Annotated in this window: 104 protein-coding genes and 1 riboswitch (1 of these 105 running past the window's edge); of the genes, 62 read left to right on the plus strand and 42 right to left on the minus strand. The window is 43.4% G+C overall.

The window, feature by feature from the left end; genetic code table 11:
- The first annotated feature begins 172 nt into the window (after positions 1-172).
- On the plus strand, positions 173-1,102 hold the full coding sequence (locus ACFPIK_RS12715; RefSeq protein WP_377915833.1) for a tetratricopeptide repeat protein: 930 nt from the start codon (positions 173-175) through the stop codon (positions 1,100-1,102).
- Positions 1,103-1,219: 117 nt separating this feature from the next.
- The gene (locus tag ACFPIK_RS12720) at positions 1,220-2,290 is read left to right on the plus strand and encodes a serine hydrolase domain-containing protein (protein ID WP_377915835.1); all 1,071 of its coding nucleotides are present in this window, start codon (positions 1,220-1,222) and stop codon (positions 2,288-2,290) included.
- 5 nt (positions 2,291-2,295) lie between these two features.
- Here ACFPIK_RS12720 and ACFPIK_RS12725 read toward each other — a convergent pair whose 3' ends face one another.
- Entirely contained in the window at positions 2,296-2,844 is a 549-nt protein-coding gene (locus ACFPIK_RS12725; RefSeq protein ID WP_377915837.1) for a hypothetical protein, read from the minus strand.
- 438 nt (positions 2,845-3,282) lie between these two features.
- Here ACFPIK_RS12725 and ACFPIK_RS12730 point away from each other — a divergent pair, with 438 nt between their 5' ends.
- Together ACFPIK_RS12730 and ACFPIK_RS12735 are read left to right on the plus strand one after the other, a co-directional pair.
- Entirely contained in the window at positions 3,283-3,642 is a 360-nt protein-coding gene (locus ACFPIK_RS12730; RefSeq protein ID WP_377915839.1) for a cellulase N-terminal Ig-like domain-containing protein, read from the plus strand.
- Positions 3,643-3,657: 15 nt separating this feature from the next.
- Positions 3,658-5,055 (plus strand): glycoside hydrolase family 9 protein, encoded by a 1,398-nt coding sequence (locus ACFPIK_RS12735; protein ID WP_377915841.1) that lies wholly within the window; start codon positions 3,658-3,660, stop codon positions 5,053-5,055.
- A gap of 110 nt (positions 5,056-5,165) precedes the next feature.
- Here ACFPIK_RS12735 and ACFPIK_RS12740 read toward each other — a convergent pair whose 3' ends face one another.
- From ACFPIK_RS12740 to ACFPIK_RS12755, 4 genes are all read right to left on the minus strand, one after another.
- Positions 5,166-6,440, minus strand: coding sequence for a serine hydrolase domain-containing protein (locus ACFPIK_RS12740; RefSeq protein WP_377915843.1), 1,275 nt, complete (start codon positions 6,438-6,440; stop codon positions 5,166-5,168).
- A gap of 91 nt (positions 6,441-6,531) precedes the next feature.
- A complete protein-coding gene (locus ACFPIK_RS12745) occupies positions 6,532-8,040 on the minus strand; it encodes a S1C family serine protease (protein WP_377915845.1) in 1,509 nt (502 codons plus the stop codon).
- Positions 8,041-8,208: 168 nt separating this feature from the next.
- Entirely contained in the window at positions 8,209-8,637 is a 429-nt protein-coding gene (locus ACFPIK_RS12750; RefSeq protein ID WP_377915847.1) for an Hsp20/alpha crystallin family protein, read from the minus strand.
- Between the two features lie 254 nt (positions 8,638-8,891).
- Positions 8,892-9,083 carry a cold-shock protein gene (locus ACFPIK_RS12755; protein WP_067545283.1) on the minus strand — a complete coding sequence of 64 codons (192 nt, stop codon included), beginning with the start codon at positions 9,081-9,083 and terminating at the stop codon, positions 8,892-8,894.
- An 88-nt stretch (positions 9,084-9,171) separates the two neighbouring features.
- Here ACFPIK_RS12755 and ACFPIK_RS12760 point away from each other — a divergent pair, with 88 nt between their 5' ends.
- Entirely contained in the window at positions 9,172-9,663 is a 492-nt protein-coding gene (locus tag ACFPIK_RS12760; protein WP_377915850.1) for a SixA phosphatase family protein, read from the plus strand.
- Here the strand turns inward: ACFPIK_RS12760 and ACFPIK_RS12765 are convergent.
- The 8 genes from ACFPIK_RS12765 to ACFPIK_RS12800 all read right to left on the minus strand — a co-directional run bounded on the left by ACFPIK_RS12765 (position 9,660) and on the right by ACFPIK_RS12800 (position 23,346).
- Positions 9,660-10,382 carry an SDR family NAD(P)-dependent oxidoreductase gene (locus tag ACFPIK_RS12765; protein WP_377915852.1) on the minus strand — a complete coding sequence of 241 codons (723 nt, stop codon included), beginning with the start codon at positions 10,380-10,382 and terminating at the stop codon, positions 9,660-9,662. The two genes, ACFPIK_RS12760 and ACFPIK_RS12765, sit on opposite strands and share 4 nt — an antisense overlap.
- Before the next feature lie 34 nt (positions 10,383-10,416).
- Positions 10,417-11,814, minus strand: coding sequence for an ATP-dependent protease ATPase subunit HslU (gene hslU, locus ACFPIK_RS12770; protein ID WP_377915854.1), 1,398 nt, complete (start codon positions 11,812-11,814; stop codon positions 10,417-10,419).
- A 96-nt stretch (positions 11,815-11,910) separates the two neighbouring features.
- Positions 11,911-14,388, minus strand: coding sequence for an endopeptidase La (lon, locus tag ACFPIK_RS12775; RefSeq protein WP_377915856.1), 2,478 nt, complete (start codon positions 14,386-14,388; stop codon positions 11,911-11,913).
- 172 nt (positions 14,389-14,560) lie between these two features.
- Positions 14,561-16,621: a Kelch repeat-containing protein gene (locus tag ACFPIK_RS12780; protein ID WP_377915858.1), complete on the minus strand. Its 2,061-nt coding sequence runs from the start codon at positions 16,619-16,621 to the stop codon at positions 14,561-14,563.
- Between the two features lie 4 nt (positions 16,622-16,625).
- Positions 16,626-17,888 (minus strand): hypothetical protein, encoded by a 1,263-nt coding sequence (locus ACFPIK_RS12785; protein ID WP_377915860.1) that lies wholly within the window; start codon positions 17,886-17,888, stop codon positions 16,626-16,628.
- A gap of 408 nt (positions 17,889-18,296) precedes the next feature.
- Positions 18,297-20,579, minus strand: coding sequence for a tetratricopeptide repeat-containing sensor histidine kinase (locus ACFPIK_RS12790; protein ID WP_377915862.1), 2,283 nt, complete (start codon positions 20,577-20,579; stop codon positions 18,297-18,299).
- A 286-nt stretch (positions 20,580-20,865) separates the two neighbouring features.
- On the minus strand, positions 20,866-22,179 hold the full coding sequence (rseP, locus tag ACFPIK_RS12795; RefSeq protein WP_377915864.1) for an RIP metalloprotease RseP: 1,314 nt from the start codon (positions 22,177-22,179) through the stop codon (positions 20,866-20,868).
- The gene (locus ACFPIK_RS12800; RefSeq protein ID WP_377915866.1) at positions 22,180-23,346 is read right to left on the minus strand and encodes a 1-deoxy-D-xylulose-5-phosphate reductoisomerase; all 1,167 of its coding nucleotides are present in this window, start codon (positions 23,344-23,346) and stop codon (positions 22,180-22,182) included.
- Between the two features lie 215 nt (positions 23,347-23,561).
- Between ACFPIK_RS12800 and ACFPIK_RS12805 the strand changes: the two genes are divergently transcribed.
- Together ACFPIK_RS12805 and ACFPIK_RS12810 are read left to right on the plus strand one after the other, a co-directional pair.
- Positions 23,562-25,001: a S1C family serine protease gene (locus ACFPIK_RS12805; protein ID WP_377915868.1), complete on the plus strand. Its 1,440-nt coding sequence runs from the start codon at positions 23,562-23,564 to the stop codon at positions 24,999-25,001.
- Positions 25,002-25,066: 65 nt separating this feature from the next.
- Positions 25,067-25,480 carry a nucleotidyltransferase substrate binding protein gene (locus ACFPIK_RS12810; protein WP_377915870.1) on the plus strand — a complete coding sequence of 138 codons (414 nt, stop codon included), beginning with the start codon at positions 25,067-25,069 and terminating at the stop codon, positions 25,478-25,480.
- Positions 25,481-25,532: 52 nt separating this feature from the next.
- Here ACFPIK_RS12810 and ACFPIK_RS12815 read toward each other — a convergent pair whose 3' ends face one another.
- From ACFPIK_RS12815 to ACFPIK_RS12825, 3 genes are all read right to left on the minus strand, one after another.
- Entirely contained in the window at positions 25,533-26,642 is a 1,110-nt protein-coding gene (locus ACFPIK_RS12815) for an ATP-binding protein (protein WP_377915872.1), read from the minus strand.
- Positions 26,643-26,937: 295 nt separating this feature from the next.
- Positions 26,938-27,990 (minus strand): YncE family protein, encoded by a 1,053-nt coding sequence (locus tag ACFPIK_RS12820; protein ID WP_377915874.1) that lies wholly within the window; start codon positions 27,988-27,990, stop codon positions 26,938-26,940.
- Complete coding sequence (locus ACFPIK_RS12825; protein ID WP_377915876.1) at positions 27,987-29,831, minus strand: TonB-dependent receptor plug domain-containing protein; 1,845 nt, start codon at positions 29,829-29,831, stop codon at positions 27,987-27,989. The genes ACFPIK_RS12820 and ACFPIK_RS12825 overlap by 4 nt, the downstream gene beginning before the upstream one ends.
- Before the next feature lie 129 nt (positions 29,832-29,960).
- Positions 29,961-30,199: riboswitch (cobalamin riboswitch) on the minus strand.
- Between the two features lie 100 nt (positions 30,200-30,299).
- Here ACFPIK_RS12825 and ACFPIK_RS12830 point away from each other — a divergent pair.
- From ACFPIK_RS12830 to ACFPIK_RS12890, 13 genes are all read left to right on the plus strand, one after another.
- A complete protein-coding gene (locus tag ACFPIK_RS12830) occupies positions 30,300-31,466 on the plus strand; it encodes an ABC transporter substrate-binding protein (RefSeq protein ID WP_377915878.1) in 1,167 nt (388 codons plus the stop codon).
- A 53-nt stretch (positions 31,467-31,519) separates the two neighbouring features.
- Positions 31,520-32,539: an iron chelate uptake ABC transporter family permease subunit gene (locus ACFPIK_RS12835; protein WP_377915880.1), complete on the plus strand. Its 1,020-nt coding sequence runs from the start codon at positions 31,520-31,522 to the stop codon at positions 32,537-32,539.
- 4 nt (positions 32,540-32,543) lie between these two features.
- Positions 32,544-33,521: an ABC transporter ATP-binding protein gene (locus ACFPIK_RS12840; RefSeq protein ID WP_377915882.1), complete on the plus strand. Its 978-nt coding sequence runs from the start codon at positions 32,544-32,546 to the stop codon at positions 33,519-33,521.
- A 445-nt stretch (positions 33,522-33,966) separates the two neighbouring features.
- Positions 33,967-36,969, plus strand: a complete 3,003-nt coding sequence (locus tag ACFPIK_RS12845) for a PVC-type heme-binding CxxCH protein (protein WP_377915884.1) — start codon at positions 33,967-33,969, stop codon at positions 36,967-36,969.
- 145 nt (positions 36,970-37,114) lie between these two features.
- Entirely contained in the window at positions 37,115-38,245 is a 1,131-nt protein-coding gene (locus tag ACFPIK_RS12850) for a hypothetical protein (protein ID WP_377915886.1), read from the plus strand.
- 65 nt (positions 38,246-38,310) lie between these two features.
- The gene (locus tag ACFPIK_RS12855) at positions 38,311-38,913 is read left to right on the plus strand and encodes a J domain-containing protein (RefSeq protein WP_377915888.1); all 603 of its coding nucleotides are present in this window, start codon (positions 38,311-38,313) and stop codon (positions 38,911-38,913) included.
- 389 nt (positions 38,914-39,302) lie between these two features.
- Positions 39,303-39,899 carry a hypothetical protein gene (locus ACFPIK_RS12860; RefSeq protein ID WP_377915890.1) on the plus strand — a complete coding sequence of 199 codons (597 nt, stop codon included), beginning with the start codon at positions 39,303-39,305 and terminating at the stop codon, positions 39,897-39,899.
- Positions 39,900-40,347: 448 nt separating this feature from the next.
- Positions 40,348-40,722 carry a hypothetical protein gene (locus tag ACFPIK_RS12865; RefSeq protein ID WP_377915892.1) on the plus strand — a complete coding sequence of 125 codons (375 nt, stop codon included), beginning with the start codon at positions 40,348-40,350 and terminating at the stop codon, positions 40,720-40,722.
- Between the two features lie 227 nt (positions 40,723-40,949).
- Positions 40,950-42,992 (plus strand): glycoside hydrolase family 3 protein, encoded by a 2,043-nt coding sequence (locus ACFPIK_RS12870; protein WP_377915894.1) that lies wholly within the window; start codon positions 40,950-40,952, stop codon positions 42,990-42,992.
- A gap of 145 nt (positions 42,993-43,137) precedes the next feature.
- Entirely contained in the window at positions 43,138-43,554 is a 417-nt protein-coding gene (locus ACFPIK_RS12875) for a hypothetical protein (RefSeq protein WP_377915896.1), read from the plus strand.
- 158 nt (positions 43,555-43,712) lie between these two features.
- Positions 43,713-44,894, plus strand: a complete 1,182-nt coding sequence (locus tag ACFPIK_RS12880) for an ATP-binding protein (RefSeq protein ID WP_377915898.1) — start codon at positions 43,713-43,715, stop codon at positions 44,892-44,894.
- Positions 44,895-44,986: 92 nt separating this feature from the next.
- The gene (locus ACFPIK_RS12885) at positions 44,987-45,925 is read left to right on the plus strand and encodes an alpha/beta hydrolase (protein ID WP_377915900.1); all 939 of its coding nucleotides are present in this window, start codon (positions 44,987-44,989) and stop codon (positions 45,923-45,925) included.
- A gap of 290 nt (positions 45,926-46,215) precedes the next feature.
- A complete protein-coding gene (locus ACFPIK_RS12890; protein ID WP_377915902.1) occupies positions 46,216-47,385 on the plus strand; it encodes a PAS domain-containing sensor histidine kinase in 1,170 nt (389 codons plus the stop codon).
- 24 nt (positions 47,386-47,409) lie between these two features.
- On the opposite strand, the gene ACFPIK_RS12895 is transcribed toward ACFPIK_RS12890, so the two are convergent.
- The gene (locus ACFPIK_RS12895; protein WP_377915904.1) at positions 47,410-48,132 is read right to left on the minus strand and encodes a class I SAM-dependent methyltransferase; all 723 of its coding nucleotides are present in this window, start codon (positions 48,130-48,132) and stop codon (positions 47,410-47,412) included.
- A 286-nt stretch (positions 48,133-48,418) separates the two neighbouring features.
- Between ACFPIK_RS12895 and ACFPIK_RS12900 the strand changes: the two genes are divergently transcribed.
- From ACFPIK_RS12900 to ACFPIK_RS12925, 6 genes are all read left to right on the plus strand, one after another.
- The gene (locus tag ACFPIK_RS12900) at positions 48,419-48,805 is read left to right on the plus strand and encodes a heme-binding domain-containing protein (RefSeq protein ID WP_377915906.1); all 387 of its coding nucleotides are present in this window, start codon (positions 48,419-48,421) and stop codon (positions 48,803-48,805) included.
- Positions 48,806-48,808: 3 nt separating this feature from the next.
- Entirely contained in the window at positions 48,809-49,285 is a 477-nt protein-coding gene (locus ACFPIK_RS12905) for a heme-binding domain-containing protein (RefSeq protein WP_377915908.1), read from the plus strand.
- A 246-nt stretch (positions 49,286-49,531) separates the two neighbouring features.
- Entirely contained in the window at positions 49,532-49,927 is a 396-nt protein-coding gene (locus ACFPIK_RS12910; RefSeq protein ID WP_377915910.1) for a hypothetical protein, read from the plus strand.
- Positions 49,924-50,166: a hypothetical protein gene (locus ACFPIK_RS12915; protein ID WP_377915912.1), complete on the plus strand. Its 243-nt coding sequence runs from the start codon at positions 49,924-49,926 to the stop codon at positions 50,164-50,166. Before ACFPIK_RS12910 ends, ACFPIK_RS12915 begins: the two co-directional genes overlap by 4 nt.
- Positions 50,167-50,321: 155 nt before the next feature.
- Positions 50,322-51,395 carry an alkaline phosphatase gene (locus ACFPIK_RS12920; protein WP_377915914.1) on the plus strand — a complete coding sequence of 358 codons (1,074 nt, stop codon included), beginning with the start codon at positions 50,322-50,324 and terminating at the stop codon, positions 51,393-51,395.
- A gap of 14 nt (positions 51,396-51,409) precedes the next feature.
- Positions 51,410-51,970, plus strand: coding sequence for a YdeI/OmpD-associated family protein (locus ACFPIK_RS12925; RefSeq protein ID WP_377915916.1), 561 nt, complete (start codon positions 51,410-51,412; stop codon positions 51,968-51,970).
- A gap of 187 nt (positions 51,971-52,157) precedes the next feature.
- Here the strand turns inward: ACFPIK_RS12925 and ACFPIK_RS12930 are convergent, their stop codons facing one another.
- The 5 genes from ACFPIK_RS12930 to ACFPIK_RS12950 form a co-directional block, all read right to left on the minus strand.
- The gene (locus ACFPIK_RS12930) at positions 52,158-52,682 is read right to left on the minus strand and encodes a hypothetical protein (protein WP_377915918.1); all 525 of its coding nucleotides are present in this window, start codon (positions 52,680-52,682) and stop codon (positions 52,158-52,160) included.
- Between the two features lie 23 nt (positions 52,683-52,705).
- Entirely contained in the window at positions 52,706-53,992 is a 1,287-nt protein-coding gene (locus ACFPIK_RS12935; protein ID WP_377915920.1) for a hypothetical protein, read from the minus strand.
- Positions 53,993-54,003: 11 nt separating this feature from the next.
- Positions 54,004-54,585 (minus strand): YceI family protein, encoded by a 582-nt coding sequence (locus ACFPIK_RS12940; RefSeq protein ID WP_377915922.1) that lies wholly within the window; start codon positions 54,583-54,585, stop codon positions 54,004-54,006.
- A gap of 285 nt (positions 54,586-54,870) precedes the next feature.
- The gene (locus ACFPIK_RS12945) at positions 54,871-55,971 is read right to left on the minus strand and encodes an endo-1,4-beta-xylanase (RefSeq protein WP_377915924.1); all 1,101 of its coding nucleotides are present in this window, start codon (positions 55,969-55,971) and stop codon (positions 54,871-54,873) included.
- Between the two features lie 147 nt (positions 55,972-56,118).
- Positions 56,119-56,658 carry a hypothetical protein gene (locus tag ACFPIK_RS12950; protein WP_377915926.1) on the minus strand — a complete coding sequence of 180 codons (540 nt, stop codon included), beginning with the start codon at positions 56,656-56,658 and terminating at the stop codon, positions 56,119-56,121.
- A gap of 152 nt (positions 56,659-56,810) precedes the next feature.
- On the opposite strand from ACFPIK_RS12950, the gene ACFPIK_RS12955 reads away from it, so the two are divergent.
- The 10 genes from ACFPIK_RS12955 to ACFPIK_RS13000 all read left to right on the plus strand — a co-directional run bounded on the left by ACFPIK_RS12955 (position 56,811) and on the right by ACFPIK_RS13000 (position 64,379).
- Complete coding sequence (locus ACFPIK_RS12955; RefSeq protein WP_377915928.1) at positions 56,811-57,416, plus strand: hypothetical protein; 606 nt, start codon at positions 56,811-56,813, stop codon at positions 57,414-57,416.
- Positions 57,413-58,069, plus strand: a complete 657-nt coding sequence (locus ACFPIK_RS12960; protein ID WP_377915930.1) for a DUF2306 domain-containing protein — start codon at positions 57,413-57,415, stop codon at positions 58,067-58,069. Before ACFPIK_RS12955 ends, ACFPIK_RS12960 begins: the two co-directional genes overlap by 4 nt.
- Before the next feature lie 332 nt (positions 58,070-58,401).
- Positions 58,402-58,992, plus strand: coding sequence for a phosphoribosylglycinamide formyltransferase (gene purN / locus ACFPIK_RS12965; RefSeq protein WP_377915932.1), 591 nt, complete (start codon positions 58,402-58,404; stop codon positions 58,990-58,992).
- A 121-nt stretch (positions 58,993-59,113) separates the two neighbouring features.
- Complete coding sequence (locus ACFPIK_RS12970) at positions 59,114-59,662, plus strand: dihydrofolate reductase family protein (RefSeq protein WP_377915934.1); 549 nt, start codon at positions 59,114-59,116, stop codon at positions 59,660-59,662.
- Positions 59,663-59,755: 93 nt separating this feature from the next.
- On the plus strand, positions 59,756-60,244 hold the full coding sequence (locus ACFPIK_RS12975; protein WP_377915936.1) for a phage integrase N-terminal SAM-like domain-containing protein: 489 nt from the start codon (positions 59,756-59,758) through the stop codon (positions 60,242-60,244).
- Positions 60,245-60,388: 144 nt separating this feature from the next.
- Positions 60,389-60,952 (plus strand): tyrosine-type recombinase/integrase, encoded by a 564-nt coding sequence (locus ACFPIK_RS12980; protein ID WP_377915938.1) that lies wholly within the window; start codon positions 60,389-60,391, stop codon positions 60,950-60,952.
- Between the two features lie 90 nt (positions 60,953-61,042).
- Positions 61,043-61,702, plus strand: a complete 660-nt coding sequence (locus tag ACFPIK_RS12985; protein WP_377915940.1) for a hypothetical protein — start codon at positions 61,043-61,045, stop codon at positions 61,700-61,702.
- A gap of 151 nt (positions 61,703-61,853) precedes the next feature.
- Entirely contained in the window at positions 61,854-62,453 is a 600-nt protein-coding gene (locus ACFPIK_RS12990) for a hypothetical protein (RefSeq protein ID WP_377915942.1), read from the plus strand.
- Between the two features lie 172 nt (positions 62,454-62,625).
- Positions 62,626-63,576 carry a hypothetical protein gene (locus ACFPIK_RS12995; RefSeq protein WP_377915944.1) on the plus strand — a complete coding sequence of 317 codons (951 nt, stop codon included), beginning with the start codon at positions 62,626-62,628 and terminating at the stop codon, positions 63,574-63,576.
- Positions 63,577-63,740: 164 nt separating this feature from the next.
- Positions 63,741-64,379: a hypothetical protein gene (locus ACFPIK_RS13000; RefSeq protein ID WP_377915946.1), complete on the plus strand. Its 639-nt coding sequence runs from the start codon at positions 63,741-63,743 to the stop codon at positions 64,377-64,379.
- Between the two features lie 100 nt (positions 64,380-64,479).
- On the opposite strand, the gene ltrA is transcribed toward ACFPIK_RS13000, so the two are convergent.
- Positions 64,480-65,760, minus strand: a complete 1,281-nt coding sequence (ltrA, locus tag ACFPIK_RS13005; RefSeq protein WP_377915948.1) for a group II intron reverse transcriptase/maturase — start codon at positions 65,758-65,760, stop codon at positions 64,480-64,482.
- A gap of 751 nt (positions 65,761-66,511) precedes the next feature.
- On the opposite strand from ltrA, the gene purH reads away from it, so the two are divergent.
- The 8 genes from purH (at position 66,512) to ACFPIK_RS13045 (ending at position 77,757) form a co-directional block, all read left to right on the plus strand.
- Positions 66,512-68,038, plus strand: a complete 1,527-nt coding sequence (purH, locus tag ACFPIK_RS13010) for a bifunctional phosphoribosylaminoimidazolecarboxamide formyltransferase/IMP cyclohydrolase (protein ID WP_377915950.1) — start codon at positions 66,512-66,514, stop codon at positions 68,036-68,038.
- A 593-nt stretch (positions 68,039-68,631) separates the two neighbouring features.
- Entirely contained in the window at positions 68,632-68,850 is a 219-nt protein-coding gene (locus tag ACFPIK_RS13015; protein ID WP_377915952.1) for a hypothetical protein, read from the plus strand.
- Positions 68,840-69,172, plus strand: coding sequence for a type II toxin-antitoxin system RelE/ParE family toxin (locus ACFPIK_RS13020; RefSeq protein ID WP_377915954.1), 333 nt, complete (start codon positions 68,840-68,842; stop codon positions 69,170-69,172). Before ACFPIK_RS13015 ends, ACFPIK_RS13020 begins: the two co-directional genes overlap by 11 nt.
- A gap of 222 nt (positions 69,173-69,394) precedes the next feature.
- Positions 69,395-70,888: a cysteine--tRNA ligase gene (gene cysS / locus ACFPIK_RS13025; protein WP_377915956.1), complete on the plus strand. Its 1,494-nt coding sequence runs from the start codon at positions 69,395-69,397 to the stop codon at positions 70,886-70,888.
- The gene (locus ACFPIK_RS13030; protein WP_377915958.1) at positions 70,878-71,861 is read left to right on the plus strand and encodes a M28 family peptidase; all 984 of its coding nucleotides are present in this window, start codon (positions 70,878-70,880) and stop codon (positions 71,859-71,861) included. Before cysS ends, ACFPIK_RS13030 begins: the two co-directional genes overlap by 11 nt.
- 75 nt (positions 71,862-71,936) lie before the next feature.
- Positions 71,937-72,971, plus strand: a complete 1,035-nt coding sequence (locus ACFPIK_RS13035; protein ID WP_377915960.1) for a LacI family DNA-binding transcriptional regulator — start codon at positions 71,937-71,939, stop codon at positions 72,969-72,971.
- Positions 72,972-73,051: 80 nt separating this feature from the next.
- Positions 73,052-74,197 carry a galactokinase gene (galK, locus tag ACFPIK_RS13040; RefSeq protein WP_377915962.1) on the plus strand — a complete coding sequence of 382 codons (1,146 nt, stop codon included), beginning with the start codon at positions 73,052-73,054 and terminating at the stop codon, positions 74,195-74,197.
- A gap of 116 nt (positions 74,198-74,313) precedes the next feature.
- Complete coding sequence (locus ACFPIK_RS13045) at positions 74,314-77,757, plus strand: ThuA domain-containing protein (RefSeq protein ID WP_377915964.1); 3,444 nt, start codon at positions 74,314-74,316, stop codon at positions 77,755-77,757.
- 93 nt (positions 77,758-77,850) lie between these two features.
- Here ACFPIK_RS13045 and ACFPIK_RS13050 read toward each other — a convergent pair whose 3' ends face one another.
- From ACFPIK_RS13050 to ACFPIK_RS13065, 4 genes are all read right to left on the minus strand, one after another.
- Positions 77,851-78,201: a hypothetical protein gene (locus tag ACFPIK_RS13050; protein WP_377915966.1), complete on the minus strand. Its 351-nt coding sequence runs from the start codon at positions 78,199-78,201 to the stop codon at positions 77,851-77,853.
- Between the two features lie 77 nt (positions 78,202-78,278).
- Complete coding sequence (locus ACFPIK_RS13055) at positions 78,279-78,629, minus strand: hypothetical protein (protein WP_377915968.1); 351 nt, start codon at positions 78,627-78,629, stop codon at positions 78,279-78,281.
- A 195-nt stretch (positions 78,630-78,824) separates the two neighbouring features.
- Positions 78,825-79,568, minus strand: a complete 744-nt coding sequence (locus ACFPIK_RS13060; RefSeq protein WP_377915970.1) for an NIPSNAP family protein — start codon at positions 79,566-79,568, stop codon at positions 78,825-78,827.
- Positions 79,569-79,810: 242 nt separating this feature from the next.
- Positions 79,811-80,164, minus strand: a complete 354-nt coding sequence (locus ACFPIK_RS13065; RefSeq protein WP_377915972.1) for a transmembrane 220 family protein — start codon at positions 80,162-80,164, stop codon at positions 79,811-79,813.
- 136 nt (positions 80,165-80,300) lie between these two features.
- On the opposite strand from ACFPIK_RS13065, the gene ACFPIK_RS13070 reads away from it, so the two are divergent.
- The 3 genes from ACFPIK_RS13070 to ACFPIK_RS13080 all read left to right on the plus strand — a co-directional run bounded on the left by ACFPIK_RS13070 (position 80,301) and on the right by ACFPIK_RS13080 (position 81,668).
- Positions 80,301-80,852 (plus strand): GNAT family N-acetyltransferase, encoded by a 552-nt coding sequence (locus ACFPIK_RS13070; RefSeq protein ID WP_377915974.1) that lies wholly within the window; start codon positions 80,301-80,303, stop codon positions 80,850-80,852.
- Between the two features lie 179 nt (positions 80,853-81,031).
- On the plus strand, positions 81,032-81,316 hold the full coding sequence (locus tag ACFPIK_RS13075; RefSeq protein WP_377915976.1) for a nucleotidyltransferase family protein: 285 nt from the start codon (positions 81,032-81,034) through the stop codon (positions 81,314-81,316).
- A gap of 1 nt (position 81,317) precedes the next feature.
- The gene (locus ACFPIK_RS13080; RefSeq protein ID WP_377915978.1) at positions 81,318-81,668 is read left to right on the plus strand and encodes a HepT-like ribonuclease domain-containing protein; all 351 of its coding nucleotides are present in this window, start codon (positions 81,318-81,320) and stop codon (positions 81,666-81,668) included.
- Between the two features lie 8 nt (positions 81,669-81,676).
- Here the strand turns inward: ACFPIK_RS13080 and ACFPIK_RS13085 are convergent, their stop codons facing one another.
- Positions 81,677-83,119, minus strand: coding sequence for an arylsulfatase (locus ACFPIK_RS13085; RefSeq protein WP_377915980.1), 1,443 nt, complete (start codon positions 83,117-83,119; stop codon positions 81,677-81,679).
- 359 nt (positions 83,120-83,478) lie between these two features.
- On the opposite strand from ACFPIK_RS13085, the gene ACFPIK_RS13090 reads away from it, so the two are divergent.
- The 3 genes from ACFPIK_RS13090 to ACFPIK_RS13100 are packed head-to-tail and all read left to right on the plus strand — an operon-like array spanning position 83,479 to position 85,913.
- Positions 83,479-84,531 (plus strand): M12 family metallo-peptidase, encoded by a 1,053-nt coding sequence (locus tag ACFPIK_RS13090; RefSeq protein WP_377915982.1) that lies wholly within the window; start codon positions 83,479-83,481, stop codon positions 84,529-84,531.
- A 9-nt stretch (positions 84,532-84,540) separates the two neighbouring features.
- Positions 84,541-85,287: a T9SS type A sorting domain-containing protein gene (locus tag ACFPIK_RS13095; protein ID WP_377915984.1), complete on the plus strand. Its 747-nt coding sequence runs from the start codon at positions 84,541-84,543 to the stop codon at positions 85,285-85,287.
- A gap of 2 nt (positions 85,288-85,289) precedes the next feature.
- Positions 85,290-85,913: a hypothetical protein gene (locus tag ACFPIK_RS13100; RefSeq protein ID WP_377915986.1), complete on the plus strand. Its 624-nt coding sequence runs from the start codon at positions 85,290-85,292 to the stop codon at positions 85,911-85,913.
- Between the two features lie 174 nt (positions 85,914-86,087).
- Here ACFPIK_RS13100 and ACFPIK_RS13105 read toward each other — a convergent pair whose 3' ends face one another.
- Entirely contained in the window at positions 86,088-86,228 is a 141-nt protein-coding gene (locus ACFPIK_RS13105) for a hypothetical protein (RefSeq protein ID WP_377915988.1), read from the minus strand.
- Positions 86,229-86,782: 554 nt separating this feature from the next.
- Between ACFPIK_RS13105 and ACFPIK_RS13110 the strand changes: the two genes are divergently transcribed.
- Positions 86,783-88,102, plus strand: a complete 1,320-nt coding sequence (locus ACFPIK_RS13110) for a Gfo/Idh/MocA family protein (RefSeq protein WP_377915990.1) — start codon at positions 86,783-86,785, stop codon at positions 88,100-88,102.
- A gap of 105 nt (positions 88,103-88,207) precedes the next feature.
- On the opposite strand, the gene ACFPIK_RS13115 is transcribed toward ACFPIK_RS13110, so the two are convergent.
- The gene (locus tag ACFPIK_RS13115) at positions 88,208-89,215 is read right to left on the minus strand and encodes an SMP-30/gluconolactonase/LRE family protein (RefSeq protein ID WP_377915992.1); all 1,008 of its coding nucleotides are present in this window, start codon (positions 89,213-89,215) and stop codon (positions 88,208-88,210) included.
- 209 nt (positions 89,216-89,424) lie between these two features.
- Between ACFPIK_RS13115 and ACFPIK_RS13120 the strand changes: the two genes are divergently transcribed.
- Positions 89,425-90,555 carry an ATP-binding protein gene (locus ACFPIK_RS13120; RefSeq protein ID WP_377915994.1) on the plus strand — a complete coding sequence of 377 codons (1,131 nt, stop codon included), beginning with the start codon at positions 89,425-89,427 and terminating at the stop codon, positions 90,553-90,555.
- A 23-nt stretch (positions 90,556-90,578) separates the two neighbouring features.
- Positions 90,579-91,142, plus strand: a complete 564-nt coding sequence (locus ACFPIK_RS13125; protein WP_377915996.1) for a hypothetical protein — start codon at positions 90,579-90,581, stop codon at positions 91,140-91,142.
- Between the two features lie 142 nt (positions 91,143-91,284).
- On the opposite strand, the gene ACFPIK_RS13130 is transcribed toward ACFPIK_RS13125, so the two are convergent.
- From ACFPIK_RS13130 to ACFPIK_RS13140, 3 genes are all read right to left on the minus strand, one after another.
- Complete coding sequence (locus ACFPIK_RS13130; protein WP_377915998.1) at positions 91,285-92,526, minus strand: sugar isomerase; 1,242 nt, start codon at positions 92,524-92,526, stop codon at positions 91,285-91,287.
- A gap of 102 nt (positions 92,527-92,628) precedes the next feature.
- Entirely contained in the window at positions 92,629-92,826 is a 198-nt protein-coding gene (locus tag ACFPIK_RS13135) for a hypothetical protein (protein ID WP_377916000.1), read from the minus strand.
- The gene (locus ACFPIK_RS13140) at positions 92,823-94,229 is read right to left on the minus strand and encodes a purine-cytosine permease family protein (protein WP_377916002.1); all 1,407 of its coding nucleotides are present in this window, start codon (positions 94,227-94,229) and stop codon (positions 92,823-92,825) included. The genes ACFPIK_RS13135 and ACFPIK_RS13140 overlap by 4 nt, the downstream gene beginning before the upstream one ends.
- Before the next feature lie 264 nt (positions 94,230-94,493).
- Between ACFPIK_RS13140 and ACFPIK_RS13145 the strand changes: the two genes are divergently transcribed.
- The 6 genes from ACFPIK_RS13145 (at position 94,494) to ACFPIK_RS13170 (ending at position 101,813) form a co-directional block, all read left to right on the plus strand.
- Entirely contained in the window at positions 94,494-96,614 is a 2,121-nt protein-coding gene (locus ACFPIK_RS13145) for a bifunctional aldolase/short-chain dehydrogenase (protein WP_377916004.1), read from the plus strand.
- 52 nt (positions 96,615-96,666) lie between these two features.
- On the plus strand, positions 96,667-97,704 hold the full coding sequence (locus ACFPIK_RS13150; RefSeq protein WP_377916006.1) for a GntR family transcriptional regulator: 1,038 nt from the start codon (positions 96,667-96,669) through the stop codon (positions 97,702-97,704).
- A gap of 95 nt (positions 97,705-97,799) precedes the next feature.
- The gene (locus tag ACFPIK_RS13155; RefSeq protein ID WP_377916008.1) at positions 97,800-99,128 is read left to right on the plus strand and encodes an FGGY-family carbohydrate kinase; all 1,329 of its coding nucleotides are present in this window, start codon (positions 97,800-97,802) and stop codon (positions 99,126-99,128) included.
- 14 nt (positions 99,129-99,142) lie between these two features.
- The gene (locus tag ACFPIK_RS13160; RefSeq protein WP_377916010.1) at positions 99,143-99,901 is read left to right on the plus strand and encodes a (Fe-S)-binding protein; all 759 of its coding nucleotides are present in this window, start codon (positions 99,143-99,145) and stop codon (positions 99,899-99,901) included.
- The gene (locus tag ACFPIK_RS13165; protein ID WP_377916012.1) at positions 99,898-101,256 is read left to right on the plus strand and encodes a lactate utilization protein B; all 1,359 of its coding nucleotides are present in this window, start codon (positions 99,898-99,900) and stop codon (positions 101,254-101,256) included. Before ACFPIK_RS13160 ends, ACFPIK_RS13165 begins: the two co-directional genes overlap by 4 nt.
- Complete coding sequence (locus tag ACFPIK_RS13170) at positions 101,253-101,813, plus strand: LutC/YkgG family protein (protein ID WP_377916014.1); 561 nt, start codon at positions 101,253-101,255, stop codon at positions 101,811-101,813. Before ACFPIK_RS13165 ends, ACFPIK_RS13170 begins: the two co-directional genes overlap by 4 nt.
- Here the strand turns inward: ACFPIK_RS13170 and ACFPIK_RS13175 are convergent.
- The 4 genes from ACFPIK_RS13175 to ACFPIK_RS13190 form a co-directional block, all read right to left on the minus strand.
- On the minus strand, positions 101,803-103,104 hold the full coding sequence (locus ACFPIK_RS13175; RefSeq protein ID WP_377916016.1) for a sensor histidine kinase: 1,302 nt from the start codon (positions 103,102-103,104) through the stop codon (positions 101,803-101,805). The two genes, ACFPIK_RS13170 and ACFPIK_RS13175, sit on opposite strands and share 11 nt — an antisense overlap.
- A gap of 149 nt (positions 103,105-103,253) precedes the next feature.
- A complete protein-coding gene (locus tag ACFPIK_RS13180; RefSeq protein ID WP_377916018.1) occupies positions 103,254-104,564 on the minus strand; it encodes a sensor histidine kinase in 1,311 nt (436 codons plus the stop codon).
- Positions 104,565-104,787: 223 nt separating this feature from the next.
- On the minus strand, positions 104,788-106,080 hold the full coding sequence (locus tag ACFPIK_RS13185) for a sensor histidine kinase (RefSeq protein ID WP_377916020.1): 1,293 nt from the start codon (positions 106,078-106,080) through the stop codon (positions 104,788-104,790).
- 272 nt (positions 106,081-106,352) lie between these two features.
- The gene (locus ACFPIK_RS13190) at positions 106,353-107,342 is read right to left on the minus strand and encodes an NHL repeat-containing protein (RefSeq protein WP_377916022.1); all 990 of its coding nucleotides are present in this window, start codon (positions 107,340-107,342) and stop codon (positions 106,353-106,355) included.
- Between the two features lie 152 nt (positions 107,343-107,494).
- On the opposite strand from ACFPIK_RS13190, the gene ACFPIK_RS13195 reads away from it, so the two are divergent.
- The 3 genes from ACFPIK_RS13195 to ACFPIK_RS13205 all read left to right on the plus strand — a co-directional run bounded on the left by ACFPIK_RS13195 (position 107,495) and on the right by ACFPIK_RS13205 (position 110,316).
- Positions 107,495-108,322 carry a sugar phosphate isomerase/epimerase family protein gene (locus ACFPIK_RS13195; RefSeq protein WP_377916024.1) on the plus strand — a complete coding sequence of 276 codons (828 nt, stop codon included), beginning with the start codon at positions 107,495-107,497 and terminating at the stop codon, positions 108,320-108,322.
- Between the two features lie 109 nt (positions 108,323-108,431).
- A complete protein-coding gene (locus tag ACFPIK_RS13200; RefSeq protein WP_377916026.1) occupies positions 108,432-109,679 on the plus strand; it encodes an LVIVD repeat-containing protein in 1,248 nt (415 codons plus the stop codon).
- A 4-nt stretch (positions 109,680-109,683) separates the two neighbouring features.
- Positions 109,684-110,316 (plus strand): hypothetical protein, encoded by a 633-nt coding sequence (locus ACFPIK_RS13205; RefSeq protein WP_377916028.1) that lies wholly within the window; start codon positions 109,684-109,686, stop codon positions 110,314-110,316.
- Here ACFPIK_RS13205 and ACFPIK_RS13210 read toward each other — a convergent pair.
- The 5 genes from ACFPIK_RS13210 to ACFPIK_RS13230 form a co-directional block, all read right to left on the minus strand.
- Positions 110,313-111,392: an amidohydrolase family protein gene (locus ACFPIK_RS13210; RefSeq protein ID WP_377916029.1), complete on the minus strand. Its 1,080-nt coding sequence runs from the start codon at positions 111,390-111,392 to the stop codon at positions 110,313-110,315. The genes ACFPIK_RS13205 and ACFPIK_RS13210 overlap by 4 nt on opposite strands.
- 65 nt (positions 111,393-111,457) lie before the next feature.
- Positions 111,458-111,652 carry a DUF6728 family protein gene (locus ACFPIK_RS13215; protein ID WP_377916031.1) on the minus strand — a complete coding sequence of 65 codons (195 nt, stop codon included), beginning with the start codon at positions 111,650-111,652 and terminating at the stop codon, positions 111,458-111,460.
- Between the two features lie 178 nt (positions 111,653-111,830).
- Positions 111,831-113,813 (minus strand): (E)-4-hydroxy-3-methylbut-2-enyl-diphosphate synthase, encoded by a 1,983-nt coding sequence (gene ispG / locus ACFPIK_RS13220; RefSeq protein WP_377916033.1) that lies wholly within the window; start codon positions 113,811-113,813, stop codon positions 111,831-111,833.
- 3 nt (positions 113,814-113,816) lie between these two features.
- The gene (locus ACFPIK_RS13225; RefSeq protein ID WP_377916035.1) at positions 113,817-114,521 is read right to left on the minus strand and encodes an SDR family NAD(P)-dependent oxidoreductase; all 705 of its coding nucleotides are present in this window, start codon (positions 114,519-114,521) and stop codon (positions 113,817-113,819) included.
- A gap of 62 nt (positions 114,522-114,583) precedes the next feature.
- A protein-coding gene (locus ACFPIK_RS13230; protein WP_377916037.1) for a hypothetical protein crosses the window boundary here: on the minus strand, positions 114,584-115,343 show its 3' end. The gene runs 2,705 nt beyond the window's last position; the window shows 760 of its 3,465 coding nt (coding positions 2,706-3,465); its start codon lies off the right edge, out of view; the stop codon is at positions 114,584-114,586.

Consider the following 115,343-nt stretch of genomic DNA (forward strand, 5'->3'; position numbering starts at 1 on the left):
GCTGACGCCTCAAAAATCAATTTCTCCGACTTCGTCAACATCCAGAAAAAATTACAAGCACTCAAAAAATCAGATAATCCTACACTAGCAGCAGCGTTTCATACCAGAAATTAGCCAAACTTGAGTGGCCCACGGTTTAAACCGTGGGCCATATCAATTGAAAAATACTACTATGAGACGCTATCTACTCCTTTTTCTCCCCTTACTCTTTGCCTGCAACCCGCAGAAAGAATCATTCGATGAATCCATTAAAATGGATTCCGTATTCACCACTCCGCTCGGAAAAACCTTTGAAATTCCCGCTCCTTCCGAAAAGCTCCTGACTCAATACGAAGAAGCAAAAGCCAGTTTCGAGGCCAATCCCGAGGATGTTGAATCCTGGATTTGGTATGGTCGCCGCACGGCTTACCTCGGTCAATACCATCAGGCAATCGACATCTATTCCAAAGGATTGGAGAAATTCCCCAATGACCCCAGACTCTATCGTCACCGAGGCCATCGCTACATCAGTATCCGGGAATATGACAAAGCCATTGCTGACTTTGAAAAGGCAGCTGAGTTGATCCAAGGAACACAAGATGAGATCGAACCCGATGGCATGCCCAATGCACTCAATATCCCGGTGAGTAGCCTTCATGGGAACATTTACTACCATTTGGGCTTAGCTTACTACCTAACGCACCAATACGAAAAAGCCTATCTGGCTTATTTGAAGTGTCGGGAAAGCGGAAATCATTACGACAACATCGTCTCCAGTACCCATTGGCTTTACATGATTCAACAGCGCTTAGGTAATCCGGCCAAAGCCGATTCACTTTTGGCACCCATTCATGCGGACTCCACGGTGATCGAAAATCAGAGTTACGCCGACCTTTGCCAGCTTTACAAAGGTTGGATGACGGTAGATAGTTTATTCCAAGAAGGCCCCGGCAGCCCCTCCAATGATGCTGTCCGCTACGGGGTGGCCAACTGGTATTTGTATCACGGAGACTCGGCCAAGGCCAAACAACTCATGAAAGAACTGACCGATAGCAAGGTATTTACCTCTTTTGGTTACTTGGCTGCAGAAAGTGATTTGATACAGATTTTCGGACTGAAATAAACCCCGGACCATTCATTCCTTTCACAACTTTTCCAAAGTTTTGAACTTTGGAAAAGTTTAAGAATCTAACTTAAACCTCTATTTGGAGCCTAAGTCAAAGAATTAAATTTTGTAGCTATGAAGCATGTAATTTTTCTTTTCTCAGGAATTCTGCTAATCCTCCTTTCCTGCAATCCTTCAGAAATACCGACTCAAATCACAGATCAGGAAATGTACTTTCCTCCCATTTCCGGTAATGATTGGGAAAAAGTCGCACCTTCCCAACTCGGCTGGAATGAAAGTCAAATCCCCGCCCTTATCGACTATTTGCGCAGCAGAAACTCCAAATCATTTCTCATCCTGGTCAATGGCAGAATAGTCATGGAGGAATACTTTGACGGACACAAAGTCTCGGATACGTGGCAATGGAACAGTGCAGGCAAAACCCTCACTACAGCTACTGTGGGGATCGCCCAGCAGGAAAAACTCCTTGATATCACTACTCGGGTGTCACAATACCTCGGAGCAGGCTGGACCAGCATGCCCTTGGCCAAAGAAGCCTTGATCACACCCAAGCATTTGCTCACTATGACCTCCGGCATCAATGATGAAAGTGAGCTCATCATTCGGCCGAACCTGACTTACCTCGCCGATGCCGGGACCAGATGGTCTTATCATAATGTCTTCCAGCGACTCATGAATGTGGTGGGAGAAGCAAGCGGTCAGTCTTTTGAAACGTACTTTAATTCCAAGCTAAAAAACAAGATAGGTATGGATGGCTTCTGGAATGAAGGACTCATTTTCACCGTTTACCATAGTAGCACCAGAAGCATGGCACGCTTTGGACTCTTGGCACTCAATCAGGGAAAATGGGGCAATGAGCAGATTGTCAACGAGGCATTTTTCAAAGAAAGCACTTCTACCTCCCAAAGCATCAATCCTTCCTACGGCTACCTCTGGTGGCTTAATGGAAAAAACCAATACATGCTGCCCAATACACAGACTGTTTTTCCAGGAATGCTAATTCCAAATGCTCCTTCGGACCTGTATGCCGCCATGGGCGCAGAAGATCAACGCATCTATGTGATCCCCAGTAAGAAAATGGTCATCATCCGAATGGGCAGAGCCTCCGACCCCAACAATCCCAACTTTGCGCTATCAGGTTTTGATCAGTTGCTCTGGGAAAAGATCAATGCGGTGATTAAGTAGGCCGCTCAGAAATCTTTTATCCCTTCAGCATCAGAAAAACCTTCCTCAACCTCTTGATTAAAAGGATTATGGGGCTTGAAAAAATCAACCAAGATAGTCTTTGATGTTAGCAACACATGACTGACAAAGCCATCGACCACCATATCTTTACTTAAAGTTTTCAACCACAGTAATTCCCCCGAATCTGTTATACTGGATGAAATAAAAAATCCTTTTATTCCTCCTTCCTCTGTTTCGACTTTGATTTTCCCTTTTTTATTGGAAATTATTCGCAAGGGGATTGGAAATCCAGCTTTTTGATGATAACTCAAATAATCGTAAATGGAGGATTTTGGAGATTCTAACAAAATTGCTTTCATCCGTTGAAGATTAGCTTTCTGAACTATCCTAAAATTCATCCAACTACCTTCCCTGTCTTCCAAAAAGCTGGGCAATTCCACGTCCCAAGGCCCAGGAATAATCTTCAACCAACACTTGTGGTTCTCAGGTTTTAAATAATAGACTGATTCAAATCCTGGTAAAATTTCACCGAGAATATTGAGATTAGACTTCATTTCCAACAGGAGTGCTTCCTTGTGACTGTTTCCTATCCACTTTAATCCATAGGCCTCTAACTCACCTTTTTTATATTCCGATGGTCTAATCAGAAAGCTCACCGTATCTCCTACAAAGGGAGTGAACATCTTTTGGATTAACCCTTCTTGCTTTTCATCCCATCTTATTTGGGAGTTTGAATAAAAGAAAAAGGAGTCACCATCTGAAGTCTTAATGAAACCAAACTTCTTTTGATGGTTGTAATAAATAATTTCCCCTACTAACCTTTCTTTCTGATGATCAATCATAATTTAATAAATCAAAATTTATCCGAATTCCACACCTGAAAACTAATAAATACCTAGAAAGAACGGACTCAGTTCACTAACCATTAATCACTTTTATTTAAAGTTTGAAGCAAAAAATTTCTAATTTCTTGAGATCTAAAGAAAATATCAATGATACGTTCTCTATGCACACTGGTCTTGTTTTTCATAGCTATTTCATCATATTCACAGGAGATTTTCTTTTCCGTCAACCAAGTTGGCTTTCACCCAGCAGACCCAAAAAAAGCCATCGTTTTTTCCAAGGAAAAAATCAAAAACAACATCCATCTCATCCACCTTCCCGACTCGAGTTCAGCGGCCAGAATCAAACCTGAACAGGTGGAATCGGGTGTTTGGGGAGATTATTTCTATTATTCAGTTGATTTCACACAGATTGAAGAGGAAGGAACGTACTTCCTTTGGCACTCAGCCTCGAGATCCAGTTCAGAAAAATTTGAAATCGGATCTAATTCCTATGCGGGCATTCAGTAAGACCTGTTGGAATTCATGAGGCAGCAGCGTTGCGGGTACAACCCGACGATGGATATGGTGTGTCATCAAGAGGATGGACGCAGCTTCTTTGGCCCTATGCCGGACAGCACGTTTGTGGATGCCTCAGGCGGTTGGCATGATGCCGGCGACCAACTCAAGTACCTAATCACGGGAAGCTATGCCACGGGACACCTGCTGATGGCGCATCAGCTTTTCCCGAACCGATTTGAAGATAAGGTGAATGCATTGGGCCAACCGGGAGGAAATGGAATCCCCGATGTCCTAGACGAAGCCAAATGGGGTCTGGACTGGCTACTCAAACTTCATCCCGCTCCTGACCAACTCATCCATCAAATCGCCGATGACCGGGATCACCGAGGGTTTAAAATCCCCAATCAAGACAACTCGGATTACGGTTGGGGAGAAAACAGCTATCGCCCCGCCTACTTTGCTACGGGAAAGCCCCAAGGTCTGGGCAAGTATAAAAGTGAGTCCACAGGAATGGCAAACATTGCCGGAAGATCGGCGGCCGCTTTGGCCTTGGGAGCGAGAATCTGGAAAGAAATCGATGAAGCTTTTTCCATCCAATGCCTTCGTGCAGCTAAAAGCCTCTATGCATTAGGAAGAAAATACGAAGGCTATCAGCAGGGGAATTCCTACGGGGCTCCTTATCGCTACAATGAAGAAACCTGGAATGATGACATGGAATGGGCTGGAGCAGAACTCTATAAAGCTACCGGAGAATCATCCTATCTGACTCAGGCAAAAGACTATGCTTTGAAAAGTTCGAACGCTGATTCATGGACAGTTCGGGATTCGGCCGCCCATTATCAGCTATATCCCTTTATCAATCTGGGCCACTTTTCTCTTCATGAAGTGGTAGATCAGAATTTCAAAAAGACACTGGAAAACTTCTATCAAGAAGGCATTGAATACACTTTGAAAAAAGCCCAAACCAGCCCCTTCGAAGTAGGTATTCCTTTTATCTGGTGCTCCAATAATCTGATGACCAGCCTAGCCACGCAGCTAATTCTATTTGAAAAAATGAGCGGAAACACCCAATACCAACCTTACCTGATTGCTCAGCGGGATTGGCTCTTTGGAAAAAATCCCTGGGGCACAAGCATGTTTACAGGAATTCCGCGACATGGAGATTTCCCCGTCTATGTGCATACTGCTCCTTATGTCAAGTTGGGATTGGAGATACCGGGAGGCTTGGTGGATGGACCGATTTTCCGTACTATCCACTCCAATTTGATTGGATTGACCTTGGAAAGGCCGGACGATTATATCGGAAGGCAAAACCCTTTTATTGTCTATCACGATGCGGTTGGTGATTATAGTACCAACGAACCAACCATGGACGGCACAGCGGGTTCGATTCTGATGATGACCTATTTTTCAAGGGAATAAAAAAGCCAAGTATTTAATTAAAAGGCCACAGATGCACAGATATGATTGATCTGTGCATCTGTGGACCTACAGTTCTGTCCTTATGAGTGTCTTCACACTCCACTACTATCTTATTCTACCAATGTAAATACCATCTGACGAAACTTCCACCCTGTCTCATCCCCATTGCCGGCACCGGAGGTTTGTTTGAAAATCAACCCGATGATTCCTGTCTCCTGATCGGCAAAATATTGGGTGTTGAAATACCCTCCCCAATCAAAGGTGCCTTTGCTGCCCATGCCGCCCATGGCCACACCCTTGTCTGTCACGACACCGAAACCTATCCCATGGTAGCGATCGGCATTCCAAAGATCCCCAACTTGATTTTGCATCATGGTGTGAATGGTATGCGGACTGAGGATACGCTTTCCGTTGTAAATCCCTCCATTCAAATACATCTGCAGGAACTTGGCATAATCTTCTGTGGTACTGGAAAGACCTGCTCCTCCTGAGAAAAAGGTCTTTGCGCCACTTTTAGGATAGGCAGGATCATAAAATGTCACAGGATAAGAAGCCCATTTGTTATCCTTGCGCGTATGCACTGTCACCAATCTGGGGGCTTGTGCTTCGCTCAGATAAAATCGGGTATCATTCATTCCGATCGGATCAAAAATCCGTTCCTTCAAAAAGACATCAAAGGGTTTTCCAGAAATGATCTCCACCAGATATCCCAAGACATCCAATCCCTCGCTGTAGGTGTATTTGGCTCCAGGTTCGTGGTGAAGGGGAAGCTTAGCCAGTCGCTTGACACTTTGCTCAATGGATACTTTTTCTGTGGTAAAAAGGTCCACCACTCCGGCCTTGTGGTAAATCATTTTCATCCGCTCATCCCCATCGATGACGCCATAGCCTAAACCTGAAGTATGGGTCAACAAATGCCTGATGGTAATTTCTCTGCTGCTAGGCTTGGTAGTATAGGTGGTATCAGCATAGCGAAAATTACTCAATACCTGAGGATTCTTAAACTCTGGAATGTATTTGGAAATCGGATCATCCAAGCGGAATTTGCCTTCTTCCCATAGGATCATGATTGCAGTGGAGGTAATTGCTTTGGTCTGAGATGCAATCCGGAAAATGGAATTTTTCTCCATCTTTTTCCCGCTTTCCACATCTGCAAAGCCTTTGGCCGAATGATAGACCACTTGACCGTTTTTCAGGACCATAGCAACCAGTCCCGGCACTTGTTCTTTTTGAATCGCTTCTTCCAGCATAGCATCGAGTTTGGTCACACGCTCTTGAGAGATGCCGGCTACGGGAGTTTTTCCTGCCTGAGAAATCACCTGAGCAGTCAGGCTGGATTGCATTCCGATCAGGCAAATCAGAATTAGAAATAGGTTTTTGGTCATAAGGTTTGGTGGGTTTATTTGATCTGAAAGTAGAAAAAAGCAGCCATAAAAAAAGCCGGCTTTCACCGGCTTTTATATGAATGGATTCTGATTAATTCAACTCTACTTCGAAGTAGTAGTCTGTTCCGTCAGGGAACATACCCAGGACTACAATCTCTTGGCCTTTGGAATCCTCCAAGAAGTCGATCATCTCCTGAGCATTGGTTACTTTCTTTCGTCCTGAATCAGAGATGACCGAAGTAATGATAAACCCATTTCTAGCTCCTGCATTTCTCCAAGCCTCATTTGCATTAGACTTGATTACTGCGCCTCCTGCGATCTTAAGTTGATCTTTTGTCTGCTGCTTCACATCTTCAAATTGCAAGCCTTCAAACGTAAAGGTTTTAGGCACTTCTTTTTTTACAATGTTGGTATCACCGGAGAAATTTTTCAGCGTAGCAGAAGTCTTAGATGTCTTACCATCACGGATGTATTCTACTTCCACTTTATCCCCAGGACGTTTTCTCGCGACCATTTCTTGTAGCATTGACACATTATTTACTGCCTTGCCATCGATGGAGATGATGATATCACCTTCTTTAAGTCCAGCTGCCTTACCTGCGGAGTTTTCATTTACCCCACCCACATAGACTCCTTGATCTACTGGGAATTTCTTATTTAAGTAATCTGCCAATTCAGGGCTCACGCTCTGGATTGACACTCCAAGCAATCCTCTCTGCACGGCGCCATACTTTATCAGGTCATCCATCACTTTTTTCACCAAAGTACTTGGCACAGCAAATGAATATCCAGCAAAGGTGCCAGTATTGGATGCGATGGCGGTATTGATCCCAATCAGTTCACCAGCTAGGTTTACAAGGGCTCCCCCAGAGTTACCCGGATTGACCACCGCGTCGGTCTGAAGAAAAGATTCGATTTGGAGACCATTTTCAACGTTTCTGAGGATATTAATATTCCTGGCTTTTGCAGAGATGATTCCTGCAGTGACTGTAGAATTAAGATCAAAAGGATTACCTACAGCAAGTACCCATTCTCCAATTTTGGTCTGATCGGAATCCCCAAACTTTACAAATGGAAGGTTGTCTGCTTCAATTTTCAACAATGCCAAGTCTGTTGTGGGGTCCGTACCGATGATGGTAGCCTCATAACGTTTATTGTTATCCAAAGAGATATCCACTTTGGTGGCTCCCTCGATCACGTGATTATTGGTTACGATGTAACCGTCAGGAGAGATGATCACACCAGAACCAGAACTCATTGGCATAGCACCGTTGCCTCCGCCCTGTCCACGATCACCTCTAGGGTCCGGAATTCCGAAAAACTCCTGGATTGGGTCACGTTGAGATCTGGGAGTATAGGCTACTTGACTTTTCACATGGACTACAGCAGGGGTGACCAGCTGTGCTGAAGCCACAAAATTGATCCCATCGGGAATAGTGAAGTTTTCGTCCGAAAGCATATTGACAAAACTTGCCTGTTGCTTTTCATCAAAGGTGCTAGCATTTTGAGGTTGGATCAGAAAACTAACCCCAGCCAATGCCACCACTCCGCCTATCAAGGCTGCTAGAAGTATCCCTAGAAAGAACTGTCTCTTGCTCATAGTTATCGTTTTCTTAAATAAGTTTTATACTGCAAATTTTCTATCCTTTAGACTTCATTTGAAAGCTTTGGGATGTAACAAAGCCCTCAAATTAACAAGAATTAACCGCTTTCAACCCTGTTTGGAAGAATAACAAAAATAAAGAGAGCGGGTTTTCCCGCTCATCCTTTATTTCACTTCAATGATGGCTTTTGCAAGCTTCTTTTCCCTTTTGGGTAAGTTCAAAATCAAAACGCCGTTTTCATAGGAAGCTTCAATTTGATCAGTCAATACATCTTCAGGGAGAAAGAATGATCTGCTAAAACTACCGTACTGTGTTTCTAGACCGTGGTAGGTTTTCCCTTCTCTTTTTTCTTCCATTTTTCGCTCTCCGGAGACAGTGAGTTTACCATCAACCAGACTAATCTTAAAGTCTGATTTTTTCACTCCGGGAACTGCGAGATGAAGGCTATAGGACTTTTCGTCTTCTGCAATATCCACCGCAGGAGTAAATTGCTTCAGTGCAGCGCTCATGGATTCAGAAAATAATCTGTCCAGCATACCGCTGAAGCTTGCCGGAATTTGAGGATCCAGGTGATTGTATCTTACCAGTTTCATAGTTGTGTTGGTTTTGTTTTACTTTTTGTAATAAGTAAATACCATACCACCACCTATTTTGAGTCATTTTGTCTGAAAAACAATCGTTTATTTTAAAAAAATAAGTCAAAATGACCTTAATATGCTCTCCTACCTTATTTAATATCTTAACCCATTTTTCAATTACACTAAAACATAGATATGCACTAAAACAAAAATCCCTCGAATCGCAATGTTCGAGGGATTTTCTTAGCTAAAACATTCTGCTGAATATATTAGGCCTTTTTGACGTTGATGGCGTTGGGTCCTTTTTTACCATCTTTGATGTCGTAGGTAACTTTGTCGTTTTGAGCAACTTTGTCAACTAACCCAGTGGCGTGTACGAATACGTCACCCTGAGTTTCGTCATCAACGATAAATCCGAAACCTTTGGCTTCATTGTAAAATTTTACTGTTCCGGTAAACATAATGAATTGTGATAAATTGTAATTGAAAGTGCTCTAAATGTAAAGATTTGATTAAAAAAAACAAAATAATCGTTTTTTTTCTGCCAAAATGAAGAAAATAATTTTGATCCGACATGCCAAATCTGCTTGGGATAATCCTTGGCTAAGCGACCATGATCGCCCACTTGCCGATCGAGGCCTTCAAGATGCGCCTATCATGGCCAAGCGACTAAAAAAGAGAAAGATACAAGCAGAAATCATACTATGTTCCACAGCTACCAGAGCAGTAGAAACAGCAAAAATCATCGCCAAAGAACTTGAATTTCCTGTGTCAGAAATCATCCTTGAAGAAAATCTATATCATGCCTCGCCAAATAAAATTTTGAAATACATCCATCTTCAAAAAGACTCGAAAGACATCTTGTTTATAGTAGGACATAATCCTGGCTTAAACGAACTTATCGAACACTTAGGAGGAAAACTGGACAATCTTCCAACTTCTGGGCAATTTGGATTTCTGGCGAAAATAGATCGATGGAGTGAATTTGGACCAAAAACAGCAGAAGTTTGGTTCGTTGATTTTCCAAAAAAGAGGTTTTAAAACCTCCTCACATCCTGTACCACCTCGGTAAATAAACCAGGATGCTGAATAAGATAAAAAATTTTTGCCGCTACTTCTTCGGGTGTACTCAGGAGACCTTCCGATTTGTATTCCATAAAGCGACCCAATGCCGGAAAATCATTTAGTTCCGCTTGCCTGATTTCGGATTGCATCGCTGTATCGACTATTCCGGGGGCAAGAGAAAATACTCTAAAGCCCAATTCCTTCAATTCTTCATTTGCCACCTGAGAAAACATGGCCAATCCGGCTTTGCTGGCACAATACTCTCCCCATCCTGACAGAGGCCGATGTGCCGCACCCGAACTGATGTTACAGATTACTTTTTGACCTTCGGATGGACCATAAGCCTTCACAAAAGCATCCATCAGGATCATTGGAGCAACAAGATTTAAGTTTAGCGCCCTTTGAATCCCTTTGGGATTAAGTTTTCCGACAGGTTTCACTTCCCCTATCCAGCCGGCATTATTGATCAATACATAGCGATCAAAAGCCTCTTTGGGAAACACTTTAGGTAACTGGGTTTCCAAAGCATCCAAATCACTGAGATCAAGTGGCACCTCTGTTATCCTAGGATGATTGATTTCCAGACTTCCTCTCGAAAGAGCTACGATATGAGTATCCAAAAATTCACAGAACTTTTCTAAAATGGCATGTCCCAGCCCTTTGGTATGTCCGGTGAGAATCAGTAGGGTTTTCATTGGTTGAAGTAGCGTCTCAATTTCCCTGACTCTGTTATAAAATGTATTGAGACAAGTCTCGGTTTTTCACTAACGTACTCAATCGCTCTTGAACCATCTCTTTGGTCACCATGATTTTGGAATTGGGTTCGATCAAATCAGGCACTTCGAACAGAAAATCATTGAGCAAATGGCTCATCACAGTATGAAGACGACGGGCACCGATATTTTCCACTTCCTGATTGATCACAAATGCCAATCTTGCAATCTCGTCTACTGCGTCATCAGTGAAGGCCAATGACACCTCCTCTACTTCAAAAAGCGCCTCGTATTGCTTGGTCAACGCGTTTTTAGGTTCTTTCAAAATCCGTGTAAAGTCCTCTTGCGTCAAGCTTTGAAGCTCCACTCGAATCGGAAATCTTCCCTGAAGCTCCGGTATCAAGTCAGAAGGTTTACTCACGTGAAAAGCACCCGCTGCGATGAATAGAATATGGTCCGTATTGATCACCCCATATTTGGTATTCACGCTAGAGCCCTCGACTATCGGAAGCAAATCCCGCTGAACACCCTCTCGGCTGACATCAGGACCTCCTCCATTTTTACCGGATTTGGAGGCAATTTTATCGATCTCATCGATGAAGATGATCCCGTTATTTTCCGCCAACCGAATCGCCTCTTCCTTAACTTCATCAAAATCAATCAACTTGGACATCTCTTCTTCTAGGAGCACCTTGCGGGCTTCAGCTATAGAGAGTTTTCTTTTCTTGGTCTTTTTAGGCATCATGCCCGAAATCATATCCTGAAGTCCAGCCATGCTGGCATCATCCATCATACCATTTCCTATCATTCCGATGCCTACAGGAGCCGATGCTTTGACATTGATTTCAATTTTCCGGTCGTCCAGTTCTCCGTTTCGGAGTTTCTCTCGGAAGCGCTCACGGGTACGCTCATTGAGCTCAGAATCAGAATTAGGTTCAGAATCCAATTCCGAACTGATGGACATTGGCCTGGTAAAACCCGCACTTTTCACCGGAGGAATCAAAATATCCAAGATCACTTCTTCCACCGCATCGGCAGCTTTGATCTTGACTTCTTCTTTTTTCACATCTCTTACCAAATGGACACTCTGCTCTACCAGATCTCTGACCATACTTTCCACATCCCGACCCACGTAACCTACCTCCGTAAATTTCGAAGCCTCCACTTTGGTGAAGGGAGCCTGAGCAATCTTAGCAAGGCGTCGGGCAATTTCAGTTTTTCCGACACCTGTGCTTCCGATCATCAGGATATTGTTTGGCACGATGTCTTTTTGAATATCAGACTTCACCATCATCCTGCGAATCCTGTTACGAAGGGCGATAGCCACATTTCGCTTAGCATCTTTTTGACCGATAATATATTTATCTAGCTCCTCAACGATCTGTCTTGGAGTGAGGGAATGTATGGAGTTCATGTTATAGTTGTTAGGTAGGATAAACCTGAGCTGGTCTTTGGGTAAAAGAAAAAGCGGTTTCCCCCCTAATGGAGGAAACCTTGTTCAGTGAATAAATTAATCAATAGGCTTGGTTTCAGAGGTGAAGGTAAACTTCAAAGGATCCTCCACTTTGGTTTTGGTCAAGGCGATCTCCAAAACTTCATCGACTTTTTCTACAAAATGAAATTCCATTCCTTTGATGTATTGTGCATCAATCTCCTCGATATCCCGTTGGTTTTTCTTACAAAGGATAATCTCTTTGATACCGGCTCGCTTGGCAGCAAGAATCTTTTCCTTGATCCCACCTACAGGCATAACCTTCCCGATCAGGCTGATTTCGCCGGTCATGGCCACTTTCGCCTTTACCTTTCGTTGCGTGTAGACCGAGGCCATGGCTGTAAGCATGGTAATACCAGCTGATGGACCATCTTTAGGAACTGCACCTGCAGGTACGTGAATATGGAGGTCGTATTGATCAAATACCCGATGGTCAATCCCTAGCCTTTCAGCTTTGGATTTGAGGTAAGAAAGAGCAGTCATGGCAGATTCTTTCATGACATCTCCTAGCTGACCGGAAAGGGTAAGTTTGCCCCTTCCCTTGCTCAAGCTGGATTCGATGAAGAGAATTTCTCCCCCTACACTCGTCCAAGCAAGTCCGGTAACCACACCAGCAACACTGTTGTCTTGGTAAATTTCCTTGTCAAAAATTTCCGAGCCCAAAATCTTTCGTACCGCTTCTGGAGAAACCTTATGATCATATTCTTCCTCCATGGCGATAGACTTGGCGATGTTACGTATTACTTTACCGATAGCTCGCTCCAAGCTTCTCACGCCTGACTCTCGGGTATAATCTTCAATGATCTTGATCAACGCAGCCTTATCAAAAGAGACGTCTTTGTTCTTTAAGCCATGCTCCTTTCGTTGCTTGGGCACCAAATGCTTTTTAGCGATTTCCAGCTTTTCTTCCTGGGTATAGCCTGTCACTTCGATGATTTCCATACGGTCGCGAAGTGCAGGCTGGATGGTATCGAGTGAGTTAGCAGTAGCAATAAATAACACCTTGCTGAGGTCATACTCCACCTCAAGGTAGTTGTCCAAAAAGGTGCTGTTTTGCTCGGGGTCGAGCACCTCCAAAAATGCGGAAGAAGGATCTCCGCGGAAATCCGAAGACAGCTTATCAATCTCATCCAATACATAAACCGGATTGGAGATTTTCACCTTTTTCATGTTTTGGATGATCTTGCCTGGCATCGCACCGACATAGGTCTTACGATGGCCTCGGATTTCGGCTTCGTCATGAAGACCTCCCAAAGACATGCGGATGTATTTTCTACCCAAAGCGGAAGCAATGGATTTCCCTAGGGAAGTTTTCCCCACACCCGGAGGGCCGTATAGGCAAAGGATAGGACCTTTTAGATCATTCTTAAGTTTTAAAACAGCAAGGTATTCGATGATTCTATCCTTTACTTTTTCCAAACCAAAGTGATCTGAATCCAAAATTGCCCGTGCATGCTTCAAGTCAAAGTTGTCCTGAGTAAACTCGTTCCAAGGCAACTCCACCATCGTTTCCGCATAGTTGAGTGCGATGGGATACTCTGCGGCTGAAGGATTGATACGAAGGATTTTATCCAGTTCTTTTTCAAAATGCTTCTTAACCTCGGCCGGCCAGTTTTTCTTTTCGCCTCTGGCGCGAAGGTCTTCCACCTCCTTCTCGGGGCCTTCTTCACCGAGTTCGGTCTGAAGGACTTTCATCTGCTGACGAAGGAAATAATCCCGCTGCTGCTGATCGATATCCGTGTGGACTTTCTTCTGTATCTCCGATTTCAGCTCCAGCATCTGGATGTCCTTCATCATAAATTCAAGGAGGAGCGTGGCACGCTCTACCCCATCATTGATTTCGAGCAGACGCTGCTTGGCTTCTACAGGCGCATTGATGTTGGAAGAGAGGAAATGGGTAAGAAATGGGGTATTGTCAATATTATCCAAGGCCACTTGAGCTTCCCTCGGAATTTCGGGATTCAAGTGTAGGATTTTGGTCGCTGCATCCTTGAGTGACTCTTCGAGGGCTTTGATTTTTTTGGAATTTTTGGGAAAGTTTTCCTCCAGAAAATCCACTTTGGCAATAAAGTAAGGATCATCAGTGACCTGTTCACGGATCTTAAATCGCTTTTTGCCCTGAATGATGATGGTGGTATTGCCATCAGGAAGTACGATCATTTTGATAATCTTGGCCAGGGTACCCACATGATAAATATCTTCCCAAGAAGGATCATCATGGTTGGGATTGATCTGAGCACAAACTCCTATGAGCTTATTCCCTTTTTGGGCCTTTTTTACCAAGCGGATAGAGCGTTGCCTTCCTACTGTGATAGGAATAACTACTCCGGGAAACAAAACGGTATTGCGGACTGAAAGAATCGGAATTTCTTCACCAAACTCTTCTTTACCGGGCTCATCCTCTTCCTCATCGGTAATCAACTGGATCAGATCTCCCTCACCGGTGTAGTCACCGTGCATAAGATTTTGGAATAATGAATTTTCGAATTGGCTCATATAGACAGATTGACAGCAGCGCTGTCAGGAAATAGCTAAAATAAAAGAAGAACCTTCAATTTCCGAAGGTTCTTCTAAAAGGTTCAAGAGAGATGCCAAAAGGAAAGCTAGCCAATTTGGCAGGCTTCAAAGGCTTAATTCATCGTATTTATCTCTAAAATCCATCTTAATCTCAATAGAAATAGTTGGGATCGTATTGCCAGAATGCAATGCCCGTATAGAGATAAAACCTGTTTCCTAGCTGAAAACTATTAGGACTTTGAGCAAAACCATTGTGCGCCTCCAAATATTCGGGAGCTTGGATCTCACCTTTTTCAAGGTCCAGAATAAAAAGTCTGTTGTTTCCAAGGCCATAAATGACCTCATCGATAATGAAAAATTTTTGAATGGCTAAAGATTCTGTACCTCTTATTGGCCCTAACAAATCCCAAGAATAGGTGGCTGTGTTGAACTCATAAAGCCCAAGAAACACAGAGAAGGGATTTGGTTGATAAATACCTGTAGCATAAATTTTCCCTTTATACTCAAAACTCGTAAAGTTGTTAAACATACCATCTGGCTGGTTTAGATCCGAGAGTTTTTCCCAAGTTTGAGAAGTAAGATCAAATCGATAGCGCTTGATGTTCCCGTCTATTCCAGTCATCAGATCAATTTCATCACCCTGATAATAAATGCTCCCTTTGTAAAATACAGCAGATTGGAAGCTGTTGTCCGAACTTGGAATTTTGGGTAAGGATTTAACATTCCGAGTCACAGGGTCAAATACGAAAAACAATTTTTCACCAGTTCGGGATTCTTGATTGGAATAGGTACCAAAGTAAATCTTACCGTCTGCTGGAATGGCAAAAATCCGGGCAAGATTCATCCCCGGTGTAGGACTATTGGCTATTCGATTGAAAGATCTAGAACTGGGATCAATCTCATAAATGCCTAAGGAGTTGATCATATATCCTTTTTCGCCAAGGCCTACGGTTTTACCTTCACCCAAAGTGAAATTATAATCCCCTGTCAATACATAAGGGATCCCTGGATTAGTCCATTCCAATTTTAATGAATTCGTGGACGTAATACCGGCATTGGTCATTCTCAATTCTGTGATTCTAGAGCCTGGACCTTTTTCAAATTTATATTCGAAAGAGATTTCCATTTCGGAAGGGCTGATAGATAATATATCCACCTTAAATATTTCAGGACTAAGCTTGAATTCATTGTAATCCAAAAGGAAAGGATTAAAGTTTTCTCCTTTAATCGTAGCAGTCCCACTGAATCCTCGGAATTGAACCACTTGTCCCGGATTAATCTTGGTCTCTCTTAGCTTCAAAAATCCTTCAAGGGGATAGACTTGACCTCGGATAGTTACCTCCAGTTTTGGGTTAGGTTCGGTGAATAAAGCATTCAAACCAATTTTAACTGACCCGTCAGAGGGTTCAGTCACCTTAAGCAAAAAATTATTTCCTTCCGAGTTGATATATCGTACTCGGAGATTATCATCATGAAGGTATTTCCCTCGGATGACCAAATCTTCCGTATAGGAAAGTTCACTCGGAGTGCTGATCGTGAATTCAGGACTTTTAAATTTAACAGGCTTGTTTACCTTCAACACCTTATCCGAAACTTTGAATTCAAATTCAAAATCTTGGATTTGACCTACTCCCTCCTGAAAAGTCACTGATCTTGGAATCACAATCCCAAAAGAACCATCTTTAATCTTGGTCACAATTGCTGGCACCCTCTGAATGGAGGCACTGTAATCCGTCGGCACTCTGGAAAGCTTACTACCGTAGACGATCAACGTATCTCCAAAATATACTTCCTGGGGTATTTCTATCCGATCAAAAAGGAATCCATCCGATCCTTGACTTACAAAACGATAGGGTAAAGAATAAACCACCCCCTGGTTTGTTTTGATAAATGCTGAAACGTAAATACTAGCCCCTAAAGGCATGGAATGCGTCGATTTGAGACGAAACTCTTTCCCAGGAATTCCCTTTTCGCTAACAAAATTGCCTGTCTCAATCGATAGACCGGTATTTAATCCATATACAAACCCATATTCCAAAATCTCCTCCGAACCCAAATCAAAAACATTGGCTGCAAACTCAGCTCCACTCCGATCAATCATCTGAACAAATGCTACACTAAACCTCGGGTTGGTCCTCGGAATAACCTCATCCTCAGAGCATGAAGCTAAACCTCCCAAGAATAAGAACGCTAAAACTAATTTCCTTGCCATTATTTTAAAATTCAATTCCTAGGTGAAACGCCATTCTGCTTCTGTTGTAAAAAGCATCATTTTGGAGCAATGAAAATTTGTAATACTCTGGCTGCACAGCGACTTCCAGCTCTGCAAAAAGTTTGAGATTATCTTTGAACACTTTAGATCCTCCCAATCTCCCTCCTGAGTAAAAATTAGTACCCTGATAAAGCATTATGGGGGTCTCGTAGAGATAAACCTCATTTCTCGCAACAATCCTTTCATCCACTTTCCCATTACTCTGCTTGATACTTGGTCTCCATAAGCCCAAAAAACCACCCAAATAGATTTCAGAATTAACTCTTTTCAACAGACTGTAATTCAACGCAAATGGAATGGAAATACTAGTTTCCGAAATATCCTCAGAACCTGTACGAATAGCTTGAGTACCACCAAAACTGGATAAAAGCTCGGTTTGGAAAACTGAAAATACCACCCTGAGGTCAGTGCTAAGCCTTGGGACACGACGAGCATCGTGTGCTCTCACTCCTACAAATCCCGTGAAACCAAACGGACTATTGAACTGATCATCTCTAGCATTTTCCTTAATAGGTTTTACTAAAATATGTTGACTAAGACCAATACCAGCCAGAGGAGAAATCAGAATCATAGGAACTTTCTCTATATGTACTTGATACCTTACTTGAGCGCAATCAAAATAAGATTTCATGAGGTTGATCAAGGCCTGATCATTGTATGGAGCACGATCTATATCCGTAAATAGTGCCACCCCACAATCACCGACCAGAAATTGTTTCAAAGTACCTCTAAACGGCCTGATGTACTTTTTGTATAGCGGACCATTTTTTTCAACCTCTCCATAATAGGCTTCAAGCTTCATGTATTCTTTGCCATTGTCCAAAAAATATCCACCCTTATACTCTCCCAATTGAATAGGTCCAGAAACAAGAATCTGAAGAAACACAGGTTCCGAGTTTCCAGGAAGTGGTTTTGAAAGAAAAATCTGGCCGTTGTCCAATCCAAAACCCTGAATCTGCTGGGGTAAATACGTGGAAACGACTCCATCTTTTGAAAAGACGAGCTCCTCAAAGTCAGCATAATTGTAATTTCTTACCACTGTGCCAAAAACCTGCTGACCCGATGGAAGCACAATGAAGTCCTGCATTTTTTCCTTGCTTGAATTAGCTAAAGCCCAATCGAATACTAGACGATCTTTGGAGACCTGGCTATAAACAGGGGGTGAAAGCAGGAAAAGCAGAATAATTGAAAGTAATGATTTAGGCATTGGAAAGATGACTTATCCGGCATTCGCCGAAGGTGGTGTTTCTAATGAAAAGTGGAGTTACTGACATGAAGGCAATCCTTACGTTATCTTCGTTTTTGATCATGAATTCCCCACTCAAAAAATGAGAAAACAACCAAAAAACATTAAGACCGAATATATACGTTTGAACAAATAAAACACTTTCTTTTACGCGTTTTTTAATTGACCTAAACCTAAAAAATTGAAAACCAAAAGATTAATTTTTACTATCGCAGGAAAACTTTTTCATTGAAGGGATGATCCAAAGACGATTTGTTTTTGGGATGACTGGACCAGAAATATTCAAATTGAATGATCTGATTGATTCAGTTTGAAAAAAAATACATCTAAAATCTCAAAAGAATTCCCAAAATAGCTGGGTAAAATTCATCACTTGGACTTAGGAAGCGTAATACTAAATTCGGAAAACTCTCCTTCTTTGGATGAAACCATGATTTCACCACCCAATTTTGTAATCATTCGCTTTACAATTGACAACCCGAGACCGGTTCCGGGTCGACCAGTCACATTGGATGCTCGCTTAAAAGGCGTAAACAGTTTTTCCATGTCCTTCTCAGGAATTCCTATTCCATAATCTTTAAGTCTGAAATGAACCAGATTTCCGGCTGAATTCACCTCAAATTCTACGGGAAGCTTTTTGTCCAAATACTTAATCGAGTTCCCCAAAAGATTGGTGAAAATATGATGAAGCAGATCTTTGTCAGAATCGATGATCACCCCTTCATCCGGGATCATCAGGAGGACATTGGTATCTGAATTTTTTGATTCTTTAACTTCTGCAATCAAGTCCTCCAGATAGGGTTTAAGGTTAAAAGGTTCAGACTTGACCTCATACTCATCACTTTGTACCCTCTCATAAAGTAGCAAGTCATCCAACATACCGACCAATCGGGTAATGTTGCCTCTTGCATTTTGGACGATTGTTTTAAACCTAAACTGCAAATCCTCCTGAGAAATTCGGGAATAAAGCAGGGAGATCAATTCAATGGAACTTGAAATATTGGATAGCGGAGTTCTGAATTCATGGGAGGTCATGTGCATCAACTGCTCTCGCAACTCTTTCAAGTTCTTCTCTTTATCCAAGTTTTCTCTGGTCTGCTCCAGTACTTGGTATTCACTGGTAATATCAAGAAGAATTCCTTTAAGAATAACCTGACCCTTTTTATCAGGAATCACTCTTGCGATGACTCGCACTATACTGCGATCACCATCTAGGTTAGTAATGTCAAATTCCTCTTTGAAGAAATCATTGGAACTCGAATAGGTCAAAATGATGCCTTGGAGTTTTTCTTGCTGCGACTTGTCAATGAGACTTTCAAGGGAAAGATTGGACGAACCGCCTTGGCTTGGTTTTACGGCTAGAAGTTTGAAAATAATGTCAGAGATCTCGAGCAGTTCAATTTTTCCATCAGATTTAATCCCCACCTCAAATGTGCCAATTTGGGCGATCTGAAAAGATTTGTCTACCAGTATTTTAAGCTCCTTATTCTTTCTATTTAGATAAATCACCCGAAGAAAAAGGATGAGGATAAAAAACGTAAATACCCCTCCAAGGATACTTAAAAGCATTACGGTAGAAAGTCTTGAATTCAGTTGTTCATTTTCCAGTTGGAATCCCTTGTAGAGCGTAAGTTCAGCTGAGAAATTTTTTGACTGCTCTACTTTTCTTCTTTCTAGCTCTGCTTCGAATCTTTCTTTTTCCCAAAAAATCTTACTTGAATTGGTAAAGTCACCTCGAGTTTCGTATAGATTGATTAAATCAATATAAATCTGCCGAGTTAGAGATTCAGAAAGAAAAATAGCTTCAGAAGAAAGCCCCTGCTTTAGGATATTGATTGCTTCATCAAGTTTACCATCTGCCTCATACATTTTTGCCAAAAACAAAGTAGACTCAAAGAAGGCTACAAAGCTTTCTTGCGCCTTATTGGAATAGTAATAATCCAAAGACTCTTGAAAATATTGCTTTGCTTGGGTATAGTCGCCTTCCAGATAGGCTATCTTACCCCTCAAACCTTGAGTGACTCCAAACCCAGGTACATCTTCCTTTTTGGTTTTTAATTGCTCTGCGATTTCCAAAAAGTACCTGGATGAATCTAGATTGGGTATGGCCGAATAGGAAAAAGCCAAATTAAAAGCAGCCACTCTCACTCGATCGTACTTATTAAGCTGAGAATAAATCTCGTAAGCCCTTCTGTACGGGCCAATAGCCTTTACGGTATCTCCCATGTAGATATAAAGACTACCGTTGGTATTTTCTATGTCCGCTAGGCCTGAATCATCCCCCAAATCAAGGTAAATCTCTTTCGCTTTTTGAATATAATCCTTGGTAAGCACAAAATTACGAGCCTGCACTGAGGCCAAGGCCAATAATCGGTAGCTATTTCCAAGTCCTTTTTGATAGTCGTATTCTTGGGATTTCGCCAATAATTCCAAGGTCAGAGCCAAAGACTTTTGAGGATCAATTCTGGACAAATCCCTCGCCTTTATGGAAAGAGAATCTAATTGCTTCATCTCCTTTTCTGAAGGGCCTCCAACTTGTTTTTCAATCCGGTCATAGTTAAGTAGAACAATGAAAAAGGAGAAGAACAATCCGAAAAGGAGGATCGCAAAAGGATTTTTTAAAAAAGAAAAATTTTCGGAAAGCAATTTCATCAGGAAAGTATAAACTCTTAGGTATTTCTCAGAATTAAGGAATTTAATCACGAAAGGTAAGTAATACTAATTTAACCTGAATTATTAAAACATTAAATTTAGATGAGTGGCGTTTTAATGTAAACCAAGTCCAAAAAAGAATCCCAGAAAAAGTATTTTCCTGGGATTTAGCATTGATTAGATAAGCTTAAGATAAATTATAATATCAATATTTATTAATACACTTTAACAATAAATTATTTACAAACATTAATTAAATGAAATATTTTAATAATTAAATGTGTGTTTAATTGAATAATTTCAAAATATCATTTCCAATAGCAAAGACCATCAAAGCCAATAAAATCACCATCCCTACTTTTTGGGCATTTTCCAGAAATTTATCTGAAGGAGCTCTTCCTGATACCATTTCATATAGCAAAAACATCACATGCCCCCCGTCCAATGCCGGAATTGGCAGCAAGTTCATGAATGCCAAAATCATAGAAATCAATCCGGTAATACTCCAAAACTTCACCCAATCCCAAGAGGCACCATAGATTTTTGCCATGCCGATCGGACCACTGACATTCTTGGCTGATACTTCACCGGTAAACATTTTTCCAAGTGCTTTGGCATTGACGATTACAACACCGAAAGCCCTGGAAGTTCCTTTGGAGATCGCCTCTCCGATTCCATATTCTCTTCTGACAGGTTCAATGAGGGGATTGATGGCAATACCAATTCTGGCTTCCTCGGTGACTGGAATAGACAACGTATCGGTTACAGTACCTCTCTGTCTTACTACCTGAGCAGATTGAGCTTTCAGTGGCTGCAAGGCAGCTTGCATTTCATCAAAATACTGAATCGACTGACCATTTACTGCCAAAATCTTATCGCCGGCAACAATCCCCGCTGATTCAGCACCGCTTCCTTTTTCGACTTCTCCCACTTCAAATGGAAAACGAATAGCGACAAATTTGCTGAATGCCTCTTCGGAATTAAAGGTATTGATAAAGCCTCTTGGAATTTCCACTTTGACTTGCTCTCCATTTCGATCCACGGTATAATATCCGTTTTCACTCAAAAGCGCTGACCCACTAGTCAGCTCTGTGATGCTTTGGTAGGGCTGCCCATTGATATCCAGTATCTTATCGCCTGTCTTTAACCCGATCGATTCGCCGTATTCATAAGCGACGATCCCATTTTGAATGACTTGGTCTCTGGAGAAATAGGTCTCGCCATTGTTGTACACCAGCACCACGAAAATGATAATACCCGTGATTACATTGACAATGATCCCGCCAAGCATCACAATCAATCGCTGCCAAGCTGGTTTGGATCGGAATTCCCATGGTTGAGGCTCAGAGGCCATCTGGGCAGTATCCATCGACTCATCGACCATGCCGGAGATTTTCACAAAACCTCCCAAAGGGATCGCTCCAATCGAATATTCGGTTTCTCCCCACTGGAATCCAGCGATTTTTGGAGGAAATCCGATGGAGAATTTTTCCACTCTCATGCCAAACATCTTGGCGGTAAGTAAGTGACCCAGCTCGTGAAGGCCCACCAGGATTGACAATCCCAGGAGCAGCTGACCCACCATAATTAAAGTTTCCATTTATACTTTTGACTTAATTAAATTTTCAGTAATTGTTCTTGCCTCGGCGTCACTCGCTACATAATCCTCCAGGCTTGGATGCGATTTGAAAGTTGCCTTTGCCAATGTTTCCTCGATCAAATCCGACATTTCAAGGAATCCCACCTGTCGATTCAGAAATGCTGCCACTGCAATCTCATTGGCAGCATTGAGCACGCAAGGAGCATTTCCACCTGTTGCTAAAGCATCAAACGCTAGCTGAAGGTTCCGGAAAGTTTTCCTATCCGGTTGCTCAAAGGTCAAATTGGGATAGTTCGCAAAATTAAATCGCTCAAAATCGCTTTTCAACCGATCAGGATAGCTCAACGCAAATTGAATGGGAATACGCATATCAGGGAGGCCGAGTTGTGCCTTAATGGAACCGTCCTCAAACTGCACCAATGAATGGATGATACTTTGCGGATGCACCACCACTTCGATTTGCTCGGTTTTCAATCCAAAAAGCCACTTGGCCTCGATGACTTCCAAACCTTTGTTCATTAGAGATGCGGAATCGATGGTGATTTTGGCTCCCATATCCCAATTGGGATGCTTGAGTGCTTGCTCTCGGGTGACTGTTTGGAGAAAAGCTCGGTCTTTTCCACGGAATGGACCTCCAGAGGCAGTCAGGATGATCTTTTCGATAGGATTGTGAAATTCTCCGACTAAACATTGGAAAATCGCAGAGTGCTCCGAATCCACAGGGTAAATATTCACCCCATTTTCCCGGGCAAGTGCAGTAATGATTTCACCGGCGACTACGAGTGTTTCCTTATTGGCCAAGGCAATTTGTTTGCCTGCCTTGATCGCATGTACGGTCGGAATCAAGCCGGAATAACCCACCAAAGCGGTCAAGACCACATCGATGGTTTCCATTTCCACCACTTGAGCGATGGCCTTTTGCCCGGCAAATACTTTGATGTCATGAGGGATCAAAGCTTCCTTAACTTTCAGGTAGTTGGCTTCATTACCAATTACCACAGCATTTGGCTTGAACTCCAAGGCTTGGGCGATGAGCAGGTCACAATTGTTTTGTGCGGTAAGGACCTCTACGGTAAATCGATCTGAATGCTGTCGGATCACATCGAGTGTTTGCGTCCCGATGCTTCCGGTACTCCCCAAAATAGCTACGCGCTTGGTTTCTGTCATGAAAGGTAAATTTGATCAAATAAAAACCTTCCCTCATCAGGAAGGTTGCGATCGATGCTGACAAAATTACCAATTGGACTGAATTTATGGGTACAGTTCGTCAGATTTTAAGTCTTGGGATAGTTTTTGATTTTCGAGAGTAGAATTTTCCTTAAACTATGTGAATCGAGGCAGAGATTAAAACTCTCCTCTTTCCCTTTCAGTAAATGGATCTTATGAACACATTGGTCAAATCTTTCGGAATCCCTTTTCTGGCCGGATTGGCCGGAGCAGCCCTTTGGACTGGCATTTCAGCCCAATCGCAAGAGGAAACGGCTAGTTTTACTAACTCCCCAAATTCTTATTCCAGCCAGTTTGCTTCTGAGCCTGCACCAAGAACCTTTGCAACTGATGCTCCAATTTCATTTGTTGAAGCTTCGCAAAACAGCACCGAATCGGTCGTTTTCATCAAAAACTTCAGCGGGTCAGACTACCGACGGTACAGCATGTTTGATTACTTCTTTGGCACCGGTCCTGCACAGCAGGTGAGCACGGGCTCGGGAGTAATCATCTCCAAAGACGGCTACATCATCACCAACAACCACGTGATCGATCGGGCCGAAACCATCGAAGTGGTCCACCAAAAGCGAACCTATCAGGCGAAATTGGTCGGAACGGACAAGAATTCTGACATCGCGGTGCTCAAGATTGAAGCAGTCAACCTGCCAGAAATCAAACGTGGATCCAGCCGAACACTTCAGATTGGGGAGTGGGTCCTTGCAGTCGGCAATCCTTTCAACCTGACCTCTACCGTGACTGCTGGGATCGTATCTGCCAAAGAACGGCAAATCAATATCCTTGGAGGTGATTTTCCTTTGGAAAGCTTTATCCAAACCGACGCACCGATCAATCCTGGAAACTCAGGTGGTGCCTTGGTCAATGTCAGAGGAGAATTGGTGGGAATCAATACAGCCATCCTTTCACGAACAGGCTCCTACACGGGCTATGGCTTTGCAGTTCCAGTGGATGTAGCGATGAAAATCGCCAATGACCTGATCAAATACGGTGAGGTTCAAAAAGCCATTCCGGGAGTCGACATAGTGGAAGTGACTCCAGAATTGGCGGAAGAGATGAAACTCAAAAACTTGGACGGGGTCATCGTCACTCACACCCTCAGAAATGGAGCCGCTCAAAATGCCGGACTCCAGAAAAACGATGTGATTACACGGATCGGAGATTGGAAAATCACAGGTAAAGGCAGCTTTGAAGAAGCACTTTCTTATTATTACCCTGGGGACAAGCTTACCATCGAATTCCAGCGAAACGGAGAATTGAAATCTGCCACGCTCACCCTTCAAAATCTGGAAGGCGGAACCGGGGTAGTCAAACGGGAATATTATTCATCCGCGCTGATCGGTGCAAGATTGGAGGCTGTGAATACCATTGAAAAAGACCGACTTAAAATTCCTTACGGAGTCAAGATCAGTTCGCTGACACGCGGATACCTCAGAGACCTGGGCTTCAGAGATGGTTTTGTCATCACCCATGTCAATGAGATGCCCGCCAAAGACCCCAAAGCTTTAGGAGAATACCTGGAAAAATTCAGCGGCCGACTCAAATTGGAGGGCGTCTCCCCGAATGGGCAACCCTTTATGCAGAGTTACAATGTACAGTAGATTGTCTCCTTCATTTAAAAAATGAAATCTGGGAATTTACCTATCTTTCCTACAAAAGAATCGTCATGAAAACCCTTCCCCAATCCTGCGAACAATGCTTGGAAATCTACTCCAAAGCATTGGATGACTTAGAGCTATATGCGGCACGTGCCAAAAAACTCAAAACCTCCGAAGCCAATCGGGAACTCATCATCAATTTTGAAATCACGCACGAACTCGCACTCAAGTTGATGGGAAAATACTTTGAGAAAATGGGAAAAGGACCTTTTTCTGGAAGCAGGGATTTGACGGTAGAGGCTTTTCATGCTGAATTAATCCATGACGGCAAAGCATGGCTGGATATCGTGATCGACCGGATCAAATACAATCCGGTCTATGAGATGGATTCTCAACATGATTTTGTAGAAAGAGTCCTCAAGATCTACATCCCGATGCTGGAGAAGTTTGAGGACACCATGACAAAAAAGCTGGATGAATAACCAAAGAGCTGCTTCTGTTGAAGCAGCTCTTTTTGGTTTTATTGCAGATGATTCAGTCCTTTTTTTTCAAAATGAATTCCCTAAAATTTGACCGAGTGATCACCTGAAAAATCGGCTTATATTCTTCTTCAAACGAACTTGGCAAAGATGCTTTTTTTGATGGATTCCATTTAAACTCGTAGGCATGGATTCCGCCGTCATACTCTTCGAGATAATCGATCTCTTGCTGAGTTTTAGTCCGCCAAAAGTACCTGTTGTACTTTTTCCTACTGTATTCCATCATTTTCATCCGCTCTGCCATCAGGAAATTTTCCCAAAGTGCTCCGATATCATTTCTTAGGCTGATGGGTTGCAAATTTCTGATCAAGGTATTTCTCACTCCATTGTCATAGAAATAGATCTTTTTGTTGGTCTTGATTTCATTCCGAAGATTTCTACTAAAGGTACCCAATCGATAAATTACATAGGCCTGTTCTAACAGATCGATGTAACTGATCACTGTCTTGGTATCTATTTGAAGATTTCTTCCCAATTCATTGTAAGAAACTTCATTTCCTACCTGAAAAGCCAACAACTGAAGCAATCGGTAAATGACATCCGGCTTTTTTAAAATGCCAAGTGCTAGAATATCCTTGTAGAGGTAGCTTTCCACCAATTCATAAAGGAGTTCCTCTTTATGAATTGGATTTTTTACGATTTCCGGATAAAAACCATAAACCAGCCGGTTTGGCAAATCCTGCTCGGCCGTCAGATATCCGACCTTATTCTCATACTCCTCCCAACTCAAAGGATAGAGATAAAAAGTAAGTTTCCTTCCTGTCAGAGGTTCTTGAGACAATCCCGAAAGTTCAAAAGAAGAGGAACCACTCATAATCAAGTGGACTTGCTTCATTTGGTCATGAATTAGCTTCGCAGTCAGTCCAATATTTGGTATTCGTTGAGCTTCATCGATGAAGACATAGGTATGCCCGCCGATGAGGGATTGAAGTTGTGCAGTGTTTGGGGTATCCAAAAGTGTCCTCACTGTGGGATCATCCCCATTAAGAAAAAGGGCATTTTTACCTTCAAGAAGCGCCAGAATAAGTGTAGTTTTCCCCACTTGCCGGGGCCCAATCAATAAAATCACCTTATCCCGATCAAAGGATTCAGAGATAATTTGCATCAGATTTCTGGAGAAATTCATCGGCTCAAGGGCTGGATATATGAATTAATTCAACAAAAGTAATAACTTTTATGGAACACAATCCATAAAAAGCATTACTTTTATGGAATACGATCCACAAAAAGCTTTACTTCCATGGATTCCACACCACCTCTTTTGCCTGCAGACCTGCTTGCAACATGCAAGTCTCGCAGAAAATATTGAAGGTCAACGCAGAAGCCATTTAATCCTGAGACTGACCACTGAGACTGCTTACTTCTTCCAAACTTCCATGCCTCCAAACTACCATCCTTCCTCACCTTACCAAAAATCCGGAAGGCCCTCTTCCTACTTCTAGGGTCTTGACTACAGATCCGTCTTTTCGATACACGACCACTTCTCCATTGCCTTGGAATCCCTTGGCATTGGCCACATAGATTTCCTTTCGATCTTTATCAAAGCCAATCCCGTAAAACCCACTGCCTGTTTTCCAGCTTGGAATCAAGGTGGAATCAAACAGTGAAAGCACCGCGATCCCATCATTGTAATTTGGCCAGCCTGAACTCGTCAAAAGGTAAATCCGGTCATCTTCTCCAAAAGTAATTCGGCTGGTGGCATTGGCGACCGAGAACTGTCGCAACTCCTTTTTAGTCAGATTAGTAGGATTAATTGACTGGAAGTAAACCTTTTGGGAATCGTAAGAATACAACCACAGATCACCCCGCTGCTCAAAAAATTGAACAGGAGTTCCAGTCACTTCCAGGGTTTTTGTCACCGTCTCGGTATCCGCATCGATGATTTCGATTTTCCCTTCTTCCGAACCAGCCACAAACACGTACTTACCAAAGACATACAGGTCTTCGGGCTTATTCGAAACCTCTATTTTCTTTTTGACAGTACCTCCAAGTTCGCCTGAAACCACGGCGACAAAGGAATCGGGGGTGTTGTAGCTCGCATCATAAGGTCCATAATCGGATATAAACAGCTTCTCGCGAGACGTGGCAACAGACCTCGGCTGATCCAAATCACCCACCACGGCGCCGATTGATTTGAAGGTTCCTGGATTCACGATTTCTACCTTTCCGGTATTGGCCACCAGATACAAGCGGTCTTCTTCCAATACCAAATCTTCCAGCAATCCCGCAAATGGACGTCCATTTTCCAGTTCAAAAATATTTTGGGATAATGTCCCCGAAGAAGGATCATAGTGAAAAACTTCCCCATCATTGGCACCAAAGGCACCTTCGTTCATTAATAAAATTCCCGAATCATACTTGCCACGAGGACGCTCATTCCCACGAGGCTCACAAGAGAAAAGAAGGGCGATCAGGGCCAAAGCCCACAGTTGGTTTTTAAACAAATACTTCATAGTAAAAGAGTTAGATTAAATTGATAAGATCGACCGGGCATCGCCCGCAAGTAAAGCACTTGGTAATCCCGATCGAGCAGGTTGAGTACCTGAAAGCTGATCGGGAGTTGAAGTTTTTTCCATCGGAGTTGGGAAAAAGAAAGCCGCGCATTCCAGAGTTGATAGCCACCCAAGTCTCGGGCATTGCCGGTGCCGATGGAGCGGGGCCCCACATAGAAAGTGGAAAGATTGATCGAAAATCCATTTCGCTCCGATTCCAAACTCCCATTCGCCTGATGCTTGGGAGTATAGGGGAGTTGCTGGGGATTTTGAGCATCTGAGGTCAAGTCCAAAGCTTGAGAAAACGTATAGCTTCCTCGAGCTTCCCAATTCCAAAACCCAGTTTTCCAAGTCACTTTTCCCTGATATTCCATTCCCTGATTTTGCACTTCACGGATATTCTGCGGACTCCAAGTAGCTCCCTGAGGCAGCCAAATAATCCAATTGTCCACCTGCATGCGGTAGTAAGTCAGGCTTTGCTTCCATGCAAAATCTCCCTTTTTGAGCCAATGAAGACCGATTTCCCCATTCATACTTTTCTCGGGAAGCAAATCGGGATTTCCTCCCGGAACCCAAAAGCGGTCGTTGAGTGTGGGTACTTTGAGGCCTTTCCCCGCAGAGGTTTTGAGCAAAAGTTGACGATTGCCTTTTTCCCAAATCAAAAAATCCATCCCAACACCCGGAAGAAAAGGCTCCAACTGATTCTGATAAGCGAGCTGTCTGAAATTCGCTGAAAAAGACAAGCGCTCATTTGCCTCCCACTTGGCACTTTGATACAACTCAATCCGCTGATCAGTGGCCGAATAGGTACTCAGATCGCCTTTGGCAAAAATACCCCGAGCTCCAATTTTGAAGGTCCAGTTTTCGAATTTCTGTACATCCCAATCGGTGGCCAGCAGGAATTGACGGGTGCGGTTTTCACTGGCATTGAAGATGAGTTGATCAGAAACCCAACCTGCTTTGACATTCCAAATGGAACTTTTTCCAAAACGGAAATAGTCCAGCACTGCCCGCCAACTTTCATCTTGCTGTACATCACGGGTCACAGAACCCATCACCGGCTGAATTTGTCGGTTTGCCCGATTCCACCAAAATGAGGCTTTCAGCTGACTTTTGTCTGAAAGATTCCAAGCGGCATCCTGGACCCATCCGACCTGCTCGGTTTGGGCATTTTGTGCTCGGACTTCTGGAGTTCCTGGTTTGGAAAGGTCTCGGAAAGGAAAATCATTGACTGCAAACTGTCGGTAAATCTTGGTTTGGGAGTTAGAGCTTTTGCCCGAAAATCCAGCCGAAAAGGCCGAATTACTTAAACCAAAACTGCCAAATACTTGACTCAATCGCCCATTGAAGCCTTGGCCAAACTGGGCTTTGGTACCCAAATGAACACTACCTCCGATCGCCTCATTGCCGAAAATTGCTCCCGAACTCCCAAAATGAACTTCTGCCTGATCGATAGCCTGGATCGGCAAAATACTTAAATCACTTTGTCCGAGAGAAATGCTATTGATGGGTAATCCATTCCAAAAAACTGCCGTGTGGCCTGCCGATGTTCCGCGAAAAGAAGGAGAAGCGAGCATTCCAGCTCCGTATTGCCGCACAAAAACGGGAGATTTTTCCTGGAGCAAGTCACCTAGCGATCGAGCAGCATAGGCTTCCAAGTCCTTTTTTTCAAAGGAAACCACCTTTTGCCCTTGGGCAAAACGATCCAAGGCGGGCGCATACACCGCCACCTCAGCCAAAGCCACTGTGTCCTGTGAGGCAGAAAAGCCTAACAGGGAAAACATCCAAAATACCAAGGTCATGTCCGATCGAAAAGGTTTAGTCCAATCGATTCGGCCTTGAGAGAAATTAAGAAAGAAATGAAAACATACCCATCCGACACAGGTCGGCTGAGAAATCGACAAGTCTTCTTCGCTTTTCCTCCGAAAGCACAGAATCAGCTGATCTAGGCAGGTCTCCTGGCTTGTCTGACTTTTGCCGGCCTTCTCACCCTTTTCCTTTCGGATCCGGACAATGGCGTAGTGGTGCAAAAGTACTTCCCCGAGGATAATCAGGGCAGACTTACAGTTGCGGGGACAGCTCCGGTTTTGCACCGGATTCCCTTTTAATCTCAAGCTCCAATCCCGAAAGCAATCGGGATGGTTTGAGAACCAAAATCGATTCAAAGTAAAGTGATTTTTATCCGGCAGAAAAATGGAGGAATGTTAAAAATTTTGGAAAGCAGCGGAAATCACGGTTACCTTGGTAGAAAATTTCTCTCCTATTTCTAGATGAAAAACCCTTTTTCAACATTCAATTCCACCTATTTTTCAGCACCTTATCTCCTACTCACCGGGTGGGTGTTCTTGATTTTTTCCTGCGAAAAAAAAAGTGAAACGACCAGCGTAAAAACTCCAGTTACTTTGGAGTTTGCCCAGGGCTTTAAACTTTTTCAAGGAGAAAATTTCTGGGAAATCCACGTGACCCAAGGCTATACAGGAGCGGAGAAAACCTATCGCTACCTCGTCCTGGAAGAAGGAGCCGAACTCGAAAAAACCGGCTTTGATGCAGTGGTTCAGCTCCCGATTTCCAAGGTGATTTTGACCTCGACCACGCAAGTTCCCCACCTCGATATGCTGGGTGAAACGGATAAATTGATTGGGTTCCCGCAGACCGATTTGATCTCTTCTCCTGCCACTCGTGCTCGGATAGATGATGGCAAAGTAGCCGATCTGGGCAGCGGACCTGCGGCCAATCCTGAGCTGGTGATTGACCTGCAACCGGACTGGATCATGATTTCGACCTTAGGGGAAGATCTGCGGTATCTGGATCTTTTTGCGCAAGCGAATGTACCTGCCCTGATTAATGGAGAATACGTGGAGCAAAATCCGCTCGGAAGAGCCGAATGGATCAAGTTTACAGGGATTTTACTCGGGAAATACGAGGAGGCAGTTGCGGAATTTGAGAAGATAAGAATGGCCTATCAGGAAGCAGAAAAACTTGCTTCTCAACTCCCATTGCACAATCGTCCCAAGGTACTCAGCGGGGTCATGTATCAGGACATTTGGTACGCTCCGGGAGCCGAAAGTTGGGGTGCGCAGATTCTTCAAAATGCAGGCGGAGACTATGTGTTCTCTGACCAAACAGGCTCTGGCAGCTTGCAACTCAACTATGAATTCGTTCTCGATCGGGCTGCAGAAGCGGAAGTATGGATTGGCTCTGCTGACTTTCCCGATGTCAAAACCATGGGAAGCAACGAGCCGAGATACCGGAATTTTCAGTCTTGGAAAACAGGTCAGATTTATACCTACACCGCAAAAAAAGGAACCACAGGAGGCTTGGAATACTTCGAACTCGGCTATGTGCGCCCCGATTTGATTCTCAAAGACCTGATCAAAATCCTCCATCCAGCACTTTTACCCGAGTATGAGTTATATTTTTATCAGAAATTAAATTAATCGGAAATGATCGCCGAGGTTTGTGTCTCCACAAACCTCTTTTGAAAAAATAAATGCCTATCCGCACTTACCTCTTTCCCATCGCCACCCTTCTCCTCGGCCTGAGCTTCTTGCTCAATCTGAGTTTGGGTTCGGTGTGGATTCCTTTCGGAGAGATAATCGACGGATTGGTTTCAGGGGACTGGGCAAAAACATCATGGGAGCAAATCATCCTCAACTATCGCCTCCCCAAGGCTTTGGTAGCCATTTTTGCCGGAATCGGATTGAGCTTAAGTGGCCTGCAGATGCAGACCTTTTTTCGAAATCCCCTTGCGGGACCTTTTGTGTTGGGAATCAGTTCGGGTGCAGGTTTGGGAGTTGCCACCTTGATGTTGGCAGGTTCAGCATTGGGTTTTGCCTTAAGTGGAATTAACGCTTGGGCCATTGCCACGGCCGGGATTTTAGGAGCAGGATTGGTGCTTTCGGGAGTGAGTTTGGTGGCTTGGCGGGTCAAAGACAGCATGACCTTGCTGATCGTCGGATTAATGTTTGGCAGTGCAGTTTCGGCGGTAGTTTCTGTACTATCCTTTTTCTCTGGAGCTGAGGCATTGAAGCTCTACACCGTTTGGTCTATGGGGAGTTTGGGCGCTTTGGGCTGGTCTCAGGTTTCGATTTTAGGAATCTTGCTAGCCTTAGGAAGTCTGCCTGTTTTTCTTTCCATCAAGACCTACAACGCCTTGCTTTTAGGAGAAAACTATGCCCGAAGCATGGGTATCCGCACTGAACAAATGCGGTGGGTGATGATCGTAAGCACGGGAATTTTGGCAGGTGGAATCACGGCATTTTGCGGACCGATTGCCTTTTTGGGCATTGCGGTGCCTCATTTGGCGAGGATGGTTTGGAAAAGTTCGGATCATCGGGTGTTATTTCCGGGTTCGGCACTGATCGGAGCGATTTTGCTGTTGCTCTGCGATGCGGTGGGGCAATTACCCGGTTCGGCGAGTACTTTACCCATCAATGCGGTGACTTCGCTGGTCGGAGCGCCCATCGTGATTACTCTGATTTTGAGAAAAAACTTCAGCAAAGACTTTTGATCCGATGATGCAATATTCCCAATCCACCGCTCTTTCAGGTAACAGCCTTTCTCTTGGCTACACTCACCAAAAAGTCAAAAAAGAGATTTTATCAGAATTGGATTTTACACTTTTCTCAGGCGAACTCACCTGTCTGCTCGGACCCAATGGTGTAGGAAAATCAACACTGATCAAGGCCATTTTAGGGCAAATCCATCCCTGGAAGGGAAGCATCCAACTCGATCAGCGATCCATTATAGACTATTCTGTCGAAGAACTTGCCAAGCAGATCGCTGTGGTGCTGACCGATCCGGTTTTCCCGGGAAATATGACCGTAGGGCAATTGGTAGCTTTGGGCAGAACGCCATATACAGGTTGGTCTGGAAAGTTGAATCCAGCTGACCGCGATATCGTCGAAAAAGCCCTTTCCGATACCAAAATCACCTACCTCCGCGAGGAGCGACTCAGTGAAATCAGCGATGGTCAACGCCAAAAAGCGATGATCGCGCGGGCATTGGCACAAGATGGACAGGTGATGATTCTCGACGAACCCACAGCACACCTTGACTTGGTCAACCGATTTGAGATCATGAGTTTATTGCGAGAAATCGCTCATTCCCAGCAAAAAGCGATTTTGGTCGTGACCCATGATTTGGACATTGCGATTGAGACAGCTGATCGATTTTGGTTGCTTAACTGTGGTACCCCACTCATCTCTGGTAAGCCAGAAGACCTAATTCTTTCCAGTCAGATCAACCAATTGCTTCCAAGTAATAGGTATCGATTTAGCCTAACTCGGGGAAGAATGGAGGCTGAGGAACCAAACATAAATTTTGAGATTAAAGGACCTCAGGAATTGGTTTTTTGGGTGAAAAAGGCACTAATCAAAGCGGGGATTCAGAACTTGGATTCGGAAGTTTCGGTTTCGAAGGAACCATTTTTGATTCGATATAAAGACAAGGAATTTTGCACTTTGCAGGAGCTAGTGATTTTTTTGAAATAGTAAGAAATTGAGGGAATTAAGTCGTTTTCTAGTTCAATTCCTGCCTTGCAAAAATCTGAAATTAGAGAATTAGAATTATTCTTTTGGCTCATTACAGATCGCGCCTTTGGCGCTCTTGGAAAGCCTTTCATCTATTACCCAGAATTGAAATCTGGGTTTAAACAGGATGCGCCTTCAGCGCCTTTTCAATCACCGGCCTTAGAATGAGTCAAAAGTCACTCGTTCCCCCAAAAAGCGTCAGTTTTTCTTTGCTTTTCTGAAATGATTGAACTCAAAGCAAACCAGGAAGAACAGCAAATCATCGCCTGGCGACCTCTTTTTATCCTCTGCGACCTCCGTGGTTAAAACCCCTTGCATTTAATTTTCTTTGATCTCAAACGCATTCCTTCTATTTTGTCATTTGATTGATTTTCAAACTCAATCAAAGCAATAACCCCAAAAACCTATGCGAAAACCTATTCTAGCCTTGGCCGCTTTCGGCCTACTCACTTTTTCCTGCGATACCACCAAGCCCCAACTCACCCAACAACAGTACGATGCACTCACCGACGAGCAAAAACGATCCGTGGAATTTGCGCTAGATGGGATTGAGGTGCTGGACGACCGACTGCAATTGACGCTTTTTGCCTCCGAACCCATGTTAATGAATCCCACCAATATGGACATTGATGATCGGGGTCGGGTTTGGATCACCGAAGCTTACAACTACCGCATCCAACTCAATCCCAAGAATCCCACCAAAGCCGAAGGCGACCGAATCCTGATCCTTGAGGACACCGACGGAGATGGACAAGCGGACAAATCCACGGTCTTCTACCAGGGAACCGACATCAATGCCGCTTTGGGAATTGCGGTATTCGGCAATAAAGTATTCGTCTCCGTCAGCCCGAATGTCTTTGTCTTCACCGATGAAAACGGGGACGATGTGCCTGATAAAAAACAAGTGCTTTTCACGGGAGTGGGTGGTGTGCAGCACGATCACGGCATGCATGCCTTCACGTTTGGACCAGACGGAAAGCTCTATTTCAACTACGGCAACGAAGGCAAAGGACTGCATTATGCCGATGGAACTCCTATTTTGGATCCATTGGGTCGTCCCGTCACTTCAGAGACAGCTCCGTATCAGGAAGGTATGGTTTTCCGTTGTGATCCGGATGGCAGTAATCCGGAAGTTCTAGCCTGGAATTTTCGAAACAACTACGAACTCGCCGTGGACAGCTACGGACGCATGTGGCAGAGTGACAACGACGACGACGGCAACCGCTCCACTCGGATCAACTTCGTAATGGACTATGGCAATTACGGTTTCAAGGACGAGATGACCAAAGCCGACTGGAGAACACGCCGTATCAACCTCGAGGACTCCGTCTGGCGTCAACACTGGCACCTCAACGATCCCGGAGTGGTACCCAACCTGATCCAAAACTATGCAGGTTCGCCTACGGGCATCCTCGTCTACGAAGGCAAACTCCTTCCCGAGGAATATCAAAATCAAGTCATCCACGCCGATGCCGGGCCGAATGTGATCCGCATGTATCCTGTGCAAACTTCAGGAGCCGGTTTTACAGGTGAAGTCAAGCCTATTTTGGATGGCAACAAGCGGGATAACTGGTTTCGTCCATCCGATGTGACCGTAGCACCTGACGGCTCGATCTTCATCTCCGACTGGTACGATCCGGGCGTGGGCGGCCATGCCGTGGGTGATTTGGAAAAAGGGAGAATCTACCGTCTCGCTCCGAAAAAGTCCAAGTACAAGGTGGATGCACCGGATTATTCCTCTATCGAATCCCTTATCGAACTGGTGCAAAATCCCAACCGGGCGATTCACTTCAAGGCGTTTATGGCCTTGAAGGAAAAAGGAGCTGAAGCAAAAGAAGCTTTGGAAAACCTGTATGAGTCAGAAGACTCTCGCATGAAAGCCCGTGCGTTTTGGTTGCTGAGCAAGTTGCCCAATGGGGAAGAATACATCCGAAAAGCCGCAGCAGATGCCAATGAAAATATCCGAGTGGCGGCAGTTCGCGCCTCCCGAATCAACGGAATGAAAGACAATGCCTTCCTGCTTGGACTCGCTGCCGATCCATCGGATCAAGTCCGTCGGGAAGTCGCTGTGGGTATCCGATACGAGGATGCTTCGGACGTTTGGTTGAAACTTGCCGAAGGCTATCGCAGCGGTGACCGTTGGTACCTGGAAGCTTTGGGTATCGCGGCGGAATACCGTTGGGACAGCTATCTGCCGGCCTATCTGGCCAAACTGGGTCAGGGATGGAGCAATTCGCCTGAGGCAAAAGACCTGATTTGGAGGTCGAGATCAGCAGGGACTCCGGCGCTTTTGGAAGAACTGATCCTGGCAGAAAACAGCCCTGCAGATCATCGCTACTACCGGGCTTTAGACTTCCAAACCGCTGATTTGAAAAACCAAACCCTCAAAAACATCCTGGCCAAGGGCCAAAACGAAGATCAGGTGATCATCCTGAGACAGGTGGCTTTTGATCCCAAAAAACCGGATACCCAACTCCTCAACCTGGCCAAAGCCAAGGCAGGAGAAATTGCAGATGACCGGGATTTCCTCGAGATCGTCCGCAAATACCAGTTGAAAGACCAGAAGGAACGCCTACTTGGTTTAGTATATCAGGAGGAAAACCGGGGCTTGGCCAATCAGTCTGCCGGACTTTTCGCAACGCTCTACGGTATGGGCGAGATCGAGCAGGCCATGAAAAATCCGGATGAAACCAAGGCCATCACCGCTATCCGCAAGTTTGGCGCAGTAGATACCCCGGATATGGCAAACCTGCTCAGCAAATTCTGGAAAAACGACAAAGCCTCCGCTGCCATCCGCACCGCTGCCATGGAAGAAGCCAAAGGCTATCAGTCAGAGGCAGTGCTTTGGGAACTGGCCAAAGCGGATCAAATTCCTGCGGACCTGCTTCCGATCGCCCAAAAGATCCTGATGAGCAGCTGGAATGGCAATATCCGAGTACTCGCACTGGAAAAATACGGGGACAGCATCGCCCAAGGCTATGACTTAGTGAAGATGCTCTCTGCCAAAGGTGAAGTGGAAAAGGGAAAAACCCTGGCGGCCACCTACTGCGTGGCCTGTCATAAGATCGGAAACGAAGGTGTGGACTTCGGTCCTGCCCTTACCCAAATAGGAGGCAAACTCAGTCGAGAAGGCCTGATTAATGCGATCATCAATCCCTCCGAAGGCATGGGCTTCGGCTACGAAACCCAACTCGTCAAATTCAAAGACGGCAAGGAAATCCGCTGCATCGTCAACTCCAAGACCGAAAACGACCTAATCGTAAAGCTCGTCGGCAGCAGCGAGCAAACTATCTACAAGCTCGCCGACATCGCCTCCATCACCCAACTATCCGAATCCCTGATGCCAGCCTTCCCGCTGACCGAACAGGAATTGGTGGATTTGGTGAGTTATTTGGAGGGGTTGAAGTGAGGGAAGGAGCCAATTAAAAATTGGATAACATATTTGGGTGTAGTTGCAAACTACACCCAGTAGAAATAAAGATTCGACTACGCTCAGCTGGGGGGGAGGTAAATTCAAATATTAGCAGCAACATTACTAGATCAGAAAAAAGAGGATGAATAGAACTATAGAAATAGAATTTAATAAATTCCCATTAAAACCTCAGGAAAATCTATTGGACTCAACATCCAATAACTACTTAAAATGCATAGATATTAATTTAAAAAAACTAACAGCACTATATAAAATTGAAGAATTTGATGACTATAATAAACCAAAAAATTATCAAGAATTTCCAGCTTTAAAATATCTTGTTCCAAACACTGACTTGTTTAAATTCCAATTAGGACACCCTGGTAAAGGAAAAGACTCACGAAAAGAAAATTCAAGAGTATTAGGACAAACTCTATGTAGATATTTCAATCTAGAGTATTTCGACGCTCCTTATATGGCCAATATTTCTGATTTTATTGGACACCAATTAGGTAATGAATTTAATAATATAAATATAGTAAGAAAATCTTCAGGCGACACACCTGATTTTATTTCTGCAACAAACAATAAATCGATATCTTTATGGGAAGCAAAAGGACGAAGAAGAATTATTTCATTTAATGAAACCGATTTTGAGAAATGGAGAAAACAGTTTGACAGAATTTCTATAATTTGTAATAATATAGAACAAAGTTTAAAGGGATATATTTTTGAAGTTGCTATCGCAAATGAAAGAAACAAACTACCGAATAGCAAAATACTAGTTGAAGACCCAGAAACGAGTGGAGAAAGATTTGACTCTAATGAAGATTTATTTAATCTCATAAAGTCAGGACATTACAAACGTACTTTACAAAAAATGGGACTACAATTCATTGGAGATGCTATCATCTACGCTGAGAAATTAAATCAAAGCAAATATTCATTTCCAACGTACACTTCAAAAAAAACTAAAAAAGAATATATTGGAATTTTCGCAATAAACTTCCCTTTTATCTTGGCTCTTCCATATTGGGAATTTGGTATTATAGAATATAACCAAGGCATCAAACAAAATTCAAAACATTTCTTTGGTATAGAAAAGACAATTTTTAAAAATCTTATTAATGTAGCAAGAGGAAACAGGGAATATTTAAATAGTATAGAAAAAAGAAATGGAAATTTTTCAAATGAGTCACACATAGAGTTTGAGGACGGAACATTATTGTGCAATCCGAATTTAATATCATTTGGAAAAATTGAACAATTTTAAAATCAACACATTAACTTACTAAATAAATATTTGAAAAAATTTTATGAAAACAAACTAGTAATTTTATGAATGGATTTAAAAATTATTATAATATTTTAGAAATTTCCCCATTCTCAAATACCGAAGAGATAAAAAAAGCCTATAAGAATAAGATGAAAATTTGGCATCCTGACATAAATAAAAGTCCAAATTCGCATGAGAAATCCGTCGAAATCCAAGAAGCATTTCAGGTTTTAAGTAGCTTAGAAAAAAGAGCTTTATATGATAATTTTTATTTCAACTTTTATTTACAAAAGCAGTCTTCATCAATTGATCTAGACAAACCTGAAACAATTATACTAACTGAAGTAATCCAAAATGCTCGAAATCAAGCAATATTATTTGTCAATAAAGGCTATAAACATTTCATGAAAGTAATCCATCAAGGTGTTTCATTTATAAATTATATTTTCTTCATTTTTTCAATTTTTTGGATTTCCTCTATTGGAATTGGAATTGGATTTACAATAGCTTATCAAACAATTAATGCTTTTATAGAAAATAAAAAAAATCTTAAACCTATTCCTGTATTTTTTTTATTAATTTTTCTTTCGCTATCAATTTTAATAATATATAAAACAATAAAATTCGCTATTTATAAACTTAAATACGGCCCAGACTCAAAATAATTATGGAAGTATTTGTTGGAATATGCTTTTACTATTTTGTTTACATTTATGTAGGCTCTCCAATTACAGAAAGGTTCATTTCTTCTCAATCAAGTGCTAGACTAGTCGGTATATTTTGTGTTTTTGTTTGGATAGGAATTTTAGGTTTATTTTTGGAGACAGTTAGACATTTTAACTTAAATCTAAATTATACAGGAATAATTATTATCCTCCTAACTTTAATTTCAATAAGACATGAATGGATAAAAGCCAAACGCTATTAGACCTTATATTTGAATATTTAACAACTAAATAATAATCAAAATTAAATTATTTACAGGGTATTTGAATTTTACCATAGATAAAAAAATTGTCTTAATACCTCTAAATAAGTAAAACTTAATACTAAAATGAAAGAAACAATTAAAAAAACTATATTTGTGCTTTTGTTTTTATTCATAATGTTACTCGGGATAATATTTGTTTTTTATTTCACTGCAAAAAACGAAATTGAATTCTCTACGACTCCGGAGAAATTAGAAAATTTAAAAAGTCAGTTAATTTTTCCAAGTAAACCAGTTCCTGAATTTATTTCAACTCAAGAAGAAAAAAATATCTTGTACCAAGCAATAATTTCAGATAATGGAGTGGATAAAACTTTCGTATTCAAAACTGTAATAAGGTTTTCTGATAATCTTGAATTTGAAAACCCTCTTCCCTTAAATTCATCTGATAAAAAAGGATTAAACGAATTAATTTCTTTTAATGAAATTACCGAGGGTTTAAACCCAAGTATCAAATTGCCTGAAAATAACAAAATAGAAAACGGGAGGCATGTAACAATCTTCTCCTCTCAAAACGATCTTTTTATGCCTTTAAAAAATGGAAGTTATTCATTTTACTATGATGAAATTGATAAAGAGGGTACTGTTACTGACATAATCATTTTTGATAGAGATGCAAAGCTATTATACTTTGAAAGAATTAGATATTTCGCATTTCAATAATTCCCCCATTCTGAGCGTAGAATTAGCGGTTGACTGAGCGTAGTTTGCAACTACGCTCTTCTATTCAAACGAATTTGCAATTCGCTAAATCACCTTCTGAATATAGTTTGAAAACGGCCTAGGCGTAGTTTGTAAAACGCCTTTTTCTCCAAACGATCCCGTAAATCTGTCGGGATTTAATTCTGAACCAAACCAGCCTAACAAGATCATAGGCAAGGTTTCGCAGTCACCAAAAAGACGTATATTCATTTCATGGAGAAGGTGCTAAAGATTACTACTTTAAAAGATACCGCCTCTGACTTTGCTTTCTGGTCTACCAAAAGTCCTATCGAACGCCTAGAAGCTGTAGAGCTTCTTCGGCAGCAGTATTTTAGCCTCAACAAAGATGTTCATCCAAGACTTCAAAGAGTTTGTAGAGTTATAAAACAATCATAAAGCGGAATACCTGGTGGTTGGAGGATATGCCGTGGGTATTCACGGACGTCCTAGATATACCGGTGATTTGGACATCTGGCTAAATCCAACCCCCGAAAACGCTCAACGAGTTTTGGATTGTGTGAATGAATTTGGCTTTTCATCTTTTGGTCTCAGCCTACAGGATTTCACCAAAGAAGGCAATATCGTCCAACTTGGGTATCCTCCTCTTCGAATTGATTTACTGACCCAGATTGATGGAGTGACATTCGACGAGTGCTTTAAAAATAAAAAGGAAGTCGAGTTCGAAGGACTTGTAGTCAACTTCATAGGGTATCAGGACCTGTTGAAAAACAAAAAAGAATCAGGCCGTTTGAGAGACTTAGACGACATCAATAACCTTATTTAATGATGCTCTTTTCTTATATTTTTTAGGAAAAAATCATCAATTGCCAACATGGGGCTACGACACTTGTTATTCTGCGACTCCGCTTCACAATTTTTTAGCAGAAGGTTTTCCATCAACCTCCTCAAACTCTTAACATTTCCTAGTTAAGCGCTTATTGACTCGTTTGCGATAATACCTATATTGAAAACGTTATTCCGATCACTTGACAATCAACCCAAACCCAATTCATGAAACATACCCTTACCGGAATTGCGCTGCTTTTTTTAGGCGCAAGTCCTGCTTTCGCTCAGGGCACCTACACCAACCAGCCACCGATTGAAGCCCGAGCAGTAGACCTGCTGCATCAAAATCAACTCCTTTTCAAGGATCTCAACAAAAATCAAAAACTGGACATCTATGAAGATTGGCGACAGCCGCTGGACAAGCGCGTGGCGGATCTGGTGAGTCAGATGACACTGGAAGAAAAAGTTGGGATGCTACTGATCAACACGCTCAATGCAGGAGAAAAGGGAAAAATGACGGATGGAGCAGTGGACCTGATTGAAAATCAAAAAATGTCCCGCTTCATATTCAGAAACACGGTCAAAAATAATCCCGTAAGCACAGGACCCGGAAATGGGTTTGCCGGCACTCAAATCAGCCCTTATGAAGCCGCACAATTTATGAATGCGGTGCAGGAACTTTCTGAAAGCACACGATTGGGCATTCCTGCGCTATTCAAATCCAACTCCAGAAACCACATGGAAATCGACGCCCGGGCGGGTATCAATGAGGAATCAGGGTCTTTCTCGGCTTGGCCAAAAGAAAGCGGTTTGGCTGCAACCCGCGACATGGAGCTGATTGCCGACTTTGCAAAGATCATGTCGGAGGAATGGCGAGCCATCGGCCTGCGCGGCATGTATGGCTATATGGCAGACTTGTCCACCGAGCCAAGATGGTATCGGGTGCACGAAACGTTCACGGAAGACAGCGAATTGGCCTCTGAGATCATTACCACATTGATCAAAAATCTGCAAGGAGATCGTCTAAATTCAAAAAGCATCGCCTTGACCATCAAACACTTTCCGGGCGGTGGACCTCAAGAAGGGGGCGGAGATCCGCATTACGATTATGGAAAAAACCAAATCTATCCAGCAGGCAAGTTCGATTTCCATTTGGCCCCTTTCCGGGCGGCGGTAGATGCCGGAGCTTCCTCGATTATGGCTTACTATGGCATTCCTGTTGGGCAGTCCTACCTCCCAAATAATGTGGGCATGGCTTTTTCCAAAGGCATCCTGACTGACCTTCTGCGCAACAAACTCGGCTTCAAGGGCTATGTGAATTCCGACACGGGAATAATCGGGGATAGAGCCTGGGGATTGGAGGATAAAACCGTGGAAGAACAAATCCTCATCGCCTTGGAGGCTGGCACCGATGTCCTCTCCGGATTTAGCAACAACAAACAACTCTTAGCCTTGGTGGAATCTGGTAAACTCGCCGAAAGCCGAGTGGATCTATCCGTGACGAGGTTGCTGAAAGAACAATTTGAACTTGGTCTGTTTGAAAATCCTTACGTCGATCCCAACCGGGCCGCTTACATCGTAGGGAATGCCTCTTTTCAACGAAAGGCTGACCTGGCTCAACGGAAATCCATCGTACTTCTGCAGAACAAATCCGTCCTCCCACTTGCCCAGCCCAAGGGTCAGGACACGCTTCAAATTTTCACCATGGGGATGAATGCAGCCTTGTTTGAAGATCGTGCTTGGGCAAATTACAAGGTGACCACAGGAGAATACAACAAATCCAAAGGTGAAAAATTACCGTCCATTTCGAAGGATACAGACTTCGCAATTATTAGAGTTCAGATCACGAATGACCCGGGAACGGATCGACGGTTTGGTGGAGCACTTCCCGAGGAGCTCAACTTTTTAGCCCTTTCCGAAATGGCAAAATCCAAGTCTTGGAAGATCTCTCCGTCTTTGGAAGACATCCAGTCCGTGATGGAAACACTAGGGCCCGAAAAGACCATTTTGGCCATTGACTTCCGTCAGCCCTATGTCTTAGATGAAGGGAGCGGCGTACTCAATGCGGGTGGTCTATTGGCTACTTTTGGGGTGAGTGATGCGGCCCTGATGGACATCATTATGGGTAAGTTTAATCCTACCGGAAAGCTTCCTTATGCACTGGCCAAAACCAGCGCTGCTGTCATTGCACAAGACCCTGATGCTCCGGGTTATCCCGAAAAAGACACCCTATTTCCATTTGGATTTGGGCTGAATTACAAGGAATAAAACTCAGAAAATTTAGGTTGGAAAGATAATTATTGAATCTCGATGGAAGGGTGGAATTCCAATTTCCACCCTTTTCTTTTTAGGATTTTGACTACATTCATCAGTGTCTATTTCAAGAAATCCTAACCAAATAAAGCATCAGCTGATGAAGCAGAAATACAAATCAGTCAAAAGGATTTTGCAGCTAATCTGTCTACTATTGACGCAGAGCTGTATATCCGAGGATCCGACCATACTTTCCGGAAAGGTAGTGGACACTAAGACTGATGCTGGAATTCCCGGGGTCACCGTGTTAATTAGTGCTTATGAGAAAGCTCCATTCCTTACACTAGCTAGTATTATCAGAGAAGACACCCTTATCTCGGATAGCCAGGGAAAATTTCGTCTTGTGATTCCTTACAACGAACAGGTTTCCCGTTTTACAGTAACTATTTTGAAAGTGGTAGCCACAGGCACCTATGAATTTGCCAAGGGGAAAGATTGCTCGCCTTATGATTGCAGCTCCTTCCTTCCCGGAAAAGTGCATCAATTCAGGGTAAGGATTCCTCTGGATTCACTTTAGGAAGGAAATTCAAAAACTACCTGTTTAAGCTCAAAAAGCCGCCTTCGAAAAAGTCTATCTTCATGAAGAACCTCTTTTTGCTTTTTACAAAAAGCATTTTGTATTTTTGCTTTATGTAAAAACTATTTTTGGTTTTTGCTTTTTGAAAAAACCAATTTATGGAATACTTGATCGAGAAGTCCGCACGCAAATCCAAACAAGTTCAAAGTAAGAAGAAACGATATCTCTACGAGCAGATTGACTGGCAACAGCGGTTGATTCTACTGCTTGGGTATCGAGGCGCGGGCAAAACGACTATTTTGCTACAGCAGCTACTTGCCTCATCTGAGCAGAGTATTTACATGAGTTTGGATGATTTCTATTTTGAGACCCACCGGTTGGTAGAGACGGTAGCAGAGCTTTATGGAATGGGTTATCGCTTGTTTTTATTGGATGAGGTACATCGGTATGAGATGTGTTCAAAGGATCTCAAGCAGCTGTATGATGACTATGAAGACATCAGAGTAGTAGCCACAGGGTCTTCTATTTTGGATATCAGCCAAGGAAATGCCGACTTGTCAAGAAGGGCGTCCGTCTATCATTTGCACGGATTATCCTTTCGTGAGTATCTGAGTTTTAAGAAAAATCTGGTGCTAAAAAGCCTCCCATTACAGGAAATCCTAACCCACCATCATTTGATCACCCCTGATCTGCTTGACAAATTTGACTTTGAATCTGATTTTCAGAACTATCTCAAATCTGGCTATTTCCCATTCTTTTTAGAAGCAAACAAAACCTACTTCCAAAAGCTCCAGGAAACTATTCACTTGGTCATCGACTCGGATATTACACCTTACGAACAGTTACAGCACGCCACAACCAAGACTTTAAAAAAACTCTTATTCGTACTGAGTGAATCCGTACCCTTCACACCAAACATCAATAAGCTGGCTGAAAAGCTAGAAACCCCTAGAAACACGGTACTCAGGCTTCTGGATATTTTGGAAAAAGCCCAGATTTTGCTCTTACTCAGATCATCTACTTCTGGGATCAGCTATTTGCAGAAACCGGAAAAAATTTACCTCCACAACCCCAATTTCATCCATCTTTTCTCGCCCACCATGGCCAATTTGGGCAATATCAGAGAAACTTTCTTCTTTAATCAGGTAAGTGCTGTGCATGCAGTGACCTCCTCTAAATTTGGAGATTTCATGGTAGACGACACCTTCGTTTTTGAGATTGGAGGACCTTCCAAAACCAGCGAGCAAATCCGTGGAGTTCCCAATTCCTACTTGGCTTTGGATATAGCAGGAGGAAATGATAAAAGAATCCCACTTTGGCTGTTTGGCATGCTGTATTAAAACCAAATCTGAATTAAGCTCAAATAATTTACCCTTAATTTTTCCCACAAAACCAATATCTTACTCCATTCAAACCCAAAAAACCTAAACCCATGAACAATCTGATTAAATCAGGCTTTATCGCCTTATCGCTTGGATTTTCTATTCAAGCCTTTGCCCAAGACGGCACCATCTACCCGCTCGAAAATCCCAAGGAACCCAACGCCATCCTACTCGGCACTGGCGGAGTGGAAAATCAGCCTGCTCCGGAGACTTGGTTTCGACAGTGGGGTGATCCCATGGCACGGAATATTTCTACAGCTACCTTGACTCCTTTCCTACCCGAACCCGGCAAAGCAAATGGCGCCGCTGTAATTGTGGCACCGGGAGGTGGCTTCAGCTGGCTGTCTATGGGCAATGAAGGTTGGGAAGTGGCTGAAGCGCTTGCCAAGCAGGGAATCGCTGCTTTTGTATTGAAATACCGATTGAATCCTACACCACCCTCACTCGAGGACTTCTCAGCCTGGATGAACCGACCCCGACCTGCTGCTCCTGCACCACCAGCCACAGGTACCTCAGCTTCGGCTACTCCCGCACCTCGACCTCCACAGCGAGACCTTTCCAATCAATTGGAAGATGCCGAGGCAGCGTATGCGATGATTGTCAGCCGAGCCAAGGAATGGGGAGTGGACATCAACCGGATAGGAATGATCGGTTTCTCCGCAGGCGCAGGACTGACCATGCATGCCACGCTAAATTCCAAAACCATGAAACTGGCCTTTATCGGCCCGATCTATGGTGGCATGGGACCTGTGGAAGTACCAAAAGATGCTCCTCCCATGTTTAATGTGATTGCAACAGATGATTTCCTTTTCCAAGGGCAAACTGGCATCATCGAATCCTGGCACAAGGCAGGTCGTCCCGTTGAATTTCACCTTTACCAAAACGGAGGCCATGGCTTTGGTCTAGGTAATCCCAACCGCACGAGCAACCGCTGGTTTGACGCCTTTATGCATTGGTTGGACGTCAATAAGTTTTTGGTAAAGGGATAAATTAAATCTGATCCAAGATCTCAATTGAGAACTTAGTATGGGTATTTATATCTCCAAAAAGGAATACTCATAGTAGAGAGATGTATTTAAATTTTAGATTTCGAGCTTTGAATAAAAAGCAAGAAAATGAAACTAATTTACATCTTGAAAGTGATAACCATTTAATGAATAGCGTTTTTCACAAATAATAGGGATAAAGGGTATTAGGCTATTAAAAAGAAAAACCATCTTCGCGAAACCAAACGGATTATCCTAATACCTCCCTTTTCACCCCTACTTAGTACTTGGCTATGGCGAAAGAAGCCCTAAACAAAGAGCTAATTGAGCTCAAAAAAGCTTATCATGATCTTCAAATCAACGAAGAACGCTATCGTCTGATCGCTGATCATGTGCGGGATGTCATCTGGACCATGAAGCTGGACGGGAGCATCACCTATATCAGCCCTGCTATAGAAGCTGTAAGGGGACTGACAGTAGAAGAAGCAAAAAATCAAGCCATCCACGAAATACTTACACCGGAATCGGTTCTCAAAGTCGGTGCATACATGCAGGAGCAATACATAGCCTATACAAGTGGGTTGCCTTTGTCCAGCTTTAAAGGACAAGTGGATTACTACCGAAAAGACGGTTCAATTCTCCACACCGAGGTACTTACCTATCCGATTTTGGGAGAAGATTTCGACTCTACACTCATCCTTGGGGTCACCCGTGATATTACCGAAAGAAAGCAATTTGAATCCCGGCTGTTGGAACAGGCTCAAATTCTAAATGAGCTCAATGCCACCAAGGATAAGTTTTTTTCGATTATAGCCCATGACCTCAAAAATCCGATACGATCTATCCTTGGATTCAGTGAACTCATCCAAGAAGAGGCAAAAGAAGGGAAAAACCAACCCATCAGTTCTTATGCAGACATCCTTCATTCTTCTGCAAAACATACCGCAGAATTATTGGAAAATCTGCTCGATTGGGCTAAAACCCAGCAAAACAGCTTCCCTTTTTCGCCCAGTGAAGTGGCAATTAATGATCTGATCTCAGAGGAAATCAACATTCTCAGACCTACAGCTGATCATAAAAACATAAAACTGATAGATGCCACAGTAGATCAGATTATGGTGACTGTGGATAGGAAAATGATCGGAACAGTAATCCGAAACTTGATATCAAACGCGATCAAGTTTACCAAAAACGGCGGTTCGATAACAGTGGACGCTTGCCTGCTGCCTGAATCAGCGGTCGTCGCAGTCACGGATACAGGTATAGGTATGAGTGAAGAAAACCTATCAAAACTATTTCACATCGTGGATGGATTTACCACACGGGGCACCGATAATGAAAAAGGCACAGGACTGGGATTGGCACTGTGCAAGGAGTTTATTGAAAAGCATGGCGGAGAAATCCAAGTTAGCAGTGAGTTGGGAATGGGCAGCAAATTCAGTTTTACCATTCCGCTTAAGTGATAGGTATTCCTGAATTTTTAAAACTCACTCCCCCACCTTTTCAAACACCAAAAAGTGCTGAATTTTCATAAACTGACCGTTTTGGACGAGTTTGAATCCATTGGCAGTCAGTTCTTTTTCGGCCTGCTTGACAGTCATTTTGTGAAGGGGCTTGATGGCTACTTCGGGATCTTCTCCCCGAAATTCAATCAATAACAGCTTCCCTCTTGGTTTCAAGGATTGGCGGATGGCTGCGAGCATTTCCACGGGAAATTCAAGCTCATGGTACACATCCACCATGATCGCCAAATCAACAGATGCGGAAGGCAGGTTAGGGCTTTTCTCCGTTCCCATTACAGGAACCACATTTGAAAAACCAAGTTCTTTAGATTTTGACTTTAGGTAATTGATCGCCTGATCTTGGATTTCCACCGCATAGACCTTGCCTTTGGGTACTTTGGGGGCAATTTTAAAGGTGTAATGGCCCGATCCCGCACCGATATCCGCGACCACGCTGGATTCGGTCACGGGTAGATTCTTGATGGCCAACGATACACTTTCCTCTTGTTCGCGACTCCGACGCTCGAGCCATGACATGCCTTCGAAGCCCATCACAAAAGAAATCTCTCTTCCCATATAGACCTTCCCTATACCATCATAGCTTGGGGTTTTGTAAGTATAGACAGGGGCATTTCCTTTTTGGGCTAGCACTTCCCCTGAAACCATCAGCATCACTCCCGCGATTATCCCTATGATTCGTTTTTTCATCTTTGCTCTTTTTGAATGACAACCCTTTTCGGAATCTGGGTGTTTGAAATCCAATTCTTTGCCATCCGATAATTACTGCTTCTCAAGTGAAGGCTCAACATTTTGTCGACATAATCGAGTCATTTATCCCTGTATTTCGAGCATTTAGTCTATTGCTACTTTTTGAAAACACCTTGAAAACAACCAATTACTCAATCATTCAGTATATTGAAATGAGTTTTTACCAAATAAAATTGCTTCGTTTAAAATTCTTACAGAAATTCCTTTTTAACCCTTTTATCTCACTATGAAAAAATTAGCCTTTCTCCCCGTTGCTGCCTTGGTTGGTATTCTTTTCCTCCAAGCCAATCCAAAGCCTGAAGCAGACACCTTTCACGCCATGCAACCCGAAGCACCGGCTTTGCCCGCTGAAGTGAAAGCCATCGTGCAGCAAAAATGCTATGGCTGTCACAACCCTCAATCCAAGAATGAAAAAGGCAAAGCCAAGTTGGATTGGGATGCTTTAGAAGCTGCCAAAAAGTCCAAATCCCTCGCTACCATGGGCAAAATCAAGGAAACCCTCGAAGAAGGCACCATGCCGCCAGCGAGATTTTTGGAGTCCAATCCGGACAAAAAACTAACCGCAGAAGAAGCAGCTACCCTTCTGCAATGGACCACCGGTAAAAAGAAATAAACCATGAAAGTCTGGCAATACCTGATCGGAGGGCTGGCAGTAATTGGTGCGGCTATTCAATTGGTGCCCAATGAACTGCCCGAAGTAACCACCGATAATCCCGGAGACCTCATCGGAACAGGGGTAGTAGATGGAGAAGTGGCAGGAATTCTAAAGAGTGCCTGCTACGATTGCCACAGCAATGAGACCAAATATCCCTGGTATTCCCATGTGGCGCCGATCTCCTGGCTAGTAGCCAAAGATACCCGAGAAGGACGCGAAGAACTCAATTTTTCCAATTGGACGAATTATGACATGATGGAAAAGCTGGAGAAACTCGATGACATCGCTATCGAAGTAGGTGAAGGCGAAATGCCGATGAAAATCTACACCTATGTCCATGCGGAGGCTAAACTCAAAGACTTGGATCGCAAAAAACTCATCGAATGGGCGGAAGCGCTGATGGATGTGGTAGCCGAAGAAGAGGAAAGCACAGAATAATTCTTACCTACTCAATTTAGAAAGCACAAAAAGGGTAAATCAGAAATGGTTACCCTTTTTCGTTTTGTGTATTAATGTAATCTGATTATCCGCTTTTCTACCATTAACCAAATAAGACAAGGTTTGAAATCCTGCTGGAGGTGCTGGAGACTGTCGTCTGTGGTCAGTCGATGAATATCCGCAGTCTTTAAAGCCGATGACCTACTTGGTGGTAAGATTGCGGATATTTATATTATGTAAAAAAGCATGAAGCCATTAATTCGAAATCTTCTGATTTTCCTGTTCCCTCTTGTTTTCATCGTGTCGGTCAATGAGTATTCGAGGCTTCAACTCGAACCGACAGCATACCAAAGCAGAGGTCAGGCTACACTCAATCCTGCAAGTCTGGATCCCGAAAAATGCACTTGGGCTTGTCACAACGATACAGGCTATTGCAAAGCCCATCATGTGAAATTCGATTCCTCTTATTTTGCTTTTACGGATCCACTCTATTTCGGCATGATCACTTTGTTAAAAGGATTTGGTAATTATGGCCTAGCCAATATTTTGATTCTGGTCCTTTTCGTACCTCTTTTGATATTTTTCCTTTTGATCAAGTCACTTCACATCCAAGATCAAATCAACCGACTTCGAAAACCATGAAAGAAATCCTCCAAACTGCCTACTGGGCATATAATTACTGCACCGACTTTGTGATCAACTTGGCCAATATCCTGAATCTGTCTTACTATGAGATCAATTTTATACTATTCATCATTGGCTACCCTACCTTGATTTTTGGGACTGCCTTGTTGCATTTTAATCAAAGGAGGAGACTAAGGAAAATGATCAAATTCAATGGACAAAGAACAAGCTCAATGAGCAATGAGCAAACTCAATGAACAATGAACAAATTCAAGGCTCAAAAGTAACACCAACCTTGCAATTGAAAATTGGCCATTGGCCATTTGCCATTGGTAATTGAAAATTGTGAATTGGTCATTGAAAATTGGTCATTGATTATTTGCCCCCTATTTTACCCAAAAAACCAAGCTCTATGAAGAAAAGATACCTAATCCTACTCGCGCTTTCTCTTTGCAGCAGCCCCACTTGGGCTCAGAAAAAAGTCAAACATCCCAAAAACATCATCCTGATGATCGGGGACGGCATGGGAGTTTCGCAGATTTATGCAGGAATGACCGGCAATTTTGGACAGCTCAACTTAGAGCGGATGCCTGTGGTCGGTTTTCATAAAAATCAGGCAAGCAATGCCTTTGTGACGGATTCGGCAGCCGGCGCCACGGCTTTTTCCTGTGGGGTAAAAACCTACAACGGAGCCATTGGAGTCGATGCTGCAGGCAATCCGCTGCCCACCATCCTGGAAATGGCCGAAGAAAACGGACTTGCTACCGGACTCATTGCCACCTGCTCGATCACACATGCCACGCCGGCAAGCTTTATCTCTCATCAGCCTTCCCGATCACTGGATGAAGACATAGCCAAGGACTTTCTCGCTACAGATATCGATGTATTTATCGGGGGAGGAAGAAAGTTTTTTGCTGACCGAAAAGACGGATTAAACCTGGTCGACTCCCTTAAATCCAGAAATTACCAAATCGCCCACTCCATCGAGGAAGTTCAGCAAGTGAAAAGCGGAAAACTCGCAGCATTCCTTGCCGATGAACAGCAGCCCAGATATTCAGCAGGGCGCGGCGACCAACTTGTCAAATCTACCGAGACAGGTCTTGAATTGCTTAAAACCAACAAAAAAGGCATGTTTTTGATGATTGAAGGTTCGCAGATCGACTGGGGCGGCCATGGCAATGACACCCAATACATCGTGGAAGAAATGATCGATTTTGACCAAGCGATTGGCAAAGTATTGGATTTTGCAGAAAAGGATGGGAACACCCTCGTGATCATCACGGCTGATCATGAGACAGGCGGATTTTCAGTGAACAAGGGCGACACCAAGACCGGGATGGTCGAGGGCAAATTCACCACCGGAAGCCACACCGGCGTGATGATTCCTGTGTTTGCTTATGGTCCCGGATCAGAAAAATTTGCCGGCATCTATGAAAACAACTCCATTTTCCATAAAATGGTAGAAGCATTCCGTTTTAAAAAATAAACCTTCTACCTATCATGGATCGATCCCAAAACTGGCCCAATGAAGTACAGCGACTGCTCGAAATCATCCGAAAAACCGGCTTGGAAGAAACCATCAAATGGGGAGAAAAGTCCTTCACCTATAAGGGCAGAAACGTGGTAGGCTGCCTGGGTTTCAAAAACCATTTTGTGCTTTGGTTTTACAATGGCGTATTTCTTTCCGATCCGTATAAGGTCTTGCAAAATGCCCAAGAAGGAAAAACCAAGGCCATGAGGCAATGGAGATTTCAGTCAGCAGAGGAAATCGATGAGATCAAAATACTGGAATATATCCGCGAAGCCATTCAAAATGAAGAAGAAGGCAGGGTTTGGAGACCTGAAAAGACATCAGAAATAGAGATTCCTGCTCTTTTCCAGGAAAAGCTCAACAAAGACTCCCAGCTAAAGTCATCTTTTGAATCCCTGAGTTCATTCAAACGGAAAGAATACTTAGAGTATCTCATCACCGCCAAGCGCGAAGCCACCCAAATCAGTCGAATGGAAAAAATCATTCCCATGATTTTGGAAGGAAAAGGATTGAATGACAAGTACAGGTAATGATGGAAGACAGGTAGCCTGTCCCGAAGAATTACGGGGACCGAAGACTGAAGATTTCCAAAAATATGGCTTGACATGGTCATCTGACATTCTAAAATGCCTCGCTCAGGATTCCGTAAATTCATGTTTTAAAAAGCGAAACCACCAAAAAAGAGAAAGCCTCCCGAGATTCGAGAGGCTTTCTTACTTAGGCACCGAGGAGGATTTCCAGATCGAGTTGGTCTTCGACTTTGACCAGTCCTCCAAACTTACTTGGAGGTGTGAGATGAAGCAGATCAAAGTTGAGAATCAATTTCCCGTTTAGCCCCTTTGGATTTCGCTCCAGCATCAGATCAGGAAACTCCAGCTTTCTTCCTACCAGATTCAAACTTAAGTGGCAGAAAATCTTGCCTGACTTTTCCCTGAAATTGGCCACTTTGACATAAGCAAATGGATAATCATCAGCTTTGAGGGTAGACCTGAAATCACTGTTGAGCAGGAAATTACCGCAGGAAAAACTTTTAACCGGGATTTTAAACTCAAGGCCCTTTCTGACCTCGGTGGAATTTATTCGAAGCGTATCCGCCATTCCGGCCCTGGAAAAATCACAGTTGAATTTACCTACTGAAGTATATCCACTGACCTGTATTTTCTGCTGGGTGATGACCAGTTCTTTTCTCTCCTGGATTCCAGAAGAGAAAAGAAGCAGGGCCAAAAGAGCGAGCAAACGCATGGGTTTATATTCTTTATTTTCGATTAGAATCCGATCACACCTTCGATCATCAAGCCGTTGAATTTACCACCATTTCGGATATCGTTGGCTGCAAATCCATCGTAGTTTTGAACTACATATTCGACTTTAGCCAGGATGTTTTTGGAGATAAACCAACCACCGCCGATCTGAGTACGGTCTAGAGTCACATCCAATCCGCTTCCAGCCAATTTACCTTTTACTTGGTTGTATCTGCCGGCTACGTAGAAGTTTTCATTCATTCCAAATCTGTAGACCAAATCCGCACCGAATTGGTTCCAAGTTCTGTCTTTGGTCTCGTTGGAAGCACGGCCTTTGGAAGTTTCGAAATTACCGAAGAGCTCCAATCCTTTGAACTTCAAGAATGGGTTGATCACAGTAGCGGTGATGTTGTCTGTCTGACCTGGGTTGATACGGCCTGAGGTAAACTGAGCATTGGTAGTAGCAAGGGTATTTTCCATCACTAGGTAGTATCTGGAACCTGCACGGTCACCACCGTAAAGGGTATTTCTTGCAGAGCTTGAAGTAGTGTAGATAGATCCGGTCACTCTCAATCTCAAATCATCAGAAAGCTGCTTGTCGTAACCCACTTTACCGATCCAAGACAAAGCTCTGTCTTTGGGTCTGGTGATACCACCTTGGATTTCACCACCGGTCACACCGGCTACGAGGATAAATCCGTTGTTTTGGAAAGTCAAGTCACCCCCCACTTCGGTAGTAAAGGCATCCATGATGTAGTTACCGACGAATGGGTTGTACATCGCGTTACCATTGTCTGTTCTTCTGAAGTGAGCATCACCGTAATTGATCTCCATGTGACCCACTCTAAGAGTCAAGTATTTGGAGAACCACTCCGGATTACCCAAGAATGGCAGTTTGTCAAATTGTAGGTAACCGCCTTTTACCCATGTTTCTTGGTGGTGTCTGGAAGACAGGTAAGTGATCAGATTCAATCTTACCCCGTCCATTACTTCTACGTCAATGTTCAAGTTTGCAGTAGCCAAGTTGCTACCTGCACCGATTTCGATCAGTTGGTTCACATTAACCCCGTTTGAAATCACCGGTGTTGCTTTATTCTCGTGACTGAGGTTTTGAAGCTGCTGAGCAAAGTGTCCCCCTACTCTTACTTTGACACCTTCAAAGGCTACAGTATCCTGCTTACCTGTTTCGAAGATGTTTGTACCTCTTTGGTCATACGGTCTCCAATATTGGACGTCTCTTTGCAGCCCTTGAGCCAAACCTACGGCAGAAATGCCGGCGGCGAGAATTGCGGAAAATAGATACTTCTTCATAATTATTTGGATTAAATGGTGGGTTGAAATGTTGATTTAAAAGATAGTTTGATATCGTCTTCGGTTTTGACAGTGCCCATCAGCGCGGTAGGCGGAGTCACGTTAAAGGTGGTGAGCTTAGTCGCAAAGCTTCCTTCAAAGGTGAACTTGCCGGCATTGGCTGTCATTTTCACCGGGAAGCTTACAGGCTTAGTCACCCCTGCGATGGTCAGGTCACCTTTGGCAACCATGGAAGCGCCAGCTCCGGTCAATTCTTTAAGCACAAATCGGATTTCCTTATTCTTCTCCGTGTTTAGTGCCTTGTAGGCATTGGTATCCAGTCCTTTGGTTCCGCTTTTGAGTGTTTCGGCTTGTAGGGAAATGCTAAGGCTTTTGGCTGTTTTGAATTGCCCGCCTTCCACTACAAAAATACCTTCTCCCTTGGCTGTCGTAGAGACCATGTGCCAATCATGAAGCGTAGACCCGCCATCCACCTTAAACTCAGGTGAGGCAGCCATGACATATTTGGTTTGGGAGAATCCGTTTACTGATCCCAGCAATAGCAAGGCGATCAATATGATTAAAGGGTTGTGCTTGAAAATATTCATCATCATTAGGCTTGATTTGATGATGCTAAACTCCGAATGAACTGCTGCTAAATAGCTGACAAAAGTCAGGTAAACCCATGATTGATCACAGAGCAAAAAATGACTTTCTGAAATTTTATACGGTTTAAACCAAAAAATATCGAATTCACAGAATAATAAGTTATAAATTATACACTAATTAAACTTATATTCTGTATTTAACGGTATTTCAAAAATAAGATAAGGCCAGACTCTAAAAAATTGCCAAAAACCGAATAAAGTGTTGTTTTTTAATACAAAATGAATCCCTTCCTATTTCTGAAAAACCTCCAAAAACCCCTTCTTCAAGGCTTTTTCGCGATCAAACAGCAAGGGGTAATTGGTGCGTCCTCTCACAGGCCAATTGTTAAGCCAGCTCCTGCCGTCATGTAGTCCCCAAAAGGTAACCCTGGAAATTTTATCGGAATGTTTCTTAAAAAGTCGAAAAAGAGACACATATCGATCTACTAGCTTACCCTCAATCTCTATTGGAAGACCATTTTTATAAGGGTTCCATTCATCGGATTCTGCGAAATTGATATTCAAGTCAGCCCCCTCTACCTCACCCGGTCTAGGCAACACCTCCACATCCAACTCTGTCACGTGTACCTCAAATCCCGCCTGATGGATATCCAAAATCGCCTGTTCGATCTGATCCAAGGAAGGAGAATCCACCCGATAGTGTCCTTGCATGCCTATCCCGTCGATTCGTACTCCCTGATTTCTGAGTTTGGTCGCCATTTCCAATATGGCCTTTCGCTTAGCCGGTTTCCAGACATTGTAATCATTATAATAAAGCGCAGCAGCAGGATCTACTTCGTGCGCTTTTTCAAAAGCTTTTTTGATAAAATCTTCCCCGATCAGGTTGTACCAATGCGTTTTGCGCCAAGTACCATCGTCCTCAAAAGCCTCATTGACCACATCCCAACCGTTAATTTTTCCTTTGTACCTGCCCACCACCTGCTCAATATGGTCTTCCATTCGTAGCGTGAGTTCTTCACCGCTGACAAACTGCCCCTCCTCATTTTTGAATACCCAAGCAGGAGTCTGCTGATGCCACACCAAGGTATGACCGACAATAAAAGTCCCCATTCGCTCGCCCAACGCCACAAAAGCATCCCCAAACTCAAATCGATATTCTCCGGGATTAGGATGGACCGGACCCCATTTCAATCCGTTTTCGGCAGTAATGGAGTTGAAATGCAAGTTCAACAACGAATCTGCACCGGGCTCTTTACCCGTCACCTGAGCCAAATTGACCGCAGCTCCGAGGAAAAAATCATCCTTGAACTTGTCCTTCAACCCCTCTTTGGGGAGGTCTTGGCAAACAAAAAGGAGAAGCAGTAAGGCGAGGAAAGAAAATGCTTTTATCATTCCTAAAAATAAACAACCCACATGATTCTAGGTGGGTTGTTCAAATGAGCAATAGACCGCTGAATAAATTATCGGGCAAAAATCCGGCGTCTAATTCCAATTCCCGGGCTTACTCCATTTTCAAATCGATCTAGGAAAGCCAGGCAATCAATCTTTCCCGCCGCCTTTAAACTGATCCTCTTTGTAGGCAAAGAGCACGTTGAAAGTGGTCAGGGAACCGTAGCAACGGGTAATGTATTGTTGTAAACCTACCCGGTCCTCGTCATCGAGTTTGGGGTGATTATTGATGTTTTGTTCCAACACGCGGAGCTTTTCCCTTACCATCACAATCTTGTGAAAGAAAGTCTCAATTGGGATTTCTTTAGCCTGAAGACTCTTGTCATAAGGCTCAATGACTAGCGTTCCGCCCATCCATTTCCCGCCTAAAGGAACCAATGGGGCTCTTTCAGAAGTAGCCTGAAGTGCTTCTCGTATGGCCTTCTCGACATCTTTCATGGTGAGCATCGGAAAGTCTGGCACTTTGGCCTCTTCTACTGTAAACCCTTCATAATCTCGGGCGAGGGTCTTTACCTCTTCGGAGGAGGAAAAATAAATCTTATAGTATGTGGCGTCCACGGAGACAATCACTCCCGAACCGAATTTAGGATGGGCAATGCGGCTTCCCACCGCTAGTTCACTTGCTGACATATTGTGTTATGCTAAAGTTGAAACCCGAAAATAGCAAGAAAGCGTATCGAATGGGAAATGGGGCAATATTTCTACAGAAAATCTAGCCTATTTTTATCCATGAAAACCACCATATTTCTGAAAATTTTACCTTTTAATTCGACAGACCACGCATGAAGCCATTTTTTACCAATTCCATCGCAGCCTTCCTTGGCTTTACCTTTTGGGGTGCCGGCATGTCCAAACTCTATGCAGGCTATCAGTTTATCGGATGGATCGGCCCCCGATGGCTCGTGGAAAGACTCGCCGAATTTAACCTTGGCCTCTATGCCCAATTCATCGCAATCAGTCAAATTGTGATTGGATTTATGCTGCTCACTACCCGATTCAAGCTGATTGGCAGCATTATGCTGGTGCCCATGCTGGTCAATATTCTGATGGTCACCATTTCGCAAAATTGGACGGGCACACCCTATGTCCTTGCGGTATTACTGCTGATGAATGCATGTTTACTCTGGCAGTACAGAGACTACTTCAAGCCCTTGGTGGATGAGACCTTTGCACAAGTACCACAGCGAACTAAGTCAATCCGCAGTCTGGCCGGGCATGCCGTGTGGACAGCCGGACTTTGTCTCAATTTACTTTCCATTGCCGTATCCTTCAGCCATCTTTATTCAGCATTCGCTTTGGCCGGGATCGGTGTCACGTTGGGCATTTTGGCTTTCAGAGTAGATCGCTATTCCCTTCCATCCAAAAGCAATCCCCCATCTCAAACATGAACGAAAAATTTTTCAACCTTTTACTTTTTCTACACATCCTCGGAGGTTCGATCGGATTGCTGTGTGGTTTGCTGGTCTTTATCCTGAAAAAAGGAACTTCCCGACATGCTAACCTAGGCAGGTTGTTTATCCTGGGAATGCTCCTGACCGGGATCACTGCCCAACTCATGGCTTTCATCCGGCCCAATGCCTTCCTGTTTATGGTGGGCGTATTTACGATTTACCAGGTGGGAACGGGTGCAAGGGCCATTTACAGCAAAAGCTTCCGAGCCCAGCATTCCATTGACCGTTTTCTACAGTTTGGGATGGTCATCGCTGGCTTGAGCTTGATTTATCTGGGGATAAAAAAACTCTGGGTTGGGGATCTATTTGGGATTGTATTTGTGGTTTTTGCCGGAATTGGGCTCCTGATGGCACTACAGGACATTCGATCCACAGCTATTCCCCATGACAAAAAAGCCTATATCCGAAAGCATCTCCAGCGCCTTGGAGGAGGATTTATCGCCTCAGCGACGGCCTTTCTGGTGGTCAATTTTCGAGAACTCCCGGACTGGATGCCTGTTTGGACCCTTTGGCTTTTGCCCACGGCATTACTTTATCCCTTGATTTCCTACCATTCTAGAAAGTACCCTCCAAAATCGGTTGGATCGTGAATTGTGATCTGATGGCGGGGGGAGAGTAGGGACAGGAGACGTAAGACGCTAGACACAAGAAGTTAGACCTTAGACTTTAGATAGAAATAGCATCTCATTTACGTCTTGACACTAGCACCTCGTATCTCTGCTCAAAACTCTTGAACCTTACATCTGGATGCTGAAATCTTGATACTTGTGTCTTGATACTAGATACTAATCTCGTCTCTTGCTTCTCGTGTCTCGTATCTTGGCTCAAAACTCTTGATCCTTACTTCTTGATACTTGACACTAAAATCTTGATACTTGTGTCTTGGTACTTGATACTTATCTAGCTTCTTCCCTCTTAAAAAATGATCAAACTCGCCATTCTCGCCTCCGGTAGCGGCTCCAATGCAGAAAAAATCATGGCCCATTTTCAGGGTTCCACCAAAGCTGAAATCGCGCTGATTGCCTCCAACAAGGTCGATGCCTTTGTGCTGGAACGGGCGAAGAAGTTTGGGGTGCCGACCTTCACTTTTTCCCGAAAAGAAATGGATGCAGGAGTGCTTTTGGCCAAGCTTCAGGAAGAACAGATCGATTGGGTGATTTTGGCGGGCTTTTTACTGAAGATCCCGGAGGCGCTCATCCGTGCTTTCCCCAATCGCATGGTGAATATCCATCCGGCACTGCTCCCGAACTATGGAGGAAAGGGCATGTATGGACACCATGTCCACGAGGCAGTCAAAACAGCAGGAGATACTGAGACAGGCATTACCATCCACCTGGTCAACGAACATTACGATGAGGGAAAAATCATCTTCCAGGCGGCTACTCCTGTGACCCCGGAAGATACCCCTGATACGATAGCTCAAAAAGTGCATGCCTTGGAACATCGGTATTTCCCGGAGGTAATTGAGAGTTTGGTGGGCACCTCGACAAGCTCGGTGACAGATGTAGGATGAACCTAGTGGGATTTCGGATTTCGGATTTCGGGAAGTTCAACCCTGAACACTGAACACTGAACACTGAACACTACGACTTAATTCTGAACCCTGCTACTGAACAAGAACCACTGCAAAAGATATGAACACCAGTAACCGCGTATTTATCGCCACCAGCCTCGATGGCTTCATCGCAGATTCTACCGGAAAGCTTGACTTTTTAGACACTTTTCCGGAGATCAATCAGATCGACTCTGGCTATGGGGCTTTTATGGCAGAGGTCGATGCGCTGGTCATGGGTAGAATTACCTTTAAAACGGTTTGCGGATTTGACATGGACTGGCCTTACCAAAAGCCGGTTTTTGTGCTAAGCCATACGCTGACCGAACTGCCGGAAAAAGCCAAAGGAAAAGCGGAATTGGTCAGTGGAAATTTGTCTGAAATCCTGGAAACTATCCATGGAAAAGGATACTCCAAGCTGTACATCGACGGAGGCAAAACCATCCAAAGCTTCTTGAAGGAAGATTTGATCGATGAGATGATCATTACGGTGATTCCTGTCCTCCTGGGTTCGGGCATTCCGTTATTCGGCCCCCTACAAAATCCCTTGATTTTTGAATGCAGGGAGAGCAAGTTGTTTCTGGACAAGATTGTCCAGAATCGATTTGTGAGGCAAAGAGCTCAGCGCTAATTAGTGACTTTCTGCCCTTTTGGTCTGCTAGGATTCTTGCTAAATCTCATTCCAAAGTTTATTTTCCATTTTTCAATCTGATTTTTAGTCACCATGAAAACAATTTTTGTCAAAAACGGCGAATCCCGAGGCAAGCACTTAGTGCTACTGGAGTTTCCATTTGACCATCAGCTGAAAGATCTGGTCAAAATCCTCCATGGGGCTGAATGGAACACGGGACTTAAAGCTTGGACCATCCCCTATTCCGATTCAGTCATTTCGGATTTGCTGAAGCTGTTTAGGGGAAAAGCCTGGCTGGATTATTCCACATTCAAAAAAATTAAAATCGAGCCCAATCCAGAGCCCTTGGCCCCATTAGCTGGAGAACTGGAGCAGGAAATCCGATCATTTGCAGATGGGATGCGCACCAGGCGTTATTCCGAATCCACGATCAAAAACTACAGTCAGGGGATCGGATTGTTTTTTCGCTTCCTGCAAAACAAAAACCCCGAACTAATTACCAATGAGGACTTGGAACTTTTCAACAAAGATTATATAATTAGTAGAAATCAAGCAAAACTAACTATTCCTACACTTGAATAATTATAAAAATGCGAGATTCCATATGGCAACTAAAAAACAATTATAATCATATGAAAATCCTCAGCATCCTTTCAGTCCGGGGTCATCAATGCAGTCAAGCTGTTTTTTGCCAATCGGCTGCATCGAAAACTGGAACCGGAACTAGTGGAGCGACCCAAGCAACCGAGGCTACTGCCGCATGTATTAAGTAAAGAAGAAGTGAAACAGATCCTGCAAGCCCATCAAAACATCAAGCACCGCACCATGCTGAGTCTGATCTATGCCTGTGGACTGAGAAGAGGAGAACTTCTGAACCTGAAGCCCCAGGACATCGATTCACAGCGAGGAATGCTTCGTGTAAATCAGGGAAAAGGAAAAAAGGACAGACTGGTGCCAATCAGCGAAAAAATAATCGGGATCCTCCGTGAGTATTACCAATATGAAAAGCCAACCGAATATTTGTTTGAAGGAGAGAAAATGGGAGAAAAATATAGCGAAGGAAGCCTCCAAAAAGTACTGAAAAGCGCCTTAAAAAAGGCGAAAATAGCAAAGCCTGTTACACTACATTGGTTAAGGCACAGTTACGCAACACACCTTTTAGAAAGCGGTACCGACCTAAGATTCATCCAAGAACTGCTTGGCCATAATTCCAGTAAAACCACAGAGATCTACACGCATGTGAGTCAAAAAAGCTTACAGAAAATAAAAAGTCCTTTTGACGACCTCTAGAAAAAATGCCAAAAGGTGCACAAATGCAACCATATAGGACAACTAGGCGGAAAAAAGGTATATGAATAAACAAGTTACCTGCAATTGGAAATGAAGAACATTCTATATTTAACAACTATAATTCTGACTTTATATTCTTGCAAACAGCAATCTAAATGGGAACCAAAAGAATTTTCATTAAAAGTTTGTGATTGCTTCGAAAAACTAAACCAAGGAACAATAGATGAGCGATTAACACCCTGTTTTTTAAGCCCTATAAACGAAAATATAGGATTAATCCACACAACGTTTTATTCAAAAAAAACAACAGAAGATGCTCTTTATCAGTATACGATGAGTGTTACTATTGAACTAGTTCGTAATTGTGATAAATTCTACAACGAAATAAACTCAATGTACTCTGAATTTTATCCAAAAACGGATTTTGACTCAGTTCAAGAATCTATCATAGAACTAACTGACTCAATCACTTCAAACAACATTCCTGATTTAATAAAAATCAAACTCTTGAATAAAAGAATATCACTTTATACAAAAGCAAGAAAGTTTGAAAATGCATTAAATGATATTAAGATTATGTCATCTGAATTTGGAAATGTGAAAGAAACACATTTTGTTAGTGCATATATTTATATGAGTCAAAAAGAATATGAAAAAGCATTAGAACAAATTGATTTAGCAATTAAATATGATAATCCAGACTATATATTGTATAAAGAATTAATAAAACGGAGGAAAAAAAGCAGGTAACAGCACCTACCCAAAAGTGGTGGTTCAGCGGTTAAGTCAAGCTTTGTGCACCTATCAAAGTTTCTGCTTGGCTGACAGTGAAGTGCTTCGAAATCGCCACCTTCGGGTAGCTGCAAAACGTTGTAGGGCATTTTAAAAGACACAGTAGACAATGGCCTCAAGAGAAATGTATAATGCGACAGCTCATTTGAGTTCCCTGATAACTTGGGACAGGGATTGGATACATTTCGGGACTGAAAATGAAATTAAATTAGGTTTGTTAGAGAAACTAATTGAAGAACATTTAAGCGGAAATGATTTATTGTTTATTCATGGAAGGACAACTTCTAGGCAAATAAAAAAAGAAGAGATAATTAAAACAATAAGGCCATTTCTTGGAACAGACGACTTTCAACTTTGGACTGTGACAATGGATAGAGTAATTCGTTTTAATAAAATTGGCGTTCTTCACCTTGGACAGAGAATTAAAAAAGATTTAGAGAAATCAACTGATACAGCAGTATTCACAACAAAGTTTGTCCTTGAAGACAACAAGGTAGTAACTTATGTGACACATGAAATTGAAGATGGAGCATGGCAATTTTTTAGCGATGACGAGTTTGAGGAATTTGAGAGCGTTGCAAGAATTATTGGACTAAATGAGATTATGGACAAGGACCCAACTTTAAAGCAGTTGGTAGACATGGAACCTGGACACATAGCAACGAGAAAACACAAAGAGGACAAGTGGACAATTAAAAAAAAGGAGTAAAAACGCCCTACAACATCACCTAAGAGCAAGCGGGCGGAAACGCTAAATTGAAAGTGATTACCTTTCATTAACCTTGGTCGTGGCGGACAGTGCTTCGGGTTTTAATGCCCGCCTGCTCTTAGCCTTGGCCGTTGGCAAACATTTCAAAACGAAACCCCACAATCAAAAACTAATGAAAAAAGTAATCCAGTTAATCGGAGTAATTTTTCTCTTAGTTGGAGGATATTTTGCTGTTAAAACAGGATATCATCTTTTGAATTACGAATTAACTTGGGGACTTAATCGTGGAACTTTTGGATATGCAAGACCATATTGGGAAATAGTTGTTGAGTTTCTGTTTTGGATTACAGTAATAATTGGAGGTTTAGGGTTCTTAACTTCAAAAAAATTAGGATTGAAAATAGGAAGTTATGCACTCATTCTTCCAATACTAACTTCCTTAATTTTTTTGATTATTAGCATTTTCAAAAAGCTCAATTATTCAAATATCTTAATGGTTAATAATGAAAGCCAAAAAATGTCCTTAAAAGAACAATGGGAATACATTTATTCTCAACCAATTTATTTTGCAGTTCTAGTTTTGGCTCTTATCACAATAATGATTGTATCAAAGCACCAGTTAAAAGTAGAAGATGGGTATAATAATTCATCCAAGAAAAAAATAAATTTAATGATTTTTACTTTTCTAATTTTTTTATCATGTGCAGAAAAAAGGTTTGAAAAAATTCAATATCAAAACGGCTATCAAATATTGAATGTGAATTCTACAAATAGAAATGGAGAAGCAATGGAGCCTGTTTTATTGAAAGTAGTATCACCTGACACGGTTGAAATTGGAGAACTAATTGATGTTAAGGTCTTTTTATCGCAACCTAATTTTAAAATAGTAGATGCCAGTTTTGATTGTGAAGTTTCAGATATGTCATTAGCTGATACTACGAACAATAAAATAATTGGATGTTCAAAAGGTTTACTTGTAGAGAATGATACCGTAAGAATTCAGTTTAATGTTGGAGGTGATTTTGGGGAGAAAGAATTTCCAGAAATAGTAATCCTCTCTAAAGGAGATGATAATGTTTACAGATATCATAAAGGGATATTTAACTACTTTGTGAAAAGATAAACGTGTGCCAACATCACCTTGGATACAGCGGGCGGTTCCAAGTAAATTGAAAGTTTATTATCTTTAAAAAGTTAGGAGTAGGCTGGAAGCGAACGGCTCCGAATGCCCGCCGTCTCCAAGCTGAATCCCGTTATGTGTAACCTTAGGACGACAGTAAACATTAAATGACAGCATTAACGACATTAGGAATTCTCTGTATAATCCTGGTTTGTTTTGGACCAGCGACAGACCTTATTGTTGACATTTATAGAAACCCTAAACCGACACAAATCGACAAGGACGGAAAACGTGAATTAAAAATAAATCGCATTAATTTTTGGGACTATTTAATCTTAATAATTCCTGCTTTTTTGTTATTAATGGGACTTTTATCAAATGCACAAAAAGAAAGGGCGACAAGTTTTGCGATACTTGGGATTGGTTATATGATGCTAATTTTATCTTCATACAACAGACGTATTGAAATTCCAAAAATCAATTGGTTCTTGTTCACTACTTGCTTGACCTTAATAGTTGTTTCATACTTACTCGGACAATCTAACGTGAACTATTCCTTTCCTTCAGGGACAAATAGCTTGACATTACTATATTTTCCAGCAGCAGCTTATATATTTTTACAGGCAAGTAGACACATAATAAAACTGACGACCAACACATATCCAGTAACTTTAGACAAACATTATAGAGTTGGACATTATCACATACGATACAACAGAAAAACAACTTATTGGGACTTGGCTTGGACACTACTAAGTATGATTGGGTTTCCAGGACTGATAACTTATTTAACGATGATGAAATGAAAGAAAAGGCTAAACATAATCGAGTAGACGGCCCTACCGAGTTTCCTCGATAGGGTGCGCCTCTCACACCACCGTACGTACGGGTCTCGTATACGGCGGTTCACTGGATTGTAGGTTGCGATTTTTGGTAATAGGAAAGCATCGATTCATACCCTTTCCTTCTCAAACGAGACAGCGTGATAGTCGTCGTCAGAATCGGACTCTGAGCGACTGCCCACCCCCCTTTCCTAGTTCTGCTAAATGCATAGGCATGGTCTTGGTCTACTCCCAATCTGATCAGGTTTTTACGTTTTCGCTCAGGCTTTTTCCAGTCGTGCCAGATGCAGTAGCGAAGTCGGTTTCTCAGCCACTCATCGAGTGATTTCAGTTTAGCGGTGATGCTGGCAAGGCGGTAGTTATTTACCCAGCCCCGCCATACCTCGCTCAACTTTTGAAGCCTTTCCTCAAAACTATACGGTTTTGTCTTCTTGGTGATCTGTTTGAGTTTGCGTTTCAGTGAGTCCCAGCTGTTTTTCTTCACTACCAACTGATATTTTCCTTTGACTCCTCTTTCGTAGGTCGGGACAAATGCATGTCCTAATAACTCAAAATCGGATGGTCTTCGGATGCCACTCTTTTCCCTGTTGATGGGCAATTTGAGTTTGTCTCTTAGGAAGAGATAAATCTCATTGCCTACTTTTCTGGCTTCCTTCTTTGACTTGGTGTAGATGCTGAAGTCATCCGCATAGCGGACGTATTTCAGGTTTCTCCGTTCCAGTTCCTTGTCCAGTAAATCCAGAAGGATATTGGACAGAAGTGGACTGAGTGGCGAGCCTTGTGGCACGCCTTTTCTACGTTTATGCAGTTTTCCGTTGATCTGGATCGGTGCACGGAGCCATTTTCGGATGAGCCGTAGGGTGGTCTGACATTTTACCCGTTGGTAAATGAGTTCAAGTAAAATCGAATGGTCCACTTCGTCAAAGAATCCTTTCAGATCGATGTCCACAATATCCTGATAGCCATCATTGATGTAGTTCAGGGCTTGCTTTACCGTCTTATGGATGTTCTTTTCGGGACGGAATCCATAGCTGTGATCTTCAAACGTGAGTTCATACTTGGTCATCAGTACTTGGCTTACCGCCTGTTGGAGCCATCTGTCCACTACGGTGGGAACTCCAAGCAACCTTGTCTTTCCGTTACTCTTGGGAATTTCCACTCCCCTGATAGGATTCGGTACATACGTATGGTTGAGGATGGAGGTAGCAATCCTGTCCCTTTCGCTCTCCAAATGGGAAAGTAGTTCGGTGACCTCCATGCTGTCCAATCCTGCCGAACCTTTGTTGCTCACTACCTGTCGGTAGGCTTTGTACAGGTTCTTACGGTTGAGTACTTGTTCTATCATTCTTTAATCTATTAACCCTGTCCGCTTGAGAAAAGGCTATTCCGCAGGGCGGAACTCCTTATCGAATTTGGACGTAATCCAATGTTCGGCCCTTCGCCAGTTTCATGAGACCTCCATCGTCCAGATGGCTCGTTTCTGCTGGTTACTATGACCTCTGCTGACTTCTCTTGGATGTTCTCGACATCCAGAGATCTCCCTCGGTAAGATGAATATCCTTGTGCCTATCACTGCCCTATCTACTACATCGGTGCTTCCTTCCTTGCGGAAGGCTGGGACTTCGGTGTGCTGTGTCACCTCATCCGACCTCATAGCCTCTGTATAGGGTTCCTGTTCGTCAGTACAGACACCGCAGTCTGGCTTACTTCACTGCATGCCTCACAGCAAACCAGCTTGCCACTTGCTTGGCTTCGGGACGTTACCCCCGCGCTTAGGGACTTTCACCCGTTGGAACGGTCAACTAAATGACCTATATTCACCATTCAAGGCACACACAGCACCTACCCAAAAGGCGGGGTTTCGTGTTCCAAAGACAGTTTTGAGGTTAATCAAACCTTAGTTTTTCAAATCAAGTTTTGTGGTAAAATTCCCGCCCTTCGGGTAGCTGCAAAACGTTACTAAAAGTACCTAACCCCAAGCGATTCCTCCGCCATTTGGTTTTTCCAGTCCAAGTTCTCCAATTTTTCAGCCTTCGGTTCCAACCAATTTTTCTACCTTTGCGCTTTCCCAAGCGTTCAATCCAATCCATTCCCCAATGGCCACCAAAAAAATACAATCTGCCCTCATCTCAGTCTATTACAAAGACAATCTCGAACCGATCATCGCCCTCCTAAAAAAGCATGGAGTGAAAATCTACTCCACCGGAGGCACCCAAAAATTCATCGAAGAGCAAGGCGCAGAAGTAATTCCTGTAGAAGAATTGACCTCCTACCCTTCCATTTTCGGAGGCAGAGTGAAGACCCTCCACCCAAAGATCTTTGGAGGTATCCTCTACCGAAGAGAAAATGAAGGCGATGTAGCCCAAGCTGCGGAATACGACATCCCGGCCATCGACTTGGTGATTGTGGATTTGTATCCGTTTGAAGAAACCGTGGCTTCCGGTGCATCCGAAGCTGACATCATCGAAAAAATCGACATCGGAGGAATCTCCCTCATCCGTGCCGCTGCCAAAAACTTCAAGGACGTGATCATTATTGCTTCCAAAAATCAGTACGGCGAACTCGAAGCCAAGCTGGAAGCGCAAGACGGAGGCACCACGATCGAAGACCGTCGCTACTTCGCGGCGCATGCCTTCCAAGTGTCTTCCAACTACGACACCCATATCTTCAATTACTTCAACCGTGCCGAAAATATCCCGGCGCTGAAAGTCTCCGAAAGCAAAGCCAAAGCCCTCCGCTATGGAGAAAACCCACATCAAGCGGCTCATTTCTACGGCAACTTGGAAGATCTTTTCGATCAACTAAACGGCAAAGAACTCTCTTACAACAACCTGGTGGACGTGGACGCGGCAGTGAATCTGATCGCAGAATTCCCTGACCAAACGGCCTTCGCCATCCTGAAGCACACCAATGCCTGCGGTTGCGCGACAGCAGACACCGTGAAAGAAGCCTATCAGAAGGCGTTTGCCGCTGATACCACTTCCGCTTTTGGCGGAGTCTTGGTCACCAACCGGACCGTGGACCAAGAATCAGCTGAGGAAATGAATTCCTTGTTTTTCGAAGTCCTAATTGCTCCTGAGTTTACCGAAGAGGCCTTGACCGTCTTGAAAGGAAAGAAAAATCGTATCCTGCTTCGCCAAAAAATGGATTTGCCTGGCACCAAGATGATCAAAACCCTGCTCAATGGGGTGATCGAGCAGGACAAGGATTTGGCGACCGAGAGCAAGGCAGATTTCAAAGTGGTCACTCAAGTCGCACCAACTGAAAAAGAGCTGGATGCTTTGGTCTTCGCAGCGAAAGTCTGCAAGCACACCAAGTCAAATACCATCGTCTTGAGCAATGACTCGCAACTGTTCGCTTCAGGCGTGGGACAAACTTCCCGAGTGGATGCACTCCGTCAGGCCATCATCAAAGCCGGAGAATTTGGCTTTGACCTGAAAGGTGCGGTGATGGCTTCCGATGCCTTTTTCCCATTCCCTGACTGTGTGGAGATTGCGCATGAAGCCGGAATCACCGCGGTAGTTCAGCCCGGTGGATCGATCAAAGACCAAGACAGCATTGCCTTCTGCGACGCACACGGCATGAGCATGGTGATGACCGGCGTGAGACATTTTAAGCATTGATAGTCTGACCTTTGAGGTTTCAAAAACCTCGAAGGTCTAGCATAAAATCTCAAAAACCTCCAGTTCGAATAGGATCGGAGGTTTTTTGTTTTTTTATGGTTGGCAATACCCTCTCTCCAAAGGATTAAATGCCAAAGGCATTTCCTGTCTCAGCCCAGAATTCAATTCTGGATGTAGGTTTTCAAAAGAGTTTTAAGAGTGCCAACGGCACGATCTGTTCATTTTTACAGATCGCCCATTTAGGGCTCGAAATCAAAAATCAAATGTTCAAAGCCCCAAATTGAATTTGAGGCTTTTACATGTTGCGCTTTCATGTGTTTATAATTTGATTTTCATTTGCCACATAGCCTGTCCCGATTTTTCATCGGGAGAATGCCATAGACAATCTTTCCCCAGTGTGAGACATTTTCTCATGGGCATTTCAGCGCATTTTTTCGATTCATCTAGCGTAACTCTCAAAGAAATTAAAATCTGAACCGGAATTAATTGCCTAGCTTTTCCAAGGTTTTTCTACCAGAGTCTTTTCTCGGCCCAATTCTTTATTTTAACTTTCAAAATTCATCCATTAACTTGATTATAAATCCCTTGAGAAAATGAAAACCGTGAGAATCAAAGCATATCCTAAAAACAAAAAGCAAATTCAGTCTATCGCTGATTTTTTGAAGAAAGAAGGGATTGAATTTGAGTTGGTGGAAAAAGAAGAATTCCTGGAATTCATCTCTGAAGTAGAATCCAGCTTAGGTCAGGTAAAACAAATACAGGAGGGGAAACAAAAAAAAGAGCTGGCAAAAGACTTTTTGAATGAATTATGAAGTCATTCTAACACCCGACTTTAAAAAGTTCTTTAAACGGCTTTTTAAAAAATATCCTTCTCTAAAGAATGATCTACTCAAACTAATCCAAGATCTTGAAAACGATTACAAAATCGGCACCCCTCTAGGCTCCAATCTTTTTAAAATCAGAATTTCTATATCAAGTAAAAACAAAGGGAAATCGGGAGGAGCTAGAGTAATCTACTTTTTTGTGAGTGAAGAAAATGAGATTTACCTGATCCATATTTTTGATAAAAGTGAATTTGAAAACCTCCCAAAAGAAACCTTTATTGATCTTTTGAAGAATGCAGGCTTGATCTGAAAGAAATAATCAAGTCGGAAAAATTCTATTAATATTTGCCTAATCCAACTTTTCCAAAGTTTGGAACTTTGGAAAAGATTGAAATATCCTCTTTGGAAAAGTTAACTACCTCTGGAATCCATTTCTTTTCATTTCCCCAGCCAAAACAGCTATTTTGCAGCCCGAACTCGAAAACTGATTTTCCGGTTCTAGGTTCTTGAATTTCGCTTCTAGCCTCTCAAAATGAAATCGCATCAACTCAAGGTATACAACACCCTTTCCCGCCAAAAGGAAGATTTCGCGCCCATCAAAGCTCCCTTTGTGGGGATGTATGTCTGCGGACCGACTGTCTACGGAGATGCACACCTGGGTCATGGCCGTCCTGCGGTCACTTTTGACACCGTCAATAGGTATCTAACTCATCTTGGCTATCGCGTACGCTATGTCCGCAACATCACCGATGTGGGTCACCTGACCGGCGATGCAGACGAGGGAGAAGATAAAATCGCCAAAAAAGCGAAACTCGAGCAGCTCGAGCCCATGGAAGTGGCCCAGCAATACACAGACACGTACCATCGGGACATGGCCTTGCTCAATACCTGGAAACCCAGCATCGAGCCCCGCGCGACGGGTCACATTCCCGAGCAAATCGCTTTGGTAGAAGCCATCCTCAAGGAAGGCTTGGCCTATGAGGTCAATGGCTCAGTCTATTTTGATGTACTCAAATACAACAACAGCTACAAATACGGCAAACTTTCCGGTCGCGTGCTGGACGAACTCATCAGCGGAAGCAGAGACCTTGACGGTCAGGGTGAAAAGCGCAACTCGGTGGATTTTGCCCTTTGGAAAAATGCGTCTCCTGAGCACCTGATGAAGTGGGATTCCCCTTGGGGAGTAGGTTTCCCGGGTTGGCACCTCGAGTGTACAGCCATGAGCTCCAAATATTTAGGAACTCAATTTGACATTCATGGAGGCGGAATGGATCTGATGTTCCCACATCACGAGTGCGAAATCGCTCAAGGCAACGCCTGCAATCACCGCGACCCAGCCAAGTATTGGATGCACAACAACATGATCACCATCAATGGGCAGAAGATGGGCAAGTCCTTGGGCAACTTCATCACGCTACAGGAGCTTTTCACCGGAAATCACCGACTGCTTGAGCAGGCCTACAGCCCGATGACCATCCGTTATTTCATGCTCACGGCGCATTACCGCTCCACCTTGGACTTCTCCAATGATGCTTTGAAAGCAGCCCAAAAAGGCTACAAAAAGATCATTAACGGTCTGAGAATCGCACGAGCATTGGAATACACGCCAAACGCTGAGGTGGCCTTGGATCCTGAACAAATCAAGCAGGTGGAAAGCAGCATCACCTCAGCCTATCGCGCGATGGATGATGACTTCAACACCGCTCAGGCGATTGGACATTTGTTCAATCTGTTGAAAAAGATCAACTCCATGTTTACCGGACAGCTGGCCTCGGCCGCTTTGGGGGAAGAAGTTTTTGCCAAAGTCAAAGAAACCTTCATCACGTTTGTGGTGGATATTTTGGGATTGATCGAGGAAAAGAGTGACGTACAAGATTCCATGCTTGAGCTTTTGCTGAAGCTCTACACCGAGGCGAAAACGGCCCGGGATTATGGAAAAGTAGACGAAATCCGCGCAGGCCTGAAAGCCATGGGCTTTGTGGTGAAAGACATGAAAGACAAAATCGATTGGGCGTATGAAGAATAGTAAACTTTGGCTTATTGCCCTGTTGGTTTTTGTATGGGCGTGTTCGGGGGAAAAAACTACCGAAACCACCGTCACTCCCGAAGTAGTCCTGAAGCCTTATCCTGCATTCAATGCCGACTCTGCCTATGCCTTTGTGCAAAAGCAGGTGGATTTCGGCCCCCGCGTACCGGGTACCAAAGGACATGCAGCTACCAAAGCTTGGATGATTTCCACCTTGGAAAAATACGGTTGGTCGGTACAGTCTCAGGATTTTCAAGCCAAGACTTACGACGGTTTGACTTGGAACTTGTCCAACATCATCGCTTCCTATAATCCTCAAGCCACCAAGCGCATCCTTTTAGCTGCCCATTGGGATACTCGACGGATTGCGGACAAGGATACTGAGCGGCTCAACGAACCCATCGACGGAGCCAACGACGGTGCATCCGGAGTGGGCGTATTGATGGAAATCGCTCGTACGATTGCTTCGCAGGAGTTGAAGCCGGAAGTGGGGATTGATCTGATCTTCTTTGACGGAGAAGACGACGGTGAACCGGAAAACGCGAAGGTTACCAATAACGCCCAAATCTGGTGGTGCCACGGTTCGCAGTATTGGTCCAAAAACAAGCATATTCCAAATTACTCCGCCTATTATGGGATTTTGGTCGATTTAGTGGGAGCCAAAAACGCCAGATTTTACCGAGAAGGGTATTCCAGACAATACGCAAGCGGCATCGTGTCGAAGGTTTGGGGAAATGGCTCCCAGTTGGGACACTCAGGCTATTTCATTCAGCAGGATGCTCCCGAGATTTTGGATGACCATTATTTTGTCAATGCGATTGGAGGAATCCCGATGGTAGATATCATTGAGTTTTCCCCTGACTTTGGATTTGGTCATTACCACCACACCCATCAAGACAACATGGAGCTCATTGACGCTCGTACTCTGAAAGCAGTAGGTGAAACTGTTTTGTTTACAGTTTATCAGGAATAGCGTTTTTTCGCCAAATCTTTGCTTTATTCGTAATAGCAGACGATTGCATTTTAAGGAAAATAGAAAGCACTACCTATGAAGAAGGGTCATCAGATCACGATGAAGGAAATCGCCAAAAAGCTCGGAGTGTCGGTTTCCACCATTTCCAGGGCGCTCAAAGACTCCCCGGAATTGCATCCTGAGACCAAGCGTAAGATCGTGGAGGCTGCCAAGGAGATGAACTACCAACCCAATCTTCTGGCTCAGAGTCTTCGTATCAGCCGTTCCAAAACACTCGGGGTAATTGTACCGGAGATCACTTCTCACTTTTTCGCCTCTTGTATCAGCGGCATCCAGGACACCGCCAACAAGCGCGGCTACAACGTGATGATCTGCCAAAGCAACGAATCGATCGAGCAGGAAAAAGCCAATATCCGAACCTTAGTTTCCAGCCAAGTGGACGGGCTGTTGATTTCGCTCAGTCGTGAAACCAACCAATTTGAGCACCTCTACGACCTCTACGACCGGGAAATCAACTTTGTATTGTTTGACCGGGTGCAGGAAGATATCCCTGTTTCCAAAGTCACTTTTAATGACGCCGGCGGTGCATATCAAGTGACCAAGCATTTGCTTGAAAATGGTTCCAGACGAATCGTCTACGTATCTGGACCTGAGGACTTGTACATTTCCAAAAAGCGAAAAGAAGGGTATCTCCGTGCCTTGGCAGAGTTTGGCGTCCATCAGGACAACTCCCTGATCAAAATCACCGATCTGACCGAAGCGGGAAACATCAAAGTCGCCCGAGACATTTTAAAGATGCGGCCGCAGCCTGACGCTGTTTTTTGCATGATTGACCCCGTGGCCGTAGATGTGTTGACCGAATGGAAATCCCAAGGCATCCGCATTCCGGAAGACATTGCTCTGGCAGGATTTACCAATAACCCCACTTCGGCTGTGGTCGAACCCCCACTGACCACGGTGGCACAACCCGGCTACGAAATGGGGAAATTAGCTGTCAGCCACCTGTTGGATCAATTGGATGGCATTGCCTCCGAAGATCCGATCTCCATTGTTTTGGAAACGACACTCGTTCCAAGGAAATCATCCCAGCATTTTGAAGTGAAAAAATAATCAGCAAAAAGTTATTGAGTTATTAGTTATAGGTCTCAGGCGGATACCTACTATTAACCAATAACTTAATAACGTTTTCTATGATCACCCAACTCACCAAGACCTTTCAGTCCTATTTTGCCACCACTCCGCTAGTCGCTTTTGCTCCCGGAAGGATCAACCTGATCGGGGAACACACGGATTACCAGGAAGGATTTGTATTTCCTGCCGCTGTGGCGCAGGGGATTTGGGTTGGGATTCAAAAGAATGGACTGACGGTATGCCGACTATATTCCATGGACTTTGCCCAGGAATTCAGTTTCGAGTTGGATTATATTTCCCCGAAAAACGGGCATTGGGCCACCTATGTCATGGGCATGTGTGCCTTGATGAAGCAGTCAGGTTACGAGGTACAGGGATTTGACATGGTGATCGGAGGCACGATTCCCGTGGGTTCGGGGCTTTCCTCTTCGGCTGCACTTTCTGTAGCGATTGGGACTGCCATTTCGGGTTTATTTGACTTTCAGATACCCAAGAAAAACATCGTCCTCTACGCCCAAAAGTCTGAACACCTCTACGCCGGAGTCAAATGCGGGATCATGGATCCGTATGCGTCTGCTTTCGGTGCCGAAGGAAAGGCACTTTTGCTGGATTGCCGAACCAACACCCATCAGGAAATCTCGGTCCACCTTGGAGACTATTCCCTCATGCTGGTCAATACCAAGGTAAAACACACCTTGGCAGATACCGCGTACAATAAGCGCCGAGAAGCCTGTGAGGAAAGCGTGAGAATCCTCCAATCCGAGTTTCCACATATAAAGACACTCCGGGATTTATCCATCACCGACCTCGAAAAAGTAGAGATGCTCCTTCCTGAAGCACTTTTCCCAAAGGCAAAACACATCATCACCGAATGCGCCCGCGTACATGAAGCGGCAGCAGCCTTACAAGCCGGAGATTTGGAATCCTTCGGAAAGCTACTGAACATCACGCACCAAAGCCTCAGCCAAGACTTCGAAGTCAGCTGTGCCGAGTTGGATTTCTTGGCGGATAAAGCCCAAGCCCTTGACTTTGTCCTAGGTGCACGCATGATGGGCGGAGGCTTTGGCGGTTGTACCCTCAACTTGGTCAAGACCTCCGAACTGGAAGCCTTCCAAGCAGCCTTGAAATCCCCTTACGAACAAGCCTTCCAAAAAACCCCTGAGTTTATTTTGGTGGAGATTGGCGAGGGGGCGAGGGTTTTGTAAACCAAATTTTTATCGATAAAAACTACCGATTGATCTTTTAAAATATCCTTTACAACGCTTCGCAATCAAGGGTTTGTACTTTTTTCCTATTTTCCCGAAAAATTAATCCAAACCTTATGAATTACCCGAAAAACCTACGTAGCCTGCTCTTTTTGCTTGTGCTGTTGGGAGTAGGTTTGGCTTCTTGCTCCAAAAAGCGGGAAGGCCAACCGAAAGTGCTGATTTTCAGCAAAACTGCGGGATTCTATCATGAATCCATTCCAAACGGGATCGCTGCAATCCAAAAATTGGGAGCCGAAAACGGCTTTGCGGTAGATACCACCAAAAATGCCGAGTTGATTAATGAAGAAAACCTAGCCCAATACGCAGCGGTGATCTTCTTGAGCACCACCGGTGATGTCTTGGATCACTACCAAGAGGCGGATTTTGAACGCTACATCCAATCAGGCGGTGGCTTTGTAGGAATCCACGCTGCGGCAGATACCGAATACGAGTGGGGCTGGTACGGCCGACTGGTAGGCGGGTATTTCTCTGACCATCCAGGCATTAACGATCCTCATCCAAACGTACAGCCAGGAAAGATCACCAAAACAGGTGAAAAACATCCTTCTGTAGACTTTTTGCCAGAATCATGGGAGCGTACTGACGAATGGTACAGCTATAAAAAAGTCAATCCAAACACGAAGAAACTTCTCATGCTGGACGAAACTTCCTACCAAGGAGGAGCTGACATGGGCGAGCATCCGATTGCTTGGTACCATGACTTTGACGGCGGACGAGCGTACTACACCGGCGGTGGACACACCAAAGAATCCTACGAAGAAGCTGATTTCTTGAAGCATTTGCTTTCAGGTATTCAATATGCAATCGGTGAAAACGAAGAACTGGACTACAGCAAAGCCAAGTCTAAGCGTGCTCCTGAAGAAAACAGATTCACCAAGACTACCCTTTCCATCGGTCAGTTTACCGAACCGACAGAAATGACCATTCTTCCTAATTTGGACATTTTGGTAGCTCAGCGAAGAGGGGAAATCCTTCACTACAACAATGCCACCGGCGAACTGAAAGAAATCGTAAAACTGGATGTGTATTGGAAAACTGAGGTAAAAGGTGTCAATGCTGAAGAAGGCTTGATGGGCTTGCAAAAAGATCCGAATTACGCGACCAACAATTGGGTTTATGCCTTCTACGCACCTACCGGTGACAAAGAAATCAACCGACTTTCCCGATTCAAGTTTGCCAATGGAGTCTGGGACATGGCTTCCGAGCAAATCATTCTCGAACTCTACTCTCAGCGTGACATCTGCTGCCATACCGGCGGCTCCATTGCCTTTGACAAAGACGGAAACTTATTCCTTTCCACGGGTGACAACTCCACCCCATTCAATCAACCAGGCAGCAAATACACCCTCAACGGCTACGCACCGCTTGACAGCCGTGATGGCAACAAGCAGTGGGATGCTCGCAGAAGCTCCGGCAACTCCAATGACCTAAGAGGAAAAATCCTCCGAATCAAAGTAGCCGAAGACGGAAGTTATTCCATTCCTGAAGGCAACTTGTACCCACAAGGTACCGAAGGAACACGTCCTGAAATCTATGCCCAAGGCTTGAGAAACCCTTACCGAATCGCTGTGGATCAGAAAAACAGCTTCCTCTATTGGGGTGAAGTGGGACCTGATGCCGCCAATGATTCGCTTGATGTAAAAGGTCCTCGAGGTTACGATGAAGTGAACCAGGCAAGAAAAGCCGGACATTTCGGCTGGCCATATACGATCGGAAACAACTTCGCATACCGAGAATTCAACTATGAAACCGGGCAGACCGGTCAGGCATTTGATATCGCCGGACCTGAAAACAACTCTCCAAATAATACCGGCTTGAAGAAACTTCCTCCGGTAGAACCTGCCTTTATCTGGTATCCGTATGCGGTATCTCCTGACTTCCCTCAGCTGGGAACAGGCGGACGTAATGCCATGGCCGGACCGGTTTACTATTCTGACATGTATCCTGCAGAAACCAGAATGCCGGATTACTACGACGGAAAGCTCTTCATCTATGACTGGATCAGAGGCTGGATCAAAGTGGTGACCATGCAGGAAAACGGGGATTTTGACAAAATGGAACCCTTCATGAAAGGCACCAAATTCAACGCCTTGATGGATATGGAAATGGGTCCTGACGGAAAAATCTATATCCTCGAGTATGGAAATGGCTGGTTTAGCAAAAACCCTGACGCAGGTCTATTCCGAATTGACTACAATGGAGGAAACCGAGCGCCTGTAGTTTCAGAATTGACAGTAGACAAAACTTCCGGCAAAAATCCTTTGACTGTGACCTTGAATGCAACCGCTTCAGATCCGGAGAAAGACGCCCTCACTTACACCTGGGACTTGGGTAATGGTGAAACCAAAACCACGAACGAACCGACGCTTTCCCATACCTATTCTACAGCGGGTGAATTTGAAATTAAGGTGACTGCAGCGGATCCTTCCGGATTGACGGGAACCAGTCCATTGGTATCCGTTTATTCTGGGAATGTCGCTCCAGTTGTGAGCATTTCAGTGGATGGAAACCAATCTTTCTACTTCCCTGGCAAAAAAGTGAGCTATTCCGTAGCCGTTTCCGATGAAGATCATCCGGAAGCTTCGAGCGATATCAGCAGCTTGTATGTAGCAGCAGATTACTTACAGGGAATCGATCAGGCAGAAGCTGATATGGGCCACAAAGTGATGAGCGAAGCCATGACCGGGAAATCTTTGGTGCAGTCATTGACCTGTAAAACCTGTCATAAAGAAAATGAGGCTTCCATCGGACCTGCTTACACTGAGGTAGCGAAAAAATATAGAGAGCGAAACCGTGATTACCTGGTGGAGAAAATCAGAAAAGGTGGAGGAGGTGTTTGGGGCGAGACAGCAATGCCTGCCAATCCAGACTTGAAAGCTTCCGAAGTCAATGCCTTGGTGACCTATATCCTTTCGCTCAGACAAGAAAGCAAGCCAACCTTGGCAGCAAAAGGAAGCGTTGACCCAACCTTGGGCAAGCCAGCTTCTCCTACCGGATCCTTGGTGATTTCCGCTACCTACACTGATAAAGGAGGAGAAAACATCAAGCCTTTGACAGGTTCCACTTCTTTGGTATTAGGCCCAAACAGTGTGAACTTGGCGCAGGCAGGTGACTTTACTACCTACACCAAAATGGTATTTGACGGTAGAACCTTGCTGACAGTCCCTAATCAAACCGGTTCGTTTGCCCTGCCTGCCATCGACCTGACAGGAATCGGTTCGGTGACCTTGATGACTGCTTCTCAGGAACCGATCAAAGTACCGGTGGATTTCGAGATTCGATTGGATAGCCCGACTGGTGAAGTGGTAGCCAAAGGAACCCACCAGCCAAGTGAAGGATTTAAGGCTCCAAATATGCCTATCCTAATGCACCAAGCTATGATCCCTGTGACCGGCGCAACCGATGGCAAGAAGCATAAACTTTATTTTGTGAGTGATGCCAAAGGTGCTGAATTGGGAACGTTTATTCTGATGGGAATCACCTTCAACGCGAAGTAATCTCTAAACTGACTTAGGTCTTTTTTCACTTACTTATAAAAAAAGCCAGCTTGATTGATTTCAAGCTGGCTTTTTACTTTTGGAGAAGATCCGTTAAGAAAATGTGCAAACCGAATTGGCAGGTTTCCAGATTACTTTTTGGTTGGATAAATCAGCAAAGGTTATTTCACCGGATATCCGATTACCCTGACAGTCTTGGTATATCGTGGCATAATTCCAGAGAGGATTACAAAATCCAAAGAAAAAAACCGTCTGACCCTGATAGCTCGCCTGCATCAAAAAGGAATATTCTGAGCTGTTAGGACCTCCGGCATTTTCGATTTCCTGTTTAAGCCAAGCCAAATCCTTCAATGGATTCTCGACTCCACAAGTTGTAGGATTTTCGCTGTCTGAACAGCCAAAAAGTAAGACCGAACTCAGCAAAACAAGCAGAAATGATTTCATAATCAGTGAAGTTTTGATTAAAGAAAAAAGAAAATACAATTTCAAAGGCTACATCCCATGGAGTAAGTCACAAAAGGCTAATCCAAATCACAAACCGAATTAGCGGGTTTCCAGATTACTTTTTGATCGATAAGGTCCGCCGTACTGATAGAACCGTAAATTGCCTTTCCCTGGCAATCCAGAATCACCAATGCAAACTTGCAGAAGGGGCAACAGGAACCAAAGAAGAATACGGTCTCCCCTTTGTAGGTAGCCTGTACTAAATACGAGTATTCGATCAAGCTTGTGTTTTCCAATTCCTTGATCCCCTGTTGAATCCAAGCCAGGTCATTTACAGGGTCTGCCACCGCACAAGTAGTGGGCCCGTCATTTTCGCGACAGGAAAGAAAGAGGGTGCAGAATAGAATTAAGAAAAACACTTTTTGCATCAAGTCAAATTTATCCAATTACCATTGAAACGAAGAATTACAAAAAAGTGCTACCCAAGTAACAAAAGAAGCCACCCTGATCGATCCAGAGTGGCTTCATTTGATTGTTTCTCTCGAAAATAACTTGAATGGATTTTGGAAATATCGAGTATCGACTGATGAATATCGAACGTCGACCACTGAACACACTAAACTCTATTTCATCGGAGAAAAAGGCAGAGCGGTATAGAAGACCCCAACCACCTTTTCGACGATTTTACCTGGAGCTTCAGACTCGTCTCGAGCTTTGACCCAGTCAGGATCTACTCTGAATCGATCAAATGCGGCATTAAAAGCATCTTTGGAATCATGTCCCAATAGGTAAACTAGCTTTGGCTGGCTGCCGTCCTTTTCTACCGTTAACCAGTATGGATAATTTTTCAATCCCTGCTTTTCAAATAAGTCCTGAGTATGGTCACGGAATCGGGTTTGAATATTTTCGATTTTACCAGGGAAGCAGTAGTACGTTCTCAACTGAAAGATTCCGCTTGGCTTTGGCTTTTTGTTATCATTCAAGTTATTCGCCCAAACCATGAACACCTGATCTACTTTTTGAACCAAAGGTCCATTTGCTTCTGAGGCTTTGTAAGCGGCAACCCATTCCGGATCGTTGGCAAACTTGTTCCATAGAATATCTCTTGAGGCCTGATCTGGGTAACCCAAAATAAACGTCAACTGCTTGTCAGGCTGTTCTTCAGAAAGGAAGTAAGCCACATTTTCAATTCCGTTCTTCTTGAAAAGCTTCAGGGTATGATTTTGAAAACGCTGGATCAGGTCTGGCATTTTTCCTTCATGAACGGTATAGGTTCGCATTTCGAAGTACTTGGACTTGATGCCCTGTTGGGCAAAGGTGACGACGGCCAAAGTCATGGCGAGTAACAGGGTGATGATTTTTTTCATGAGGTTTATGGGTTTGATGTTAGAGGAAATTGATTTATAGAAGCTAGAAATAATTGGAAACACAGTTGAAATATTTCCTCCATCGTAGGTAGAAATACCTTGGAAATACTTCTTGAAATCCATGTAAACCCTTATTTCATCCAACGAACGAACTGTATTTCAACTGTATTTCAACTGTATTTCAACTGTATTTCAACTGTATTTCAACTGTATTTCAACTGTATTTCAACTGTAATTATTTTTTACTTTCTCCAAGCTCTAAACAAAGCTGGACTGAGTCCTAAAGCAATGGTAAGTAGTCCGAAGGTTTCCCGATTTTCCTCCATTTGAGGAGTCTTCATGGTAAGGTCTTTTTGGGCCCATTCATCCGAAATCCAATCTCCCACACCACCGGGAAACATGTAAATAGCTCCGAGAATGCACAGAACAACAACTACAGTCAATGGGATTTTGGGGAAAATACCTCGAAAACCAAGAAGAGCGAAAATCATTGCTACCGCATAGATACTCACCCAAACTTCGGGATCAGGATCGTTGATTTGCCAATAACCAAACAAGGCAAACAAAAGAGTCCAAACAGCATAGTAATATTTCATAATCGCTAGGGGTTGATTAATCCTAAAACTAGCCAAAAAGAACCTATATCCATCCTACTTGGGATAATCGGTCAGATAAGATTTTTGTCATGAAAAAATCGGGTATTTTCGAATCGGACTGATCTAAACACTACCCATGATACAGATTACGCATGCCTCATCGACCGAAGATCTTCAAGGGATCTTGGACTTACAGCTGGAAAACCATCTAACTACTTTGAGTCTTGAGGAGAAAAAAAGTCAGGGGTTTGTGACAGTGAGACATTCGTTTGAGCAATTGGAAGAATTGAACAAAATCGCCCCACACATCATCGCAAAATATGAAAATGAGGTAGTAGGATACATCCTGGCAATGACCAAAGCTTCCCGAAATCTCATCCCTGTATTGATCCCTATGTTCGGCCAATTTGACCAACTTCTTTACAGAGGAAAATCAGTTTCAGAATACGAATATCTGGTCATTGGACAAGTTTGCGTAGGGAAAAACCAACGGGGGAAAGGACTTTTTGATCAACTCTACCTGGCTTACAAAAATGCCTTCTCAGAGAAATATTCCTTTGCCATCACCGAAATCGCCCTGAGCAATCATCGCTCTTTAGCCGCACATCGCAGAGTAGGTTTTGAGGTGATCGATGAGTTTGAGGATCATACTCAATCCTGGGCCATCGTAGCATGGGATTGGAAATAATTTCCTTGAGCAGGTCACAGAAGGATAGTTAAATATAGTTGAAGTCCTAGATTCAAAATACTTATAGGGTAATAAGTAAATGATTGGGTAATAAGACGGGAGCTTTCGGGCTCCCGTTTTTAGTTTTTAAATAGTAATTCCTTAACTTTTGAATAGATATAGGATTGACTAATTCAAATATGGCTATCTCAGAGAAACAACGAGAAATAATCAAGAAAACTGCATACAAATTTCACCCCAAATTTATCGGTGTTTTTGGGTCATATGCCAGAGGAGATCACTCGGAGGATTCTGACCTAGACATTTTGATCGATTTCGAGGGAAATGTGAATCTCATCGATCTGATTGGTCTTGAGCAAGAACTTTCTGAATTATTAGGTTTAAAAGTTGACTTGATAACTCAAAAATCGATTCATCCTCCCCTTAAGCCAATCATAGAAAATGATTTAATCAGGATTTTATAGAATGAAAAAAGATCCATTACTATATCTCCAACATATTCTTTCTTGTATTGAGAAAATCAAAGAGTATACGCATGGATTTACAGAATCTGATTTTCTACAAAAGCCCGTTGTTCAGGATGCGGTAATCAGAAATCTTGAGATAATTGGTGAAGCAACCAAAAAATTACCCTTCGAACTTCGTGAAAAACATCCTCAAATTGAATGGAAGAAAATTGCTGGAATGAGAGATAAACTCATTCACGATTATATTGGAGTCGATCTTTGGGCTGTTTGGGGTGGAGTCGATCACATCATTCCTACCTTGGAACTTGAGTTAATTTCCATCATCGATCAGCTCGAAAAAAAAGATTGATCCAAATCTTATTGGCGAGTAAAAAACCTAAAAACCGGATTTGGCATATGGGCTTCTTGGATCAGCTTTTCCAATTCAGCCACTTTTTGGGGATTCTCAGAAGCCAGATTTTTACTTTCTGCTGGATCCGATGACAAATCAAAGAGTTCGACTGTCAGTTTTGCCGGTTCTTTCACTTGATACTTTACCAATTTCCAGCCGTCTTTAAGTACAGCCTGCCTTCCTCCCAACTCATGAAACTCCCAATACAAATGGTCATGTTTGGATTGCTTGCCTTTACCCAAAAGAGAAGGTAAAAATGAAATCCCATCGATTCCTTCTGGTGATTTTTCACCCAGCATCTCTGCAAAGGTGGGCAACCAATCCCAAAAAGCGGAAACATGATCCGATTGGCTTCCCGCCTTTACTTTACCCGGCCATTTGACGATCATTGGTACATGAATCCCTCCTTCATATAGATCCCTTTTTAATCCTCGAAAAGGCCCATTGCTGTCAAAGAAATCGTAATCCGTCCCACCTTCGAAATGAGCCCCGTTGTCAGAGGTAAAGATCACAATGGTGTTTTTACTGAGCCCTAATTCTTCCAATTTGGCCATAACCTCTCCAACGTAGCGATCCGTACGCTCCACCATAGCGGCAAAAGTTGCTCTCGGATGATCCGTGGACTGATAACCAGGAATCAGCATATCCGGACCATAATCTCCCCCTTTTGGAGCAATGTGTGCTTTTTCCTCGCCAAACTTTGCCCGATACTTTTGAAAAATGGCATCGTCCGGTGCCGCCAGTTCGGCATGTGGCATCACAATGGGCATGAAGAGAAAAAAGGGATTATTCTGATTTGCCTCAATAAAAGCCAAGGTCTTTTCCTGAATCAGATCAGGGGCATAAGTGACTTTATTCGTCCAGTCATTCCCGGGGAGGTTTACCTTGGTTTGATTTTCCCAAAGGTACGCCGGGTAGTAGCGATGTGCATAGCGCTGACAATTGTATCCGTAAAACTGCTCAAATCCCTGCTTGCTTGGATCACCTGAAGTACCGACAAAACCCAACCCCCATTTCCCAAAGGCTCCTGTGACATAACCTGCTTGTTGGAAAATCTTACTCAATGTCAGAAGTGTATCCGGCATGGGATATTGTCCTTCGGGTTGAACCTCAAAATTGCCTCTTACTGGAGTGTGACCTGTATGTAATCCTGTGATGAGTGCAGAACGGGAAGGTGCACAAACCGGCGCTCCGGAATAATGATTCGTGAAAAACATTCCTTCTCTAGCCAACCGGTCAATATTTGGGGTCTCGATGTATGACTGACCGAGGAAACCAAGATCCCCATACCCCAAGTCATCGGCAAGGATGAAGATGACGTTTGGAGGTGAATCATTGGATTTTTCTTCTGCGTTATTGCAGGAAAAGCTTACGAGTAGGATCAGAATAATCAGCAGGCGAAAAGGCATAGTTTTAGATTTTTTCAGAAATTAGGAAGGACAAACCAAAATTTCAGCCTGCTATACTTTTTTCTCTAAAAATAGCCTTGCGACAATCATTACTTGAATCAGCATCGCCTTTAATTGAACGAAAAACCTTTTGGTAGCACAATGCCGTTAAAAGTTATCGAATTGACTAATTGAGGTAATAGAAAGATCCGATGAAATTGTTGCGATGACTCTCTAAAACACTTGATTGACAATGATATAAATTTTAAAAAAGAATGATTTTTTTTTTGAATTTAAAAATAAATGAGTAACTAGTTTTTAATTAACCTATTTAAACAAACTTTTAACAGCTCAATACTATAAAAAACATTTACCTATCCTTGTTGCTGGTTTTTGCTTTCGCATTCCTGGCAAATGCCCAAAAGAAAGATACTCCATCCTTAATTTCAAGGTCAAGATTATCGGAAAGCAATCTTTCACAGCTGGATAAGAACCAGCTTGAAAAATTAAAAAATTTAGATTACCTCAATTCCGTTACTTTAATTGACATTGTAAATATTGATGACCTCATGGGTCGTGATGAAATCTCCATTACAATTCCTGGATTAGATAAAAATATTGTTTCCAGAAAGATAATGGGGCAACGCAATTCCGAAGCATCAATGTGGATAGGAGAAGGCGAAAATAGTCAAATTGTCCTTTCATCCACAAAAGGAGAAGTATCCGGACACATTTCTACTGGTAATCAGTCTTTTGAGATTCAGCACTTACCTGATGGACAAGCGATATTGTTAGATTATGATATGGAGAAGATAAACTTATTAGAATGTGAACAGCCACATTCAATGAGTAAAGATTCAAATTCTAAAGAAAATGACTTTAAGCCTACTACTAAAGTTTCTAGTGAAACCGGAGATCAGAACAATCGGATAGCCAACACTTCGGCCGTAGTGAGAGTACTCTTCCTATTTACTCCCGCTGCGGCAAATTCAGGACAAAACCTAGTAAATATGGCAAATACGGCACTTGCCCAATGGCAAACTGCTGTAATTAACAGTAACACTTTGGTAGCTTTAGATCTTGCTGGAGTGTTACCACTTAATTTTAATGAATCAAACGATATAGTTTTTGATGTTAACGCATTAACTAACAATATAAACGCGCAACAATTACGAGATAATAATGAAGCTGACATAGTAATGCTATTAACAGATAGCCAAAATTACGGGACTGTTGCCGGTAGAGTAAGTGAAATTGGTCCTTTAGAACCCAATGCGTATGGTATATCACAAATAAGTGCTGGTATTGCAAACTACACAATCGTTCATGAAATCGGTCATTTATTGGGTGCAAGACATGATAATGATCCTACACCGGGAGATGCACATGCACACCTTTGGATTTCAGGTTCTTTCCCAAGACGTAACCATTAGCGATCAATAATGGGCGTTCAACCTCAATTTGGCCCTAATTACACCAGAGTACTTCATTTTTCTAATCCATTCCGCACTCATAATGGCGAACCAACAGGAGTTGTTAATGTATCAAACAATAATCGTAACATTAATTTAAATGGCCCAACAGTCGAAGCTTTCAGATTTTCAATTCCCGCATTGTGGGCTTCTATCCTTGGGCCTGGGACAGCAGGAAATGGTCAAACACTTAATTTCAGTCCAAACATTCAAGGTGGCATAGCCCCATATTCCACAAGCTGGCAATTAAATAACGGCTCAGGATACTACTTCGCAGGAAACGGAACAACCTTGACTACCACCATGCCCACAAACCAAAATTTAGAGGTTATGCTGGTGGTCACTGACCAAAACAACTCAACATTTACTGCGTATAGAACTGTTCAAAACGATTTCCTTGGAGGAGGATGTACTGTCTGTCCTGATTTAGGCGATTTAGAAGATGTTGGTGAAAATCTGAACAATGATGTAATTCTGTTTCCAAATCCTACCTCGGATAAGATAACAATTAAATCTTCTGATAGAGGAGATGGATTCTATTTCTTTGAAGTTACAGATGTAAAAAATCGCACAATCGTAACCTCTGAAATCAGTGTTGAATCACAAAATGAACGACGAATAACCCTTTCTGTCGATAAATTAAAACCAGGAGTATATTTATTCAGCTATCAAAACTCCTTAAATGAAATTATTCACCTGCGATTTATTAAAAACTAACTATGCAAAAGTTAATTATTATACTGATTATAGCAGGTGCCTTTCTTTCCTGTAATCAAGAAGATGGTGAACCCGATAAGGGGAACTTTAATGGAGAAATGACCGTACTTTTCAACGGAGAAGAATGGAAGTCTCCAATAAGGTTTTATTTGCAAAAACAAATTACCTGTTCACCTGATAATTCAATTATTCCGCTTGGATTCGGCTTTACTGCTTATGACGAGAGTGGTTACTTTCAACGAATGTTAGATTTGGGTTTTATTCTTCCCACCACTGAAATCCAGTCAGCTCAAGAATTACTCAAAAATACATCTCAAAATGATCCAAATTCCGCAAATACTGTGGGACAATATGGACGACCATACTACGCCACTTCTATAGGTTATGATGCAGGGAGTACGTATTATAAGTTGGATTCTGAATTAAGGGAAAGCTATTTCCAGTTAACGCATTATGATTCTAATAAAAAAGAAATCCACGGAGTATTTGAACTGGAGTTTTTTCTTTCATCTAAAAGTTCAAGTGAACCCAATGCCCCTGATCGCATAGAATTTACCCAAGGGAAATTTGTAGCAAAGGCGCCGGAAGAATGGTTTCAGTGGGGAAGAGAATGTGATCCCCGATAAAAATCAGCTTGCCTAAAAACAGAAATGGGAAGCATTTCTTGACGAAAGCTTCCCATTTGATGACTTGAAAACCATAGTCCTCAACTCACCTCAAGCTACAGTTATTCGGCTCTCCCCAGTTACCCGAGTCAAAACCGACAGTCTGCAGCAGCTCCGAAGAGCATGTCCCAATTTTCAGATACCTTGTTGCATTTCTGCGGTTGCCCTTCTCAGACCTTCCTTTCGGAAAGCCCCTTCATGCCCGGTATCCTGAATCTGCCCGACGGCAAACTCTTGGGCCGATCGTGATAGCACTTCTGCGGTGGTCCGTTTCAAACTGCTGCATTTGAGCAGCCGTTCCTTTGTGCCAGATGATTTTACCTTTCGCCCGAAGGCTCCAAGCGCTGATGAATCCGTTTGTGCATTTCTGGAGTTACCCCTTTCAACCGTGAAATTTCTTTCCCGATCCTTCGTGCCCGGAAATCTGATTTCTCCAAGGAGAAACTCAAACTCAGCTCATCTTTTTTGGCACTTCTGCGGTTTCCCGTCTCAGAAATTTCTCTTTCGAAAAACTCCCCTTTGCGCCTGATCTCAATCTGTCAAACTTCGGTCCGAGATCTTACACCCGGCCTTTTATCTCTTACTTGATGGGATTAAAGTTGGCTGATTTTCAGACTGTTTCCAATTTTTCAAATCAAAACTTTCCCACAATTTTTCCCCTAATTTTTTGCGGTAAAATCACAGGATATCCACTAAAACTTCTGAGTTATACACATTTTTCAAAATCAATGATCAAAAGACTGACATTAGTCAGTTAAATATTTTCAAGGAGTTACTCTTTACCGAAAATTCACCTAATTTAAATTTCATCACACTTCCCATCTTCCTATATGAACGATCGAAGATCATTTCTGAAACAGTCAAGTCTGATCGCAGGCGGCCTTTGGCTCTCCCCCTCCCTACTTCAAGCCAGACAGAAAATCTCCCCAAATGAGCAGATTCGCGTGGCCCTCATCGGCGCCAACAATATGGGATTTGGGATACTCCGCCACCACCTAGCCTTGCCGGAAGTAGAATGTGTCGCCATTTGTGACGTGGACCAAAATGTGCTCGATAAGCGAATCAAAGAGGTGGAAGAAGCCACAGGGAAAAAACCTGAACGGTATACAGATTTCCGGAAATTATTGGAGAAAAAAGATCTCGATGCAGTCATCATCGGCACACCGGATCACTGGCACTGCTTGATTGCCGTAGCCGCCTGTCAAGCGGGGAAAGATGTCTATGTGGAAAAACCCATGGCCAATTCCATCGGAGAATGCGACTTAATGACTCAGGCAGCTGCCAACTACGGGCGGATTATGCAAGTAGGCCAACAGCAGCGAGCCGGCCAAGCCTTTATTGAATCCAGGGAATTCGTCAAAAGTGGCCATCTTGGCAAAATCCGTAAGGTAAACATCTGGTCAAACTTCAATTATGGGCTGGGCAATGAGGTTAAACCTGCCACACCCACGCCCCAGGGCGTAGATTATGATTTTTGGCTCGGCCCTGCACCCAAGCGGGACTTTAATCCCAACCGTTTCCATGGCAGTTGGAGGCACTTTTGGGATTACGGAGGAGGATTGATGTCTGACTGGGGAGTACATCTGCTGGACATGGCCATCTGGGTAGAGGAAAATCCCGCTGCGCCCTCCACCGTACTGACCTATGCCAAAAATGTAAACAAAGAAAACCGCGACCGGGATACTTTTGACACGATGAATGTGCTTTTCCCAAAAAAGGATTTTCTGATCAACTACGACATGAACGGAGGCTTGCAAAGTGGGCCATACAACAAACCATACGGAATCGCCTATGTGGGTGAATTAGGCACATTAGTCGTCAATCGAAGTGGCTATGAAATCTATCCTGAGTGGGACGGAACCGCCAAAGCGGCAAAATGTGAAGTCAAGAAACTGGAAGGAACTACCGAATCCCATAACCTACATGTGGCTAATTTTGTGGATTGCATCAAAACCAGAAACCAACCCTCCTGCCCACCCGAGGCTGGGAGACTGGCCGCGCTGCATGCCCATATCCCAAATATCGCTGCCCGAATAGGTGCCGAACAATTGATTTGGGATGACGCAAAAAGACAGTTTATCGGCAATAATGAAGCAAACAAATTGATCCTTCCAGAATATCGTGAGCCTTGGACTTTACCGAAACTTTAAGATAAAATGGTTGACGTTATGCTGCTTCACTAGAAGCAGCATAACGTCCGACCTCCATACTTCCCAGCTCCCTCGCATCCCAACATTTTTCAGAATTAAGCTTTCTCATTTTAACTTAATCCTCATCAGAAAAGCATCTGCCGTCATGTAGAGGTATTTTTCGTCGGCATCAAACCCACAGTTTGCCGTGCCGTTTTCGGTCAGGATAGTTCCGATATGTTTTCCCTCCGGGCTGATCACCAACACGCCTCCCGGACCTGTGGCAAAGAGGGTTCCACCAGAGTGAACTTTCAATCCATCTGGGAGGCCTTTTCGGGATTCACCCTGTAATGAAGTGGCATCAAAAAGGATTTTTCCCGAAATCACATTTCCGCTCTCATCCAGGTCAAAGGCATAATATCTGGCTTTATCTGGATCTGATTGAGCAATGTAAAGCGTCTTTTGATCGGGACTGAGCGCGATTCCATTGGGACGGGAAAGTGTGTCTATCAGCAAATTAACTTTCCCATCGGGATCCAGTCGATAAACCCCTTGAAAATCCAACTGCTTCTCATCCCAAGGATCCATGCCATAGGGAGGATCGGTGAAAAAGAGCTGCCCTCGGGAATTGAATACCAGATCATTTGGACTGTTGAACCGCTTACCCTCATAATTGGTAGCCAACCCTTCAAAATCAGATTCTGGAGTATCAAGCGAAGCCAACATTTTGCCGACCTGCCGCTCTCCGTGTTGACACAAAATCAGGTTTCCAGAAGCATCCAAGGCCAAGCCATTGGCTCCGGGTTCGCGCTTGTCTGTCCGATCACCTAAGTATCCTGAAGGACTCAAGTAAAGCGATAGACTGTCTTTTTCCGTCCATTTCCAGATTGTATTGGTAGGCACATCCGTGAAAATTACCGCCTGCTGCTCCTCCAGCCAAAGCGGACCTTCTGCCCATTCAAAACCGGAAGCCAACACTTCGATTTCGGCACCCGTAGGAATTAATCTATTCAGAGCTGAATCGAGTCGCTCGACCGAACCAATAGTTATGAATTCCTGCTCAAGGGATTCCTGAGATTGTGGTGCGGAACATGCCGCAAGTGCTAAAAGGATTAACAAAAAGGAGTTTTTCATAGTGGATTGATTTTGGGAATGAGGAAGTTAAACCAATCCGCTCAAAAGTCCGAATCCAACCTTTTTCATTATTCAAAAAGTCCCAACTTCACAAATTAATTGAAATTTATGAAGTTCACTTCATGAATTTAGCCAAATTTGTGAAGTTGAATTCATAAATTAAGCTAAATTTGTGAAGTTAGATTAATGAATTTAGATCAAACAAACTCGTGCAAGTATCCCGAACCATTATCGCCCAACTCGAAGATCAGCTTTTCAAAGGTAAAGTTCTGATCCTCTATGGCGCCAGAAGAACCGGGAAAACCACCTTGGTGAAACACCTGCTTGGGAAGTTTTCTGAAAAATCGGCTTACATCAACTGTGAGCTTCAGGAATACAAAGACGCCCTGTCCACGACTAATTCGGGACTTTTGGCGGAATTTATCGGAAATCGCGAATTGATCATTTTTGATGAAGCCCAGCATATCGCAAACATCGGTTTGGTATTGAAAGTACTGGTGGACACCTTTCCGCATGTTCAATTTATCGCCACAGGCTCTTCCAGCTTTGAACTTTCGGGAATGGTCTCCGAGCCACTGACCGGCAGATCGCGTCAGTTTCTGCTGCTGCCTTTTTCCCTCGAAGAAATCGGACAGTCGCTCAATCCCATTCAGATCAAAGCCAATCTGCCCAACTTCCTGAGATTCGGACTCTATCCACAAGTCTTTACTAGCATTGGAGATGACAAAATCGAAGAACTCGCCGAAATCTCTTCCAACTACCTGTACAAAGACCTTTTCCAGTTTGAGCAAATCAAAAAGCCGGACTTGCTGTTCAAGCTTTTGGCGGCGATTGCCTTGCAGACCGGAAGCGAGTCTTCACTGAATGAGCTGGCGCAAATCACCGGAACGAATGTGCACACGGTCAAGCGCTACTTGGAGCTGCTGGAAAAATCCTTTGTGATCTTCCGACTGCACTCCTTCAGCCGTAACCTCCGGAAGGAACTGGCCAAAAGCCAAAAAATCTACTTCTACGATGTGGGAATCCGAAATGCAGTAATCCGCAACTTCAATGAATTGAATCTCCGAACAGATGCGGGAGGCCTTTGGGAAAACTTCTGCATCACCGAACGGATCAAATTCAACCAAAACCATCGAAGATTTATCAATACCTACTTTTGGAGGACCTATGACCAAAAGGAGATCGACTACATTGAAGAGAAAGACGGGCACCTGACCTGCTTCGAATTCAAGTATGCAGAAGGAGCTACAGGAAAGTTTCCGGCGGAATTCCCCGAAACGTATCCAAATTCAAGCTTTAAGGTGATTACACCGGGGAACTTCTATGAGCTTTATAAGTGAGTTAATAGTTAGCAAAAACGACAATGAAATATCTAATCTATGTATTGAATTTTCTGATTTTAACGAGTTGTGATCAGTCCAATTCTAACAAGGAGTCTCAACAGGAAATTTCATCGGAGAAGGACAGGGTTGATATTAAAGACAAAGAAGAACCAGAACAAAACTTAAATGAAACGACTGAATATGCAAATCAAGGTTTGAGTTCCGAATTCAAAAAAGTAACCACCTTCAATTTAACGGATACATTAATCGCGGATTTAAACGGTGACGGAAAACTCGACCAAGCGGTCTTTAATAGAAAAAATGAAACTTCAGGAATAGTAATTACTCACGGAGAAACTAGTGAGAAAATAAAAATTGGCTTTGGAGAGCTATTTGCTCATTTGACTGATTTTAATTGGGTTGACTATTGGGGACTTGTTTATGACTCTGAAACATATGAAATCGTGATTGAAGACGATGAAATCATTGGTGGCAGAGAAGTCAAACTCGATAACCCAGCGATTGTCGTTCGAAAAGAAGAAGTTGGTGGTGGGCTAATTACATTTAAGGAAGGAAGATATATTTGGATCCATCAAGCCCACTGAAAATAAAAAACCTGATACAGCAGAAGTTTTGGTCAATGATAGGTGAATTGATTAGTTTAACATTATCCTTCGAATCAACTTTTTCAGTATATCAATAGTCATTTGCTATGAAATCCGCAACTGTGCAAAGCCACCTAAAACATCACAATCCACTCGCCTGCGAATTTTTACCTCGCTTAGCAATCAATCCCTCTCTTATTTTTTCTTTTCTGTAAAAAGCCAAGGGATCCCATTCTCCTCCACTCTGGATTCGGGCCTCTCGGACTAAGGGTCTGACATCTGTCAAAAACGCTTCTTGTAGCACTTCCTGAGCCCCCACCACATCTCCTTCATTTTGGCATTGAGTCAATTTTTCACGGTCCACCAAAAGAGCCTTGGCATAAGCCTGAGAAATGGCTTCTAGTGCCTGAATCAAATCCTCGAGCGGATCTTTGGTATTGTGGCTTGCATCGATCATCCAGGAAATGGAATCCCACGCTTGGGCCCCTTCAGCCGCTCCACCGATCAGTTCGCAGAAGATCAAAAACAACTGATACGGCTTAATACTTCCGGTGCTCAGATCATCGTCACCGTATTTGCTGTCATTGAAGTGGAAGCCAGCAAGTAGATTCTGATGCATGAGGGTAGCCACTATCTGCTCAATATTGGTATTGGGTAAGTGATGCCCCAAATCAACCAATACTTTTGCCCGATCTCCCAATTGCCTACAAATCAGCGCTGAGGTACCCCAATCGGGAATCACGGTGTGATAGAAATTAGGTTCATAAGGCTTGTATTCCAACAAAAGTTTCCAATCATCGGGCATTCCAGCATAAATTTCCTTTAACGAATCTGTAGTCCATTGCAACGCTTTTCGGATATGGGCCTGCCCCGGAAAGTTACTTCCATCCGCCAGCCAAACCGTCAGCCCTTTACTTCCGAGACTTTTTCCAATCTCAATCACCTGAAGGTTATGCTCCACTGCTTGAGCACGTACGGCTGCATCCGCATTGCTGAGCGAACCCATCTTATAAGAAAGCGGCTGCCCATAATCCTGAAAGGTATTGCTGTTCATCGCGTCAAAGCCGATCCCCAGACTTGCTGCTTTTTGCTTTACTGCCTCGGTATCCTTTGGAATATCCCAGGGAATATGCAGGGAAACCGCATCTGTTCGCTTGGTCAGTTTGGACAGAAGTCCGATATCCTCCAGCTTTTCTTCCAAGTTTCTGGGTTCGCCACCAATTGAAAACCTCCCAAAACGCGTCCCGCCCGCTCCCAAAGCCCAACTTGGTACTGCAATCTGAAATGCAGAAATCCGGGAGACGAGGTCAGCTGGATTTATTCCTTTTGAGTCAAGCTGTTCGGATAGCAAGAAAAGTGATCGGGCGTGAAAGTCGGTATTCATAGGGTAAGGAAATGAAGTTTTATTGGAAAATTAGATCCCGACCAGAGATCCTTGAAAATTGATCATTGAATTTGGTCATTGATAATTGGTCATTGAATTTGGTCAATTTCCTTCCGTCTTCGGTCTTCTGTCTTCCTGCTTATTGATCCAAAACGGCGCAGTCACCATCCAAGCCAGCATCCCGATTCCCATCCAAAGCTTCATGGTGTCAAGCTCCATATTGCCTAGAAAGAAAAGCACAGGAGGAACAATTGAAAACATTAATCCGATCACAGAGGCAAGTTTCAACACACTTTTCATTTGGCAAGTGATTTAGTCAATGGGTATTTCATTTTGGATAAGGTTACAAAAATGGCTACGGCTACAAACCATCCGGGGAGCCCTAGGAAGAAGATTTCTACTCCGTAAAACAGATTTAGACCAAGACAAAAAACCAGTGTAAGCACCCAACTGAGCAAGGCAGGCAAGTTGAAATTTGACTTGGTGACAAGAGCAGCTTCAGAACGAAAGCCCATCTTTTTAGCAAAATAGAAATCGGCAAAAATCACAGCACCCATTGGCATCAAGAGTAATCCGTAAAGCGCTACAAAGTCCAACAACTTCATTACCAAAGCTGGAAAACATGCAGCCAAACTCGTGATTCCGCCTACGATGGCGGTAATTTTCCAAGTGGGGACATATGGGAAAATTCCCTGCAGAGCCAATCCGGCTCGGTAAATCGTTGGATTGGCAGTAGTCCATCCTGCGATAATCACACAAACCGCACCCGCAATCCCCAAGGTCTGATAGGCAATTTGTCCGGGCGCAAATTCCTGTGAACCAGTATTTGCCTGAAGAAACACTGCGTACAAAATCCCTGAAGCTATCCAAGCTACAAAATGGCCCAAATATACCCCTACAAAAACTGTGAATCCAGAAGTCCAGGACTTGGCATACCTTAAAATGGTTAAGTCTGACATGCCGATATGCATGGCCATATTACAAAACCAAGCAAAAAAGATGATGTGCCAGATCGTAAACCGAGACATTCCCGGAAGTGGAACACCATTCCAAATCACTTCCTGAGCGATTGTAACTAGTTCTTCTGCCGAACCTACCCCGAGTTGGGCCAAGCCTACAATCGCCGCAGCAAAAAAGACCAATATCATCCAAGGCGACATCACATTGGCAAATTTGGACACCTGATTATATCCTTGAATAGCTACCAACGTAATCACCGCTCCCATCAATAAGACTGTGATAATCCATCCGGGCGTACGGGGCAGCCAATCATTCAGCATGGGCATTTCCAAATCAAAAGGAATCCCAACTGCGGTAGCAGAAACCGCAATCATCGACCCCGCCAAAAAACAAAACATCAAGGCATTGACCAGATTGTACCAGCGTACCAGATTTTTCCCTGCTATCCGCTCCAATTGATAATAGAGCGTCATTCGCTTGGCTGTGGCAATCGGCGCAGTAATCAATCCCCAACTCAGCACGGCAAGCAGATTACCTATCAGTAAGCCAAGCACCAAATCTATAGCTCCTACCCCATGTGCGACAAACAAAGGCCCAATTACAAATTCAGTACCTGCCGTATGCTCACCGGCATACATGCCCAAGAAACTTTTATTTCCCTTCAGTTGGTCATCCGGTATAGGAGTTCTCTCAAACTCATTGGTCTGGGCGACCAGTTTCTTTACTAGTCCGATGCTGCTCATAGAATTTATTTTGGGTTGAATAAACTAAACAAACTCACCCGCCCTATCCTGCCCTGTCAGATGATTTTTTGACTAGTTTACACATATTATTCTGGGAAAAGTGATTAGGAAAATACACTTTAGCAGTAGATAGTCCTTGTGCCAAAGAAACCATTTTGGACTCATTTAAAAAATCAATCAAAAATCTCTTCACTCAAGACACTACAGGATACCGAATGCCCTGTTTTCATAGAAATTCATGGTATAACCAGTAGACCTGCACGTATGAATACACCGATTATGAGTTTTAACTATGTAAGCTACCTCTGGGACGAGGCCAAAGCGGCTACCCTGGCAGGAAATGAAGTCGACCTTTTAATTTACCGCTCCAACATACTCGGAGCAGATCTCAGAATCACCAATTACGGAGGAGGAAATACTTCCTGTAAAACCATCGAGTTGGATCCCCTGACCAAAGAGCCCGTCGAAGTGATGTGGATCAAAGGTTCAGGTGGTGATATCGGCACGATGACACGTTCAGGTTTGGCAGGGCTTTACGTGGATAAATTACGGTCTCTGAAAGGAATATACAGAGGAATCGAGTTTGAAGATGAGATGGTAGAATTGTTCAACCATTGCATTTATGACCTTGCTTCCAAGGCACCGTCTATCGACACTCCCCTTCATGGTTTTTTACCATTCAAACACATTGACCACCTGCATCCCGATGCAGCGATTGCCATTGCGGCTTCAAAAGACGGAGAACAAATCACCAAAGACCTTTGGAAAGGATCCATCGCTTGGGTTCCGTGGCAGCGGCCAGGATTTGACCTAGGCCTGCAACTGAAAGAAGCCTTGGATACTAATCCTGGCATCAGAGGAATTATGCTCGGCGGCCACGGACTTTTCACCTGGGGAGATACTGCCTATGAATGCTATATGAACAGCCTAGAGGTGATCGAAATGGCTTCTGCCTATTTGGCTGAAAACTATGGTAAGAAAAGACCTGTATTTGGTGGTGAAAAAGTATCATCACTTTCTCCTGACCAAAGAAAAACTCAGGCTGCCAAACTTGCTCCGATCTTGAGAGGTCTTGCCTCTTCCGAGCGCCGAATGGTAGGTACTTTCAATGACAGTGACACCGTCCTTCAATTCATCAATAGCCATGATTTGGGTAAACTGGCTCCGATGGGCACTTCTTGCCCTGACCATTTTCTCCGCACGAAAATTAGCCCTCTGGTCTTGGACTTGGCATCTGATGCAGATCTGAGCGATGTGAAGGGTTTGAAAGAAAAGATAGGTACTGCCTTCCAAGCCTATCGGGAGATGTATGCCGATTACTATCAAAAGCATAAACACCACAATAGTCCTGCGATGCGGGACCCCAATCCGGTAGTGATCCTTTGGCCGGGAGTAGGCATGTTCAGCTACGCCAAAGACAAGCAAACTAGCCGTGTAGCTTCCGAATTTTACATCAATGCCATCAATGTGATGCGAGGTGCTGAGGCTGTATCGGAGTATGTCTCCCTTCCGCTTCAGGAGGCTTTTGACATTGAATATTGGCTACTTGAGGAAGCAAAACTTTCCAGAATGCCAAAAGAAAAACCGCTTTCCAGAAAAATTGCCTTGATCACAGGAAGTGCAGGCGGGATCGGAAAAGGCATTGCTGAGAGATTCGTACAGGAAGGCGCTTGCGTCGTACTCACGGATATTGACCAAGAAAGACTCAATGGGGCTGTAGCCGAATTTGAAAAGAAATACGGAAAAGACGCTGTGCTTGGAGCAAGACTTGACGTAACCAATACCGAAAGTCTGGCAGAAGCCATCCAGGTCACCTGTCTGAAATTTGGCGGAATTGATATCGTGGTTAACAATGCCGGCATCTCCATTTCTCGAGCTTTCGAAGATCATACCCAAAGCGATTGGGATAGACTCAACGACATCCTGGTGATGGGACAATACCATGTATCCAAAGTGGGAGTTGACCTGATGCGTCAGCAAGGCCTTGGGGGAGATATTGTCAATGTGGTAAGTAAAAATGCACTGGTGGCGGGACCGAAAAATGTAGCTTACGGAACTGCAAAAGCTGCGCAACTTCATATGTCAAGACTGATGGCAGCCGAACTTGCCGAGGACAAGATCAGGGTAAACGTAGTCAATCCAGACGCTGTGATCGAAAATTCCAATATCTGGGAAGGTGGCTGGGCCGAAAACCGAGCCAAAGCCTATGGCATCGATGTCAAGGAACTTCCACAGTATTATGCTAACAGAACACTCCTCAAAGAAAGCGTCAAAGTCAGCGATATTGCTGATGCTGCTTTCGCTTTTGTAGGTGGCCTTTTGACCAAGTCCACCGGAAATATGCTCAATGTGGATGGCGGCCTGGCGGCAGCTTTCCCTCGGTAAATACCGATACCCTCTATTACCCTTAGCACTATACCCAACAACCCAGTAACCTATGCTTCTTGACAAATCTGAAAAAATCGCCGTGGATTCACGCACGCCGAAGTACCTCCAGGTAGTCAATTTGATCTTGGAGGATATTGAAAAAGGAAAACTGAAAATCGGCGACAGAATACCCTCAATCAATGAGACCAGTTTTGACTTTTTATTATCCCGTGACACCGTAGAGAAAGCCTACAACGAACTACGAGACCGTGGCATCATTTCTTCTGTACGAGGAAAAGGATTCTACATCTCCTCTACCAAAATGGAACACAAGGTGAAAGTCCTGCTGCTTTTCAACAAACTCAGCTCGTACAAAAAACTCATCTACTATTCCATTTTGGACACGCTTGGCCCTCAGGCTACAGTGGATCTATACATTCACCATTACAACAGAAATCTCCTGGAAGACCTGCTAGAACAAAACCTAGGGAATTACAATCAGTACGTTCTTGCTCCTCACTTCTTTGACCAAGGCGGACATCCTGAGACAGCATATGACCTAATCAAAAGAATTCCTAAGGAAAAACTGCTGATCATAGACAGAGCTGTAAAAGGACATGAAAACGAATTTCCCGGTGTCTATCAGGATTTTGCCAAGGACATTTTCGAGGTGTTGGAATCTGGAATTACGCATCTCAAAAAGTATCAGCGATTAATCTTGGTGTTTCCAAAAGGGGAACTCTATCCGGTGGAAATCATGGACGGATTCAAGCGGTTTTGCTTCTTCCATGATTTCAAAAATCTGATTGTAGACGGGGTCGATGACGACGAGCCGCTGGACGCAGGTGACTGCTACATCGTACTGGCTGAGTCTGACTTAGTCAATCTGGTGAAAAAATCCCGAGAGCAACTCCTCAAGCTAGGCAGAGAGGTCGGTGTCATTTCCTACAATGATACGCCGCTAAAGGAAATCCTTGCCGAAGGTATCACCACGATTTCGACAGATTTTGAGCATATGGGTAAATCCATCGCTGAGCAAATCCTGGGAATCGAGGACCGAATCCCGATCAAAAATCCGTTCCGGATGACCCTCAGAAAGTCACTTTAACCCAACCCAAAAAGAGAGTCCGGACCAAAAATTCTGACTCTCTTTTCTTATCCATCCCTTGGTAGTTGTCAGTCAGAGCCAATACTTCAATCCTCATGTCCAAAATCCCTGTCACCGCTGTCTTTGACATCGGTAAAACGAATAAAAAATTCTTCCTCTTTGATGAGAATCTGAAGGAAGTATTTAATACCTACACGCGTTTTGACCCAATTCCGGATGAGGACGGATTTGACAGTGAAGCAATTCTACCGCTGAGAACTTGGATGATACAGACCTTTTTGGATGCCTTGAATTCTCCCGAATTTGAAATTAAAAAACTCAATTTCTCAGGCCATGGTGCCTCCTTTGTTCACACTGATGAACAGGGAGAGCCTGTCACACCTTTGTATGATTACCTAAAGCCGTATCCTGAAGAGCTTTTGGAAAAGTTTTACAAGGAAAACGGAGGCAAGATGGCTTTTTGCCAACAAACCTCTTCTCCTCCACTCGCCATGCTCAACTCCGGCTTGCAGATTTATTTTTTGAAACATGCCAAACCTGAGTATTTCAAGAACGTGAAGTACTGCCTTCACCTGCCCCAATACCTAAGCTCGATCTTCACCGGACAGATGGTCTCTGACTATACAAGTATCGGCTGTCATACGGGACTCTGGGATTTTGAGAAGATGGATTACCATGACTGGGTAAAAAAAGAAGGCATCGAACCGCTACTTCCACCGATTCTTGCCGGTGATACACTCCTAAAGACAAAACCAGAACTCGGATCTATTCCTTGTGGAATCGGAGTCCATGATTCTTCAGGTGCACTTTTACCTTACCTGGAGCAGGAAAAAGAGTCTTTTGCCCTCCTCTCTACTGGCACTTGGGCGATCAGCATCAATCCGTTTAATAAAACCCCGCTTTCGGAATCTGAATTGACCAAAGACTGCCTACAATTCCTGAGCATTTCCGGCCAGCCGATCAAAATTTCCCGACTCTTCATCGGGGAAGAACATAAGTATCAAGTCGACGAAATGTATGCCCATTGGAATCTACCTCTTGGCACTTACAAGAAGATGAAATTTGATCTAGCCACTTTTGAAAAAGTATCCTCCTTTGGTCAAAAACGAATCGGGTTTCACTACCTAAAGCCGGAAGATTACGGGTTGGGAAGAGCAAGACAAACAGATTGGGCTAGTTTTCCAGATTTTGAAGAGGCCTACTATACCTTTATCCATGAGCTGACCGATATCCAAGTAGCTTCCCTTCAGCTTGTCCTAGACGGTGCGCCCGTTCAAAGGATTTTTGTAGACGGTGGGTTCAACGCGAATTCCATTTTTCTAGAAATGCTACGAATCAAGCTGCCTGATCATGAAATTATCCCGAGCGACTTCCCCAATGGTTCTGCTTTAGGTGCAGCCATGCTGGTAAATAAAAAGTCCTGAGTTATCTTACAGCTATGAATTTGAATGCACCTCACGTCGGACTTTTTATCCCTTGCTATGTAGATCAGTTTTACCCTAAAGTGGGGATTGCTACGTTGGAACTACTCGAAAAATTTGGATGTCGGGTAAGCTATCCATTGGGACAAACTTGCTGCGGTCAACCCATGGCAAATGCGGGCTATGAGCGGGATACAGAAGGTACTGCCCGGCATTTTATCTCGCTATTTAAGGATTTTGACTACATCGTTGCTCCTTCAGGGAGCTGTGTGTTGCACGTTAAAGAACATTTTCCAAAACTTCAGGATTTAGAACAGGAGCAACATGAAATACACGACAAAATCTTTGAGTTCACTGAATTTTTGACCGATATCCTTCAGATAAAAGACATTAAAGGAAAATTTCCACACAAAGTCGGCTACCATGCCTCCTGCCACGGGCAACGCGGATTGCGGCTCGCTTCCAGTTCGGAGATGAATGGTACTCCTTTCAATAAGGCCAAAAGCCTTTTGGAAAATTTGGACGGATTGCAATGGATGACGCTAAACCGTACAGACGAATGCTGCGGTTTTGGAGGAACCTTTTCTGTCACAGAAGAGGCACTTTCCCTTAGAATGGGAAAAGACCGGCTCGACGACCATGAGCAGCATCAGGTCGAAATCCTCACGGGAGGGGACATGTCCTGCATCATGCATCTCCAAGGAATTGCCAGCAGAGAGGGAAGAAAAGTGAAGTTTATGCATCTGGCCGAAATCCTTAACCAAGCCATCCAATGAGTCACCCACAAGCAGCCTCCGAGTTTTTAAAAGACCAAGCTAAAGCGAAATGGCACGATGAGACCCTCTGGTTTGTACGGGACAAGCGTGACCGTATCAGCAAGACCATTCCTGAATGGGAAGACCTGCGCAACCTCGCTTCGCAAATCAAGGAAAATGTACTTTCCAAGCTGGATAGCTACTTAGAGGAATTTGAACGAAACGCAATTCAAAATGGCATTACGGTCCATTGGGCTAAAGACGCTGAAGAACACAATCAGATTGTGCTGTCAATTTTGCAAAAGCAAAAATGTACGGCGATCGTCAAGAGCAAATCCATCCTGACCGAAGAATGTCACCTCAATCCATATTTAGAAAAAAACGGAATTGAAGTGGTGGATACCGATTTGGGAGAGCGGATTGTCCAATTTTTGAATCAACCTCCAAGTCACATTGTCCTGCCTGCGATTCACTTGAAAAAAGGGGAAATCTCCGACCTTTTCCATGAAAAACTTCATACGGAAAAAGGCAATGAGGATCCAACTTACCTGACACAGGCAGCTCGAGTTCACCTTCGAGAAAAATTTCTAAAAGCAAAAGTGGCCATTACCGGAGTCAACTTTGCGGTGGCAGAGACTGGCGAGTTTGTAGTTTGTACCAACGAAGGCAATGCAGACATGGGCGTTCATTTGGCGGATGTACATATCGCCTGCATGGGAATCGAAAAAATCATCCCACGAAGAAAAGACCTTGGCGTCTTCCTCCGATTGCTGGCAAGATCTGCCACAGGCCAACCGGTCACTAATTATAATTCGCATTTCAGAAGTCCGGCTACTGGAAAGGAAATCCATGTCATTCTGGTAGATAATGGGAGAACAGCACAACTCGGAAGAGAGAAGTTCAGAAACTCACTCAAATGTATCCGATGCGGGGCCTGCATGAACACGTGCCCAATCTACCGAAGAAGCGGTGGATTCAGCTATGGCAGCACCGTTCCCGGACCGATTGGGTCGATCCTTTCCCCGGGATTGGATATGAAAAAATACAGCACACTTCCCTTTGCCTCCACGCTCTGCGGAAGCTGTTCGGATGTATGCCCGGTGAAAATCAACATCCATGAGCAACTCTATGAATGGAGGCAAGAGATTACCAAAACCCATGGTGAGCTGGGAAAAGGCCTGTCTATGAAGCTGGCGAATGGAATTTTCAAAAGCCCATTAGCCTACAAAATCTCTGGAAATCTGATGCGGACTGCCTTGAAAACTCTTCCAAAATCCCTGATCTATCATCCTATCAACAGCTGGGGAAAAGGAAGAAATCTACCGGATACACCCGAGGAATCATTTAAAGAATGGTATCAAAAGAACAGAAAATGAGCAGTAGAGAAACCATTTTACGATCCATTCAGGCCATTACTCAGGAGGAAAAACCCTTGCCTGAGTTACCCTCTTTTGGGATTACAGAAGAAATAGAGACTGCTTTCAAAAGATCTATTGAAGGAAATAAGGGGGAAATAATGTCTGAGATAGAGTTTTTAGATTGGCTGTCGGAATCCTCTTGGGCTAAAGTTTATTCTGCAGTCTCAGCGTATGCATCAACTTCTACCCTAGTTCTCCCAAAAGATCCGCATGAATTGGAGGATTTAAATTTGGCGATTTTAGAGGGACAATTTGGGGTAGCAGAAAATGGTGCCATTTGGATGGATGATCAACAGCTACCCCATAGAGCGCTCCCATTTATTACAGAACATTTGGTGATTGTTCTTCGGAAATCAAGACTTTTTCCCACGTTGCATCAAGCCTATGAAAATATCGGGGATGAACACTCAGGATTCGGACTATTTATCGCAGGGCCTTCTAAAACTGCTGATATCGAGCAATCCCTGGTCATCGGTGCCCATGGTGCGAAAAGTCTCCGAGTAGTTATGATCTAGGCAAATCAATCTCCAGAAAGAAGACATTCCAGCCATCCTCGGGATATAAATAGCCAATTTCCCAACCATTTCGAGAAGCAATTTTATGACAAAGGGAAAGTCCAATTCCAGTCCCCTTTTCCCGTAAAGTCCCTTCTGTTTTCCTCGCTTTTAGTTCAAAAAGAAATGCCCTTTCAGACTCCTTGATTGGCTTACCCGGGTTTCTAACTTCCCAACGGAGCCTGGAATTATTCTGGAATACCTTTACAACGATGGAAGAATTTTCGGCAGTAAACTTAATCGCATTGTCCAACAGGTTTTTGAGGATAATTCGAATCTCTTTAAATGCCAAATTAACTACCAGTGGATTCCCCTCAAATTCCAATACCAAGTCTTGGGATTTTTGAGCCGCCTGAAAACGCATTACCTCTACCATCTCTTCGGATAGGACCAGTGGATTTACAGCTAGCACTTCCGAATCTGACCCTTCCATTTCAGTAATCACCCATTCCAGGGTATTATCCAAGACTTTACTCAAATGAAAGCTTTGACGCTTGAGATTGGAAATGATTTGGTTTACCTCTTTTTCATTGATTATTCCTTCCTCTGCCAATTCCAAGGTAAAACTCAAACTAGTAACAGGAGTGCGAAGATCATGAGATAGTAGAGCCAACAGTTGATTTTTTTTATCATTCAAATTTTCCAATCTGGAAAGCGCATTCTCCTTTTCTTTTTGGAGCTCAAGCATGTATGAATTCTGCTTTTGATAACTTTTTATAAACAACAAAATCATTACCAGGGTGAAAAGGCTGGTCCAAGTCATCGTAATAATCTGATCTTGGAAAAAATCGTCTGTGGAATACACATCAAATGTCATTTTATACTTTTCCATCCTTCCGAGAAAAATCAGCACACCATAAACCAAAAAAACCAAGACGATCCACATTCCACTCCATCGGCCTCTCAACATAAAAACTGAAGAAACTACAAAAATAAATAGGGTATATAATGTCCTTCCTCTATGAGCTTCGCTTAAAAAAAAGTTAAGAGAGATAGCCACCAAGCCTATCGAAATCATGAGGAGTAGGATCAGTTGATGATAGCCATATTTTTTCATCACCAAATACCCGATCAAAAAAGGGAAAGCAAACAAGAACTTGACAGAGACATAGAGCAAATTATAGCCCATCAAAAAATCAATAACGCAGAGTGATGGGATCAAAATCGTCAAAATCAAGGCAAAGACTTCCGAAATCCTGTTTTGGAGTTGATTTAAGTCTCCGGATTTATCAAATACTCCAAAATCAAACATTGAATGGGGTGCGGGGTGATTAACTTCGTTAAATCTAGGAATTTGTAGATCCTAATATTTTCTTGAAGTAAAAAATGACAGATAAATGTAAATGAAAAGAAGCCGTCTACTGTGCGCTGACGTTAAAAAAAACAAAAGAATATTCCTTACTAATTCAACTCGGTAGGAAGCGCTTTTTCCAGGTAAAACACATTGAACCCATCAGCTGATCTTTCATAGCCCACATTGAATCCAATCTTTTTAGCGATCTGCTTGCATAATCCCAAGCCCAATCCAGTCCCTTTTTCCTTTTGAGTACCCATGGAGCTTTTCACATTAAAGTCAAAAAGTTGATTCTGAACTTCGGCAGAAATCTCTTTTCCGGGGTTTTTCACATTCCATCTAAATGACTTCCCGTCAAATTGAAACTCCAAATAGATGGTAGCCCCTTCGGGAGAAAACTTCACGGCATTATCCAGGTAGTTTCTAAGGATAATCTTCACTTCATCTTTTTGAATAGGCAGGACCAGGTCAGTGGTTTCAATAACTTTTTCCAGCTTTTGATGCTTCCTTCCTGCCTGAACTCCCATCAGTTCCTGTGTTTCGGAGGTCAATTCGTACACATTGATCATGACTGGTTCAGGCGAATGATCACCCATTTCAGTAACTACCCAGCCCAAGGTATTGGAAAGTACATGACTCAAATGAACACTTTGCTTTTTGAGTTTGGCGAGAATCTGGCCCAATTCTTCTTTGGAAATCAACTCCAAATCAACCAATTGAAGCGTAGAAGCAAGAGATGCAACCGGATTTTTGAGATCATGGGAAAGCAGAGCAATGAGCTGGTTTTTCTTCTCATTCAGTGATTGCAGCTCCCGGAGGTTTCTATCATTGGCTTCCTTTAGCTTAATGAGAGCTTGATTTTGTTTTTGATAATTGATGACTACAATCCGAACACCTATAAAGATGAAAATGGAAGTAATCAAAATGGTAAGCATATTGTCTAAAAATAAATCCTTAAGATCTGCATAGTTTTTCTCCACTACGATCTGCCCGACAGACTCGAGATAAAACACAACCAAATACAAGCCTATACTCAAAGTGAACCAGATCAGGTTTAGAGGCTTTTTGAAAAAAATCGCTACTGCAACTATAAATACATAAAGATTAAAAATAGTCGGCCCTTTAAATCCGTCATTATGCAAGTAATTCATAATGGTAAAGCCAAGAATCAAGGCCAGCATGATATTCATCGCCAGCAGGTACTTGTCATACTTAATGATTAAAATAAAGGAGGCGACGAAGAGCAGGATATAAGCAATTCTAATTTTCAACAACCCTGGGCTCAATCCCATCAAGTAATCCGCCACACCAAAAAAAGTCATCGAGAAAAACGTAAGTCCAACAAAAATTAAGGCAATGCGCCTTTGCAATTGCTCTAGGTTTCCTGGATCTTCTTGACTTTTGAACGGATTTTTCACTTTCCGAATGAATTACTTTATGGAGTGATTTAAATTGGCCTCGAATATACAACTTTCTAAAAGCCCCTCATTTAGTTAATTAAGAACGTTTTAGGAATTTAGAAGTCCAAGAATTTAGACTTCCATAATTCCCTTGAGCAGCAACTTCAAGAGATTAATTCAGATAAATGAAGTGATGCAGAATACGGTCAAGCCTTTGGTGTTTGAATATTGAAATCAAATTCTATTTTTTTTCAAGGTAAAAGGTATTAAATCCATCAACTGTGTATTCGTAACCTACTTCGAACCCGATTCGGGAAGCTATCCTTTTGCACAGCCCCAATCCTAGACCCGTACCTTTTTCTTTCTGAGTCCCAACCGAACTTTTCACACTAAAATCAAACAGGTGTCTCTCCTTTTCCAAAGGTATTCTTGCCCCGCTGTTTTTCACATTCCAGCGGTAGGACGTTGCTGTGACGATAAATTCAAGGTAAACCGTTGAACCAAGCGAAGAGAATTTGATTGCATTGTCCAGAAAATTCCTAAGTATGATTTTGACCTCTTTTTCTTCCAAATTCAAGATCAATTCCCTGACATGAATTAATTTTTCTATTCGTTGCTCCTTTCGCTGGGCTTGACTTTCCATCAAATCACCCACCTCGTTGGTGAGTTGGACGACATCTACTGGATGAGATTCGATTTCCTGCTCGCCCATCTCAGTCAGAACCCAACTAAGGGTATTACTGAGCACGTGTGTTAGATTCACACTTTGCTTTTTAAGTCCCACAATGATTCTTTCAAAATCTTCCTGTGAAATCATGTCAAGATCCATCATTTCCAAAGTGGTCGCCAAAGAAGATACGGGGCTTTTCAAATCATGTGATAACAGAGCAATCAGCTGATTTTTCTTCTCATTGATCTGCTTGAGTTCCTTCAGGTTTTTTTCATTTTCCTGCTGCAGCCTGATAAGATCTGAGTTTTGTTTTTGATAATTATTAATCACAAACCGTACTCCAATAAACAAAAACATGGAAGTCATAAAAATGGTCAGACTGTTGTCAAAAAAGAGTTGATCTAGGTTTTGGTAGTTTTTATCGACCGTTATGTATCCTGATATGTCCAGATAAAAAAGGGTAAAGTACAGTCCAATACTGGATAAGTGCCAAATCAAATCGTAGGGTCTCTTGAAGAATAAACCTGAAACCATAAAGAAGAGGTAAAAATTAAAGATCGTGGGCCCTTGATAGCCATCACTGAAGAAAAAATTCATCAACAGAAAAGCCAACACCAAAAACATCATCAAGTTGCTGGCTAAAAAGTAAAACTTGTACTTGAAAAACAAAATGGCAGTTCCTGAGAAGAGCGCAATAAAAATCAATCTGATTTTCAAAAACCCGAGATTTACTCCCATCAAGGCATCGACAATTCCGAAAAAAAACAATGAAAAAAAGGTTAGCCCAATAAAGATGATGGTAATATTCAGCTGAAGTTCCTCCAGATTAGCCGGTTTTTTCTTTATTTCTTCAATCAGTCGCATTCATCCTGCAAATAGGCTTTTGAAGATAGGCTATAATTAAGGATGATCGGTTAGTGAATTTTTAGAATCAATTTAACTGCTCTAAAATGTGTATAAAGTGCAGTATTTATGAAAAAATCTGCCTCATTTTGTAAAGAGGAGTAGTGAAAAATTTGGACATCAATAAATGATTACCAATTCTCAATTTTTGTTGAAAATTAATGAGTTAAAAAGTTCAAATCAGCTTGTCGAAGTCAGGTGAAAATCCCAACTCCGACAAGCAGAACACCTACTTACACCCTGGTCAGTTTGATCGGATAGGACTTACCTGCATTCCACTGACAGACATAAATATTTTTATCCTGATCAATACATACATCGTGGCAATGCTTAAAGACAGGTTCCTTTTGGACCATAAGTTGAAGTTCCCCATTCCGATATTCAGGCGCAGTTCCTCCAGGATTGGAGACCACTTTATTTGTTTTGTCCAGTATGGTGACAAATCCTGAATTATCGGTTTGCTCCAGGTATCTCAGTCTTGACCAGCAAACTCCGGCATACAACTCATCACCGTGTATTACTGGTCGGCAGACAAATGCTCCCGGAAGAAAAATCGTCTCAAGGTATTTTCCATCCATGGTAAATCTTTTGAATGAATTGTGGCCTCTTGAAGTACAAAGCAAGGTAGCTTCTTTCCCGCCGCGCTGATCAACAGCGATTCCATGAGCTGTACTAAACTGTGCATCTTCTCTGCCGGCACCTCCGAATTTGCGGATAAACTTTCCGTTTTTGTCGTACTGTAAAAAGTATTGGGAGCCATAGCCATCGGCAATGTATAGGTCACCATTTGGAGCAACAGTAGTCTCAGTAGGCACCCAACGCATTTTCTCATCGTAGATTCCTTCCTTGACAGGTGATGCAATTTCTGCAACGACTTTGCCATCCAAGGTGGTTTTGAGCACTTTTCCTCCATTATCCACCACCCATAGGTATTCAGCATCTCCCTCGTCCACGATGGACAATCCATGTGCGGCATTCAGTCCAAGCGTCCAAGTAGTTAATAGTTTTCCCGACTGATCATAGATAATCACGTTGTTTTTCACCTCATCGGTGAGCATGATCATGCGGCCTTTTCGATCCATGACCATTTCGTGACAGTTGACCACCGGCACTTTGGTCGGATCAAGATTGCCCCATGAGGTATCTACTTTGTATCGGAAATCACCATGACCAAGAATTTGATCCTGGGCTGCAAGAAGGGAAAAATCGGGTTTTAGACTCATAGCTAATCCTAGTAAGGAAGTGTTTTGGATAAATTTTCTTCGTGAATGCATGGAAATAAAAGGTATGGTTTCAATTTAGGGAAATTGACCTGAAAGCCTTTCCTGTGGCTGGAAAAATATTTAGCTTAGATGTATCCCAAAATTCCTATACCATGAAATTGAAAATCACTCTTTTCTCCCTACTAGTCATTCTCGGATGGCAAGCCCATGCGCAGGAGATCGCCCTTCAACTTTACTCCCTTCGTAATGAAATGAAGGTAGATCCTATCAAGTACCACCAGCTCATCTCCACTTGGGGAATCTCTGCTCTCGAAGGAGGTGGTGGCTATGGCATGTCAGATACAGCGTATAAAAAATTGCTTGCTGAAAATAACCTACGAGTAGTAGGTGTCGGTGCTGACTACAACAAACTCAAAACTGACCCTGCCTCGATTATTTCAGAAGCCAAGAAGTATGGAGCCAAGTTTGCCACCTGCTATTGGATACCTCATGCAGAAGGTCCAATCAGTTTGGAGGAAATGAAAGCTGCTACCGAACTGTTTAACAAAGCAGGCGAGCAATTTGCCAAAGAAGGAATTACACTGACTTATCATCCACATGGATATGAATTTGCGAACTCAGGCTCCGGCACTCCGATGGATTACATGCTGGCAAATGCCAAGCATTTCCAATTTAATATGGATGTCTTTTGGGTGAAAATGGGCGGTGGAGACCCTTTGGCCATCATGAAAAAGTATCCGGGAAAATTCCCCCAACTTCACCTAAAAGATAGAAAGAAAGGAACACCCGGCTCTCCTGACGGTAGAGGCGATGTGGAAACCAACGTTGTGCTCGGTACAGGAGACATTGATATCGCAGGATTGATCAAAGAGGCGAAAAAACAGGGAACAAAGTACTTGGTGATCGAAGATGAAAGCAGTCGCTCTGTCGCCCAAATCCCCCAAAGTGTAGCTTACATAAAAAGTATTCTCAACCAATAAGCCTATAAGCCCGTCAGATAAGACGGGCTTTTTTACTTGGCTTGTAGCGAATGGAAAAGACGGCTCGTTTGGTGTCTGAATCCTTTTGTTTCACCTAACTCCTGTCCTCATGAAAACAACCAACCTATTCATAGCTCTTTTGCTTTTGACAAGTGGATTATTTTTTTCCTGTGAAGATCAGGTCACCACTACATACACCTATCGGACCATGATGCCGGTATACCTGGAAATGAGTGATGTGAGGGCGAGGCTCATCACTACCGAGCCAGCAAAACCATTGGACAACCCCGGAAAAATCTATATCTACCACGATTACCTATTGGTCAACGAACCCAGCAAAGGGATCCATATTTTAGATAATACCAACCCGGCCAATCCGATCAACCTAAGTTTTATCCCCATCGAAGGCAATATGGATCTGGCTGTAAATGACAACATTCTTTACGCAGATAACTATGTGGATTTACTGGCCTTTGACATCAGCAAAATCTCCAACATCAAATTAGTAAATCGGGTCAAGGATGTCTTTACCCACCTATACCGCCACGACACGGGACAAATCATTACTTTCAAGGATACTGTCATCACCACCGATGGCCCTAGATGGGAAATAGATGGCGGTTGGGCCCTGCGCTCAGACATGAGTTTTACTGCCAACTTTTCCGCTGCATCTAAAAGTTATGGAACCGGTGGTTCGATGGCGAGATTTACCCTAATGGACGGTCACTTGTACGCGGTGGATGAGTCCTCTATGCGGGTATTTGATGTGCAAAATGCAGCTGAACCCAAATTCATCAAACCCATCAATCTGGGCTGGGGCATAGAAACCATCTTTCCGTTCCAAAATAAGCTCTTCATAGGATCTAATAGAGGGATGCATATTTACGATGCCTCAACTCCTCACTCCCCAACGCGGATGGCCGTTTATGAGCATGTGGTGGCTTGTGACCCGGTCGTGGTCAATGAAGAACATGCCTTTGTCACACTCCGAACCGGAAATTTTTGTATCAATGGGGTGAATGAACTTCAAATCATAGACATCAAAAATCCTTACGCCCCTAAACTGAAAAAAGCCTATCCCATGCTCAATCCGCATGGCTTGGGACTAGCAGGTGATTACTTATTTATCACCGAAGGAAGACATGGGCTGAAAAGTTTCAATGTAAAGGATGTCATGGCCATTGATAAAAACCAATTGGAATTCCTGCAAAACATGAAATCTATAGACCTGATCCCAGGTCCCAAATCTCTGATTGTCATTGGTCCGGATGGCGTATGTCAGTATGACTACAGCGCTCCTTCCAAACTCAGAAAACTCAGCTGCATCCAAGTCACCAATCCAGTCATCATCAGCTAAGGCCATGCGATCCAAAGTCTTCTGCCTGATCTTGCTGCTTTTCTTTTCTTATGTCCGATCATTGGCACAGGAAAATGCCTATTTCCATCAAACAGAAGTAGGATTTCTATGGGGAAAAGGAATCAAAAATTGGGATGGAAACTACCTTAACCGGATGGATGTAAGCATTTCCACTTTTCATGGTGTAAAAATCTCTTCCCATCATGTCTTGGGGTTTGCTGTAGGATATGATCAATATGATCAGATCAGTCTGATTCCTATTGCCTTAGGCTGGAGAGGTTTTCTGGGAAAAGAAAATAAAGCCCAACTATTCGGTGGAATGGACTTTGGAGGTGGTTCTACTTTTTTGGAGAAAAAAGAGACTAACCAATGGAGTTCGAGCTGGTATGAAGGCGGGATGATGATTCATCCTATGCTCGGAGTAAAGCTTCCCGCCAAGAAAGGAAATTGGGCGCTATCTGCCAGTTTGGGATACAAAAGACAGCAACTTTCCTATTTTCAAGGCTTTTTGGATGGCAGCGGACAATCTTCATTTGCCCCCACTACCGGTTCCAGATTACCTAGCGGCTTTACCTCACTGAACGAAACCAATTACCTTTTTCACAGTCTGGTATTCCGAATGGGAGTGATGTTTTAATTAAAAGTAGGTTTAAACCACTTCATGGCATTGTGATAGTAGATTTTGTCTATCACTTCCTTGGGTAACTTTAGGCCTTGAAAAGACCCAGTTACTTCAGATACTTCCATTATCTCATCTGATACAAAATATTTCCAATCCCTCATCCAAGTTGCTTTTGCATTGGATTTAACTCGGTCGGAATCAGGATTACCGGATATCCCCAAGTCCGTCCCATAGATTAGGCGATCTTGATATTTAATCATGAATTGGCGGATTTTTTCCCGGTCCTTTTGACTTTGAAACTGGAGATGGCCAATTCGAGCAGCCATGTCCACAGCAAAATTAGGGTAGCGATCCAGTCGCTTGGCGAGTTCGTCCACATCCCATTCCAAACTCCCCAAATGAGCCCCGACAAACCGGATATTGGGAAATTTGGCAAGTAGTCTATCCCTAGCATCAATCTGCTCCTCATAACTTGGGTATTCAGGATGAAGGTACATGTGGTATTCCGGATGCTCTTTGAAATAGGTTCGATCATTGTTTACGGTCATATCTTCAAGAGGCAACCAACAGTTTTTTGGTTCACCCAAATGCGCCATCAGTGTTTTGCCCTGAGCCTCCACAAATCTAAAAATGGGTTCCAACCTAGGGTGATCCGCCATGATAAATTCTCCCTTTTCATCCCGATAAGTCATCCCGATATTTTTCCAGATTTTGATCCCTATGGCTCCCTGCTCGAAGGTGTCTGTAATGCGTTTGATTTCCTTTTCTGCCCAGTCCGAATCCTTCCAGTCTGCAAGTGAAATAGTGGAAAGAAAATCGATAGAGGTTGGATTTTGACCTTTCTGAAGTAAAGAAAGTCGGATTTGCTCTTGAAGCGGAGGATAACTTGGGACATCCACATTGACGGTAAGCAAGCGAAAATTAGTTTCTTTTCCTGCCTCCATCAGAGCGGTATTTTCCGAATTGTGATGGGTATGGGTATCGATCTTTTTGACTTTTTGAAAGTCATCTATTCCATAATACTGCTCTTCAGAATCAATTAAAAGCACAAAGATCAAAGGTGCAAGAAATGGGAGATAGAAGGAAATCATAGTGGATCAGGTGGGGTGTCCACTAAAGTTAAAAAAATGAAGAGGTTATTCTTTAAATAATTTAATCAGATAAATCTCTTGATTGTCCAGACAATCAGCGCAAACAGGAATACCAAGATCGAAATCTTATTAATGCCGTGCATCATGCGAAGGTTGAAATTGGTAGGCTTAGTTGGATCCGGCTTACGGAAAATATTCAGGAAATAATTCCCCACCTCACCCAATTTGAAGAATTCTTTGACTTGGTTTTTCTCTGACATGTTACTCGAGTTTTATGCTTTAACCTACTTAAAAGGAAATTGATTTCCTTTTTGAAAATTGAGATTTTGAAACACTATTGAAATAAAAACCGCTTCCCGATCTGAAATACCCACAGCAAGATGATATTTCAACTGTATTTCAACTGTATTTCAACTGTATTTCAACTGTATACCTTTTTTAAATAGTCTCTGGCTCGTTCCACATCCCGTCTTCGCGGATGATGTTGATCAGTTCGTCCACCGCCTTTTCAGAAGGCACCGATTTCTTGACTACTTCCTTTCCTTTGTAGAGGGTGATTTTACCTTTTCCGGAACCCACATAGCCATAATCCGCATCCGCCATTTCGCCCGGACCATTGACGATGCAACCCATGATGCCGATTTTCACTCCTTTCAGGTGGTCGGTCCGCTTACGGATCATCGCGGTGGTTTCCTGCAAATCAAAGAGTGTACGTCCACAGGAAGGACAAGAAATGTATTCTGTCTTGGACATACGGGTACGAGCTGCCTGAAGCACACCAAAACTGACCGAATTGTGCAACTTGATCTGTTCCAACACTTCTTGACGTGTATGATCTCCTTCTTTTTCCAAAGAAATCATAATCCCATCGCCTAAGCCATCCACCAATAATCCGCCCACGTCGGTAGCCGAATAGAGCATGGTCATATCAGCTGTCTGGTCCGAATAGCTCACTTTCACGACTACAGGCAGATCACATTTAGCCTCCAACAGACTAACAAACGCCCTACGCAAGGCAGGCATGCTGTGAGAGTTGGAAGTTTTCAGGATCAGAATGGTATCTTTTCTTCCTGCGACTGCTGGAATGACTTGAACGATTTCTGTGTCTTCTATTTCTAAAAAATTGAGTTCGGAATGAAACCTTGAAGCTTCCCGGTATTGATTGATGTTGAAAAGCGGAAACTTATTTATTTGGTCAGGAGCTTTCTCCCAAACAGAAACATCCTGAATCTCCTTCATGCCATTCGGTAGCATGAAAGGGATGGGGTTGGAACCTGAATACACAAAGTCAGAACCTAGGTCATTCATTTTCCATTTGTCCAATTCAGGCAGGTAAAAATGCCCAACTGCTTTCATTTCCCGATCGGTGATTTTCTCGACTTTAGAAATATCAGCAATCACTCTAGGTACATTGTGCCCTCCGAAATTGTAAATCTCGGAGACTTGTCGCTTAGTATATTCAAAAGGGGTAATCGGGTAGTGATTGATTTCGGGAATCGAAGCATGCTCTGCACGGGTTGCATAGCGATCGATCAAGGCCTTGGCCACCGGTGCTTCAAACTCCGGATCTTCGGTCAAGGAAACCCGAACCGTATCTCCCAAACCATCTTCCAACAAGGTGCCTATTCCTACGGCAGACTTGATTCTCCCGTCTTCCGCTTCTCCTGCCTCAGTCACTCCTAGGTGAAGTGGATAAGGCTTGAATCCTCCTTCGTTTAGCTTTTGAACCAACAGTCGATAGGCTTGCACCATGACTTGGGTATTGGAAGACTTCATGGAGATGACTACATCAAAAAACTTCTCGTCCTCGCAAATTCTCAAAAACTCAAGTGCCGACTCTACCATTCCTAGCGGGGTATCCCCGTACCGGCTCATAATTCGGTCAGAAAGTGAGCCATGGTTGGTACCGATACGCATCGCTGTACCATTCTCCTTGCAGATTTTCAACAGTGGTAAAAACCGATCCCTGATTCGGTCTAGCTCCTCCGCATAAGAAGCATCGGTATAGTCAATAACCTCAAATTTCTTTTTATCCGCATAATTACCAGGGTTGATTCGCACCTTTTCCACGATCCTTGCAGCGAGTTCGGCAGCATTGGGTGTGAAGTGAATGTCAGCAACCAAGGGAGTATGGTAACCTCTTTTGCGAAGCTCTGCCTTGATGTTTCTGAGATTTTCTGCCTCCTTGATGGATGGCGCCGTGATTCGAATCAATTCACAACCTGAGTCAATCATCCTGATGCATTGCTCAACAGACCCAAACGTATCCATGGTGTCCACGGTCGTCATAGACTGCACCACAATGGGATTGTCCCCTCCGATGATGACATCACCGACTTTTACGGGGATGGTTTTACGACGGGAATACTGCGTCAGGCTGTCGCAATAATGGGAATCCAAGCTTTTGATCAAAGGCTCCATAGGTTAAATATCTCCAAGTTGGGGGCGGATAATTAGTTCTTCAACAACGGTTTGGGGGGAAAGGTTATAGGCAGCCCAAACACTCTCTGCCACGTCCTCAGCTCGGACAAAACGCTCCATCGGCAAGTCCACTCCAGCCCAGCTATCCGTGAGGGTAGCACCTGGCAAAATGGAGGTTACTTTTACATAATGAGGCTTTAATTCTTCACGCAGACATTTGGTCATGCCGAGCATGGCCCATTTGGATACGGCATAGCTACCACCGTTGGGATAAGCAGTCAGTCCTGCGATAGATCCCATGCTAAAGATATGTCCGGAGCGACGCTGCATCATTTCCTTGGCAAAGGCTCTGCTGAGGTAATAAGCCGAATAAAGATTGGTTTGCATCATAAACTCAAAGTTTCCTTCCGGCTCATCATGGATGGCACCCGGCAGAAAGATTCCTGTATTGTTTACCAAGACATCTGGAATTACCTGAGATTTGACTTTATCCGCAAAGCTGTTTACCTCCTCTTTTTTGGAAAGGTCTGCAGCAATGGCAAGCACCTTGATGTCAGGGTATTTTTCTTCCAGGGATTTTTTCAAAGCTACCAGATCGCCTTCCTTGCGTGCGCAGGTATAGATATCAAAACCCTCCTTCGCAAATCGGTCGATGATCGCTCGTCCAATCCCTTTCGTACCTCCTGTAACCAGGATGCTTTTCCTCATTTGTTTAGCAGTTTAATAATTAGTGTGACAACTAATCAAAGCAAACAAAGTTACATTTTTTTTTAAAACAGCGCGGAAACCTGCATCCTCCCCACGTGGACAATCCGGTCCAAACCTTGGGAGTTTCGACCTTCGTAAACCAGATTAAGCTGAAGTCCAGTACCGATCTTTTGGAGCCAATTGAGTGTCCACGTCACATTGGTTCCTGCAGTAAGGGCTTGAAGCATCTCATAACCTACCGGAGAATTGACCTGACCGTTGTATGCGATCTGTATAAGCTTGAGATTGCCTGATAAGGTGGTTTTGATGGCTTTGGCATAGCGCATGTCCATTCCTACCTGATGAATGTTGGCGAATTCGTTGAATTCAAGGTTTTGGGTATTTTCTTTTTTGGTAAACGCATAATTGCCCGTGATTCTGAAAAATGGAGAAGGCTGCCAAGCCAGTTCAGGTCCGAGCATTCGTTGCCGGATGGTATAATTTCGATTTTCAAGAAAATCAGAAGCAGAAACTCTATTGCCGGTACCGCCTAGAAGTCGTAAGGTAGTGACGGAATTAAAGTTGTAACGAGTATTGAGCTTCCAATCCTGCTGAATCTGATCCTCAAATCCACCGGAAAGCAGCTGCTTCAGCTGAGAATCAAAGAGTGAAAGATCAAAACCGTACTTGGCCGAGGCTCTGTTGAAAAAGAAAGAAGTGCGAATCACCTGTCGGAGCGAAAGGATCTGATCTCGATCCACTCCACCAATAAATGGATTGAGCCTACTGGCAAAATCATCCGATGTCACTTTTTTCTCCACACTCAGGCTGGACGTATTGGAA

This window comes from Algoriphagus aquatilis (genome assembly GCF_042657405.1).
Lineage (GTDB): Bacteria > Bacteroidota > Bacteroidia > Cytophagales > Cyclobacteriaceae > Algoriphagus > Algoriphagus aquatilis.

What these genes read in the sequence shown, in the direction of transcription:
- ACFPIK_RS12895 (WP_377915904.1), bottom strand. Translation starts at nt 48,132, where the DNA reads ATGAAAAAACGAATCATAGGGATAATCGCGGGAGTGATGCTGATGGTT.
- ispG (WP_377916033.1), bottom strand. Translation starts at nt 113,813, where the DNA reads ATGGAGCCTTTGATCAAAAGCTTGGATTCCCATTATTGCGACAGCCTG.
- ACFPIK_RS12975 (WP_377915936.1), top strand. Translation starts at nt 59,756, where the DNA reads ATGAAAACAATTTTTGTCAAAAACGGCGAATCCCGAGGCAAGCACTTA.
- purH (WP_377915950.1), top strand. Translation starts at nt 66,512, where the DNA reads ATGGCCACCAAAAAAATACAATCTGCCCTCATCTCAGTCTATTACAAA.
- ACFPIK_RS13145 (WP_377916004.1), top strand. Translation starts at nt 94,494, where the DNA reads ATGAATACACCGATTATGAGTTTTAACTATGTAAGCTACCTCTGGGAC.
- ACFPIK_RS12740 (WP_377915843.1), bottom strand. Translation starts at nt 6,440, where the DNA reads ATGACCAAAAACCTATTTCTAATTCTGATTTGCCTGATCGGAATGCAA.
- ACFPIK_RS12905 (WP_377915908.1), top strand. Translation starts at nt 48,809, where the DNA reads ATGAAAGTCTGGCAATACCTGATCGGAGGGCTGGCAGTAATTGGTGCG.
- ACFPIK_RS12930 (WP_377915918.1), bottom strand. Translation starts at nt 52,682, where the DNA reads ATGCGTTTGCTCGCTCTTTTGGCCCTGCTTCTTTTCTCTTCTGGAATC.
- ACFPIK_RS12860 (WP_377915890.1), top strand. Translation starts at nt 39,303, where the DNA reads ATGAAAGAAACAATTAAAAAAACTATATTTGTGCTTTTGTTTTTATTC.
- ACFPIK_RS12960 (WP_377915930.1), top strand. Translation starts at nt 57,413, where the DNA reads ATGAACGAAAAATTTTTCAACCTTTTACTTTTTCTACACATCCTCGGA.
- rseP (WP_377915864.1), bottom strand. Translation starts at nt 22,179, where the DNA reads ATGGAAACTTTAATTATGGTGGGTCAGCTGCTCCTGGGATTGTCAATC.
- ACFPIK_RS13015 (WP_377915952.1), top strand. Translation starts at nt 68,632, where the DNA reads ATGAAAACCGTGAGAATCAAAGCATATCCTAAAAACAAAAAGCAAATT.
- ACFPIK_RS12825 (WP_377915876.1), bottom strand. Translation starts at nt 29,831, where the DNA reads ATGACCTTGGTATTTTGGATGTTTTCCCTGTTAGGCTTTTCTGCCTCA.
- ACFPIK_RS13130 (WP_377915998.1), bottom strand. Translation starts at nt 92,526, where the DNA reads ATGAATACCGACTTTCACGCCCGATCACTTTTCTTGCTATCCGAACAG.
- ACFPIK_RS12780 (WP_377915858.1), bottom strand. Translation starts at nt 16,621, where the DNA reads ATGGCAAGGAAATTAGTTTTAGCGTTCTTATTCTTGGGAGGTTTAGCT.
- purN (WP_377915932.1), top strand. Translation starts at nt 58,402, where the DNA reads ATGATCAAACTCGCCATTCTCGCCTCCGGTAGCGGCTCCAATGCAGAA.
- ACFPIK_RS12840 (WP_377915882.1), top strand. Translation starts at nt 32,544, where the DNA reads ATGATGCAATATTCCCAATCCACCGCTCTTTCAGGTAACAGCCTTTCT.
- ACFPIK_RS12720 (WP_377915835.1), top strand. Translation starts at nt 1,220, where the DNA reads ATGAAGCATGTAATTTTTCTTTTCTCAGGAATTCTGCTAATCCTCCTT.
- ACFPIK_RS13195 (WP_377916024.1), top strand. Translation starts at nt 107,495, where the DNA reads ATGAAATTGAAAATCACTCTTTTCTCCCTACTAGTCATTCTCGGATGG.
- ACFPIK_RS12755 (WP_067545283.1), bottom strand. Translation starts at nt 9,083, where the DNA reads ATGTTTACCGGAACAGTAAAATTTTACAATGAAGCCAAAGGTTTCGGA.
- ACFPIK_RS12900 (WP_377915906.1), top strand. Translation starts at nt 48,419, where the DNA reads ATGAAAAAATTAGCCTTTCTCCCCGTTGCTGCCTTGGTTGGTATTCTT.
- ACFPIK_RS13190 (WP_377916022.1), bottom strand. Translation starts at nt 107,342, where the DNA reads ATGAGTCTAAAACCCGATTTTTCCCTTCTTGCAGCCCAGGATCAAATT.
- ACFPIK_RS12790 (WP_377915862.1), bottom strand. Translation starts at nt 20,579, where the DNA reads ATGAAATTGCTTTCCGAAAATTTTTCTTTTTTAAAAAATCCTTTTGCG.
- ACFPIK_RS12920 (WP_377915914.1), top strand. Translation starts at nt 50,322, where the DNA reads ATGAAGAAAAGATACCTAATCCTACTCGCGCTTTCTCTTTGCAGCAGC.
- ACFPIK_RS13070 (WP_377915974.1), top strand. Translation starts at nt 80,301, where the DNA reads ATGATACAGATTACGCATGCCTCATCGACCGAAGATCTTCAAGGGATC.
- ACFPIK_RS12760 (WP_377915850.1), top strand. Translation starts at nt 9,172, where the DNA reads ATGAAGAAAATAATTTTGATCCGACATGCCAAATCTGCTTGGGATAAT.
- ACFPIK_RS13140 (WP_377916002.1), bottom strand. Translation starts at nt 94,229, where the DNA reads ATGAGCAGCATCGGACTAGTAAAGAAACTGGTCGCCCAGACCAATGAG.
- ACFPIK_RS12835 (WP_377915880.1), top strand. Translation starts at nt 31,520, where the DNA reads ATGCCTATCCGCACTTACCTCTTTCCCATCGCCACCCTTCTCCTCGGC.
- ACFPIK_RS12750 (WP_377915847.1), bottom strand. Translation starts at nt 8,637, where the DNA reads ATGAAACTGGTAAGATACAATCACCTGGATCCTCAAATTCCGGCAAGC.
- ACFPIK_RS12810 (WP_377915870.1), top strand. Translation starts at nt 25,067, where the DNA reads ATGAAAACCCTTCCCCAATCCTGCGAACAATGCTTGGAAATCTACTCC.
- cysS (WP_377915956.1), top strand. Translation starts at nt 69,395, where the DNA reads ATGAAATCGCATCAACTCAAGGTATACAACACCCTTTCCCGCCAAAAG.
- ACFPIK_RS12725 (WP_377915837.1), bottom strand. Translation starts at nt 2,844, where the DNA reads ATGAAGTCTAATCTCAATATTCTCGGTGAAATTTTACCAGGATTTGAA.
- ACFPIK_RS12950 (WP_377915926.1), bottom strand. Translation starts at nt 56,658, where the DNA reads ATGTCAGCAAGTGAACTAGCGGTGGGAAGCCGCATTGCCCATCCTAAA.
- ACFPIK_RS13020 (WP_377915954.1), top strand. Translation starts at nt 68,840, where the DNA reads ATGAATTATGAAGTCATTCTAACACCCGACTTTAAAAAGTTCTTTAAA.
- ACFPIK_RS12940 (WP_377915922.1), bottom strand. Translation starts at nt 54,585, where the DNA reads ATGATGATGAATATTTTCAAGCACAACCCTTTAATCATATTGATCGCC.
- ACFPIK_RS12945 (WP_377915924.1), bottom strand. Translation starts at nt 55,971, where the DNA reads ATGATAAAAGCATTTTCTTTCCTCGCCTTACTGCTTCTCCTTTTTGTT.
- ACFPIK_RS13115 (WP_377915992.1), bottom strand. Translation starts at nt 89,215, where the DNA reads ATGAAAAACTCCTTTTTGTTAATCCTTTTAGCACTTGCGGCATGTTCC.
- ACFPIK_RS12765 (WP_377915852.1), bottom strand. Translation starts at nt 10,382, where the DNA reads ATGAAAACCCTACTGATTCTCACCGGACATACCAAAGGGCTGGGACAT.
- ACFPIK_RS12990 (WP_377915942.1), top strand. Translation starts at nt 61,854, where the DNA reads ATGGCCTCAAGAGAAATGTATAATGCGACAGCTCATTTGAGTTCCCTG.
- ACFPIK_RS12885 (WP_377915900.1), top strand. Translation starts at nt 44,987, where the DNA reads ATGAACAATCTGATTAAATCAGGCTTTATCGCCTTATCGCTTGGATTT.
- ACFPIK_RS13110 (WP_377915990.1), top strand. Translation starts at nt 86,783, where the DNA reads ATGAACGATCGAAGATCATTTCTGAAACAGTCAAGTCTGATCGCAGGC.
- hslU (WP_377915854.1), bottom strand. Translation starts at nt 11,814, where the DNA reads ATGAACTCCATACATTCCCTCACTCCAAGACAGATCGTTGAGGAGCTA.
- ACFPIK_RS13215 (WP_377916031.1), bottom strand. Translation starts at nt 111,652, where the DNA reads ATGTCAGAGAAAAACCAAGTCAAAGAATTCTTCAAATTGGGTGAGGTG.
- ACFPIK_RS13175 (WP_377916016.1), bottom strand. Translation starts at nt 103,104, where the DNA reads ATGTTTGATTTTGGAGTATTTGATAAATCCGGAGACTTAAATCAACTC.
- ACFPIK_RS13170 (WP_377916014.1), top strand. Translation starts at nt 101,253, where the DNA reads ATGAGCAGTAGAGAAACCATTTTACGATCCATTCAGGCCATTACTCAG.
- ACFPIK_RS12815 (WP_377915872.1), bottom strand. Translation starts at nt 26,642, where the DNA reads ATGCAAATTATCTCTGAATCCTTTGATCGGGATAAGGTGATTTTATTG.
- ACFPIK_RS13150 (WP_377916006.1), top strand. Translation starts at nt 96,667, where the DNA reads ATGCTTCTTGACAAATCTGAAAAAATCGCCGTGGATTCACGCACGCCG.
- ACFPIK_RS12745 (WP_377915845.1), bottom strand. Translation starts at nt 8,040, where the DNA reads ATGAGCAAGAGACAGTTCTTTCTAGGGATACTTCTAGCAGCCTTGATA.
- ACFPIK_RS13035 (WP_377915960.1), top strand. Translation starts at nt 71,937, where the DNA reads ATGAAGAAGGGTCATCAGATCACGATGAAGGAAATCGCCAAAAAGCTC.
- ACFPIK_RS13055 (WP_377915968.1), bottom strand. Translation starts at nt 78,629, where the DNA reads ATGCAAAAAGTGTTTTTCTTAATTCTATTCTGCACCCTCTTTCTTTCC.
- ACFPIK_RS12995 (WP_377915944.1), top strand. Translation starts at nt 62,626, where the DNA reads ATGAAAAAAGTAATCCAGTTAATCGGAGTAATTTTTCTCTTAGTTGGA.
- ACFPIK_RS12820 (WP_377915874.1), bottom strand. Translation starts at nt 27,990, where the DNA reads ATGAAGTATTTGTTTAAAAACCAACTGTGGGCTTTGGCCCTGATCGCC.
- galK (WP_377915962.1), top strand. Translation starts at nt 73,052, where the DNA reads ATGATCACCCAACTCACCAAGACCTTTCAGTCCTATTTTGCCACCACT.
- ACFPIK_RS13200 (WP_377916026.1), top strand. Translation starts at nt 108,432, where the DNA reads ATGAAAACAACCAACCTATTCATAGCTCTTTTGCTTTTGACAAGTGGA.
- ACFPIK_RS13030 (WP_377915958.1), top strand. Translation starts at nt 70,878, where the DNA reads ATGAAGAATAGTAAACTTTGGCTTATTGCCCTGTTGGTTTTTGTATGG.
- ACFPIK_RS13225 (WP_377916035.1), bottom strand. Translation starts at nt 114,521, where the DNA reads ATGAGGAAAAGCATCCTGGTTACAGGAGGTACGAAAGGGATTGGACGA.
- ACFPIK_RS13100 (WP_377915986.1), top strand. Translation starts at nt 85,290, where the DNA reads ATGCAAAAGTTAATTATTATACTGATTATAGCAGGTGCCTTTCTTTCC.
- ACFPIK_RS13210 (WP_377916029.1), bottom strand. Translation starts at nt 111,392, where the DNA reads ATGATTTCCTTCTATCTCCCATTTCTTGCACCTTTGATCTTTGTGCTT.
- ACFPIK_RS12870 (WP_377915894.1), top strand. Translation starts at nt 40,950, where the DNA reads ATGAAACATACCCTTACCGGAATTGCGCTGCTTTTTTTAGGCGCAAGT.
- ACFPIK_RS12970 (WP_377915934.1), top strand. Translation starts at nt 59,114, where the DNA reads ATGAACACCAGTAACCGCGTATTTATCGCCACCAGCCTCGATGGCTTC.
- ACFPIK_RS12935 (WP_377915920.1), bottom strand. Translation starts at nt 53,992, where the DNA reads ATGAAGAAGTATCTATTTTCCGCAATTCTCGCCGCCGGCATTTCTGCC.
- ACFPIK_RS12845 (WP_377915884.1), top strand. Translation starts at nt 33,967, where the DNA reads ATGCGAAAACCTATTCTAGCCTTGGCCGCTTTCGGCCTACTCACTTTT.
- ACFPIK_RS12875 (WP_377915896.1), top strand. Translation starts at nt 43,138, where the DNA reads ATGAAGCAGAAATACAAATCAGTCAAAAGGATTTTGCAGCTAATCTGT.
- ACFPIK_RS13205 (WP_377916028.1), top strand. Translation starts at nt 109,684, where the DNA reads ATGCGATCCAAAGTCTTCTGCCTGATCTTGCTGCTTTTCTTTTCTTAT.
- ACFPIK_RS12910 (WP_377915910.1), top strand. Translation starts at nt 49,532, where the DNA reads ATGAAGCCATTAATTCGAAATCTTCTGATTTTCCTGTTCCCTCTTGTT.
- ACFPIK_RS12735 (WP_377915841.1), top strand. Translation starts at nt 3,658, where the DNA reads ATGAGGCAGCAGCGTTGCGGGTACAACCCGACGATGGATATGGTGTGT.
- ACFPIK_RS13085 (WP_377915980.1), bottom strand. Translation starts at nt 83,119, where the DNA reads ATGCCTTTTCGCCTGCTGATTATTCTGATCCTACTCGTAAGCTTTTCC.
- ACFPIK_RS12915 (WP_377915912.1), top strand. Translation starts at nt 49,924, where the DNA reads ATGAAAGAAATCCTCCAAACTGCCTACTGGGCATATAATTACTGCACC.
- ACFPIK_RS13075 (WP_377915976.1), top strand. Translation starts at nt 81,032, where the DNA reads ATGGCTATCTCAGAGAAACAACGAGAAATAATCAAGAAAACTGCATAC.
- ACFPIK_RS13135 (WP_377916000.1), bottom strand. Translation starts at nt 92,826, where the DNA reads ATGAAAAGTGTGTTGAAACTTGCCTCTGTGATCGGATTAATGTTTTCA.
- ACFPIK_RS13165 (WP_377916012.1), top strand. Translation starts at nt 99,898, where the DNA reads ATGAGTCACCCACAAGCAGCCTCCGAGTTTTTAAAAGACCAAGCTAAA.
- ACFPIK_RS13155 (WP_377916008.1), top strand. Translation starts at nt 97,800, where the DNA reads ATGTCCAAAATCCCTGTCACCGCTGTCTTTGACATCGGTAAAACGAAT.
- ACFPIK_RS13185 (WP_377916020.1), bottom strand. Translation starts at nt 106,080, where the DNA reads ATGCGACTGATTGAAGAAATAAAGAAAAAACCGGCTAATCTGGAGGAA.
- ACFPIK_RS13125 (WP_377915996.1), top strand. Translation starts at nt 90,579, where the DNA reads ATGAAATATCTAATCTATGTATTGAATTTTCTGATTTTAACGAGTTGT.
- ACFPIK_RS12785 (WP_377915860.1), bottom strand. Translation starts at nt 17,888, where the DNA reads ATGCCTAAATCATTACTTTCAATTATTCTGCTTTTCCTGCTTTCACCC.
- ACFPIK_RS12890 (WP_377915902.1), top strand. Translation starts at nt 46,216, where the DNA reads ATGGCGAAAGAAGCCCTAAACAAAGAGCTAATTGAGCTCAAAAAAGCT.
- ACFPIK_RS12805 (WP_377915868.1), top strand. Translation starts at nt 23,562, where the DNA reads ATGAACACATTGGTCAAATCTTTCGGAATCCCTTTTCTGGCCGGATTG.
- ACFPIK_RS13160 (WP_377916010.1), top strand. Translation starts at nt 99,143, where the DNA reads ATGAATTTGAATGCACCTCACGTCGGACTTTTTATCCCTTGCTATGTA.
- ACFPIK_RS13045 (WP_377915964.1), top strand. Translation starts at nt 74,314, where the DNA reads ATGAATTACCCGAAAAACCTACGTAGCCTGCTCTTTTTGCTTGTGCTG.
- ACFPIK_RS12880 (WP_377915898.1), top strand. Translation starts at nt 43,713, where the DNA reads ATGGAATACTTGATCGAGAAGTCCGCACGCAAATCCAAACAAGTTCAA.
- ACFPIK_RS12925 (WP_377915916.1), top strand. Translation starts at nt 51,410, where the DNA reads ATGGATCGATCCCAAAACTGGCCCAATGAAGTACAGCGACTGCTCGAA.
- ACFPIK_RS13065 (WP_377915972.1), bottom strand. Translation starts at nt 80,164, where the DNA reads ATGAAATATTACTATGCTGTTTGGACTCTTTTGTTTGCCTTGTTTGGT.
- ACFPIK_RS12800 (WP_377915866.1), bottom strand. Translation starts at nt 23,346, where the DNA reads ATGACAGAAACCAAGCGCGTAGCTATTTTGGGGAGTACCGGAAGCATC.
- ACFPIK_RS12985 (WP_377915940.1), top strand. Translation starts at nt 61,043, where the DNA reads ATGAAGAACATTCTATATTTAACAACTATAATTCTGACTTTATATTCT.
- ltrA (WP_377915948.1), bottom strand. Translation starts at nt 65,760, where the DNA reads ATGATAGAACAAGTACTCAACCGTAAGAACCTGTACAAAGCCTACCGA.
- ACFPIK_RS13000 (WP_377915946.1), top strand. Translation starts at nt 63,741, where the DNA reads ATGACAGCATTAACGACATTAGGAATTCTCTGTATAATCCTGGTTTGT.
- ACFPIK_RS12850 (WP_377915886.1), top strand. Translation starts at nt 37,115, where the DNA reads ATGAATAGAACTATAGAAATAGAATTTAATAAATTCCCATTAAAACCT.
- ACFPIK_RS12830 (WP_377915878.1), top strand. Translation starts at nt 30,300, where the DNA reads ATGAAAAACCCTTTTTCAACATTCAATTCCACCTATTTTTCAGCACCT.
- ACFPIK_RS12730 (WP_377915839.1), top strand. Translation starts at nt 3,283, where the DNA reads ATGATACGTTCTCTATGCACACTGGTCTTGTTTTTCATAGCTATTTCA.
- lon (WP_377915856.1), bottom strand. Translation starts at nt 14,388, where the DNA reads ATGAGCCAATTCGAAAATTCATTATTCCAAAATCTTATGCACGGTGAC.
- ACFPIK_RS13095 (WP_377915984.1), top strand. Translation starts at nt 84,541, where the DNA reads ATGGGCGTTCAACCTCAATTTGGCCCTAATTACACCAGAGTACTTCAT.
- ACFPIK_RS13080 (WP_377915978.1), top strand. Translation starts at nt 81,318, where the DNA reads ATGAAAAAAGATCCATTACTATATCTCCAACATATTCTTTCTTGTATT.
- ACFPIK_RS12855 (WP_377915888.1), top strand. Translation starts at nt 38,311, where the DNA reads ATGAATGGATTTAAAAATTATTATAATATTTTAGAAATTTCCCCATTC.
- ACFPIK_RS13050 (WP_377915966.1), bottom strand. Translation starts at nt 78,201, where the DNA reads ATGAAATCATTTCTGCTTGTTTTGCTGAGTTCGGTCTTACTTTTTGGC.
- ACFPIK_RS12955 (WP_377915928.1), top strand. Translation starts at nt 56,811, where the DNA reads ATGAAGCCATTTTTTACCAATTCCATCGCAGCCTTCCTTGGCTTTACC.
- ACFPIK_RS12715 (WP_377915833.1), top strand. Translation starts at nt 173, where the DNA reads ATGAGACGCTATCTACTCCTTTTTCTCCCCTTACTCTTTGCCTGCAAC.
- ACFPIK_RS13060 (WP_377915970.1), bottom strand. Translation starts at nt 79,568, where the DNA reads ATGAAAAAAATCATCACCCTGTTACTCGCCATGACTTTGGCCGTCGTC.